The organism is Actinomadura alba, assembly GCF_014323705.1.
Taxonomy (GTDB): domain Bacteria; phylum Actinomycetota; class Actinomycetes; order Streptosporangiales; family Streptosporangiaceae; genus Actinomadura_C; species Actinomadura_C alba.
On the sequence record NZ_JABVEC010000029.1, the window covers coordinates 1 to 88,105 of the forward strand.

75 protein-coding genes, 3 tRNA genes and 1 pseudogene are annotated in these 88,105 nt (G+C 70.8%); 45 read left to right on the forward strand and 34 right to left on the reverse strand.

What is annotated here, in order from left to right:
* Positions 1-98: 98 nt before the first annotated feature.
* A complete protein-coding gene (locus tag HKK74_RS29350) occupies positions 99-1,409 on the reverse strand; it encodes an MFS transporter (protein WP_222722883.1) in 1,311 nt (436 codons plus the stop codon).
* A 117-nt stretch (positions 1,410-1,526) separates the two neighbouring features.
* Between HKK74_RS29350 and HKK74_RS29355 the strand changes: the two genes are divergently transcribed.
* From HKK74_RS29355 to HKK74_RS29370, 4 genes are all read left to right on the forward strand, one after another.
* The gene (locus tag HKK74_RS29355; protein WP_187246626.1) at positions 1,527-1,871 is read left to right on the forward strand and encodes a PadR family transcriptional regulator; all 345 of its coding nucleotides are present in this window, start codon (positions 1,527-1,529) and stop codon (positions 1,869-1,871) included.
* Positions 1,868-2,866 (forward strand): hypothetical protein, encoded by a 999-nt coding sequence (locus tag HKK74_RS29360; protein ID WP_187246627.1) that lies wholly within the window; start codon positions 1,868-1,870, stop codon positions 2,864-2,866. Before HKK74_RS29355 ends, HKK74_RS29360 begins: the two co-directional genes overlap by 4 nt.
* Positions 2,867-3,581: 715 nt before the next feature.
* Positions 3,582-6,413 (forward strand): carbohydrate-binding protein, encoded by a 2,832-nt coding sequence (locus HKK74_RS29365; RefSeq protein WP_187246628.1) that lies wholly within the window; start codon positions 3,582-3,584, stop codon positions 6,411-6,413.
* Between the two features lie 137 nt (positions 6,414-6,550).
* Positions 6,551-8,746: a glycoside hydrolase family 99 protein gene (locus HKK74_RS29370; RefSeq protein WP_187246629.1), complete on the forward strand. Its 2,196-nt coding sequence runs from the start codon at positions 6,551-6,553 to the stop codon at positions 8,744-8,746.
* 6 nt (positions 8,747-8,752) lie between these two features.
* Here the strand turns inward: HKK74_RS29370 and HKK74_RS29375 are convergent, their stop codons facing one another.
* Positions 8,753-8,932, reverse strand: coding sequence for a hypothetical protein (locus HKK74_RS29375; protein ID WP_187246630.1), 180 nt, complete (start codon positions 8,930-8,932; stop codon positions 8,753-8,755).
* Positions 8,933-8,945: 13 nt separating this feature from the next.
* The gene (locus HKK74_RS40350; RefSeq protein WP_312881899.1) at positions 8,946-9,449 is read right to left on the reverse strand and encodes a MarR family winged helix-turn-helix transcriptional regulator; all 504 of its coding nucleotides are present in this window, start codon (positions 9,447-9,449) and stop codon (positions 8,946-8,948) included.
* A 139-nt stretch (positions 9,450-9,588) separates the two neighbouring features.
* Here HKK74_RS40350 and HKK74_RS29385 point away from each other — a divergent pair, with 139 nt between their 5' ends.
* The 3 genes from HKK74_RS29385 to HKK74_RS29395 all read left to right on the forward strand — a co-directional run bounded on the left by HKK74_RS29385 (position 9,589) and on the right by HKK74_RS29395 (position 12,387).
* The gene (locus HKK74_RS29385) at positions 9,589-10,341 is read left to right on the forward strand and encodes an SDR family NAD(P)-dependent oxidoreductase (protein WP_187246631.1); all 753 of its coding nucleotides are present in this window, start codon (positions 9,589-9,591) and stop codon (positions 10,339-10,341) included.
* 11 nt (positions 10,342-10,352) lie between these two features.
* Complete coding sequence (locus HKK74_RS29390) at positions 10,353-11,261, forward strand: NAD-dependent epimerase/dehydratase family protein (protein ID WP_187246632.1); 909 nt, start codon at positions 10,353-10,355, stop codon at positions 11,259-11,261.
* Between the two features lie 268 nt (positions 11,262-11,529).
* On the forward strand, positions 11,530-12,387 hold the full coding sequence (locus tag HKK74_RS29395) for an alpha/beta fold hydrolase (protein WP_187246633.1): 858 nt from the start codon (positions 11,530-11,532) through the stop codon (positions 12,385-12,387).
* A gap of 140 nt (positions 12,388-12,527) precedes the next feature.
* Here the strand turns inward: HKK74_RS29395 and HKK74_RS29400 are convergent, their stop codons facing one another.
* The 3 genes from HKK74_RS29400 to HKK74_RS29410 all read right to left on the reverse strand — a co-directional run bounded on the left by HKK74_RS29400 (position 12,528) and on the right by HKK74_RS29410 (position 15,129).
* Entirely contained in the window at positions 12,528-13,436 is a 909-nt protein-coding gene (locus tag HKK74_RS29400) for an alpha/beta fold hydrolase (protein WP_187246634.1), read from the reverse strand.
* Between the two features lie 83 nt (positions 13,437-13,519).
* Positions 13,520-14,806 carry an RNA polymerase sigma factor gene (locus tag HKK74_RS29405; protein ID WP_187246635.1) on the reverse strand — a complete coding sequence of 429 codons (1,287 nt, stop codon included), beginning with the start codon at positions 14,804-14,806 and terminating at the stop codon, positions 13,520-13,522.
* Complete coding sequence (locus HKK74_RS29410) at positions 14,803-15,129, reverse strand: YciI family protein (protein WP_222722891.1); 327 nt, start codon at positions 15,127-15,129, stop codon at positions 14,803-14,805. The genes HKK74_RS29405 and HKK74_RS29410 overlap by 4 nt, the downstream gene beginning before the upstream one ends.
* A gap of 147 nt (positions 15,130-15,276) precedes the next feature.
* Here HKK74_RS29410 and HKK74_RS29415 point away from each other — a divergent pair, with 147 nt between their 5' ends.
* Positions 15,277-16,023, forward strand: coding sequence for a DUF429 domain-containing protein (locus tag HKK74_RS29415; RefSeq protein ID WP_187246637.1), 747 nt, complete (start codon positions 15,277-15,279; stop codon positions 16,021-16,023).
* 23 nt (positions 16,024-16,046) lie between these two features.
* The gene (locus HKK74_RS29420; RefSeq protein WP_187246638.1) at positions 16,047-16,559 is read left to right on the forward strand and encodes an immunity 51 family protein; all 513 of its coding nucleotides are present in this window, start codon (positions 16,047-16,049) and stop codon (positions 16,557-16,559) included.
* A 303-nt stretch (positions 16,560-16,862) separates the two neighbouring features.
* On the opposite strand, the gene HKK74_RS29425 is transcribed toward HKK74_RS29420, so the two are convergent.
* Positions 16,863-17,750 (reverse strand): NAD(P)-dependent oxidoreductase, encoded by an 888-nt coding sequence (locus HKK74_RS29425; RefSeq protein ID WP_187246639.1) that lies wholly within the window; start codon positions 17,748-17,750, stop codon positions 16,863-16,865.
* Between the two features lie 49 nt (positions 17,751-17,799).
* Between HKK74_RS29425 and HKK74_RS29430 the strand changes: the two genes are divergently transcribed.
* Positions 17,800-18,150 (forward strand): winged helix-turn-helix transcriptional regulator, encoded by a 351-nt coding sequence (locus tag HKK74_RS29430; RefSeq protein ID WP_187246640.1) that lies wholly within the window; start codon positions 17,800-17,802, stop codon positions 18,148-18,150.
* Positions 18,151-18,492: 342 nt separating this feature from the next.
* A pseudogene (locus HKK74_RS29435) lies at positions 18,493-19,080 on the forward strand (class I SAM-dependent methyltransferase); the annotation flags it as partial.
* A 64-nt stretch (positions 19,081-19,144) separates the two neighbouring features.
* Here the strand turns inward: HKK74_RS29435 and HKK74_RS29440 are convergent.
* Positions 19,145-19,945 carry an ArsR/SmtB family transcription factor gene (locus HKK74_RS29440; protein WP_246492112.1) on the reverse strand — a complete coding sequence of 267 codons (801 nt, stop codon included), beginning with the start codon at positions 19,943-19,945 and terminating at the stop codon, positions 19,145-19,147.
* 139 nt (positions 19,946-20,084) lie between these two features.
* Between HKK74_RS29440 and HKK74_RS29445 the strand changes: the two genes are divergently transcribed.
* Positions 20,085-20,876 carry an NYN domain-containing protein gene (locus HKK74_RS29445; RefSeq protein WP_187246641.1) on the forward strand — a complete coding sequence of 264 codons (792 nt, stop codon included), beginning with the start codon at positions 20,085-20,087 and terminating at the stop codon, positions 20,874-20,876.
* A 30-nt stretch (positions 20,877-20,906) separates the two neighbouring features.
* Here the strand turns inward: HKK74_RS29445 and HKK74_RS29450 are convergent, their stop codons facing one another.
* Positions 20,907-21,521: an SACE_7040 family transcriptional regulator gene (locus HKK74_RS29450; RefSeq protein ID WP_187246642.1), complete on the reverse strand. Its 615-nt coding sequence runs from the start codon at positions 21,519-21,521 to the stop codon at positions 20,907-20,909.
* Positions 21,522-21,656: 135 nt separating this feature from the next.
* Here HKK74_RS29450 and HKK74_RS29455 point away from each other — a divergent pair, with 135 nt between their 5' ends.
* From HKK74_RS29455 to HKK74_RS29470, 4 genes are read left to right on the forward strand one after another with little or no spacing between them, the layout of a single operon-like run.
* The gene (locus tag HKK74_RS29455; protein WP_187246643.1) at positions 21,657-23,249 is read left to right on the forward strand and encodes a carboxyl transferase domain-containing protein; all 1,593 of its coding nucleotides are present in this window, start codon (positions 21,657-21,659) and stop codon (positions 23,247-23,249) included.
* Between the two features lie 7 nt (positions 23,250-23,256).
* Positions 23,257-25,305, forward strand: a complete 2,049-nt coding sequence (locus tag HKK74_RS29460) for an acetyl/propionyl/methylcrotonyl-CoA carboxylase subunit alpha (RefSeq protein WP_187246644.1) — start codon at positions 23,257-23,259, stop codon at positions 25,303-25,305.
* 31 nt (positions 25,306-25,336) lie between these two features.
* On the forward strand, positions 25,337-26,290 hold the full coding sequence (locus tag HKK74_RS29465; RefSeq protein WP_187246645.1) for a hydroxymethylglutaryl-CoA lyase: 954 nt from the start codon (positions 25,337-25,339) through the stop codon (positions 26,288-26,290).
* Positions 26,283-27,428, forward strand: coding sequence for an acyl-CoA dehydrogenase family protein (locus HKK74_RS29470; RefSeq protein ID WP_187246646.1), 1,146 nt, complete (start codon positions 26,283-26,285; stop codon positions 27,426-27,428). Before HKK74_RS29465 ends, HKK74_RS29470 begins: the two co-directional genes overlap by 8 nt.
* A gap of 16 nt (positions 27,429-27,444) precedes the next feature.
* On the opposite strand, the gene HKK74_RS29475 is transcribed toward HKK74_RS29470, so the two are convergent.
* The 3 genes from HKK74_RS29475 to HKK74_RS29485 all read right to left on the reverse strand — a co-directional run bounded on the left by HKK74_RS29475 (position 27,445) and on the right by HKK74_RS29485 (position 29,769).
* Complete coding sequence (locus HKK74_RS29475; RefSeq protein ID WP_187246647.1) at positions 27,445-28,341, reverse strand: Sco1979 family transcriptional regulator; 897 nt, start codon at positions 28,339-28,341, stop codon at positions 27,445-27,447.
* 149 nt (positions 28,342-28,490) lie between these two features.
* Entirely contained in the window at positions 28,491-29,393 is a 903-nt protein-coding gene (locus HKK74_RS29480) for a Sco1979 family transcriptional regulator (protein ID WP_187246648.1), read from the reverse strand.
* 118 nt (positions 29,394-29,511) lie between these two features.
* The gene (locus tag HKK74_RS29485; RefSeq protein WP_246492120.1) at positions 29,512-29,769 is read right to left on the reverse strand and encodes a DUF397 domain-containing protein; all 258 of its coding nucleotides are present in this window, start codon (positions 29,767-29,769) and stop codon (positions 29,512-29,514) included.
* A gap of 167 nt (positions 29,770-29,936) precedes the next feature.
* Between HKK74_RS29485 and HKK74_RS29490 the strand changes: the two genes are divergently transcribed.
* On the forward strand, positions 29,937-30,458 hold the full coding sequence (locus tag HKK74_RS29490) for an ATP-binding protein (protein ID WP_187246650.1): 522 nt from the start codon (positions 29,937-29,939) through the stop codon (positions 30,456-30,458).
* A 21-nt stretch (positions 30,459-30,479) separates the two neighbouring features.
* On the opposite strand, the gene HKK74_RS29495 is transcribed toward HKK74_RS29490, so the two are convergent.
* Positions 30,480-31,814, reverse strand: a complete 1,335-nt coding sequence (locus HKK74_RS29495) for an alpha,alpha-trehalose-phosphate synthase (UDP-forming) (RefSeq protein ID WP_376771566.1) — start codon at positions 31,812-31,814, stop codon at positions 30,480-30,482.
* Positions 31,815-32,311: 497 nt separating this feature from the next.
* Here HKK74_RS29495 and HKK74_RS29500 point away from each other — a divergent pair, with 497 nt between their 5' ends.
* The 4 genes from HKK74_RS29500 (at position 32,312) to HKK74_RS29515 (ending at position 37,300) form a co-directional block, all read left to right on the forward strand.
* Entirely contained in the window at positions 32,312-33,628 is a 1,317-nt protein-coding gene (locus tag HKK74_RS29500) for a ferric reductase-like transmembrane domain-containing protein (protein ID WP_187246652.1), read from the forward strand.
* Positions 33,625-35,073, forward strand: coding sequence for an NADH-quinone oxidoreductase subunit NuoF family protein (locus HKK74_RS29505; protein WP_187246653.1), 1,449 nt, complete (start codon positions 33,625-33,627; stop codon positions 35,071-35,073). The genes HKK74_RS29500 and HKK74_RS29505 overlap by 4 nt, the downstream gene beginning before the upstream one ends.
* A gap of 145 nt (positions 35,074-35,218) precedes the next feature.
* Positions 35,219-36,235, forward strand: a complete 1,017-nt coding sequence (locus HKK74_RS29510; protein WP_187246654.1) for a hypothetical protein — start codon at positions 35,219-35,221, stop codon at positions 36,233-36,235.
* Between the two features lie 93 nt (positions 36,236-36,328).
* Entirely contained in the window at positions 36,329-37,300 is a 972-nt protein-coding gene (locus HKK74_RS29515; RefSeq protein ID WP_187246655.1) for a lysylphosphatidylglycerol synthase transmembrane domain-containing protein, read from the forward strand.
* Between the two features lie 59 nt (positions 37,301-37,359).
* Here the strand turns inward: HKK74_RS29515 and HKK74_RS29520 are convergent, their stop codons facing one another.
* Positions 37,360-38,301 (reverse strand): Ppx/GppA family phosphatase, encoded by a 942-nt coding sequence (locus HKK74_RS29520; protein ID WP_187246656.1) that lies wholly within the window; start codon positions 38,299-38,301, stop codon positions 37,360-37,362.
* Between the two features lie 174 nt (positions 38,302-38,475).
* Here HKK74_RS29520 and HKK74_RS29525 point away from each other — a divergent pair, with 174 nt between their 5' ends.
* A complete protein-coding gene (locus tag HKK74_RS29525) occupies positions 38,476-38,898 on the forward strand; it encodes a PPOX class F420-dependent oxidoreductase (RefSeq protein ID WP_187246657.1) in 423 nt (140 codons plus the stop codon).
* 16 nt (positions 38,899-38,914) lie between these two features.
* On the opposite strand, the gene HKK74_RS29530 is transcribed toward HKK74_RS29525, so the two are convergent.
* The 3 genes from HKK74_RS29530 to HKK74_RS29540 form a co-directional block, all read right to left on the reverse strand.
* On the reverse strand, positions 38,915-40,342 hold the full coding sequence (locus HKK74_RS29530) for a serine/threonine-protein kinase (RefSeq protein ID WP_187246658.1): 1,428 nt from the start codon (positions 40,340-40,342) through the stop codon (positions 38,915-38,917).
* A gap of 102 nt (positions 40,343-40,444) precedes the next feature.
* Positions 40,445-41,125, reverse strand: a complete 681-nt coding sequence (locus tag HKK74_RS29535) for a SanA/YdcF family protein (protein ID WP_187246659.1) — start codon at positions 41,123-41,125, stop codon at positions 40,445-40,447.
* Positions 41,126-41,385: 260 nt separating this feature from the next.
* A complete protein-coding gene (locus HKK74_RS29540; protein ID WP_246492113.1) occupies positions 41,386-42,420 on the reverse strand; it encodes a lytic polysaccharide monooxygenase auxiliary activity family 9 protein in 1,035 nt (344 codons plus the stop codon).
* Positions 42,421-43,201: 781 nt separating this feature from the next.
* On the opposite strand from HKK74_RS29540, the gene HKK74_RS29545 reads away from it, so the two are divergent.
* The 3 genes from HKK74_RS29545 (at position 43,202) to HKK74_RS29555 (ending at position 48,591) form a co-directional block, all read left to right on the forward strand.
* Positions 43,202-44,293 (forward strand): LacI family DNA-binding transcriptional regulator, encoded by a 1,092-nt coding sequence (locus tag HKK74_RS29545; protein WP_187246660.1) that lies wholly within the window; start codon positions 43,202-43,204, stop codon positions 44,291-44,293.
* A 121-nt stretch (positions 44,294-44,414) separates the two neighbouring features.
* On the forward strand, positions 44,415-47,384 hold the full coding sequence (locus HKK74_RS29550; protein WP_187246661.1) for a glycoside hydrolase family 48 protein: 2,970 nt from the start codon (positions 44,415-44,417) through the stop codon (positions 47,382-47,384).
* A gap of 373 nt (positions 47,385-47,757) precedes the next feature.
* Positions 47,758-48,591: a Crp/Fnr family transcriptional regulator gene (locus HKK74_RS29555; RefSeq protein WP_187246662.1), complete on the forward strand. Its 834-nt coding sequence runs from the start codon at positions 47,758-47,760 to the stop codon at positions 48,589-48,591.
* Between the two features lie 58 nt (positions 48,592-48,649).
* Here HKK74_RS29555 and HKK74_RS29560 read toward each other — a convergent pair whose 3' ends face one another.
* Positions 48,650-49,678: an ROK family protein gene (locus tag HKK74_RS29560; RefSeq protein ID WP_187246694.1), complete on the reverse strand. Its 1,029-nt coding sequence runs from the start codon at positions 49,676-49,678 to the stop codon at positions 48,650-48,652.
* 132 nt (positions 49,679-49,810) lie between these two features.
* Between HKK74_RS29560 and HKK74_RS29565 the strand changes: the two genes are divergently transcribed.
* The 7 genes from HKK74_RS29565 (at position 49,811) to HKK74_RS41075 (ending at position 58,478) form a co-directional block, all read left to right on the forward strand.
* Positions 49,811-50,722, forward strand: a complete 912-nt coding sequence (locus HKK74_RS29565) for an SPFH domain-containing protein (RefSeq protein ID WP_187246663.1) — start codon at positions 49,811-49,813, stop codon at positions 50,720-50,722.
* Positions 50,723-50,751: 29 nt separating this feature from the next.
* Entirely contained in the window at positions 50,752-50,955 is a 204-nt protein-coding gene (locus HKK74_RS29570) for a type II toxin-antitoxin system antitoxin (RefSeq protein ID WP_222722896.1), read from the forward strand.
* A 3-nt stretch (positions 50,956-50,958) separates the two neighbouring features.
* On the forward strand, positions 50,959-51,591 hold the full coding sequence (locus HKK74_RS29575) for a GOLPH3/VPS74 family protein (protein ID WP_187246665.1): 633 nt from the start codon (positions 50,959-50,961) through the stop codon (positions 51,589-51,591).
* Between the two features lie 226 nt (positions 51,592-51,817).
* Positions 51,818-52,867 (forward strand): S1 family peptidase, encoded by a 1,050-nt coding sequence (locus HKK74_RS29580; protein WP_312881904.1) that lies wholly within the window; start codon positions 51,818-51,820, stop codon positions 52,865-52,867.
* Between the two features lie 241 nt (positions 52,868-53,108).
* Complete coding sequence (locus HKK74_RS29585) at positions 53,109-54,749, forward strand: CocE/NonD family hydrolase (RefSeq protein ID WP_187246667.1); 1,641 nt, start codon at positions 53,109-53,111, stop codon at positions 54,747-54,749.
* Between the two features lie 144 nt (positions 54,750-54,893).
* A complete protein-coding gene (locus HKK74_RS29590) occupies positions 54,894-55,496 on the forward strand; it encodes a DUF1349 domain-containing protein (protein ID WP_187246668.1) in 603 nt (200 codons plus the stop codon).
* A gap of 42 nt (positions 55,497-55,538) precedes the next feature.
* Complete coding sequence (locus HKK74_RS41075; RefSeq protein WP_312881906.1) at positions 55,539-58,478, forward strand: helix-turn-helix transcriptional regulator; 2,940 nt, start codon at positions 55,539-55,541, stop codon at positions 58,476-58,478.
* A 15-nt stretch (positions 58,479-58,493) separates the two neighbouring features.
* On the opposite strand, the gene HKK74_RS29600 is transcribed toward HKK74_RS41075, so the two are convergent.
* Both HKK74_RS29600 and HKK74_RS29605 read right to left on the reverse strand, forming a co-directional pair.
* Entirely contained in the window at positions 58,494-58,958 is a 465-nt protein-coding gene (locus HKK74_RS29600; RefSeq protein ID WP_187246669.1) for a peroxiredoxin, read from the reverse strand.
* A gap of 146 nt (positions 58,959-59,104) precedes the next feature.
* On the reverse strand, positions 59,105-59,581 hold the full coding sequence (locus HKK74_RS29605) for a GNAT family N-acetyltransferase (protein ID WP_187246670.1): 477 nt from the start codon (positions 59,579-59,581) through the stop codon (positions 59,105-59,107).
* Positions 59,582-60,001: 420 nt separating this feature from the next.
* Between HKK74_RS29605 and HKK74_RS29610 the strand changes: the two genes are divergently transcribed.
* The 3 genes from HKK74_RS29610 to HKK74_RS29620 all read left to right on the forward strand — a co-directional run bounded on the left by HKK74_RS29610 (position 60,002) and on the right by HKK74_RS29620 (position 60,428).
* Positions 60,002-60,074 (forward strand) — tRNA-Trp (locus tag HKK74_RS29610).
* A 200-nt stretch (positions 60,075-60,274) separates the two neighbouring features.
* Positions 60,275-60,346: transfer RNA gene (locus HKK74_RS29615), tRNA-Ala, on the forward strand.
* A gap of 9 nt (positions 60,347-60,355) precedes the next feature.
* Positions 60,356-60,428: transfer RNA gene (locus HKK74_RS29620), tRNA-Arg, on the forward strand.
* 36 nt (positions 60,429-60,464) lie between these two features.
* Here the strand turns inward: HKK74_RS29620 and HKK74_RS29625 are convergent.
* Both HKK74_RS29625 and HKK74_RS29630 read right to left on the reverse strand, forming a co-directional pair.
* Positions 60,465-61,307 (reverse strand): isocitrate lyase/PEP mutase family protein, encoded by an 843-nt coding sequence (locus tag HKK74_RS29625; RefSeq protein ID WP_187246671.1) that lies wholly within the window; start codon positions 61,305-61,307, stop codon positions 60,465-60,467.
* Positions 61,304-61,693, reverse strand: coding sequence for a carboxymuconolactone decarboxylase family protein (locus HKK74_RS29630; RefSeq protein WP_446678439.1), 390 nt, complete (start codon positions 61,691-61,693; stop codon positions 61,304-61,306). The genes HKK74_RS29625 and HKK74_RS29630 overlap by 4 nt, the downstream gene beginning before the upstream one ends.
* A gap of 146 nt (positions 61,694-61,839) precedes the next feature.
* Between HKK74_RS29630 and pdxR the strand changes: the two genes are divergently transcribed.
* The 3 genes from pdxR (at position 61,840) to HKK74_RS29645 (ending at position 65,347) form a co-directional block, all read left to right on the forward strand.
* Positions 61,840-63,231 (forward strand): MocR-like pyridoxine biosynthesis transcription factor PdxR, encoded by a 1,392-nt coding sequence (gene pdxR / locus HKK74_RS29635; RefSeq protein WP_222722885.1) that lies wholly within the window; start codon positions 61,840-61,842, stop codon positions 63,229-63,231.
* A 197-nt stretch (positions 63,232-63,428) separates the two neighbouring features.
* Positions 63,429-63,890, forward strand: coding sequence for a PPOX class F420-dependent oxidoreductase (locus HKK74_RS29640; protein WP_187246673.1), 462 nt, complete (start codon positions 63,429-63,431; stop codon positions 63,888-63,890).
* 257 nt (positions 63,891-64,147) lie between these two features.
* Positions 64,148-65,347, forward strand: a complete 1,200-nt coding sequence (locus HKK74_RS29645) for a L,D-transpeptidase (RefSeq protein ID WP_246492115.1) — start codon at positions 64,148-64,150, stop codon at positions 65,345-65,347.
* Between the two features lie 88 nt (positions 65,348-65,435).
* On the opposite strand, the gene HKK74_RS29650 is transcribed toward HKK74_RS29645, so the two are convergent.
* Positions 65,436-66,908: an MFS transporter gene (locus HKK74_RS29650; protein ID WP_281398080.1), complete on the reverse strand. Its 1,473-nt coding sequence runs from the start codon at positions 66,906-66,908 to the stop codon at positions 65,436-65,438.
* Positions 66,909-67,078: 170 nt separating this feature from the next.
* Here HKK74_RS29650 and HKK74_RS41080 point away from each other — a divergent pair, with 170 nt between their 5' ends.
* Positions 67,079-68,158, forward strand: a complete 1,080-nt coding sequence (locus HKK74_RS41080) for a cellulose binding domain-containing protein (protein ID WP_187246674.1) — start codon at positions 67,079-67,081, stop codon at positions 68,156-68,158.
* 36 nt (positions 68,159-68,194) lie between these two features.
* Here HKK74_RS41080 and HKK74_RS29660 read toward each other — a convergent pair whose 3' ends face one another.
* Positions 68,195-69,316 (reverse strand): acyl-CoA dehydrogenase family protein, encoded by a 1,122-nt coding sequence (locus HKK74_RS29660; protein ID WP_187246675.1) that lies wholly within the window; start codon positions 69,314-69,316, stop codon positions 68,195-68,197.
* A 395-nt stretch (positions 69,317-69,711) separates the two neighbouring features.
* Here HKK74_RS29660 and HKK74_RS29665 point away from each other — a divergent pair, with 395 nt between their 5' ends.
* Positions 69,712-71,970, forward strand: a complete 2,259-nt coding sequence (locus tag HKK74_RS29665) for a DUF222 domain-containing protein (protein WP_222722886.1) — start codon at positions 69,712-69,714, stop codon at positions 71,968-71,970.
* 203 nt (positions 71,971-72,173) lie between these two features.
* On the opposite strand, the gene HKK74_RS29670 is transcribed toward HKK74_RS29665, so the two are convergent.
* The 9 genes from HKK74_RS29670 to HKK74_RS29710 all read right to left on the reverse strand — a co-directional run bounded on the left by HKK74_RS29670 (position 72,174) and on the right by HKK74_RS29710 (position 82,690).
* Complete coding sequence (locus HKK74_RS29670; protein WP_187246677.1) at positions 72,174-73,127, reverse strand: acyl-CoA thioesterase domain-containing protein; 954 nt, start codon at positions 73,125-73,127, stop codon at positions 72,174-72,176.
* A gap of 78 nt (positions 73,128-73,205) precedes the next feature.
* On the reverse strand, positions 73,206-74,078 hold the full coding sequence (locus HKK74_RS29675) for an LLM class F420-dependent oxidoreductase (RefSeq protein WP_187246678.1): 873 nt from the start codon (positions 74,076-74,078) through the stop codon (positions 73,206-73,208).
* Positions 74,079-74,275: 197 nt separating this feature from the next.
* Positions 74,276-74,941, reverse strand: coding sequence for a class II aldolase/adducin family protein (locus tag HKK74_RS29680; RefSeq protein WP_187246679.1), 666 nt, complete (start codon positions 74,939-74,941; stop codon positions 74,276-74,278).
* A 50-nt stretch (positions 74,942-74,991) separates the two neighbouring features.
* Entirely contained in the window at positions 74,992-76,539 is a 1,548-nt protein-coding gene (locus HKK74_RS29685; RefSeq protein ID WP_187246680.1) for an AMP-binding protein, read from the reverse strand.
* 253 nt (positions 76,540-76,792) lie between these two features.
* Positions 76,793-77,866, reverse strand: a complete 1,074-nt coding sequence (locus tag HKK74_RS29690; RefSeq protein WP_187246681.1) for an ABC transporter permease — start codon at positions 77,864-77,866, stop codon at positions 76,793-76,795.
* Positions 77,859-79,409, reverse strand: a complete 1,551-nt coding sequence (locus HKK74_RS41640; RefSeq protein WP_187246682.1) for a sugar ABC transporter ATP-binding protein — start codon at positions 79,407-79,409, stop codon at positions 77,859-77,861. The genes HKK74_RS29690 and HKK74_RS41640 overlap by 8 nt, the downstream gene beginning before the upstream one ends.
* Before the next feature lie 13 nt (positions 79,410-79,422).
* On the reverse strand, positions 79,423-80,484 hold the full coding sequence (locus HKK74_RS29700) for a sugar ABC transporter substrate-binding protein (protein ID WP_187246683.1): 1,062 nt from the start codon (positions 80,482-80,484) through the stop codon (positions 79,423-79,425).
* Positions 80,485-80,597: 113 nt separating this feature from the next.
* Positions 80,598-81,371 (reverse strand): SDR family NAD(P)-dependent oxidoreductase, encoded by a 774-nt coding sequence (locus HKK74_RS29705; RefSeq protein ID WP_246492116.1) that lies wholly within the window; start codon positions 81,369-81,371, stop codon positions 80,598-80,600.
* Positions 81,368-82,690, reverse strand: coding sequence for an enolase C-terminal domain-like protein (locus HKK74_RS29710; RefSeq protein ID WP_312881909.1), 1,323 nt, complete (start codon positions 82,688-82,690; stop codon positions 81,368-81,370). Before HKK74_RS29710 ends, HKK74_RS29705 begins: the two co-directional genes overlap by 4 nt.
* A gap of 273 nt (positions 82,691-82,963) precedes the next feature.
* On the opposite strand from HKK74_RS29710, the gene HKK74_RS29715 reads away from it, so the two are divergent.
* The 4 genes from HKK74_RS29715 to HKK74_RS29730 all read left to right on the forward strand — a co-directional run bounded on the left by HKK74_RS29715 (position 82,964) and on the right by HKK74_RS29730 (position 86,350).
* Positions 82,964-83,824: a FadR/GntR family transcriptional regulator gene (locus HKK74_RS29715; protein ID WP_222722888.1), complete on the forward strand. Its 861-nt coding sequence runs from the start codon at positions 82,964-82,966 to the stop codon at positions 83,822-83,824.
* Positions 83,825-83,826: 2 nt separating this feature from the next.
* Positions 83,827-84,678 (forward strand): fumarylacetoacetate hydrolase family protein, encoded by an 852-nt coding sequence (locus tag HKK74_RS29720; protein ID WP_187246685.1) that lies wholly within the window; start codon positions 83,827-83,829, stop codon positions 84,676-84,678.
* Between the two features lie 50 nt (positions 84,679-84,728).
* Positions 84,729-85,721 (forward strand): aldo/keto reductase, encoded by a 993-nt coding sequence (locus HKK74_RS29725; protein ID WP_222722889.1) that lies wholly within the window; start codon positions 84,729-84,731, stop codon positions 85,719-85,721.
* Between the two features lie 137 nt (positions 85,722-85,858).
* The gene (locus HKK74_RS29730; protein WP_187246686.1) at positions 85,859-86,350 is read left to right on the forward strand and encodes a metallophosphoesterase family protein; all 492 of its coding nucleotides are present in this window, start codon (positions 85,859-85,861) and stop codon (positions 86,348-86,350) included.
* A gap of 20 nt (positions 86,351-86,370) precedes the next feature.
* Here the strand turns inward: HKK74_RS29730 and HKK74_RS29735 are convergent, their stop codons facing one another.
* Positions 86,371-86,700, reverse strand: a complete 330-nt coding sequence (locus HKK74_RS29735) for a hypothetical protein (RefSeq protein WP_187246687.1) — start codon at positions 86,698-86,700, stop codon at positions 86,371-86,373.
* 561 nt (positions 86,701-87,261) lie between these two features.
* On the opposite strand from HKK74_RS29735, the gene HKK74_RS29740 reads away from it, so the two are divergent.
* On the forward strand, positions 87,262-87,963 hold the full coding sequence (locus tag HKK74_RS29740) for a TetR/AcrR family transcriptional regulator (protein WP_187246688.1): 702 nt from the start codon (positions 87,262-87,264) through the stop codon (positions 87,961-87,963).
* The last annotated feature ends 142 nt before the right edge of the window (positions 87,964-88,105 follow it).

Here is an 88,105-nt window from a genome sequence, read left to right on the forward strand (position 1 = left end):
TGTCGGCGTATGCACCACCCGGTGGGCTCGCGGTGGTGCATACGCCGACACCGAAGGCCGCTCGGTACTCATTCGCCGGCGCGGAGGGCCGTCGGGGCTCAGGCGGCTGAGGGGGGTTCTTCCGCTGCCTGTTTCGGCGCCTCGGGGCTGTCCGCCGGCGTGGGTGCGCGCGAACGCGTGCCGGTCGTGGCGAACGGCGAGTACCGCGGTACCCAGCGCAGCAATGCGGCGGCGGCCACCACCCCGACCCCGCCCATCACGGCGATTCCCGCCGCCAGGCTGCCCAGTCCGGCCGCGGCGGAGACGACCAGGGGCCCTCCGGCGCTTCCGGAGTCGGCGCACAGCCGCCACACCCCGAGGAACTGCGAGCGGGTCGCCGGCGGTGCGACATCGGCGCCGAGGGTCATCAGGATCCCGCTGCCGATCCCGTTGCCGAATCCCATGAGCATCGCCACGGCGGTGAGCGACACCAGCCCATCGGTCAGCGGCAGGACGGCCTGGGCGAGCCCGAGGACGAGCATGGACGGTACGGCGATCCACAGCCGCCCCGCACGGTCCATGATCTTTCCGGAGGGATAGAAGGTCAGGGTGTCGACGAGCCCAGCGATCCCGAAGACGATGCTCGTCACGGCGGGATCCTGCCCGAGGTGCTCGGCCCACAGGGGCAGCACCGCCTGCCGGGTGGCGCGCACCGACCCCACGAGGAGGACGGCCAGGCCGAGGGTCATGAAGATCCTCCGGTGCCGTACCACCACCGACCGGACCGAAACGGGCGCGGACCGGCGCGTCCCCTCCGGAGCGGGCGTGGACACATCGCGTACGAACAGGACCACCAGCCCGGCCACCACCGTGCACGCCAACGCCAGCCAGTAGACGTCGCGTACGGAACGACCGTGCACCACCGCGGCACCGATGAACGGCCCGACGAACGCCCCGACCCGGGACATGCCGCCGAGCGTGGACAGCGCCCGCGCCCTCAGCCCCGTCGGGATCACCTCGGTCAGATAGGACTGCCTGGCCAGGGTGAACACGGCGTTCGTCGCGCCGGTGGCAGCGACGGCCAACGCGAGTTGCCATAGCGTGCGGGCCAACGCGCAGCCCAGCAGCGTCATCACGGCGATCCCGGCGGCGATCAGCATCGCCCTGCGGTCCCCCACCCGGGCCGCGAGGGCCCCGGCCGGTACGTCCCCCAGGATCTGCCCCACTCCCAGCAGGGCCAGCACCAGCCCCGCCATACCGACGGAGGCGCCGAGCTCGCGGCCGCTCAGCGCGATCATCGGCGTGACCGCGCCGATGCCGATCTCGAAGATCAGAGCGGGCAGGAAGACCGCCGGCGCCACGCTCATGAGCGACACCGGCCGGGAGTTCAGCCGCTGTGGTCCGCCGGGGGGTTCAGTGGGTTTCGACACGTCGCAGCGATGATATTCGGACCGACTCTCGCAGCCTGAGGCCGGGTCCGGGCCGGTATCCGCCGGAATCGCGGGACGGCTTGCCAATACTTCGAGCGCCGATATATGGTCGCCGCCATGATCAAACGGTCACCGCTGATGAGCGAACCGACGTACTTCATCCTCGCGGCACTCCTCGACGGCCCGTTGCACGGCTACGGGGTCATCAAACGCGCCGAGGAACAGTCCGACGGGCGAGTACGGCTCGCCGTCGGCACCTTGTACGGCGCGCTCGACCGGATGACCGGCAACGGGCAGATCGTGGTGGATCGGGAAGAGACGGTCGACGGACGACCCCGCCGTTACTTCCGGATCACCGATGAGGGACGACACGCCGTGACCCAGGAGGCCGAGCGCATGGAACAGGCAGCACGGATCGTGACGAGACGAACGATGCCGCGTACGGGAACGGCACCGGCATGAGCGCCGGCACCGCCGCCGGAGGGCGGCCCAGGAGGTTCCCCCTGGAGACGTGGTACGAGTTGCTGCTGCGCGCCTACCCGGCCGGCTACCGGGAAGCGCACGGCGCCGAGGTCGTCGGCACCCTGCTGGAAGCGTCGGGGCCCGGCCGGCGGCTGCCCTCGCTCCGGGAGAGCGCCGGGCTGCTCGTCGGGGGGTTCACCGCGCGGGCGCGCCGAGTGGCCGACGGCCCGACCCCGTGGTGGGCCGATGGCCTGCATCTGGGCGTCTTCACGCTTGCCGTGATCAATCTGGCGTACGCCATCACCGGCTTCACCGGTGCGGGCGACGCCTGGGTCGCGTCGCGGGCGGGATGGGTCGCCGGTTCGGTGTTGCTCGTGCTCGTCCTGCTGCGGGGCTGGGTCTGGCCGGCGGTCCCGCTGGTCCTGGCCGGAGCGTTCGGGGTGAGCCGGCACCTGCTGTTCGACTTCGACGCGTTGGGCTGGATGCCGATCTATGCCCCGATCTACTCGAACTGGGCGTCGCTGACCCCGTACTGGCTGCTGGCCGGCGGGGTGATCGCCTTGGCCGTACGGAGCTCCTTGGCCGCACGGAGTTCCTCGGCCACCCGAGCCTCGGCCGAAGGGGGATCCTCGGCGGCGGGAGCATCTCGCGGGCTGCGGGCCCGTTCGTGGCGGTGGCTCGCGATACCGGTGGCCGCGCTGGTCTTCACCGGGCTCGGCCTGGCCGGGCACTGGGGATTCTCCTCGGTGTGGACGCTTGCCCGGGCCGGCCTCGAAGGCGGCCTCCTGCTGGCCGGCGTCGGAGCCACGGCCGTGGCCCGCAGCCCACGCTGGGCGCTCGCCGCCGCGATCTATCTGCTGCCCGGGGCGGTCTCGGCGGCCGGCCATCTGTCACTTCAGCCGCGCGGCTCACTGGACACGATCTACTGGGCAGTGCTCACGGCGTTGCTGGCAGTCATGGCCGCGACCGCATACCGGGTGCGCGCCAGGACGTGACACCGGGGCCGGGCCGCCCGGGACGGGGGTGAGATCACGCCGATCTCGCCCCCGTCCTCGGTGAGCGGACGCCTCGGGGACGTTCCAGTTGCTCGAGACACCTGTCGCTGGGCAAGGCCACACCTCCGAGCATTTCCGGGACCCGCCCGCCCGGCCGAACCGGATGGCACCGCCGCCGCGACGCCGAGGTCGGCGAGAACGACGCCGTGACGGGTCCGGTCGGGCCGGGCGAACGGGAGAGCGGGGGAAACGCCGGAACACGGTCGAAACACTGGAACACACGGGGAGACGTCAGCGATACTGGGGCCAGACATCGGATGATTTGTACGGGCGCAACTAATCACGCGACTCCACCCACCCGCAAGAGGACAGGCCCTCACCTGCGTCAACGCGCGAGCAGGCATCCCACCACCCGAGACCGCCCGGCATCAGCCGGTACCGCCCATCCGAGGACGGCCGCCCGAACGTCGTGACGGGGGTAGCCGGACCATCAACTCTATGTTAGAAATCAAGAAAAGTTACGCAAAAAGGAGACTTATCGACACAAGAAGCGAGCAGACCGCTTAGTCGCTCATCCGCGCGTACCGGCCTCAAGACGGAGGCGGCACCCCTCCGGCCGTACCGCGATGGCGACCCGCGGCAGATCGGCAATCAGCGTGGCGGCGCGCGCCTTTGCCTGACTCCCACCCCGGTCAGGAAAGGAACACCGAATCCCATGACCCCCCGCCCCCGCCCCCGGCCATGGGCCAGGCTCCTCACCGCCGTGCTGCTGATGCTGGCCGGCTCGGTGACACTCGTCACGACCGGCGGCCCAGCGGCCGCGATCGTCATTCCCCCCGGTGACTACCAGCAGGTCTCCCTCGCCTCCGGTGGCACCGACCTCGGCGAGGCGATGTCCCTCGCGGTCCTGCCCGACCGCTCGATAGTGCACACGGCCCGTGACGGCACAGTGCGGCTCACCGACGCGGCCGGCAACACCAAGGTCGCCGGCCGGCTGGACGTCTACACCCACGACGAAGAAGGGTTGCAGGGCGTCGCGGCCGACCCGAACTTCAGCAGCAACCGCTTCGTCTACCTGTACTTCTCCCCCAGGCTGAACACGCCGGCCGGCGACGCGCCGACCACCGGCAGCGCCGCGACCTTCGAGCAGTGGAAGGGCGAGCTGCACCTGTCGCGCTTCGTGCTCAAGACCGACGGCACGCTCGACATGGCCAGCCAGCGGGTCGTCCTGCGCGTGCCCAACGACCGCGGCCAGTGCTGCCACGTCGGCGGAGACATCGACTTCGACGCGGCCGGCAACCTCTACCTGACGACCGGCGACGACACGAACCCGTTCGAGTCCAACTCGTACTCGCCGCTCGACCAGCGCACCGACCGCAACCCGCAGTTCGACGCGCAGCGCTCCTCGGGCAACACCAACGACCTGCGCGGCAAGGTCCTGCGGATCAAGCCCCAGGCGGACGGCACCTACACCATCCCCTCGGGCAACCTCTTCGCGCCCGGTACGGCCGGCACCCGGCCGGAGATCTACGCGATGGGCTTCCGCAACCCGTTCCGCATGTCGGTCGACAAGCCGACCGGCATCGTCTACCTGGGCGACTACGGGCCCGACGCCGGCACCACCGACCCGAACCGGGGCCCCGGCGGGCAGGTCGAGTTCAACCGGATCACCGCCCCCGGCAACTACGGCTGGCCGTACTGCACCGGCACCAACACCACTTCCGAGACCTACAACCGCTACACCTTCCCCAGCGGCCCGTCCGGGGCGAAGTACGACTGCGCGGGCGGTGCCACCAACGACTCGTTCCGCAACACCGGCCAGGCCAAGCTGCCGCCCGCCAAGCCGAGCTGGATCAAGTACGGCGACGCCGGCTCGCCGCCGGAGTTCGGCGGCGGCTCGGAGTCGCCGATGGGCGGCCCGGTCTACCGCTACGACGCGAATCTCAACTCGTCGATCAAGTTCCCGGCCGAGCTGAACGGCCGCTACTTCGCCGGTGAGTACGGCCGCCGCTGGATCAAGGCGATCGAGGTCAAGGCCGACGGGGCGCCGGGCGAGATCGCGGCGTTCCCCTGGACCGGCACCCAGGTCATGGACATGGCCTTCGGCCCCGACGGCGCGTTGTACGTCCTCGACTACGGCACCGGCTCGAACAACCAGGCCCTCTGGCGGGTGGAGTACATCGGCGGCACCAACCGCAACCCGATCGCCAAGGCCGCCGCCGACAAGACCTCGGGCCCCGCGCCGCTGACCGTCAACTTCTCGTCGGTGGGCAGCTCCGACCCCGAGGGCGGGGCGCTGAGCTACTCCTGGACGTTCGGCGACGGCGGTACGTCGACGGCGGCCAACCCGTCCCACACCTACGCGGCCAACGGCACCTACACCGCCACGCTGACCGTGCGGGACCCGGGCGGGCTGACCGGCACGGCCAACGTCACGATCAGCGCGGGGAACACCGCGCCCAGCGTGACGCTGGCCCAGCCGCTCAACGGCGCGCTGTTCTCCTTCGGCGACACGGTGCCGTTCCAGGTCAATGTCAGCGACCCGGAGGACGGCACGATCGACTGTTCCAAGGTGACGGTGACGTACCTGCTGGGGCACGACGCCCACCAGCACCAGATCACCTCGAAGACTGGCTGCAGCGGGTCCATCGCGGTGCCGACCGACGGTGAGCACGACGCCGCGGCGAACATCTACGGCGTCTTCGACGCCGCGTACACCGACAAGGGCGGGCTGACCACGCACAGCGCCCGCACCTTGCAGCCCAGGCACCGGCAGGGCGAGCACTTCGGCGCGCAGTCGGGCGTCCAGACCGCCGACCACGGCGGCGCGGAGGGCGGCAAGACGGTCGGGTTCACCGACAACGGCGACTGGATCTCCTTCCAGCCGTACGCGCTGGGGAACGCGAACCGCGTGACGGCGCGCGTCTCCTCGGGCGGCCCCGGCGGGACAATCGAGGTACGGACGGGTTCGGCCACCGGAACCCTGCTCGGCACGCTCACGGTGCCGAACACCGGAGGCTGGGACACCTTCACCGACGTCTCGGCCGCCTTGTCCGGCGCACCCTCGGCGAGTACGACGCTGTTCCTCGTGTTCAAGGGTGTCACCGGCCAGGGCAACCTGCTGGACCTCGACGCGTTCACCTTCGCGACGGGTACGACCCCCGGCGACACCACGGTCGAGGGCGAGTCGTTCTCGTCGCAGTCGGGTGTGCAGGCGGCCTCCCACGCCGGCGCCAGCGGCGGCCAGACACTCGGCTACATCGACAACGGCGACTGGGCCGGATACGCCACTGTCAGCACCGCCGGAGCACGCGGCTTCACCGCCAAGATCTCCTCAGCCGGAGCCGGCGGCACCATCACCATCCGCTCCGGCTCCCAGACCGGAACCGTCCTCGGCACCGTCACCGTCCCCATCACCGGAGGCTGGGAGACCTTCCAGACCATCTCCACCACCCTCACCGGAACCGGAACCGGACCGCTCTTCCTCACCTTCACCGGCGGAAGCGGAGCACTCTTCGACATCGACACCCTCACGGTGACGAGATGACGCGGCGCCCGGTGCGGTTCCCGAGCGGGCCGCACCGGGCGGCCTCAACCCCGCACGCCCCGCTCACGCCGCTCACACCCGCACACCCCGCACTTCCCTGAACATCCCCGCACGGACAGTCGACGTTAGGGACGACCATGTCAGGAATCTTCCGGCGGATCGCGGCGCTCGCCGCGACCGCCCTGGCCGCGGCCGGCCTCGTCACGGCCGCCGACCACCAGGCCACCGCGAACGCCGCGGCGCCCGCCTTCGAGGTGCTGGTCTTCTCCAAGACGGCCGGCTTCAGGCACGACTCCATCCCGGCCGGCCAGCAGGCCATCCGCGATCTCGGCGCCGCGAACAACTTCGGCGTCACCACCACCGAGGACGCCAACGCGTTCACGACCGCCAACCTCGCCCGCTACAAGGCCGTGGTGTTCCTCAGCACCACCGGCGACGTGCTGAACGGGACCCAGCAGTCCGCGTTCGAGTCGTACGTCAACGGCGGCGGCGGTTACGTCGGCGTCCACGCCGCGGCCGACACCGAGTACGACTGGCCCTACTACGGGCAGCTGGTCGGGGCCTGGTTCAGGTCCCATCCGGCCATCCAGCAGGCCACCATCAGGGTCGAGGACCGCTCCCACCCCGCCACCGCCCACCTGGGCGCCACGTGGCAGCGGACCGACGAGTGGTACAACTACCGCACCAACCCGCGCGGTACCTCCCGCGTGCTCATGAGCCTGGACGAGTCCAGCTACTCCGGCGGCGACATGGGCGGCGACCACCCGATCACCTGGTGCCGCGCGCAGGCGGCGGGCCGGTCGTTCTACACCGGGCTCGGCCACACCCAGCAGTCCTACGCCGACGGTGCCTTCCGCAACGTGCTGCTCGGCGGCATCCGCTACGCGGCGGGGGCGGCCTCGGCCGACTGCCGTCCGAACGGCGGAGGCGGCTCGGGCACCGTGGAGGGCGAGTCGTTCTCGTCGCAGTCGGGCGTGCAGGTGGCCCCCCACGCCGGCGCCAGCGGCGGCCAGACACTCGGCTACATCGACAACGGCGACTGGGCTGGATACGCCAGCGTCAGCACCGCCGGAGCACGCGGCTTCACCGCCAAGATCTCCTCAGCCGGAGCCGGCGGCACCATCACCATCCGCTCCGGCTCCCAGACCGGAACCGTCCTCGGCACCGTCACCGTCCCCATCACCGGAGGCTGGGAGACCTTCCAGACCATCTCCACCACCCTCACCGGAACCGGAACCGGACCGCTCTTCCTCACCTTCACCGGCGGCAGCGGAGCACTCTTCGACATCGACACCTTCGCCCTCACGTCCGGTACCACGCCGGACCCGCCCGCCGAGGTCTCCCCGAACGTGCACGTCTTCTACTACCCCTGGTACGGCAGCCCGGCCGGCGGCGCGGGCTGGCGGCACTGGCAGCAGGGCGGGCACACGCCGCCCCAGGGCATCGGCGCGAACTTCTATCCGACGCTCGGGGCGTACGACTCCGGCGATTTCACCGGGGCCGTCGACCGGCACATGCGGTGGATCAGGGACGCCGGAGCCGGCGTGCTCGTCTACAGCTGGTGGGGCCGGGGCGGCTACGAGGACGGCCTCGCCAGGGGCGTGCTCGACGCCGCCGCGCGGCACGGCGTCAAGGTGGCCTGGCACATCGAGCCGTACGGCGGGCGGACGGCCGACTCGGTCGTCGCCGACATCAACTACATCAACGCCACGTACGGGAGCCATCCGGCGTACTACCGCGCCGCGCAGTACGGGAACCGGCCGGCCTTCTACGTGTTCGAGAGCCTCCGGACCACCGACTGGACGGCGCTCGACCAGGTCAATGGGAGCAACATCATCCTCGCCCAGACCACGGACGGCAGTAAGATCGCTCACTTCTCCGGCATGTACACCTACGACGCGATCGCGGGAGCGACCGCGCCCGGCTGGAAGAGCGCGTCAGACTACGCCCGGGCGAACAACCTGATCTGGGCACCGTCGGTCGGCCCCGGTTACATCGACGACCGGGCCGTGCCGGGCAACACCACCCCGACGCTCGACCGGGCGGGCGGCGCGACGTACGACAGGGAGTGGTCCAACGCCCTCGACCCGGCGACCGGCGGGCCGCCCAGCTGGGTCTCGATCACCTCGTTCAACGAGTGGCACGAGGGCAGCACCATCGAGCCCGCGTCGAGTGCACCGCCCGGCGGATTCGGTTACCAGACCTACGAGGGCGCCTACGGCAAGACGGGCGCGGCGGCCGAGACCGCCTATCTCGAGAGGACGAAGTACTGGGCGACCGAGTTCGAGGCACGGCGGGCTCGCGCGGCCGCGAACCGGGCCCCGGCCCGTTAGCGGCGGTCAGGCCTGAGGCACGGGGGCCTGGGCGGCCCGTCCCATCGGGATCGGGTTGCTCCAGGCCCTCTTGCCCCCGGTGTCCTCGACCGTGACCCGGCAGTAGGCGCTCGCCTCGAGCGATGTCCAGTCGCTTGCCAGCTGCTGCGCGCCGACAGTCGCAGACGGGCCGGCTGGGAATGCCAATGAATGCTGCTTTTCAGCAGTCCGCTTCTTCAGGGGCGATCGACTCTCGCTGAGCGGTCTGTGCGACGCGGGAGAGCAGGGTGCGCAGCTGCTCGGCGTCCTGGTCGCCGAGATCGACGAGGAGGCGTGCCTCGGCGGCAGCGAGGCCGTGTCGCACTTGCTTCAGGCGGGTGCGTCCGGTGTCGGTGATGAGGACCTGGCGTGCGCGCCGGTCGCGCGGGTCGGGCCTTCGAGTGATCAGTTCGTGTGCTTCGAGGTCGTCGAGCAGGTAGGTCATCACCGTGCGGTCCAGGCTGACCTCTTTGGCCAGTGCGAGCTGTGAGGGCGGCTCGCCGCCGGCCAGGGCGACCAGTACGAGGTACCCGCGCGGGCCTCCTGGCAGCTCGACGACGGATTCGGTGGCGACGCGGCGGAAGGCGGCGGAGACCATGCGGATCGCCCAGCCCAGGTCGGTCTCCAGCGCCAGGTCCTCAGCCTCGCCGCGCGGCTTCTTGTTCTCGGAGGTGGATGCGCTCACTTGGCCAGCGTAGCACTCAAGCGTTATGCGACAGATGTTCTTGCAAGCAGAACATCTGTGATGCATAGTGGGTGAGGCAAGGGCGTCCTGCGTGCGGTCCGCGCACTACGGCGTCATGACAACGGCAAGAGAGACTGCAATGAACATCAGCACCGCTTTGCGGGGCAGCACCGCACTGGTGACCGGGGCGACATCGGGTATCGGCAAGGCCGTGGCGCAGGGCTTGGCCCGGCTGGGGGCCGAGGTCGTGTTGCACGGGCGGGACCAGGCCCGTGGCGAGGCCCTGGTGAAGGAGATCGCAGCCGAGGGCGGCACCGCCCGTTTCGTCGCCGCTGATCTCACCGACGCCGAGGACACGCTGCACCTGGCCTCGCAGGCCGGCGACGTGGACATCCTGGTGAGCAACGCGGGCCTGTACCAGTTCACACCGACCCCCGCGACCGACGCCGCGAGCTTCGACCGGCAGATTGCGGTCAACACGCGGGCCCCGTTCCTGCTGGTCGGCGCGCTGGCGCCCGGCATGGTCCAGCGCGGACAGGGATCGATCGTGCTGGTCGGGTCGAGTGCGGCGCGCATGCCCGCCCCGGTCGGAGCGGCCTACGGTGCCTCCAAGGCCGGTGTGGAGATCCTCACCCGTTACTGGGCCACCGAGTTCGGCCCGTCCGGCGTGCGTGTCAACGCCGTGTCTCCGGGCCCCGTCCACACCGAGGGCACCTCGGCGATGCTCGGCGAGCACACCGCGGTCCTGGACAAGACCAACGCGCGCGGCCGGGCGGGCGACCCGAGCGAGATCGCCGACATCGTCTCGTTCCTGGTCAGCCCGGCCAGCAGCTACGTCAACGGCTCCATCCTGTTCGCCGACGGCGGCGAGCTCAGCGCCCTGCCCAACTGAGGAACGGCACCATGAACGTCTTCGTCATCGGCGCCACCGGCTTCGTCGGTGGCGCCATCGCACGGCACCTGGCCGGCAGCGGGCACACGGTCACCGGCTTGGCCCGCACCGGCACGGCCGCCACCGCCCTCGATGCTCAAGGGATCACCCCGGTGGCCGGAGACCTGGATTCCAGGCGCTCTGCCACCCTCGAAGCGGCGCTGCGGGCCGACGCTGTCATCTACGCGGCCCAGGCCGATCCGGCGCAGGAGACAGCGACCGTTGACGACCTGACCCGCGCCATGGCGGGAACGGGCAAGACGCTGATCTTCCTCTCCGGCAGCGGCGTGCTTCTGCAGCGCACCGCGGGGGCCTGGAGTCAGGACAGCTTCGCCGAGCACGACCCCTTCACCGTCGAACCCCTGGCGACCTGCCGTAAGGCCGCCGAGGACACCGTCCTGGCCGCCGCTTCCGACAGGCTGCGCGCCATGGTCATCCGCCCCGGACTGATCTGGGGCCCCGGCGACCACTGCCACGTGCCGATGACCTACCAGTCGGTCGCCGCGACCGGGGCGGCCTGCTACGTCGGGTCCGGACTGAACACCTACAGCCACGTCCACATCGACGACGTGACCCGCCTGTTCACCCTCGCCCTGGAAGCGGGGCGGACGGGAGGGCTCTACCACGCCGTGGCCGGGGAAGTACCCAACCGCTGGATCGCAGAGAGAGTCGCGGACGACCTCGGCTGCGACACCCGCAGCGTCACACCACAGGAAGCGGCCCTGGTCTGGGGCGAGTTCGGCGCCCTCATCATGGCAGCCTCCAGTCGGCTGCGAGCGGTGAGTGCACAGCAGGAACTGGGATGGCGCCCCGCGCACACCGACATCGTGTCCATGATCGGTGAAGCACGCCTGAGGAAACTCGCCAACCACAGCGCATAACGACGCTTCACCACCGCCGCTGTGTGAGCGGCGGCGGCGAAGCCGCCAACCCGCGCGTGACCGCTGCCCAATCGCGCAGCTGCCGTCACTCGATCCGCAACGAGCTCGCGACCCCACGAAGTCGTCCACGCGCCACGGCATGCAGTGCCGTGATGGCCCGCCGGCCACTCGCATGGCGCGGCTTCCGGCGCCGGTCGGCAGACGAGCACCGGTTCCCGCCGGGAACACACCACTGATATCCACCTTTACTTGATGAAAGAGGACTCTCGTGAGCACTTCCGACTGGCTTCCTGACGGCTTCAAGATCCACCGGATCGCCACCAACGGAACCAACCTCTCGGTCGCCGTCGGCGGCAGTGGACCGGTCCTGGTCCTGCTCCACGGCTGGCCGCAAACCTCGCGTGCATGGGCCCGCGTCATGCCAACCCTCGCCGAAGCGCACACCGTCGTCGTCCCCGACCTGCGGGGCACCGGCGCCAGCGACCGGCCCGAGGCCGGATACACGAAGACCAACCAGGCACGCGACATGCGCGGGATCCTCAAGGGACTCGGCCTCACCGGTCCCGTGGCCGTGGCCGGTCACGACATCGGCTCGATGGTCGCCCTGGGCTGGGCAGCCGCCCACCCCGAGGACATCGCCCACCTCATCCTGGTCGATTCCATCCTGCCCGGGCTCGGCCTGGAGGAGGCGATGAACGTCGCCGAGGGCGGCATGTGGCACTTCGGCTTCTTCATGGCCCCCCACGTGCCCGAGATGCTCTTCGACGGGCACGAACTGGAGTTCTTCACCGCCACGTTCACCGCCATGTCCGCCCCCGGCACCTTCAGCCCCGACGACCTCGCCGCTTACGCGGAGTCCTACTCCGGGCGGGAGCGGCTCCGCGGTGGCTTCGAGCATTACCGCACACTCCTTGAGGACGGCCGGGAGAACCGCGCCCTCCTGGCCGACCGGCCACTGCCCATGCCCGTCCTGGCCATCGGCACCGCCCAATCCGGCACAGCCACTGCACAGGCCCTGAGCCCCCACGCGGACAACGTGCAAAGCAAGGTCGCACCGACGGGACACTTCGTCGCCGAGGAAGACCCGGATTGGTTCACGGAGGCCATTACTGAGTTCCTCGCCTGAACTTCAAGGCGCCACAGCCGAGTTCAGAGGGCCGCATTGGGAAACGAATTCGGCGCACGACGAGCGTTCGCTCGCCGTCCAACGCGCTGAACTTGACAGGGAACCGTCGTGCAGCCGGACGTCGTGCGGCTCCGCCTCGGTCAGGGCCCGGCGGTGTGCCTCAGGATGGCGGTGACCACGGTGTCCCAGTCCACCGGGGGCAGTTCGTGTCCTGTCCCCTCCAGGGCGAGCAGTTCGGCACCGGGGATCTCCGCCGCCAGGGCGACCCCGTTGCCGTAGGGGAAGAACGGGTCGTCGGTGCCGTGGATCACCAGCGTCGGAGCGCTCACCTCCGGCAGACGCTCCCTCCAGCGGTCGCCGTGGTCGATGAAGGCGATGTTGCTCAGGCTCGACCGGATGTTCCTCGTGCGGTCGAGGACGCGGCCCGCGAGGTCACGCGCGGCCGCCTCGTCGAAGGGACGCGCCGTACCCGCCATCGCCCGGTCGACGGCGACGAGATGATCGATGACCGCGGCCCGGTCGGACCAGTCGGGCTCCCCCGCTCGGAAGAACGCCATGATGCCGTCCGTGTGGTCCGGCAGGTCCGGGTCACACGGCCCGGGAGCGATGGACCGCGTCGAGATCAGGGTGAGGGTGGCGACCCGATCCGGGTGGTCGAGGCCCATGAGCTGGCCGATCCAGCCGCCCCCCGACGAGCTCACGACGTGGGCGCGGGCCACACCGAGGACGTCGAGCAGCTCCACGGCGTCCGTTACGAGATCGCGAAGGGTGTACGGCGGGGCCCCCGGTTCGTAGCCGACCGACCGGCCCGTGTCCCGGAAGTCATAGCGGACGACGAAGCGGGACCCGGCCACGAGCCGCTCACAGAATCCGTCCTCCCACGCGAGCACCGACCGGCCGATCAGGAGCACCGCCGGATCGGCGGGGTCGCCGAGGGTATCGGCGTACAGGTCGACGCCGTTGACCCGCAGGGTCCGCCCGCCCGGCGGCAGGGCTCGGACGCCGGTGGGCGGCACGGTCGGATCCTCGGTGGCGCGGTCGGTGGTCATCACATCTCCTCTGGGTGGGCGGTGGCCTACACCCCACCGACGAACGAGCCCGGCCCGGACGGACAAGATCATGACGATCGGATCTACCGTCCGGTCTGACGAGGACCCTCCACCAGGCCGGCCGTCTCGGCCAGCCGCCGGGCGAGGTAACGGCGCTCGGCGTCGGTGGCGGCCAGGTCGAGCGCCTCGCGGTAGGCGACGGCGGCCTCGTCGTAGCGGCCGAGGCGGCGGAGCAGGTCGGCGCGCGTGGCGGGCAGCAGGTGGTAGCCGGTCAGCGCTCCCGACGTCGCCAGCTCCTCCACCAGCTCCAGGCCCGCCGTGGGACCCTCGGCCATCCCCACCGCCACGGCGCGGTTCAGCCGCACCACCGGCGAGGGCACCAGCAGAATGAGCCGGCCGTACAGCGCGGCGATCTGCGCCCAGTCGGTGTCGGCCGCCTCGGTGGCGCTCGCGTGGCAGGCGGCGATGGCCGCCTGGATCTGGTACGGGCCTGGACGGCGGCGGCGCAGGGCCGCGTCGAGCAGCTCCAGTCCCTCGGCGATCTCGCCCGCGTCCCAGCGGGCGCGGTCCTGCCGCTCCAGGGTCACGAGGTCTCCCGCGTCGTCGACCCGGGAGGCGCGGCGGGCATCGTGCAGCAGCATGAGCGCGAGCAGGCCGGCGGCCTCGGGCTCGTCGGGCATCAGGCCGGCGAGGACGCGGGCCAGCCGGATCGCCTCCCCAGACAGGCCCTGGCGTGCCAGGTCGCCTCCCGCGCTGGCGGCGTAGCCCTCGTTGAACAGCAGGTACAGCACCCCGAGCACCGCCGTGGTGCGCTCCGGCAGCAGGTGGGCCGGCGGCACCCGGTACGGGATGCCGGCATTGCGGATCTTCTGCTTGGCCCGGACCAGGCGCCGTGACATCGTCGGCTCGGGCACCAGGAACGCCCGGGCGATCTCGGCCGTGGTCAGCCCGGCCAGGGTGCGCAACGTGAGCGCCACCTGGGCCTCGAAGGCCAGCGCCGGGTGGCAGCAGGTGAACAGCAGCCGCAGGCGGTCGTCACGCACGCCGCTGACGGCGGCCTCGCGGTCGTCCGGCGCGTCATCGGCTTCGCCCGGCCCCGCCATCATGGCGACCTCCCGCAGTTTCGCCGCGCCGACCGCCTGGCGGCGCAGCCGGTCGACGGCGCGGTTGCGCGCCGTCGTGGTGAGCCAGGCCCCGGGCCGCCGGGGCACGCCGTCGCGCGGCCAGCGCTCCAGCGCCTGCGCGAACGCGTCCTGCGCGCACTCCTCGGCGAGGTCCCAGTCGCCGGTCATGCCGATCAGGGTCGCGACGATCTGGCCCCACTCCTCACGAAAGGCCCCGGCGACCGCCGCCTCGACGGCCGGGGTCACGGCTCCCAGAGCGGCCTGACCTCGATCTGCCCGTACCGCGCGGCCGGGTGCTTCGAGGCCACCTCTACGGCCTCGTCGAGGTCGGCGCACTCGATCAGGCTGAACCCGCCGATCTGGTCCTTGGTCTCGGCGAACGGGCCGTCGGACAGCAGCACCTCGTCGCCGCGCACCCGTACCGTCGTGGCGTCACTGCTCGGCCGCAGACCCGCCCCGCCGCGCAGCACCCCCCGGCGTTCCATCTCCTCGCTCCAGCCGCCGCATCCGGCCATGGCCTCGGCCTCCCCCGGCACCAGCTCGGACACGTCACTACAGATCATCAACATGTACTTCACAGGGTCCCTCTCAATGGCCGACGGTGATCCCACCCCCACGACGAACGGGAACGGCCGATCCCGACAACGGGCCGGTGCGGTCAAGGTCGGCCGGCGCCGTCGCGCCATGGTATTCGTCGGTCGTCCTACTGTGAGGGGATGCTCACGGTTGGGGTGGACCTCGCCGCCGAGCCGGTCAACACAGCGGTGGCGTGGCTGGACTGGGCGTCCGGCCGCTGCTCGGTTCGCCGGCTGGTGATCGGCGCGGACGACGCGCTCATCGTCGATGCGCTTTCGACCGCCGGCAAGGCCGGCATCGACTGCCCGCTCGGCTGGCCGGTCCCCTTCGTCGAGTTCGTCATGGCGCATCAGGCCGGGCACGTGAACGTGCCCGCGGACACCACGGGACGCGCATGGCGCCGGAATCTGGCTCTGCGGCTCACTGATCAGCAGGTCTACGAGCGGACCGGCCTGACCCCGCTGAGCGTCTCGGCCGACCGGATCGGTCACGCCACCATGCGCTGCGCGGCCATCCTGGCCCGGCTCGCACGTGAGGGCCGTCCGGTGGACCGCTGCGGCCGCGGCGCCGTCGTCGAGGTCTATCCCGCGGCGTCCCTCAAACTGTGGGGGCTACCCCACCGGGGTTACAAGCGCCCACAGCACCTCGCGGACCTCGGCCGCCTGGTCGACGAACTCCAGGCGGCCGCACCCTGGCTCGACCTGGGGCCACACGAAGCGGCCTGCCGGCGCCACCACGACGCCCTCGACGCGGTCATCGCCGCCCTCACCGCTCGCGCAGCGTCCCAGGGCCTGGTCGCCACCCCCGCCAAAGACCAGATGGACACTGCCACGGCCGAGGGCTGGATCGCGCTGCCCACCACACCGCTTGAGGATCTTCGTCCCTGACACACCTTCGGCGGCATGTGCGGATGTCTGGATCCCGCTCGGTATTCGCACTGGTCACGCTGTGCCACGCCGGCAGTTCACATCACCTGACCGCGGCGGCGAATCATCGCGGCAAGCCGGGCCGCGCGGGCCGCCACACCCTGCGTCAACTCGCCCGGAAGGTTGCCACCCTGCTTCAGGAGTGCCACGCTTCGCCGGTGGCTCCGCTGAAGTTGATCGAAACCACGCCCGGGAAGTTCTCACTGTTGCTGAACGCAGGGACGACGCAAGTAGATGCGCTCGTCGCGCAGCTCGGTCACGAGCCGAACGGGTACTTCTGGGAAGGCGTCGCGCAATTCCTCGTCAGCACGGAGGCCCCGACCCTCGAAGGGCGATTCTCGTATGATCCGGAAGGCGGCATGTTCTGCGCGTACGGTGAGGATCGAACCGCACTCCAAGAGCTGGCTGCCCTGATGAGTGCCGTCGCCGCAGACGATGATCATATGCGGAAGCTCATCGCCTCGGCCGAGGCCAGCGGCTTCGAGTTCGACGACTGATCATGCGCGCGAACCATTTGGCTCACGGTTCGCCCTGACAGCCAGGCCCGCGCTACCAAGACGGCGCTACCGGTAAGCAGCATCAGTGAGCCTTCTCTGCACCGAGCAAGTCGGCACCCCGACAATGGGAGTTCTCAGCCCGGCCCACGCTGTCGCGCCCCTTGAACTTCGAGCTGGCCCACATACATATAGGAGCTGATTGTCCCGTCTCGTTGAACTTGAGGCGTGATCGCGGCTGGCGGCGTCTTCGCTGATCCCGCGAAGCTAGCGACCCGCGGAGCTTGGTCGGCCCCTGACGGCCCCTCAGCGACGGCCGAGGATCTCGGCGATCCGGGTGAACCCCTCGGCGCCGTGGCCCTGTCCGATGGCGCGGCGTGCCATGCCCTCGGCTGCACGCATCACGCCCGCGTCGATGCCATGAGTCTCGGAGGTGTGGACGATATGGGCCATGGACGATACCGCCGAGGTCATCGGGTTGCCCTCGCCGGAGAACCTGCCGCTGTCCACTTCCTCCGCGGACTGCTCGAAGATCGGTGGGAGGATCGCGCCGATGCCCTTGGCGAACGGAGCCAGCTCCCGCGCGGTGACACCCTCCGCCCTCGCCACGGCCAGTGCGTGCACATAGCCCGCCATCGCAGTCCAGAAGATGTCGAGCAGTGCGATGTCGTACGCCGCTGCCCGGCCAATCTCCTCGCCGAGGTGGGTGTGGGTGCCGCCCAGCGCATCCAGCACTGGGCGGTGCTCCCGGTAGAGCTCCTGCGAGCCGCTGTGGATGAACACCGCGGCCGGCGTTCCGATGGTCGTGGTCGGTGTCATGATCGCACCGTCCAGGTACCGGATGCCGTGCTCGGCCGCCCAGGCCGCGGTGTCCCGGGCTCGGCCCGGGGTGTCGGCAGTCAGGTTCACCACCGTGCGCCCCTTGAGCACATCGGCGACCTCGCCGCGCCGCAGAATGGCGTCCGCCGCGTCGTAGTTCACCACGCAGACTACGGTCAACCCGCTTGCGGCGACCGCCGCCTCGGCCGATCGGGCGCCGACTGCGCCCCGCTCGACCAGCTCCCGATCCCTGCCCGGCGTCCGGTTCCAGACCGTGGTCCGCAGGCCGGCATCCAGGAACGCGCCCGCCAGGGACCGGCCCATCGGCCCCAGGCCAAGCACGGTGACGGCAGACTGTTCGGTGTGCGAGGACATGATTTAGCTCCCGTAAAAAATATCGGTAACAACAACGAATAGGACGAAGATGACGCGCAGTCGTGCCCAGGACCCGAATGTCTGCGGAGTAACCGCCGCGATCGCCGTGATCGACGGCAAGTGGAAGACTGTTCTGCTCTGGCTACTGGAATACGGCCCGCACCGCCCCGGGGAGCTGCTTCGGAGGCTGCCGGGTCTCAGCGAGAAGGTACTGACTCAGACGCTCCGCGAGATGGAGGCCGACGGACTGGTGCACCGGGAGGTGCACGATGTGCTGCCGCTGAAGACCGTGTACTCCCTGACCGCGTTCGGCCGCGAACTCTGCGAGGTGTTGGCCCCCCTTTCCGACTGGGGCCACCGCCGCCTGGAGAAACTCATCAAGGCCCAACCGGTGTCCTGATACATCACTGCCCCGTCCCGCCCGGATCTGGCGGCCCTCCGACCACCCGTCACTAGATTCGCCCCGCCCCCACTCGCCGACAAGTACCCACAAAAAAGTGGGTATCGCAGGCGGCGCGGGATGCCGGTGAGAACCTGGTACTGGCCGGGCCGTCCGGGACAGAAGCGCCCGCGCAACCACTCCAGCAGAGTGTCGGTCAAGTTGCCCGGCAACGGTGGCCCCTGGTCGGCGTGGCGGGGTCGCGCGAGAGTCCTCGCCCCCTGACATGCTCCCCGCGACATTGGGATCGAGAAAGTCCGGTGATGGTGATGTCCGACCAGCAGGGTCGCGGGGGCCGTCGAGCGTGCCCGTCTGCTCAGCGGTCAGGAGGGACTGCGCAACGTCACGTACCAACAGGCTGACGCCCAGGTCCACCGCTTCCCGCCGCAGCACTTCGACCTCTGCATCAGCCGGTTCGGCACGATGTTCTTCGCTGACCCGATCACCGCGTTCGCCAACATCGGGAACGCGTTGCGCCCCCGAGCGCGCCTGGTGCTGATGGTCTGGCAGGACCACGACCGCAATGAGTGGTCCTCTGCGATCCACCAGTCCCTCGCCGCAGGCGCGGTCGACCCCGTTTCTCCCGCGAGCGGCCAGGACCCGTTCTCACTCGCCGATCCGGCCGTCGCGGAAGGCGTCCTGACAGCGTCCGGCTTCGCCGAGGTCGGCTTTACCGACGTGCACGAGCTCGTCTGCTACGGCCCGGACAGCGCCACCGCCTACGACTTCGTCCTCGGCCTGCGGATGGCCAAGGGCCTCCTCGCCGACCTGGATACCGCGACGGCCGAGCACGCGCTCCAACGGCTACGGGCCATCCTCGCCGAGCACGACACCGGCAGTGGCGTGTTCTTCGACTCGCGTACCTGGATCATCACCGCCCGCCGCCGCTGACCCGGGAGCCGGCCGTACCTCCGTGCCTCAGTTGGTCCGACACCCCCACGGCGCTGAAGCCGGCTCAGCTGTACATCAGCGAGCCAGGCGTCGTGAGCGACTCGCCGGTCTCGAGCCACGTCTTCAGGCCGGAGAGGATCATCGGCCAGCCACCGTAGAGCTGGTCGTTCGCGCCCTCGCGCAGCTCGTCATGGGTGACGGTGAGGCGGCAGGAGTCACCGACGGGCTCGATCTCCCAGGTGACCCTGGAGGTGCCCTCGCTTTTCACGTCATCACCCCAGAGGGCGAGCATGCTGTGGACCAGCCGGCGACGGGGATCGACCTCGAGGATCTCCCCCTCGCCGAGGAGTCCGTCGGCGTTCGGGTGGCTCATCTCCAAGCGCGAGCCGGGCGTCCAGTCCGAGCTGACCCGGGAACCGAAGTGGTACTTGCTCCTGATCTCGCCGTCGGTGATCGCCTCCCAGAGACGCTCCGGGGTCGTGCGGATGTAGATCTCGAACACCTTCTCCATGGGACGCTCCAGACTGCTTTTGAGCCCGCTGAGCGCATCCGCCCAGGGCTCGGCGTACTTGCTCACCCACCGGTCGTGGAGGAGCCGGATCGGAATGGGGTTGAGGAAGTGGATCTTTTCGCGGCCCCGGCGTTTGGTGACCACCAGGCCCGCCTCCTCAAGCTGCTTCAGGTGCTTCATCACGCCGAAGCGCGTCATCGGCAGGCGCTTCTCGAGCGCGCTCAGCGTCTGGCCGTCTTCGCGGAAGAGCTCGTCGAGCAGGCTCCGCCGGGTCGGATCGGCGAGCGCCTTGAACACCTCGTCCATGCTCAGACAATAGGTGACCTTTTGGTCACATGTCAATGCCGGAGGCATGAGGCGATCGGATGACCGAGCTCGGCCGGATCATCGTGCGCAGTCGACCACAGGAGGCGGAGGCCGAGCTGGACCGGCACACTGGCCTCCGGCCCGACCGCCGCTTCCCGGCACCCGACCCGAGATCAGGAGGAGCAGTATGGTCAGCGAGAACGCCGCCAAGCTCGCCGTGCTCATCGACGCGGACAACGCACAGCCCGCGATCACCGAGGGGTTGTTGGCCGAGGTCGCCAAGTACGGCACCGCCCACGTCAAACGCGCCTACGGCGACTGGACCGGCACGAGCCTCAGAGGCTGGAAAGACCAGTTGCTCGCCCAGTCGATCCAGCCGATCCAGCAGTTCGCCTACACCAGCGGGAAGAACGCCACCGACGCGGCGATGGTCATCGACGCCATGGACCTGCTGTACTCGGCACGCTTCGACGGCTTCTGCATCGTCTCCAGCGACAGCGACTTCACCCGCCTGGCCGCGCGCATCCGTGAATCCGGCCTCACCGTGTACGGGTTCGGCGAGCACAAGACGCCCAAGCCCTTCGTCGCGGCGTGCGACAAGTTCATCTACATCGAGAACCTCACCTACGCGCAGAGCGCCGCCACACCCACCGGCACAGTGCCGAAGCCGCCCCCGCCCGCCTCGGCCGCCAAGCTCAAGGGAGACACCTCACTGGTGAACCAGCTCCGTAACGCCGTGGAAGCGGCCTCCGACGAAGACGGTTGGGCCACCCTCGCAAGCGTCGGCCACATCATCACGAAGCAACGCCCGGACTTCGACTCCCGCAACTACGGCTACGCCAAGCTCAGCGATCTGATGACCGCGACGACACTGTTCGAGCTGGACCGCCGCAGCCCTGGCGACGGAAAACCGGGGGTCATCTACACCCGCGACAAGCGCCAGGACCGGAAGCCCAAGCCCGCCCCGGCGGATGGATGATCATCGGCGCCGGGCCGGGGGCCCTCCGCGTCAGGGCCAGGGCCGCTCGCTCGCGATCGAATTCCGGCCGGCGCCGAAATGGCTCAGCGCCGTCCGGGCCATGGTGTGCAGCAGCTCCCCCATGGCGTCGCGGGTCAGCCCTCCCGCGCTGTGCGGAGTCGAGTTGAGCAACCCGAACGCGGCGTGCATGGCGGCACGCGCCCGGTCCTCGGTCAGCCCGGGGTGCATGTCGCGCAGCACGGCCACCCACTGCTCCACATAGGAACGCTGCAGGCGGCGGATCTCGCGCCGTTCCGGCTGCGGCACGTTGTCGAGTTCCCGCTCGTGCACGGTGATCAGCGCGGGGTTGTCGAGCGCGAAGTCGATGTGCCAGCGGAGCAGCGCGTCGAGCGCCTCCTCGGGCCCCGCCGCCACGGCGACCCGCGCGGAGCCCTCGGACAGCAGCCGGTCGCTGATGTCGAGGAGCATCTCGGCGAGCACCGCGTCCTTGCCCCGGAAGTGCCGGTAGAGCGCGGGCCCGGTCAGCCCGATGGCGCCACCGAGATCGCCGATCGAGACGCCGTGATAGCCGCGGCGGGCGAACAGCTCGGCGGCCGCGGCCAGGATCTCGGCCCTGCGTGCGGCACCGTGCGTGACCTCGGTCATGATGGAAAGTGTAGACCAGGCCGTGTTAATGTTCATAAACATCGGCGTTGTTAACAAGCATTAACACGGCGAGCGGGTGCGCAGAGCGCCCGTGAGCCGGCGAACCGAGCGAGGCAGGCGGCACGGGGTGAGCCCATGAGCACAGATCCGTCCAGTGACGTCTACAAGGCGAACACCGAGCGCAACGTCGCCCTCGTGGCGGAGTTGCGCGACCGGCTCGCGCAGGCGAGCCTCGGCGGGCCCGAGCGCGCCCGCGAACGACACGTCGCGCGCGGAAAGCTGCTGCCCCGCGACCGCGTGGACGGCCTGCTCGATCCCGGCTCACCGTTCCTGGAACTGTCGCCGCTGGCCGCGTCGGGCATGTACGACGATGAGGCCCCGGGTGCGGGGATCATCACCGGCGTCGGCCGGGTCTCCGGCCGCGAGTGCGTGATCGTGGCCAACGACGCCACCGTCAAGGGCGGCACCTACTACCCGGTGACGGTCAAGAAGCACCTGCGCGCCCAGGAGGTCGCGCTCCACAACCACCTGCCGTGCCTGTACCTGGTCGACTCCGGCGGCGCGTTCCTCCCCCGGCAGGACGAGGTCTTCCCCGACCGCGAGCACTTCGGCCGGATCTTCTACAACCAGGCGACCATGTCGGCGCGGGGCATCCCGCAGATCGCCGCGGTGCTCGGCTCCTGCACGGCGGGCGGAGCGTACGTCCCGGCGATGAGCGACGAGGCCGTCATCGTGCGGAACCAGGGCACGATCTTCCTGGGCGGCCCCCCACTGGTGAAGGCCGCGACCGGCGAGGTGGTCAGCGCCGAGGATCTCGGCGGCGGCGAGCTGCACTCCCGTACGTCCGGGGTGACCGACCACCTCGCCGACGACGACGCGCACGCGCTGCGGATCGTGCGGAACATCGTCGGTACGCTCGGCCCGCGCGCGCCGCGCCCGTGGGAGGTCGCCGAGCCGGAGGAGCCGGTCGCCGACCCCGCGGAGCTGTACGGCGTCGTACCGCCCGACCCGCGCACCCCGTACGACGTCCGCGAGGTCATCACCCGGATCGTCGACGGTAGCCGGTTCCAGGAGTTCAAGCGGGAGTACGGCCCGACACTCGTGACCGGCTTCGCCCGGATCCACGGCCACCCGGTGGGGATCATCGCCAACAACGGCATCCTGTTCGCCGAGTCGGCGATGAAGGGCGCGCACTTCATCGAGCTGTGCGACCGCCGGTCGATCCCCCTGGTGTTCCTGCAGAACATCACCGGGTTCATGGTCGGCCGCGAGTACGAGGCGGGCGGCATCGCCAAGCACGGGGCCAAGATGGTCACCGCCGTCGCCTGCGCCCGGGTGCCGAAGTTCACCGTCGTCATCGGCGGCTCGTTCGGCGCCGGCAACTACGCGATGTGCGGCCGGGCCTACTCTCCCCGCTTCCTGTGGATGTGGCCGGCCGCCCGCGTCTCGGTGATGGGCGGCGAGCAGGCGGCCTCGGTACTGGCGACCGTGCGCCGCGACCAGCTCGAGGGACGCGGCGAGGACTGGCCGGCCGACGCCGAGGAGGACTTCAAGCGGCCGATCCGCGAGCAGTACGAACGGCAGGGCAACCCGTACTACTCGACGGCGCGGCTGTGGGACGACGGCGTGATCGACCCGCTGGACACCCGGCGGGTGCTCGGGCTGGCGCTCTCGGCGGCGGCCAACGCGCCCCTCGACCCTGTCGGCTACGGCGTCTTCCGGATGTGAGGACCTGATGTTCGAGACCGTCCTGGTCGCCAACCGCGGTGAGATCGCGGTGCGGATCATCCGCACGCTGCGCACCCTCGGCATCACCTCGGTGGCGGTGCACACCGACGCCGACGCCGGCGCGCGCCACGTGCGCGACGCCGATGTCGCCGTGCGGATCGAGAGCTACCTGAGCATCGACGCCGTGCTCGCGGCCGCCCGTGAGACCGGCGCCGAGGCGGTGCACCCCGGTTACGGGTTCCTCGCCGAGAACGCCGCCTTCGCGCGGGCCTGCGCGGACGCCGGCGTGGTGTTCGTCGGCCCGCCCGCCGAGGCGATCGAGGCGATGGGCGACAAGATCCGCGCCAAGCGGACCGTCGCCGCCGCCGGTGTCCCCGTGGTGCCGGGCAGCGAGGAGCCCGGTTTGTCGGACGAGGAGCTGATCGCGGCCGCGACGAGCATCGGGATGCCTGTGCTGCTCAAGCCATCGGCGGGCGGTGGCGGCAAGGGCATGCGGCTGGTCCGCGATCCGGCCGGGCTGGCCGAGGCGATCGCCTCGGCCCGGCGGGAGGCACTCGGCTCGTTCGGCGACGACACGCTGCTCGTCGAGCGGTTCGTCGAGAACCCCCGACACATCGAGATCCAGATCTTCGCCGACGCCCACGGCGGCGCTGTGCATCTCGGCGAACGCGAGTGCAGCCTGCAGCGCCGCCACCAGAAGATCATCGAGGAGGCGCCGTCGCCGCTGCTCGACGCGACGCTGCGGGCGTCGATGGGCGCCGCCGCGGTCGCGGCCGCGAAGGCCGTCGGCTACGTCGGCGCCGGAACCGTAGAGTTCGTCGTAGCGGGTGACCGGCCCGAGGATCGCAATTTCATGGAAATGAACACGAGGCTGCAGGTGGAGCACCCGGTCACCGAGTTGGTGACCGGGTACGACCTGGTCGAGCTGCAGCTGCGCGTGGCCGCGGGCGAACCCCTGCCGTTCACCCAGGACGACATCGCCCTGGAGGGGCATGCGGTCGAGGCCCGGATCTACGCCGAGGATCCCTCCCGCGGCTTCCTGCCGACCGGCGGACGGGTGCTGTCGCTGTCCGAGCCGGCCGGCGCGGGTGTCCGCGTCGACTCCGGCATCGCGGCGGGCGACGTGGTCGGCAGTTCCTACGACCCCATGCTCGCGAAGGTCATCGCCCGGGGCGCGGACCGGCAGGCGGCGCTGCGCGGCCTGGACCGGGCGCTCGCCTCGTACACCCTGCTCGGCGTGCCGACCAACGTCGGCTTCCTGCGGGCGCTCCTCTCCCACCCGGACGTGGCGGCCGGGCGGCTCGACACCGGACTGGTCGAGCGCGCGCTGCCCGATCTGACCGGCGACCTGGACGGTCCCGGCGACGAGGTGCTCGCCGCCGCCGCGCTGGAGCGGATGCTCGCGCTCGAACCGGACCGGCCTGGGAACCCCTGGGAGATCCCCGACGGCTGGCGGGCCGGGGGGCCCGCCTGGACCCGGTGGCTGATCACCGCCGGCGGCCGCGACCCGGTCGAGGTGCGGGTCCGCGGCCGGGCGGCCGACGCCGAGGTACGGGTCGGAGCGGCCGGACCGGTCCGCGCCCGCGCGCGGTGGGACGACCGGGGCCGGCTGGTGGCCACCTACGCGGGCCGTACGACGGCGTACGCGTTCGCACGCGACGGCGATGTCCGCTGGCTCGGCCGTGACGGGCGTGCCTGGGCGCTCACCGAGCACACGGCGGCCGAGGCGATCGGCACGGCCGGACCGGCCGCGAGCGGCCTGGTCCGCAGCCCGATGCCCGGCACGGTGCTGGCGGTCAAGGCCGCCGAGGGCGACACGGTCACCGAAGGGCAGCCCCTCGTGATCGTCGAGGCCATGAAGATGGAGCACACCGTGGTGGCCCCCGTCGACGGCCTGGTCGCCCGGCTGCCCGCCCGTCCCGGCGCGCAGGTCGCGCTCGACGAGACCCTCGCCGAGATCGTTTCCGCGCCTGAGGCCCCTGAGGCCCCTGCGGCGCCGGACGCGCCTGACGCAGCCGACGCGGCCGGCGCCGTCCCCGGTGCACCGGAAGTCTGAGCGGCGAGATGCGGATGGAGGCGACGATCCCATGAAGGCTCCGATGAGGGTTCCGCTCGACGGCTTGCCCTCGCAGGTGACGATCTACGAGGTCGGGCCGAGGGACGGGCTGCAGAACGAGTCCACGATCGTGCCGGTCGAGGTCAAGGCCGAGTTCATCACCCGGCTCGCCGCCACCGGCCTCACGACCATCGAGGCGACGAGCTTCGTCCACCCGGAGTGGGTGCCGCAGCTCGCCGATGCCGAGCGGCTGCTCGAGGTCCTGCCGCGTGCGGAGGGCGTGCGCTACCCGGTGCTGGTGCCCAATGAGCGCGGTCTCGACCGCGCCCTGGCGTACGGCGTCACCGAGATCGCGGTGTTCGGCAGCGCCACCGAGACCTTCGCCCGGCGCAACCTGAACCGCACAGTGGAGGAGTCGCTCGCGATGTTCGCCCCGGTCGTCGACCGGGCCCGTACCGAGGGTCTCGCCGTCCGCGGCTACCTCTCGATGTGCTTCGGCGACCCCTGGGAGGGTGAGGTCCCGATCGGCCAGGTCGTCTCGGTCGCCACGAGCCTGCTCGATCTGGGTTGCACCGAGCTCAGCCTCGGCGACACCATCGGCGTCGGCACCCCCGGACAGGTCACCGCGCTGATCGAGGCGCTCGTGGCCGCGGGGGTGAGCACCGAGCGGATCGCGGTCCACTTCCACGAAACCTACGGCCAGGCGCTCGCCAACACCCTCGCGGCGCTGCAGTGCGGCGTGCGGACGGTCGACGCCTCGGCCGGGGGGCTCGGCGGCTGCCCGTACGCCGAGAGCGCCACCGGAAACCTGGCCACCGAGGACCTGGTGTGGATGCTGAACGGCCTCGGCGTCGACACCGGCGTCGATCTGACCGGGCTCGTCGAGACCAGCCGATGGATGGCGGCCCGTCTCGGCCGGCCCAGCCCCTCACGCGTCGTACAGGCCCTGACCCCGGCCGAACCAGAAGGAGCACGACATGATTGATTTCCGGCTCGGCGAGGAGCATGAGGCACTGCGGCAAACGGTGGCGCGGTTCGCCCGCGACGTCGTGGCACCCGTGATCGGGGACTTCTACGAGCGCGGCGAGTTCCCGTACGACATCGTCGCCGGGATGGGCGAGATGGGGCTGTTCGGGCTGCCGTTCCCCGAGGAGTACGGCGGGATGGGCGGCGACTACTTCGCGCTGTGCCTGGCGCTGGAGGAGCTCGCCCGGGTGGACTCCTCGGTGGCCATCACGCTCGAGGCCGGCGTGTCCCTGGGCGCCATGCCGATCTTCCGCTTCGGCAGCGAGGAGCAGAAGCGGGAGTGGCTGCCCCGCCTGTGCTCCGGGGAACGGCTGGCCGGGTTCGGGCTGACCGAGCCGGGCGGCGGGTCCGACGTGGCCGGCGGCATGCGCACCACCGCGCGGCTGGAGGACGGGCACTGGGTGATCAACGGTTCCAAGTCGTTCATCACCAACTCGGGCACCGACATCACATCGTTCGTGACGGTCACCGCGTTGACCGGCGACCGTGAGATCTCGGCGATCCTGGTGCCGTCCGGCACCCCGGGGTTCACCGTCGGCCAGAAGTACTCCAAGGTGGGCTGGTCGGCCTCCGACACCCGCGAGCTCGCGTTCGAGAACGTGCGGGTCCCCGAGGAGAACCTGGTGGGCCCGCGCGGCCGCGGCTACGCGCAGTTCCTGCGCACCCTGGACGAGGGCCGCGTCGCGATCGCCGCGCTGTCGGTCGGGCTGGCGCAGGGCTGCGTCGACGAGTCCCTGCGGTACGTACGGGAACGTGCCGCGTTCGGCCGGGCGATCGGCGAGTACCAGGCGATCCAGTTCAAGATCGCGGACATGGAGACGAGGGCGCACACGGCGCGCATCGCCTATTACGCCGCAGCGGCGAAGATGCTGAGCGGCGAGCCGTTCAAGAAGGAGGCCGCGATCGCCAAGCTGGTCGCCTCGAACGCGGCGATGGACAACTCACGGGACGCCACCCAGATCTTCGGCGGCTACGGCTTCATGAACGAGTACCCGGTCGGCCGGTTCTACCGCGACGCCAAGATCCTGGAGATCGGCGAAGGCACCTCGGAGGTACAACGGATGATCATCGCGCGGGCGCTCGATCTGCCCGCGTGACGCCGGGGCACGGGCGTCACGTCTCCTTGATGATCCCGTGCAGCATCTTCATCGTGTCGGCGCTGGACGCCGCGTCGACGCACAACCGGTCCATCACCGCCATGTAACCGTCGACGTCGTCGCGATCGTCGAGGTAGAGGGCGCTGGAGAGCTGTTCGAGATAGACCACATCGGGCAGGTCCGGCTCGGAGAACCGCAGGATCGTGAACGGACCGCCCGCCGCGGCGTGGCCGCCCCGGTCGAACGGCACAACCTGGAAGGTGACGTTGGGCAGCGAGGACATGTCGGCGAGGTGCCCGAGCTGCGCTCGCATGACCCCCGAGCCGCCCAGCGGCCGCCGCAGCACCGCCTCGTCGATGATGGCCCAGATCCGCAGCCCGTCCTCGGCCCTGAGCCGTTCCTGCCGGGCCATCCGCAGCTCGACACGGCGGGCGATCTCGGTGGAGGAGACATTGGGATGGCCGAGAAGCGCCACCTCCCGGGCGTAGTCCTCCGTCTGCAGGAGGCCGGGAACGAACTGCACCTCATAGGTCCGGACGAGCGACGCGGCCTCCTCGAGGCCCACGTAGAGCTCGAACCAGCTCGGCATGATGTCGCTGTACTTGTGCCACCAGCCCGGCTTGTTGGCCTGGCGGCCGAGTGAGGTGAACAGCGCCCGCTCGTCCTCGTCGATCACCCCGTACAGGGTGAGGAGGTCGCTGACGTCACGCTCCTTGAACGCGACCCGGCCCAGCTCGAGCCGACTGATCTTCGAGTCGGACGCACGGATGGCCTCGCCCGCCTCGGAACGGGTGATGTGCTTGGACTCGCGCAGGCGCCGCAACTGACCGCCCAGCAGGATCCTCAGCACCGTCGGCCCGCTCCGCTGGTAGGCGGTCACGGCAGAGGCACGCCCCACTTCGGCTTCGATCACGTCTCACTCCGGCGTCGCTGGCAGGCCCCCGTACGATCGCGGTCAGTGTCCCACCGTCGGCGCCACAGTTCAATGTTCATCTATTTATCCTTCACCGACAGCACCGGTCACCGGCTTCACCATGGCACCGATGGGTGCCCGAGACCGCTCTAAAGCTCGCTCAGGATGCGTTTGAGGATGCCGGTCGTTGCGGCGACCGGCTCGGCCTCGATGCACAGCCGCTCCATCACCGCGAGATACCGGTCCAGCTCCTCGCGCTTGTCCAGATAGAGCGCGCTGGTGAGCTGCTCGAGATAGACCACGTCGGGCAGGTCGGGCTCGCCGAAGCGCAGGATGCTGAACGCCCCTCCGGCGGCGGCGTGGCCACCGTGGTCGAACGGCAGCACCTGCAGTGTGACGTTCGGCAGTGCCGTGACGTCGACGAGGTGCCGGAGCTGCCCGCGCATCGCCTCGGCGCCGCCGAGCGGCCGCCGCAGCGCCGCCTCGTCGACGACCGCCCACAGGTGCGGTGGAGCCGGCGCCGTGAGGACCTTACGGCGCCGCATCCTCAGCGCGACCCGCTGCTCGATCTCGGTCTGGGACGCGTCCGGATGTCCCAGCACCGTCACGGCACGGGCGTAGTCCTCGGTCTGGAGGAGCCCGGGCACGAACTGGACCTCATAGGTCCGGATCCGCGCCGCGGCCTCCTCCAATCCCACGTACACCTCGAACCAGCCGGGCAGCACCTCGGAGTAGCGGTGCCACCAGCCGGGCGTGTTGGCCTCGGCCGCGAGCGCGAGCAGCGGACCGCGCTCGTCGTTGTCGAGCACGCCGTAGAGCGTGAGCAGGTCGGACACGTCCCGTTCCTTGAAGCCCACCCGGCCGAGTTCCAGCCGGCTGATCTTCGAGTCGGACGACCGGATGGCGTATCCGGCCCCTTCCCTGGTGATGCCGCTGGCCTCCCGCAACTGCCGCAGTTGTGCGCCGAGGAGGATGCGCAGCACCGTCGGGCCGCCCCGCGGTGCCGCGAACATGTTGCGGACGGACGGCTCACTCTCGGGCTGGGCTGTCATGGGCACTCCTGGGATGCCGGAATCGGCAAGTATCCCACCGGTACCGCCCACTGCCTAGTTACCCGGCGGTCCGGTCACCCGGCGGTCCGTCTCCCGGCCCGGTTCGCCGGCGGCCGGATCACCGTTCAGCCCAGCCTCCGATCAGATCGTCGAAGTCACCCTCCTTGGCTCCGTTGATGAAGGCCTCTATCTCCGCGCGCGTGTAGACGAGCGCCGGCCCTTCCGGATGACGGGAATTGCGCATGGCGATCTCCCCGGTCGGGAGCTCGGCCATCTCCACGCAGTTCCCGCTCGGGTTGCTCCTCGCGCTCTTCAGCCAGGTGCTGCCGCGCAGGAGCGAAGCGGACATGCCGTTGTCGAACTGCATCCGGTCCATCTGGTCCATCCGTCCCCCTACTACACGCCCCACCCCCTACTGAATGTACGGGAGGCCGTGCGCGTGCACGTGCATCTGACCTTGCAGGAGCTCTTGCACCTGCACGAGATAAGGAGCAAGATAGCGGCTACCCGATCACCGCCCACATCCCACCTGCAGGGTTCGCCATGATGGTTCTCCGCGCCCACCGCATCGCCGACTCCGCCATCGATGACAACTGGATTTCCGTATTCGGCCAGGCCTGGCCGACCACGGGTCGATGGCCCTCTCCACTCGAAGACATCCCGGAATCGGCGCGCTGCGTTCTCCGGTCCGACCTGGAGTCACCGCGGATAGCGCGCGACTTCGCCCGGACCACGCTGGCCGACTGGGAACTCTGCCCGCTCGCCGAAGACGTCACGGTGGCGGTGTCCGAGCTCGTGACCAACGCCCTTCGCCACGGGCTGCGCGGCGCGCTCCATTCCGCCCAGGCCTGGCCGATCCAGCTCGTGCTGCTACGGCACGACCGCCGGCTGCTGGCCGTCGTCACCGACCCGGGCGACGACGTGCCGACCCGGACCGAGCCCGATCACTTCACCGAGAGCGGCCGTGGCCTGCAAATCGTCGAGGCCGTCAGCGGCACGTGGGGCTGGGCCCGCCTCGCCAGCGGCGGCAAGGCCGTGTGGGCCGCCTTCGAGACCCGTTCCTGATCCGGCTTCCCGACCCGCTCGTCAGGGCGTCTGCTCGAGCGCGGTGAGGAAGTCCTGAGCCCAGCGGTCGACATCGTGCTCGATGACCCTCTTGCGCATCGACCGCATCCGGCGCGCCTGCTCAGCGGGTGAGGAACGCAGGGCCGCCAGCATCGACTCCTTCAACCCGTCGATGTCGTACGGATTGACCTGGAAGGCGCGCTTGAGCTCGTCGGCCGCGCCCGCGAACTGGCTGAGGACCAGGGCCCCGCGCAGGTCCTCGCGACAGGCGACGTACTCCTTTGCGACGAGGTTCATCCCGTCCCGCAGCGGCGTCACCACCATGACGTCGGCGGCCAGGTAGAGCGCCGCCAGCTCCTCCCTGCTGTACGAGCTGTGCAGATAGTGGATCACCGGGGCGCCGAGCTCGGCGTGCTCGCCGTTGATTCGGCCGACCTGCTGTTCGATCTGGTCGCGCAGCAACTGGTACTGCTCGATGCGCTCCCGGCTCGGCGTGGCGATCTGGACGAACACCGCCTCACCCGGCTTGAGCTCCCCCTCGGCGAGCAGCTCGCCGAACGCCTGCAGTCGCTGGGAGATGCCCTTGGTGTAGTCGAGCCGGTCCACCCCGAGAAGAATCTTGGTGTCACCGAGGTCGGCCTTCACCTCGTCGGACCGCCAGCGGACCTCGCGGCGCTGGGTGAGCTCGGTCAGCTCACCGACGTCCACGGAGATGGGGAATGCCTGGGCGCGGACCACACGGTCCCCCACGTCGACGTACGGGCCGTGCGTACGCGCGTCGAGGTGGCGCCGGGCGAGCCGCAGAAAGTTCGACGCCGCCCCCGGCAGCTGAAAGCCGACGAGGTCGGCCCCGAGGAGGCCCGCGATGATCTGCCGCCGCCACGGCAGCTGCTCGAACAGCTCCTGTGGCGGGAACGGGATGTGGAGGAAGAAGCCGATGCGCAGGTCGGGCCGCAGCTCGCGCAGCATCGCGGGTACGAGCTGCAGCTGGTAGTCCTGTACCCAGACCACCGCGTTCTGGGCCGCCTCGGCGGCCGCCGCCTCGGCGAAGCGCTTGTTGACCTTGACGTAGGCCTCCCAGAGCGGGCGCTCGTAGACGGGCGGCGCGATCACGTCGTGGTAGAGCGGCCACAGCGTCGCGTTGGAGAACCCCTCGTAGTAGAGCTCGAGCTCCTCCGCCGAGAGGGGGACCGGCACGAGCGACATGCCGTCCTCCTCGAAGGGCTCCAGGTCCTCGTCGGCCGCGCCCGACCAGCCGATCCAGGCGCCGTCCCGGCGGCGCATCAACGGCGCGATCGCGGTCACCAGCCCGCCCGGGCTGCGCCGCCACGACGCCCGCCCGTCGTCTCCGGTCACGCGATCGACCGGAAGACGGTTGGCCACTACGACGAAATCACTACCGTTGGGCACCGAGGGGTCGCCTTTCACTCAAAGGACCGGCTCCTGATGCCGGTCGGCTGAAGGACCATGCCCGAAAACGGACACAGTTCACGTGACAGCCATCACACGCGACGAAACCGGACGGCACCAGCGCCGCATGACTTGAAGGTAAGCGCCGCCGTCGGATAAGGCGAGACACCTCGCGACGACGTAGTCCGAAATTCGTATTCCGGCCATGGAGTAGGGAAAGGAAACCGCCGCGTCCGCGGCGGTGCGGGCCCCGGGCGCGTACCAGAGGCCCCTCAGGGGCATCGGCTGCGCCGTCACTGGCGGTACAAGCCATAACAAGCCGGGCGAACAGCAACGACGTCGCCCGAGACCCTCTGACAGAAGAGCATCGGGTGGCTTATCGTCCTGGCACGACGTGGGCTGCGCCATCACGCGGGGGACCGGCCGGGCGATGAGGAGCGACCATGACCGTAATTGTGATCGTCGCATGCCTGGTGACCGCCGGGGCGGAACTGTTTCTGGCCCGCGGCGCGCGCCGGGTGGCGGATCGGCTGGAGCGGCTGGAGGCTCTGACACTGCGCCAGGACGAGCGGATGGACTCGATGAGCGCGCGGCTCCGGAGCGCCGGGCCGGTGGCGGGCGCACGGGCGGGCACCGGCGCCGGCGGGCTGCACATCGGCGCCGTCGACACCGGGCGCGCTGACACCGGGCGCGCTGACACCGGGCGCACTGACACCGGGCGCGTCGACACCGGCACCGTCGACGCCGGGCTGCTCAGGGTCACGGACGAGACCGCGAGACTCCGTGAGCGGTTGAGCGCCCTCGAAGACGCCCGCCGTGTCGACCGCGACCTCTACGCGCATCTCGACGGGGCCGTCGAATCTCTCGAGCGCGTGGTCGCGAACGTGTTCAGGCTGACGGTCGGCGAACTCGACCAGGCGGCCGCCGGGACGCTGCGCGGGGCCCCGGCGGAACCCCGCGCCCGCCACGGCTCGGCGACCGCCGACACCGTGGATCTCGGTCATCCGCGCCGGCGAGGGCGGCGTCCGGCGGGCGTGGTCGCGCTGGTGCTGGCGACCGCCGCCGGCGCTCCGGTCGGCGCCGCCGTGCTCGGGCAGACCGGAGCCGCGATCCTGTCGCAGCTCCACCGGTTCCTCACCACGTACGGCGGCGTGCTCGCGCTCGTGGCATCGACGTTATCCGTGGCCGCCGGCCTGATCGCCAGCGACCGTGTGCTCTTCTCCATCCGTCAGCGGATCCTCGCCCAGGCCGCCCACCGGGCGGCGTCTCTGATCACTCTCGCGTTCCTCCTGGCGCACGTGGCCGTGATGGTGCTCACCAGGCACGCGTCGGCCCTTCAGGCGATCCTGCCGGTCGGCGCGGCACCGCTCGCCATCGGCACGGTCGCCGCGCACCTGCTCGTGCTGGTGTCCCTCACCGGGCTGGCACGTCGGCGCTTCGCGGACGGCCGGCGGCCGGGACTGTGGCGGGTGGCGCATCGGCTGGCCTACGTGGGATGGGCGCTGGCGATCCTGCACGGCCTGCTGGCGGGCCGCCGGCCGCCGGCGTGGGTGACCTGGTCCTACGCGCTGTCCCTCGCCGGGGCGAGCATGGCCCTGCTGACCAGGGCCGTCGTCATCATGCGGTCGCGCGGTGCGGCAGCCCCCGGCACCCGCCCCCGGCCGCGACCCGACCGGCGGGCAGCCGACCTCCCGGGGACCGACCGGGAGGGACCTGACCGGCGGCGTTCGCTCGAGCTCCCGGTGAAGGCGGAACGATGACCGGCCCGGCGGTGACCCACATCGGCACGCCGAGGCTGACACTCGGGTTCGACCGGTTCGACCGGCTCGATCTGGACCGCCATCGAGCGACGCACGGCCGGCTCCACGAACCGCGGCTCGGCAGGCTGACCGCGATGGCCGAGCGGGTCGATCTGCGGGGCCGGGGGGGCGCAGGGTTCCCGTTCGCCCGGAAGCTCCGGTCGGTCGGGCGGCACCTGGCCGACGGCGCCGAGATCACCGTGGTGGTCAACGGGGCCGAGGGCGAGCCGGGCAGCGTCAAGGACCAGATGCTGCTGACGCGGGCGCCGCACCTGGTGCTCGACGGCGCCGAGATCGCGGCGCGGGCTCTCAACAGCCGCGACGTGATCGTCGCCATCACCGGCGACGGGCCGGCACGGCAGTCGATCCTCGCGGCGGCCGGCGAACGCCGCCTGCCCGTGCGCGTCGTCGAGGTGTCGGGGCGGTTCATCTCCGGCGAGAGCGGCACGGTGGTCCGCGCCGTCAACGGCGACGTGCCGGTGCCCCCCGGCCGCGACGTCCGTACCAGCGACTCGGGCGTGTCCGGCCGCCCCACCCTGTTGTCCAACACCGAGACCTTCGCGCAGCTGGCGCTGCTGGCCTCCCTCGGCACGGACGCGTACGCCCGCGTCGGCACCCGCGACGAGCCTGGCACGCTGCTGCTCACCGTCGCGGGCGGCACCGTCGTGGAGACACCCGTGGGAACGCCTCTCGGCACCGTTCTGGAACGGTCCGGCGTGTCCGCCGGCCAAGGCGTCCTGGTCGGCGGCTACCACGGCGGCTGGCTCGCGCCCGCCGCGACCCGCTCACCCGTCTCCCGTGCCGGGATGGCCGCCGCGGGCGGCACTCTGGGGGCCGGTGTCGTCCTGCCCCTGGCACCGGGCACCTGCCCGCTCGGCGAGGTCATCCGGGTGACCGCCTACCTCGCCGCCGAGTCCGCCGGCCAGTGCGGTCCCTGCCGCTTCGGGCTGCCCGAGACCGTACGCGCCCTCACCGCCCTCGCCGACGGGACGGGCACCCGGAGTGGCGTCCGCGCGGCGGCCGACATCGGCCGTGGCCGTGGCGCGTGTTCCCACCCCGACGGCACCGCCCGATTCGTTCTGTCCGCACTCGACGTCTTCGACCACGACATCAACGCCCATCAGACGCGCGAGGGATGCGGACTCCCCGTGCACGGCCTCATTCCCCTGGCGGGCTCCGGCGGCGACGCCAGGCTCACCGTCGACTGGACCCGCTGTGACGGACATGGCCTGTGCGCTCATCTGGCACCGGAGCTCATCCGCCTGGACCGCGACGGTTACCCCGTACTGCTCGAGACCACGGTCCCGCCGTGGGGGGAACGCGACGCCCGGCGGGCCGTCTCCATGTGCCCCGCGCTCGCTCTGCGCCTCGCCCCCAGAGGCGCCCCGACGATCCGAGGAAGGTGACGGTGAAAAGCCACCAGAACCCGGGCGAACAGCCACGACGCCGTACGGCACCCCATGACAGAGGACGGCCGGGTGCCTTATCGTCCTGGCACGACGCGGGCTGTGCCGTCACCCGGGGGGACGGTCCAGGTCATGAGGAGCGACCATGACCGTGATAGTGATCCTGGCGTGCCTGGCCATCGCCGGCGCGGAACTCTACATGGCCCGTAGCGCTCGTGAGATGGCGAACCGGCTGAAGAAGCTGGAGGCCATCGCGCGGGTCCACGATCAGCGCATCCAGGCGATGACCGGTGGCACCGCTCCCGCCGGAACCACCGCCCCGATCACCACCTCCCCCAGTAGCACCTCCCCCCGTAGCACGGCGCCGGACAGGACGGACACCACCGGGTCGGGCGCCGCCGACACCGCCGCCCAGCTGGCGCGGCTCGCCGCCGAGACCACCCGGTTGCGCGACCGGCTCGAGGGGCTCGAAGAGGCCCGCGACACCGAGCGGAGGCTCTACGCGCGCGTCGACGGCACGGTCGAGTCGTTGGAACGGATGGTCGGTGAGGTGCTGAGGCATACCATCGGACAACTCGAGGAGGCGGTGGCCCGGTCGCTCGGTGGCCTGCCCGCTGACCTCGATCCCGACTCCGGCACCGTCCGCGGTGTCCTGTGCGGAGCGGCCTCAGTCTCGCCCGACCCGCTGATCCGGGCCTACGAGCGGTGCGCCAGGGACACCGGCCTGCGGATCCGGTTCCAGGCACCGCGCGCGGCGGCGCCGTGGCACGCGCGCTACTACCTGGCCGGCAAGGATCCCAGGGAGCTCGAACGGGACTTCCTCGCACTGCTGGGCGGTGCGCGCTCCCCGTCGGGCACGCCTGCGCAGGCCGCGTTCGACGGACTGCTGAGCACGCTCGGCGACCTGCCGTCCGGATTCGCGCAGATCGGCCCGATGGTGGCCGTACGCGTTCCGGAGGCGCTGCTGTGCGGGGTGCTCACGCTCGCCGAGACGCGGGACTTCGACGCCGAGGCGTTCGTGGCCGAACCCGCCGCTCTCGCCGGCCGGCTGCGCGGCCTCCCCGCCGAACGCGTCCGCGACCAGACGACCGACCAGACGATGCCTGCTCCCCCCAACGGGTCCGGCCCGGGCCCGGATCTCAGCGCGGCACCACGGCCCTGACCCTGCCGACCGGCACGAACTGTTCGCCTCGACGGCATCCGATGGCCGTTCAACGAGCGTGGGCACGTCAGTCCGCGCGGCGACAGTCCTGTTGTGGAGGCAATCCCCTTCGGCAGGCTCCATTGGGGTTTCCTGCCGGCCCTCATCGGCCTGTCGGCACTGCACTACGTCTTCGCCGCCCGCTGCGTCCAGGCCGCCTCGCGACCGCGCCTGCCGATGCGCGAGACGCTCATGACACAGTTCTCGGCGGCCGCGGCCAACCGGCTCACCCCCGCGGGGCTCGGCGCGGCGGCCGTCAACGTCCGCTTCCTGAACTGCCGTGGCGTGCCGGCCGGGGAGGCGGTCGCCACGGTCGCGGCCGTGCAGGTCGTGGGTGCCATCGCGGACCTGCTGCTGTTCGTGGTCGTCGTTCTCGCCGGTCACTGGACCGGAGGTGGCGGCGGCGACCTGCTGTCGGCCATGGGAGGACACGCCACCGACATCGCCCGCAGGTTGCCGCTCCCGCTCCAGGCGGCCGTGGCGCTCATCGTGACCGCGGCGCTCGTCTGGTGGTACCGGTCGTCCCGGCGTTCCGGCTCGGCCTCATCGGCGCTGGCCGGCATCGCCGATCTCGTGCGCCGACCCGCTGATCTGCTGTCACTACTGCTCTTCTCGGCCGGGACGACCCTGGTGATGGGAACGGCGTTCACCATCAGCGTGCTGGCCGTTCCCGGTGCCACCGGCCCCGCGGAGGCGCAGACGCTGCTCATCGCCTATCTGCTGGGCTCGGCCGCGGCCACTGCGGTGCCCACCCCGTCCGGGCTGGGCTCGACCGAGGCCGCCCTCGTCGCCGTACTCGCCTCGTCGGACGTCGCCGCGGGTCACGCCGTGCAGGCCGTCCTGTTGTTCCGCGTGATCACCTACTGGGCCCCGGTGCCGGTCGGTCTGCTCACCACCGGGCCGTTGCGGAGACGTTCCGTGCCGACCGCCGGGCCGGCCACAGTACCGACCGCCGTGCCGGCCACAGTACCGACCACTCTGCCGACCGCCGGGCCGACCAGCTTGTCCGCCCCGGGAACTACCTGATCCGAGGGCGACCGCCAGTGCCGCCATCCCGGCGGACGCCACCGTTCGGCCGGACGACCTCAGCCGCGCCGCTCCGCGGGCAATCCGTCCAGCCGCCGCAGGATCACTCCCTCGCGCAGAGCCCAGGGACAGATCTCCAGCTGCGACAACCCGAAGAGGTCCATGGTGGCGTCGGCGACTATCGCGCCGGCGGGCAGCTGCGGCGCCCTCCCTTCGGAGACTCCGGGCAGCTCGGCGCGCTCGGCCACGGACATCTGCGCCAGCCGCTCGGCCCAGTCGGTGACGTCGCTGTGCTTCAGCGCCCGCCGCACCCGCTCTCCCTCGCTCGACGGGGCGGCACCGGTGATACGGGCGAGCTGCTTGAACGTCTTGGAGGTGGCCACCGCGTGGTCGGGCGGGCCAATGCGCAGCACGTCACCGACCGTACGCGCGATCTCGGCGCGCACATGCTTGCGCAGGCGCCGTACCTCGCCCGCGGGCGGCGGGTCCTCGGTGAACCAGTCGTGGGTGAGCCGCCCCGCGCCGAGCGGCAACGAGATCGCCGCGTCCGGCTCCTCGTCGAGCCCGGAGGCGATCTCGAGTGAGCCGCCGCCGATGTCCAGCACCAACAGGCGGCCGGACGACCAGCCGAACCAGCGGCGTACGGCCAGGAAGGTCAGCCGTGACTCGGCCTCGCCGGAGAGCACGTCGATGGCGACCCCGGTCTCGTCCCGGATGCCCTTGATGATCTCGTCGCCGTTGACCGCGTCGCGCACCGCCGAGGTGGCGAACGCCATGAGGTCCTCGACGCCCTTGTCCTCGGCCACCTGCAGGGCCTCCACGATGAACCTGCGCAGCGACACCGCGCACTCGTCCGACAGCCGGTTGCCGTCGAGCAGGTGCGCGGTGAGCTTCAGATGGGCCTTGTGAGAGTAGGCGGGAACCGGCCGGGCACCACGGTGCGCGTCCACCACCAGGAGGTGCACCGTGTTGGAGCCGATGTCGAGTACGCCGAGTCGCATGATGTGACGCTATCCAACCGGACGGGATATTCCGCCTCGGGTCAGGACCTAAACCTGGCCAGGGGTCGCCCCCCATCGATGGTTCTGCACAACAGAACGATCGTCTTCATAACGGAACACTCACAGTCATGACGCGAGGGGAATAGTTCACCGGCGAAGGACGTTGCGGCGGCCATGACGGATGACGCGCTTCTCTCCCTGCTCTCGAGCCGGCACCAGGGTGTGCTGGTCACGCTGAAGAGCGACGGCCGGCCACAGCTGTCGAACGTGGTCTACGCCTTCGACGAGCCCGCCCGGCTGATCCGGGTGTCCGTCACCGACGACCGGGCCAAGACCCGGAATCTGCGCCGCGACCCGCGCGCGAGCCTCCACGTCACCACCGAGAAGTTCTGGCCCTACGCCGTGGCCGAGGGCGACGCGGAGCTGTCACCCGTGGCGACCCACGTCGACGACGCGACCGTCGACGAGTTGGTCGAGCTCTATCGCGCGATCCAGGGCGAGCATCCCGACTGGGACGAGTACCGGGCCGCCATGACCGCCGAACGGCGGCTGGTGCTGCGCCTGAGCGTCGACCGGGTGTACGGGATCCGCGCCTGAGGCCGCGCCGCGACGGTCAGCCGGCACGATGCAGTGTCGCCTCGGCCGTGCCGGGCCCATCCTGTTCCCGCCAGCGGTAGCCGAGCTCGTGCTCACCGTGCCGGGCCAGCGTCACGGTGCCGTCGAGGCACCCGCCCGACCGGAAGGCGACCCGGAAGGTCAGCTCGTCACCGGCGGAGTCGACCAGGTCGAGTTCACCCTCGCACGGCTCCTCGGGCAATCTCAGATGGGCGCCGCGGTCCCCAGGCCGCATCATGATCATGACTGGTACGTCCATCGTCTCAATCTCGCCGTCGCGCTCGGTCGCGCGTCCGCGCCACGCCCCGCCGAACGCCTCCGGGATCGTCCCCTCGGGTGGACCGGGTGGCGACTGCGTCTCGGGCGGGCCGGACACCTCCGGAGTCGCGGGCGCGCCCCCGGCCGGCACCGTGCGGTCACCCCGGCCGAGGTTCACCAGTCCCACCCCGGCGAGCAGCACCAGCGCGGCCACGCCGACCGCGGCCAGCGGCCGTCCCCGTACCTTCTCGCTCACCCGGTCACGAAACGGCAGGACCGTGGTCCAGGCGACGGGGTGCCGGCCCGCGAGCGCCCGGTTCGCGGCGACGCTCATAGTCAGGTCGTCCGGGCGGCCCTCGGCGTCCACCGGCGCGGACGGGTCGACCAGGCGCACCAGCAGCGCCCGGGCACGCGGGCGCTCGGCGGGTTTCTTGGCCAGGCAGGCCGCGAGCAGTTCGCGCAGCTGCGGCGGAACCCCGGTCAGGTCCGGCACCGCGTGCGCGATCCGGTTCAGCACGGCGGCGATGGTGTCGTCTCCGAACGGGGGTCGCCCGGTCGCGGCGAACACCATGGTGGAGGCCCACGCGAACACGTCGGCGGCCGGCGACGGCGGTTCCCCGTTCAGCTGCTCGGGGGCGAGATAGGCCGGCGTTCCCATGAGATGCGTGGTCACCGTGCCCGCCTCGATCGGGCGGGCGATGCCGAAGTCCACGACCCGCGGGCCGTCGGGGCCCAGGAGCACGTTGGCCGGTTTCAGGTCGCGGTGGAGCACTCCGGCCCCGTGGATCGCGGTGAGCGCGGTCGCGGTGCCCACGACCAGCCGGTCCAGTTCGCCTCCGCGCAGCGGTCCGTCGCGTTCGACCCGCTCCTGCAGGGACGGGCCGTCGACGTACTCACTGACCACGTACGGGCGGACGTCCTCGCCACTGAAGTGGATCACCCGGGCGGTGCAGAAGGGGGCCACACGCTCGCAAGCCGCCAGTTCCCGGGCCAGCCGGCCCCGGACCACGGGATCGGCGTCGGCCTTCAGCACCTTGACGGCGACCCGCTCGCCTCCGGGCCCATGCCCGAGGTAGACCACGCCCTGCCCGCCCTCGCCGAGGCGGCCGATCAGCCGGAAACCGCCTAACTCACGCGGGTCGCCAGGCTCCAAGGAGACGGCTGACATCGGATCTCCACGTTCTGTCGCGAACCGAACACATCCGGTATCCCACCGTACTGTCGCGCGGCCGTGCTGTCGCGAGTGAACGTGACCGTCGACGATGCCGGACTAGCCTTCGAGGGCGCGTTGCACGCCGGGCTCCGCCGGCCCGAGGAAGTGGGGGCGTGGCCGGCGGACCAGGTCGGACAGCGCCTTGACCGAGGCCGCCAGCTCCCGGACGTATCCGACATTGGTCGGCACCACCGCCACCGCAGAGGAGTCATGGCCGACGCCGGAGGCCTCGATCCCGGCCCTCCGGCACGTGGCCACCGCACGCGGCAGGTGGAACCGCTGCGTGACGACGACCGCCCGCCGCACCCCGAAGACCCGCCGCGCCCGCACGCACGAGTCCCAGGTGTCGAAGCCCGCGTAGTCCAGAACGATCTTGGTCGCCGGGATCCCCTGACCGACCAGGTAGTCGCGCATCGCCGTGGGCTCGTCATAGGACTTGACGCCGTTGTCGCCGGTGACGAGGATCGCCCGCACGCCTCCGAGCCGGTAGAGGCGGGCCGCCACGTCGAGCCGGCCGGCGAGGAATCTCGAGGGCCTGCCGTGCTTCAGCCCGGCACCGAACACCAGCGCCACCGGCGCCGCGGGCACCCGTTCGACCGGGAACCGGTGCGGCCCCGTCGAGGCGTGCATCCACGCCGACGGCACGGCGATCAGGTATCCCATCAGCAGCGACGCGACGATCCCCGGCAATGCCCAGCGCCGCGCTGCGGCCGACCAAGGCGGGCGCACACGTTCCATGTTCTGTGTGACGCGCGCGGGCCGGTCACGGTTCGAAGGAATGCGCGAACGCGAAGCGGAGTCGCACGGGAGCGCACGCGAGCGGGCGGTACCGGCACGTGGGGCGTGCCGGTACCGCCGTCCGGGTCGCCGGCCCGAGGGCCTCGAGCCCGGGCACCGCGGGATCCGGGTCCGGTGGGATCAGGGGCCCGCGGGATCAGGGACTCGCGGGATCAGGGACTCGCGGGATCAGGGACTCGCGGGATCAGGGACTCGTGGGATCAGGGACTCGTGCAGGTGAGTGCCGGCGTGCTGCCGGCACCGTTCCCGGTGAACCCGAAGGTGGTCGAGGCACTGGTCGCGACCGTCCGGTTCCAGTCCGCGTTCCGCACCGTCGCGACGGACCCGCCCGGCGTGTACGTCCCGTTCCACAGGCTGCTGATGCTCTGCCCGGTCGCCAGCGGCCACGAGACGGTCCAGCCGTTGAGCGCGGACGTGCCGGTATTGGTCACCCTGACCTCGGCCTGGAAGCCGCCGGACCAGGAGCCCGTCTGGGTATAGGTCGCGGTGCAGGCTCCCGTCGCCGGCGGCGGCGTGCCGCCACCACCGCCCGGGCCGATTCCGGTGACCTCACCGTTGCCACCGTCGAAGACCACGTCCGAGCAGCCGTAGAAGGTCTCCTGGCTGTCCGAGCGCTGCCAGACCGAGTAGATGATGTGCCGGCCGCTCTTGCCCGACGGGAGATTGCCCGACCAGTAGTAGTTGCCGTCGACCGAGCCCACCGCGCCGGTGTCGGCCGGGTGGTCGGCGACCAGGAACGGCTGCTCCTCGAGGTCGTTCCAGGCCAGCGGCCGGGTCGGGCTCCAGGAGTCCTTTGTGATGTAGAGGTAGAACCAGCCCGGGTGCGCGGCCCACTTGTTGTACTTGAAGTCCAACCGGGCACCGGAGGTGAGGTGGGTCACCGGGAAGTCGGCCCGGGCCACGTTGTACCCGGTGAAGTTCGGGTTGCCGCCGCTGCACAACTGTCCGTCGGAGACGAAACCGCGGGTGCGGCCGGCACCGTCGGAGCGCAACACGCTGAACCAGTTGTAGAGCGAGTTGTCCCCGCTCGTGGCCACCGCGGCCGCACAGGCGGGGTTCTGGGGCACGATGTTGCCCTGCGGGCTGAGGCCGTCTCTCCAGCACAGGAACGTGCGACTGCCCGGCACCATCATCGCGCCGTGCGCCGACGCGGGAGCCGCCATGAGCACGGTCGCGAACAACGCGGGCAGAATGGCGATAGTGATCGCGAGCGCTCTTCTCCGTCGCTTCCTCAAGATGCTTCCCTTCCTGTCGGGTCGGCTGCACCCTTCGTGCCACGCGCACCACCGAGAACGGTTCGAAAAGCGCTCAGCGGCTCCGGGGCTGCCGCCATCGATCGCTGCCCGGTAGCGACAGGAAATCGCATTTCCGGGTCGGCGGACGGAACGTAACACGGCCCGCTTCGACAGGGAACGACGCGCGGATCCGGGCATCATCGGATTACCGGAGCCCAGGCCGCCGATCGCATCCCATCGCACGTCAGGACCGGTCGGCCGCCGGGCAACGGCCCATCGAAAATTGCGGGATACGTGAAATCTTTCATCCGCATCCGGGGTGCCGCGACACGCCTTCCGCAGGAATGACTCTTTTCGGCAATTACCGCCGAAGGGCACGACGGAGCCCCTGAATTGCTTTCCAGAATGGCCGATAACCGGCCTCGATGCCACGGGACACCGGCTCCGGCCGGGCCGACCACCGGAAGCGTACCGTGGGAGCGCTCCCACACTCGACCGCCCTGATCATAACCCCGCGGACGGCTCACGAGAATGTCCTTTCACGGGTTTTCACGCGCGATCGCCGACAGCCGACGCCCGGCGACCCGGCCGGACCGGACACCGACACGGGGCCGAAGCACCCCCTCACTAGGAACGCGACGCCCAGCGGGCATGACCGGGACCGAAACGCGCCATTAACACGGTCGTCACAGGTCTCTTGACACCGCGCCATCGCCACTTAATTCTTGGGAGCGCTCCCACACCCGCATTGGACCGTCTCGGCCCGAAGGGAGTGATCGGCGTGACCGTCCAGGAACCCGTTGTCGACCCCGTTGTCGACCCCGTTGTCGACCCCGTTGTCGACCCCGTTGTCGACCCCGTTGTCGACCATGCAGCCGTCCCCACGCTCGCACACGTGGCCAAGCTCGCCGGTGTGTCCCCGGCGACCGCGTCCCGCGTGATCAACGGATCCGCCAGAGTGAGCCATGGCGCCCGTACTCAGGTCGAGGAGGCCGTGCGGCGGCTCGGCTACGTGCGCCGCCCGGCCGCAGCCACCCCACCCGGCCGCAGGCGCCGGTCGATCGCCGCAGTGATCTGTGAGGACAGCGACCGGGTCTTCACCGACCCGTTCTTCGCACGCGTCCTCTGGGGAGTGCGACGGGAACTCGACGGCGGCCCCCAGCTCGTCGTGCTCATGGTGGGCCGGTCCGAGGAGTGGCGTGCCGTCGCCGACTACGTCCGCGGCGGCGACGCCGCGGGCGTGCTGCAGATCGGCATCCACAGCAATCATCCCTTCGCGCTGCTGCACGCCACCACCGGGATCCCGGTGGTGCTCGCCGGCCGTCCGGCGGCCGGGACGCCGCTGCCCTACGTCGACGCCGACAACCGGGGCGGCTCGCGCGGCGCGGTGGAGTACCTCGCGCGCTCGGGCCGCCGGGTCATCGGCACCATCGCCGGGCCACCGGACACGAGCGTCGGGATCGACCGGCTCGAGGGCTACCGGGCGGGCATGGGCGAGGCCGGGCTGCTCGCGAACGGGCTCGTCGCCTACGGCGACTTCCGCCAGGCGTCCGGTGAGCATGCGATGAACCATCTGCTCGACCGCAGGCCCGACATCGACGCCGTACTCGTGGCCTCGGACCTCATGGCCGTCGGGGCGCTCCGGGCACTGCGCAGGGCCGGGCGGCGGGTCCCCGAGGACGTGGCGGTCATCGGATTCGACGACGCGCCGCTGGCACAGCAGGTGCGCCCGCGGCTGACCACCGTACGCCAGCCGATCGAGGACATGGGCGCCCGGATGGCCTCGGAACTGCTCAGACGCATCGCCGGCAAGCCCTCACCGGACAACCGGATCGTCCTCAAGACCAAATTGATCATCCGCGATTCGGCCTGAGTCGCGTCGGAGGAGGCACCCCGCGACGGGCGCCTCTGTGCTCTGCGTACGACCCCGAGCCAAGCCGGGCGGTGCCCGCCGTCTCGGCGCCGATCCGATCGATCCCTCAGGAAGGATCCCCATGAGAAGAGGCCACAGATGGCGGCGGCTGACCGCGCTCGGAGCCGGTGTGCTCCTCGCGCTCAGCGGCCTGGTGGCGGTGGCACAGAGCGCCAGCGCCGCCGTGCAGTGCCAGGTCGACTACGCGAAGAACGACTGGGGCTCGGGCTTCACCGCCAACGTCACCATCAACAACCTCGGTGACCCCCTCACCGGCTGGACCCTGCGCTACGCCTACGCGGGGAACCAGCGGCTGCAGAGCGGCTGGAACGGCAACTGGGCACAGTCCGGGCCGAACGTCACCGTGACGAACGCCCCGTACAACGGCAACCTCGCCACCGGCGCGAGCACGACCACGAGCGCCAACTTCTCCTACAGCGGCACGAACGCCAACCCGACCGCGTTCTCCGTCAACGATGTTCCCTGCAACGGCGCCAACGCGAACACCCCGCCGACGGTGTCGATCACCAGCCCCACGAACGGCCAGCAGTTCCCGGTCGGCGCCAACGTGACCGTGAACGCCACCGCGAGCGACGCCGCCCCCGGCAGCGTCAGCACGGTGGAGTTCTTCCGCGACGGCCTGCTGGTCGGCTCGGACACGACGGCGCCGTACAGCTTCACCCACACCTCCCTGCCCGCGGGGAGCTACACGCTCCAGGCGAGGGCGACCGACAACCAGGGGGCGACGGGGACCGCGCAGGTCGCGATCGTCGTCAACTCCGGACCGACGCTCGTGGTGAGTCCCGCGGCCGTGAGCGTCCCCGAGGGCGCCACCGCGAACTACACCGTCAGGCTGTCCGCCGCCCCGTCGGGCAACGTGACGGTCACCTCGGCACGGACCGCCGGTGACACCGACATCACCGTCTCCGCGGGTGCGTCCCGCACGTTCTCGACGACGAACTGGAACACCCCCCAGACCGTCACGCTGGCCGCGGCGGAGGACGCCGACCAGACCGCCGGGCAGGCGACGGTGACGGCGAGCGCCACGGGCTACCCGTCGGTGGCGGTCACCGCGACCGAGAGCGACAACGACGCGCCGCCGGTCAGCTCCTACATCGACGAGTTCACGGCGCAGTACAACAAGATCAAGGCGCCGGCCAACGGCTACTTCTCCGCGGAAGGGGTCCCGTATCACACGATCGAGACGCTGCTGGTCGAGGCGCCCGACCACGGGCACGAGACCACGTCCGAGGCGTTCAGCTTCTGGCTCTGGCTCGAGGCGCAGCACGGCCGGATCACCGAGGACTGGGCACCGTTCAACCAGGCGTGGAACGTGATGGAGCAGTACATCATCCCGTCCGCGGCCGGCCAGCCGGGCGGCCAGGCCAGCTACAACCCCAATGACCCGGCCGACTACGCGCCCGAGGCGGGGCAGCCGAGCCAGTATCCGGTTCCGCTGTCCTCGAGCGTCGCCGCCGGCCAGGACCCGCTCGCGAACGAACTGCAGCAGGCGTACGGCAACCGCAACATGTACTCCATGCACTGGCTCCTGGACGTCGACGACGTCTACGGCTACGGCAGGAACCGTCCCGGCGCCGAGTGCGGCGACAACACCCAGCGGGTGACCTACATCAACACCTACCAGCGCGGTCCGCAGGAGTCGGTGTGGGAGACCGTGCCGCACCCGTCGTGCGACACCGGACGGTTCGGCCAGCCGGGCGGCGGCGGCTACCCGCCGCTGTTCATCCAGGGCTCGACGGCGAACCAGTGGCGCTACACGGCCGCGCCCGACGCGGACGCCCGCGCCGTGCAGGCCGCCTACTGGGCGCTGGTCTGGGCGACGGAGCAGGGCAACCAGTCGCAGATCTCGGCCACCGTCACCAAGGCGGCCAAGATGGGCGACTACCTCCGGTACGCCTTCTACGACAAGTACTTCAAGAACCCCGGCTGCACGTCGCCGTCCTGCCCCGCGGGCAGCGGCAAGAGCAGCTCGGCGTACCTGCTGAACTGGTACTTCGCCTGGGGCGGGGACATGAGCGACGCGTGGTCGTGGCGGATCGGCTCCAGCCACAACCACGGCGGTTACCAGAATCCGCTCGCCGCGTGGGTGCTGTCGCCGGCCGGTCCGGCGGCGCTGCGGCCACGGTCGTCGACCGCGGCTGCGGACTGGCAGCAGAGCCTGACCCGCCAGGTCCAGTTCTACACCTGGCTGCAGTCGGCCGAGGGCGCGATCGCCGGCGGCGCGACGAACAGCTGGGGCGGTGCGTACGGCACGCCGCCGGCCGGGACGCCGACGTTCTTCGGCATGGCCTACGACGAGAAGCCCGTCTACCACGACCCGCCGTCGAACCAGTGGTTCGGTTTCCAGGCGTGGGGTGTTCAGCGGCTCGCCGAGCTGTACTACGTGACCGGCAACACCCAGGCCAAGGCGGTTCTGGACAAGTGGGTCAACTGGGCGATCTCCCAGACCACCCTCGGCACGGGCAGTTCGTTCCAGATCCCCAACGAGATGGACTGGAGCGGCGCGCCGTCGGCCAGCTTCAGCAGCACCACCGGCACCCCGGCCGCCAACCCCGGCCTGCACGTCACGGTGCGGAACAAGGGCAACGACGTCGGCATCGCGGCGGCGTTCGCCCGCACTCTCATCTACTACGCCGCGAAGGAGGGCAACACCGCGCTCGGCACCCAGGCCAAGAACACCGCGAAGGGACTGCTCGACCGGATGCTCATGCTCAAGGAGTCGAAGGGCATCACGGTCACCGAGACCCGCGCCGACTACAACCGGTTCGACGACGTCTGGAGCTCCTCCAACCAGCAGGGTCTCTACATCCCGTCCGGCTACTCGGGCACGATGCCCAACGGTGACACCATCCGGCCCGGCTCGACGTTCATCGGCATTCGGTCGTTCCTCCGCGACGACCCCGAGTGGCCGAAGGTCCAGAGCTACCTCGACGGCGGAGCCGCGCCGACGTTCGTCTACCACCGGTTCTGGGCACAGGCGGACATCGCCATGGCCCTGGCCGACTACGGCTCCCTGTTCCCGAGCGGCTAGGCGACGTTCCCGGCCCCGCACGGCCCGGCGGGAACGGGACACGAGAGGAAGGCCACGGTTCGCTGGGGCGGGCGGCATTCGCCGCCCGCCCCAGCGGCGCACCGTCGGGGGGTGACGCCCCTGCGGCGACGAGGGACCAGAAGTGGCGACAGGCGACAGGCGACAGGCGACAGGCGGTAGGCAACGGGCAACAGGCGACAGGCAACGGGCGACGGGCGACGGGCGACGGGCGACGGGCCGAACCGGTGAACTTCTCCAGTGGACTTGGCCTGACGGGCAAACCTTGCGAGGCTTACACGCACTCAAAGGAGGGAAACCGTTGACAGTCCCGGGGAGATGACGGCGTGGCAGCCAACACGCAGGAGCCGAGCCCATGACGGCCCGCGACCGCAATCACGAAGGCGGCCCGGCCGCGACGCCGCATGCGCGCGCGGTGGGCGAACCCGCTCATACCGTGATCCCGCTGCGGCGGCACACCGGTCCGGGTGCCGCCCCCGCGGCCGCGTCGCCCTCCGGCGGTTTCTGGAACGCGCTGGACGACACGGAGCGGTCCGCGCTGCGGATGGCCGCCCGGCCCCGGACGTACGCGGCCAGGACGCCGCTGTGCAACCAGGGCGACCGGTCCGACCACGTTGTGATCATTGAGCAGGGCTGGGTGAAGGTGACGTCCGCGACCGAGAACGGTCACGAGGTGATGCTCGCGGTTCGCGGGCCGGGCGACCTGGTGTGCGAGGGCGCCGTGCTCGGTGACCGGCAGCGCTCCGCCACGGTGGCGGCGATGAGCACGCTGCGCACCCTGGTCATCCCGGCCGGCCGGTTCACCGCGTTCCTCGACGAGTTCCCCCGGACGTGGCGGATGGTCAGCGAGACGGTCGTGCACCGGCTCGACGACGCGGACCGCAGAGTGCGCGCGCAGGCGTCCGCGTCCGGTGCGCAGCGTCTCGCCCTGCTCCTGCTCCACCTCGCGGAGCTGTCGGAGCGGGAGGACGGCCGGGCGCCGGACGGCACGATCGCGATCAGGCCGCCGCTGTCGCAGGAGGAACTGGCCAGCTGGGTCGACTCCTCCCGCGAGACGGTGGCGCGGGCGCTCAAGGTGTGGCGGGCGCGCGGCCTCGTCCGGACCGAGCGGCGCAAGATCACCATCCTGGACCCGGCCGGGCTCCGCTCGTACGCCCATGAAGGGACGGCGGAGTCCGACACGGGCTGAGGCGACACGGGCTGAGGCGACACCGGCTGAGGCGGCACCGGCTGAGGCGGGCGCCGCGTCAGCGCCCCTGTAGCCACCCCATCGCGGCGACCGCCGCCCCACGGGCGCCCGCCATGTCGAGGTCGGGCACGAGCGCGAACGTCGCCGCCCGCTCCTGCTCCTCACGCAGGACGGTGTGCTCGCGGACCGTGTCCAGGAACCAGTCCCGGAACCACGGTGCCGTCTCGACCACGCCCCCGCCCACGAAGTAGGTCGCGGGATCGGTGAAGTTGGCGGCGATCGTGAAGAGCCGGCCGAGCGCCTTGGCCTGCTGCTCGAAGATCTTCATGGCCATGGGGTCACGGTCCTCGGCGTATCCGCGGACCAGTTTCGCGGCCTTGCCGGGCGACTCGACCCGGGCGAGTTCGTGCTCGCCGAACTCGGTCAGCCAGTAGGGCAGCAGGTTCTTCTCGATCCCGGTGAGCGAGGCGACGCTCTCGACATCGCCGGCCAGGCCGCAGTTGCAGACCGGTACGGGCTGCCCCTCCTCCAGCAGGCCCGCCATCGGGATCTGGATGTGGCCCAGCTCGCCGGCCATGCCCGCCGCCCCGCGCACGACGCGACCGGCCTCGACGACGCCCCCTCCCAGGCCGGTGCCGACGATCGCCGCGATGGAGGAGTACCGCGCCGCCTCGGCCCCGTAGCGCGCGTGGTGGGCGTAGAGCGCGGCGGCATTGCCGTCGTTGTTGTAGACGACGGGGATGCCGAGCCGATCGTGAAGCGCCGAGCGGAAGTCGAATCCCCACCAGGCCGGCTGCGCGAAGTTCGTGGCGCCCTTGGAGGAGATGACCCCCTCGGCGCTCGCCGGCCCTGGGGTGTCCAGGCCGACGGCGCGCACCGCCTCGAGCGGAGTCCCGGTGAGCTCGAGGACGTTCTGAAGAGCCAGCACGAGAGCCTCGACCGCGGCATCGGGCCCCTCCTGTACCCGGCTGGGCACCTCGACCAGCCGGTCCACCAGGAAACGGCCCGAGGCGTCGAGCACGGTGGCGTTGTCAGTGGTCCCGCCGTTGTCGAGCCCGACGACGACCCAAGAGTCCGCGATGCGCATTTCGGTCACGGCAGACGAAGATATCCGCCGCCGGCCCGCGACGGAAACCACCTACCGAAGCATTCACCCGAACCGCCTACCAAAAACTGATATCACTATGCTAAGTTTGTGCCTCAACAGAGGAGGACCCCCATGACAGGTCACGAAGTGGACATGCCGGACCCCCAGGTCCGGGAGCGGATCGCGTTCGGCGCCAACGGATGGCACATACTCGGCGGCACCGTCGTCGCCGTCCTCGGCGGCGCCGCACTGACCGCGAGCGGCACGCCGCTGGGCGGCTCGGTCAACGGAGGCCTGATCGCCATCGGCGTGGTGGTGATCGTGGCCGGGTTGATACTGGGCGGGGGGCTGACCCCGGTCGCGCCCGGCGAGGCACGGGTTCTGCAGTTGCTCGGGCGCTACACCGGGACGGTCCGCACCGACGGGCTGCGCTGGGTCAACCCGATCGCCATGAGGCGCCGGATCTCCACCCGGATCCGCAATCACGAGACCGACGTGGCGAAGGTGAACGACGCCGACGGCAACCCGATCGAGATAGCGGCCGTCGTGGTGTGGCAGGTGGAGGACACCGCGCGGGCGTTCTTCGAGGTGGACGACTTCGTCGAGTTCGTCGCCATCCAGACCGAGACCGCCGTGCGGCACATCGCCAACTCCTACCCCTACGACGCGCACGTGCCGGGCCGGCTGTCGCTGCGGGACAACGCCGACGAGATCACCGCGAAGCTCTCCAGCGAGATCGGGGCCCGCGTGGCGAGCGCCGGTGTGCGGGTCATCGAGTCGCGGATCACGCATCTGGCGTACGCCCCCGAGATCGCCCAGGCGATGCTGCGCCGCCAGCAGGCCGGAGCGGTGGTGGCGGCCCGGCAGCGGATCGTCGAGGGCGCGGTCGGCATGGTCGAGGCCGCGCTCACCCGGCTGGACCAGCAGCACGTCGTCGACCTGGACGAGGAGCGGAAGGCCGCCATGGTCAGCAACCTGCTGGTCGTGCTCTGCAGCGACCACCAGGTCCAGCCCGTGGTGAACACCGGCTCTCTCTACCAGTGACGGGCGAACGAAAGAAGATCCTGCTCCGGATGGACCCCGGGGTACACGATGCGCTGGCCAGGTGGGCGGGCGACGAATTGCGCAGCACCAACGCGCAGATCGAGTTCCTCCTGCGGAAGGCACTGGCCGACGCGGGGCGACTCCCCGGCTCCGTGGGCCGGATGCGCCGCCCCGGGCGGCCCCCGAAGGAACGCGCCTCCGAACCAACACCGGAAGAACCCCCCGAGGAGTAGGACATGAACGTCCCGGACTCTCTGCCCGGCAGGCTCTACCTGCTCGCCTATGACACGAACAAGCAGAAGATCCGCTGCGGCGACCTCGGGTACCTGCTGCGTGCCGCGGCCCTCGCCGACCTCTATCTGAGCGGCCACCTCACCGAGGAGTCGGGCCGGCCACGGGTGTTCGTGCGGCGGCCCGGCCCGGACCCCATGCTCGACGCCCTGCTCCGGCAGATCGCCGACTCCCGGCCTCGCCCGTGGACCCATTGGGTGCGCAAGGGCTCCCGCGGCATGGTGCGGACGGTGCGGGACCGCCTGGTCGCCGAGAACTGGATCCGGGTCGAGCCGCGACGCCGGTTCGGCATCGTCCGCAGCCACCAGGTGACGGTGCGCGACCCGCGGGTCGTGACGCGGCTCACCCGCGGCGTGTCGACGGTGCTGCGCGGGGGCCGGCCGGCCGGGCGCGTCGATCCGTACGAGGCGGCGGCGGCCGCGCTCTCCGCCAACGGGGAACTCGGGGCCGTCCTGACCCGCAAGGAGCGACGCAGGCACAAGCAGCGGATCAACGAGCTCAGCGCCGTCACCGGACCCGCGGCCATCGCTTTGCACAAGGCGATCCAGCAGAAGCGCGCCGTACAGTTCTCGAGCTGACTCCGCTGAAGCCGCCGGTCAGATCGACAAACCTGGAAATTCCAGCAAATCGCCTCTTCAGTGCGAGCTGACCCAGTCTTCCACATTTCATTACTTAGAGGTTGACAGACAGCAAGCTGACATCTTGTCAGATTATCCCTCTTGCCCCTCCGCTTATCTTTTCTTCACTATTGCGGAGGCCCCAGATGCATCACCCCGGATGCATCAATCCCCCGCAGGAGGCCCCGTGAAGTCCCGTATCACTGCAATCGCCCTGTCCACAGGCGTGATGGCGGCGCTGCTCGCCGCGGCGCCGTACGCGCAGGCGGCACCGGCCGCCTCAGTGGTCAAGGCGGACCTGGCGACCCTCTCCACCACTCTCGAGCAGCAGCTCGGGGCGCGGAGCGCCGGTTCCTACGTCGACGCCAAGTCCGGACGGCTCGTCGTCAACGTGACCGACAGCGCCGCGGCGCAGACCGTGACCGCGGCCGGCGGAGTGGCGAAGACCGTCGCCCGCAGCGGCGCTGACCTGCAGAAGGTCACCAGTGCCCTCAACCGCTCGGCCAAGATCGGCGGTACCGCGTGGGCGGTCGATCCGGCCAGCAACCAGGTCCTGATCTCCCTCGACGAGTCGGTCAAGGGGGCGAAGCTCGCCAAGGTCAAGGCGGTCGCCGCGAAGTTCGGCGATGCGGCCCGCATCGAGCGCGTCGCCGGCAAGTTCACCCCGCTCATCGCCGGAGGGCAGGCCATCTACTCGGGCGGCTCCCGCTGCTCGCTCGGCTTCAACGTGCGCAGCAGCAGCGGCACCCAGTACTTCCTGACCGCCGGGCACTGCACGAACATCGGTTCGACGTGGACCAATGGCAGCACGACGCTCGGTACCCGGGCCGGCACCAGCTTCCCGGGCAACGACTACGGCATCGTGCAGTACACCAACAGCACTATCGCCAAGGAAGGGTCGGTCTACCTGTACGGCGGCGGCTACCAGGACATCACCTCGGCGACCACCCCGGCCGTCGGGCAGTCCGTACGGCGTAGCGGCAGCACCACCGGCGTCCGGAGCGGCACGGTGACCGCGCTCAACCAGACCGTGACCTACTCCGGCAGCGGCACCGTGTCCGGCCTGATCAGGACCAACGCCTGCGCCGAGCCGGGCGACAGCGGCGGCTCCCTGTACTGGGGTACGACCGCGTACGGTCTCACCTCCGGCGGCAGCGGCAACTGCACCGTTGGTGGCACCACGTTCTTCCAGCCGGTGACCGAGGCACTGAGCGTCTACGGCGTCAGCGTCTACTGACCGGTACTCCCGTTCGATCAGCCGGGCTCCGGATTCCCCGCCCACCGGAGCCCGGCTGCCGGTCTTCCGGCCGCCGTCAGACCCCCCTCCTCGACACGCAGGACATAGGACGCAGGGCACAGGAGCCGCCCGAGGTGCTGATGAGCCAGGTGCGGCTGACGGGATCGAAGAGCACGTGTGATATTGAACACTCGACGTTCGGGTCCGGCCACCCCGTTACTCACCGGTTAACATCGGGGGTATGGAGCCTTTGGGGTTGGCTCGGCGGCTGGGGGCGGTCGCGATGCGGCTCCCGCGCGGCACTCATCATGTCGCGGTCCGGCGCGACCTGGCCGTCCCGGTCGCCGAGGGCATCGTGCTGCTGACCGATCACTACATGCCCGTGGGCGTGGGCCGCGCGCCGACGGTCCTGGTCCGTTCCCCATACGGCCGGCGAGGGCCCTTCGGAACGATGTGCGGCCATGTCTTCGCCGAACACGGCTTTCAGGCCGTGGTGCAGAGCGTCCGCGGCGGGTTCGGCTCCGGTGGCGTGTTCGATCCGCTCGGGGACGAGCGCGACGACGGCCTCGCCACCGTCGAGTGGCTCCGCGCGCAACCGTGGTTCGACGGGACGTTCGCCATGTACGGCCCGAGCTACCTGGGCTTCGCGCAGTGGGCGATCGCGGCCGACGTGGGTCCCGAGCTGAAGGCGATGGCCACCCAGGTGACCGCCTCGCAGTTCCGCGACGCGATGTACTACGGCGGCGGGTTCGCCCTCGAGTCAACGCTGTCGTGGGTCGACCTGACGGCGCGCATGAAGCATCCGCTCTCGGGGCTGACGGCGGCGTTCGTGTCGCCGCGCCGGGCCCGGCGCGCCGCGCTCTCGGGCCGTCCGCTGGCCGAGCTCGACGCGCTCGCGACCGGGGTACAGAGCAGGTTCTTCCAGGACGTGCTCGAGAACGGCCCGGAGACGCCGTTCTGGGCGAAGCGGGACTTCAGCGCCACCGTCGCCAAGGTCGACGCGCCGGTCAACATGATGGGCGGCTGGTACGACGTCTTCCTGCCGTGGCAGCTCAAGGACTACGCGGCTCTGCGCGCGGCCGGCCGACGGCCGTACCTCACGATCGGCCCGTGGTTCCACTCCGACGGCCGGATCATGCGCGCGGCCGTGGCCGAGGCGCTCGCCTGGTTCCGCGCGCACCTCGCCGACGATCCTTCGGACCTGCGGGAGAAGCCCGTCCGGCTGTACGTGACAGGGGCGCAGGAGTGGCGGGAGTTCACCGACTGGCCGGTGCCGGGCGTCCGTGAGGAACGCTGGCGGCTGCAGCCGGACGGCGCGCTCGCCCCGCACGACCCGCCCGAGTCGGCGCCCGACACCTACCGTTACGACCCGGCGCATCCGACGCCGTGCATCTCCGGCCCCTCGATCCTCGGGAACGGCAAGCCGGCCGACCAGCGCAGGCTGGAGAGCCGCCATGACGTGCTGACCTTCACCGGCCCGGTGCTGACCGACGATCTGGAGATCATCGGTCCGGTGCGCGCGGACCTGTACGTACGGTCCGATCGCGTGCACACCGACTTCGTCGTACGGCTGTGCGACGTCGCCCCGAACGGCGAGTCGCTCAACCTGTGCGAGGGCATGCGGCGGCTCACGCCGGGCGCGCCCGAGGCCGACGGCGACGGCGTGCGGCGGGTCGCCGTGGAGCTGTGGCCGGCCGCGCACCGCTTCCAGGCCGGGCACCGCGTCCGGCTTCAGGTGTGCAGCGGCGCCTACCCGAGAGTGGCCCGCAACCCGGGCACCGGCGCCGCCCTCGGCACGGCCGCCCGCATGGTCACCGCCGATCAGGAGATCTTCCACGCCCCGGACCGGCCGTCCGCGATCGTGCTGCCCGTCGCCGACTAGGGCCGGCTGCGGCGGGCGTAAAGCCCTAGGGCCCGGCGAGCCCTCGACGGCTCTGTCTAAGTGAGCCCTCGACGGCTCTGGCGAAGTGCAGCAGAATCGAGCCGGGGGAATGATCAGCGCCGAGGAGTGCCGCCGAGGAGTGCCATGGACGAGCCGATCGACCTCAGCCCCGTGCCCGTGCCCATGCGGTGGCTCCTGACCCCCAAGGACTGGAGCGTCTCGGACGGCGCCCTCACCATCACCGCAGGTCCGCGGACCGACCTGTTCGTCGATCCCGAGACCGGTGTGAAGACCGTCACCGCACCCGCCCTCACGGCACCACTGCCCGGCGACTTCACGCTGAGCGCCCGGGTGCGGGCCGACCTCACGGCCGATTTCGATGCCGGGGTCCTGATGCTCTGGGCGAATCCGCGCGCCTGGGCCAAGCTCTGCCTCGAACGCTCTCCCCAGGGCGAGTCCACGATCGTCTCGGTCGTCACCCGCGACGTCTCCGACGACTGCAACTCCTTCACCGTGGACGGCGACCACGTGTGGTTGCGGATCTCGCGGTTCGGCGGGACCTTCGCCTTCCACGCCGCCACGGACGGACGGTACTGGCGGCTGATCCGGCTCTTCGCCCATGACGAGGCGCAGCGGATGAGCGTCGGCTTCCTCGCCCAGTCGCCCACCGGCGACGGGTGCGGCGTGACCTTCGACGACATCCGCTACTCCCCCGGCCGCCCCGCCGATCTGCGCAACGGCGACTGACCCGGAGCCCCGTCCGGCCGTGGCCGGTGGGATACTCGGCCTGTGCTCGAACAGTATGCGAACGGCGGGCTGGTCGGTCGGGCCGCCGAGCTGGGAATGCTGGTGCGGGCGCTCGAAAAGGCCGCGTCGGGTCAGGCCGGCGTGGTTCTCGTCAGTGGCGATGCCGGCGTCGGCAAGACGCGCCTGGTCGGCGAGCTGGCCGAGGTGGCCCGCTCGCGTGGCCACACCGTCCTGAGCGGCCAGTGCGCCGAGCTCGGTGAGGCCATGCCCTACCTGCCGCTGGCCGACGCGCTCAGAGCCGCGGCCCGCGCTCCTGAGACCGCGTCGTCGCTGCTCGAGGCACTGCGCGCCCGGCCGGTGCTCGGCCGGTTGCTGCCCGACGGGGACGTCGATCCGGCCGATCAGGGTGGTGCCGAGCTCGCGCAGCAGCAGCTGTTCGGAGCGGTCCTCGGCCTGCTGGGCGAGCTGTCCGACACCGAGCCGGTCCTGCTCGTGTTCGAGGACCTGCACTGGGCCGACCGCTCGACCCGCGATCTGCTGACCTTCCTCAGCCGGGTGCTCCAGCGCGAGCGGGTGTGCCTCGTCGGCACCTACCGCAGTGACGATCTGCCCCGGCGGCATCCGATGCGCTCGGCCATCGCCGAGCTGCTCCGGCTGCCGAACGTGATCGGCGCCGACCTGCGGCCGTTGCGTCCGACCGAGATGGCCGCCTACCTGGTCACGTTGCAGGGCGGCGATGGCGCGCGCCCCGCGGCGGACGTGCTCGACCGGGTCATCCAGCGGGCCGAGGGCAACGCTTTCTACGCCGAAGAGCTGCTGGCGGCCGCGTGCACCGGTGAGGAGCTTCCCGCCGGCCTCGCCGACCTGCTGCTGTCGAGGGTCGAGCGGCTGTCGGAGATCGCCCAGCGGGTCGTCCGGATCGCGGCGGTGGGCGGCCGGCGGGTCGACGACGACCTCGTGCGCGAGGTGTCGGGACTCGAGGCGGAGCCCTACGAGCAGGCACTCCGCGAGATCGTGTCGCACCAGCTGCTGGTGCCCGACGGCGGTGGCTACGTGTTCCGGCACGCCCTCCTGCGCGAGGCCGTGCACGCCGATCTGCTGCCCGGCGAACGCACCCGCTTGCACGCGGCGTTCGCCGCGCTGCTGGCCGAGCCCGGGCCCGGTCGCCCTGCGCACCCGGCCGCCGAGCTGGCCTACCACAGCCTGGCCAGCCACGACCTGGACGGCGCCTTCACGGCGTCGGTCGAGGCGGGGCGCCAGGCCGAGCGCCTCGCGGCGCCCGCCGAGGCGCACGAGCACTTCGATCAGGCGCTGTCGCTGTGGGACGTGGTCACCGAGCCCGAGCGCCGCGCCGGGATGGACCGCCCGCACCTCGCGCTGCGCACCGCCGCCGCGGCCTCGTACAGCGGCGACGCGCGTCGCGCCGTGACCCAGCTGCGGCGGCTGCGGGAGACGCTCGACCCGGCCGCCGACCAGACGCTCTACGCCGAAGTGTCGGAGCGGTTCGCCCACTACCTGTCCGACAGCGATGACGACGTGCAGGCGGCCGAGACGGCGCGCGGGATCATCGAGATGCTGCCCGCCGACACTCCGAGCCCGGAACGGGCGCGGGCGCTCACCACGTACACCCGCACCGTGCTGTTCACCGAGCGGCACGAGGAGATCCCGGCCCTGGCCGAGGAGGCCATCGCCATCGCGCGGGCGACCGGTACCGCCGATGCCGAGGCCGGTGCCCTGGTGAACCTCGGTCTCCACACCGAGATCGGCGGCGATCTGGCACGCGCCGAGCGGCTGTTCAGCGAGGCGCGCGCCGCGGCCGGGCGGGTGGGCGACCTCACCGTGGCCCTCCGCGCCCACTACCACGTCGCGAGAGCCGAGTATGACCGGGCCGAGCTGACCGCCGCCGCCCGCAGCGCCGACAGTGGCGTCCGGCTGGCGATCGACTCCGGGCTGGCCTGGAGCGTCTACGGCATCGACCTGCGCTTCCTGCAGTACCTCGTCCACTACACGGCCGGCGACTGGGACCGGGCCGAGGCGCTCTCGGACAGCTTCCCGATCCGGGTCGGCACCACCGCCGAGGCTCAGGTGTCGGCGTACGCCCTGTTCATCGAGGTGGCGCGGGGCAGCGCCACCGCACGGGAACGGCTGTCCTGGCTGCGGCCGTTCTGGGGCGAGGACAGCCTGGTCGCCTACATCGCCCGTGGGCTGGCCGCCGAGCTGGCCTTCGCCGAGGGCGACGAGCACACAGCCCTGGAGCATGTCAGCGCCGTGATCAGGGCCATGGGGCCGGGCGACGCCGGCATCATCCGGGTGGCCGCCACCGGGCTGGGCGTCCACGCCGAACGGGCACTGCGGGCCCGGGCCGCCGGTGACGGCCAGGCCGAGGCGGCCGCGCTGCGGGCGGCGGGCGACCTCGCCGAGCGGGCCCGCTGGGCGGCGGCGAACATCGCGAGCGGGCCGCGCCTGTGGCTCGGGTTCGAAGGCCGCGCCTGGCTGGCCCGGGCGGAGGCCGAATGGCACCGGGCCCGGGGCGACGACGACCCGAAGCTGTGGCGCGGAGTGGTCGAGGCCTTCGACTACGGGTTCCCCTACGAGGAGGCGCGGTCCCGGCTGCGGCTCGCTGGGGCACTGCTCGAGCGTGGGCGGCGTGAGGAGGCCGAAGACGAGTGGCGGCTGGCCACCGCCGAGGCCGGCCGGCTCGACGCCGTCCCGCTGCGCAAGGCACTTCGCGACCTCGGCCACCGGGCCCGGTTCGGCACGGCCGAGCGCGCCGAGGCGGCGGGACCGCTGGCGACGCTGACCAGCCGCGAGCGCGAGGTGCTCAGGCTGGTCGCCGACGGCGACAACAACCGTGAGATCGCGGCGGCGCTGTTCATCTCACCCAAGACGGCCAGCGTGCACGTGTCCAACATCCTCGCCAAGCTCGAGGTCGCCAGCCGCACGCAGGCCGCCGCGATCGCCCACCGCGAGGGCTTCGGCTGACGGACCGGCCGGGGTCTATCCCGCCGCGGAGTGGTGCCGTCGGAGCGCGTCGAGGGCGCGGTCGGCGTGCACCGCCATGCGGATCTCGCTCCGGATCACCTCGATGACGGCGCGGTCGGTGCCGATGACGAACGTCTGCCGCTTGGTGGGGGCGAGGGCGAGACCGCGCTTCACCCCGAACCTCGCGCACACCACGCCATCGGTGTCCGACAGCAGCGGATAGCCGAGGCTGTGCTCGTCGGCGAACCGCTTCTGCTTGCTCACCGGATCCGTGCTGATCCCGACGGGCCGGGCGCCCAGCGCCGCGAACTCCGCGGCCAGGTCGCGGAAGTGGCAGCTCTCCACCGTGCAGCCCCGCGACAGCGCCGCCGGGTAGAAGAACAGCACCACCGGCCCGTTCGCCAGGAGCCCGCCCAGCGTTCGCGGCCGGCCCTCCTCATCGAGCAGCTCGAAGTCCTCGACCACCTCACCGACGTTCACGTACGCAAACTAGAGCGCCGATGCCTCCAACGCCAACACGCGCCCGGCGGCGAGTGAGTGAAGAGACCTCGACAGCAGGTAGGCACGGGCGGCGGCCTCGCCCCGCAGGTCCGGATCGTAGAACGCCATGCCACCGCGTCCGGGGATCAGGAACCGTCGGGGCCGAGCACCAGTTTCATGCCGACATGGGTCGACTCGAATCCGAGCCGCTCATAGAAGTTGTGCGCACCGGTGCGCCGACGATCGGTCGTCAGCTGTACGAGCGCGCATCCCCGGCGCCGTGCCTCGCCGACGGCGTAATCGATCATGGCGCCGCCGAGGCCGCCGCCGCGCCGGCTCGACGAGACGCGCACCGCCTCGATCTGCGCGCGCCAGGCGCCACCGCGCGACAGCCCGGGGATGAAGCTCAGCTGCATCGTCCCCGCCACCTCGCCCTCGCCTTCGGCCACCACCAGCAACTGGTTCGGATCGGCGTCGACCGCGTCGAACGCGGCCCAGTACGCCTCGTCCACGTCACCGCCCGCGCCGATGCTCTCCCGGCCCGCCCCGATCGTGTCGTCGGCGAGCAGGCCGACGATGGCGGGGACATCATCGCGACGGGCACGCCGGAATTGGATGGTCATGGGCCAGATCCTGCCATTCGCCCCCCGGCGGTTGCGCCGCACCCCTCACGCATCTGGCCTTGGGACCGTCCCCGCGATCGCCTCTGGGACCAGGCGTCGGGCACATCCACGTCAGAGCGCGGACCGGAGTCCCTCAACGGCCGGGGATAAAAGCGGTTGACCCCATGGGATGGCGTACCGCACCATTCTCTTACGGCCACACTGATCTCTTACGGCCACACTGAGTTCCCAACAGCCGCCGATGACGACCACCGAAGGGATGGCGAGCATGACCGAGTCGACCGCCATCGCCTCGCGGCACGCCCGCTGGCGCCGACCGCGTGGTGGCCACTTCGCACCCCAAGATGCCTCTGGATAGGAGCCGTCAGGTTCCGGCCAGAGGCCGCCCCAGGGAGACATCCCCGGGGCGGCCTTCTCCATGTGGGCGAGCCAACCGGATAGGCGGCCGGTCTCCAAAACCGGCGAGAAGCAGGTTCGAGTCCTGCCGCCCATGCGATCGTTTGACAACTTGACAGTGGAGACGACGGCGAGCCAGGGAACATCCGATTCTCCGGCCGCGCGGCTGCCGATTCCGGCACCAAGGCGATTCCGCCCGGGTGCCGGTCACATCCGATCAGCGATATGCGACGGAATGCATGGTCGGCAGAGCCTGTGGGGTCATGTCCTTTCAGACGGGCCCGCGACAGGCACTCTGGGCCGATGGTGAGAACGGCATCACGCCTGTCTTGCACACAGGAATTCCGGGTTCGAATCCCGGTTGGTCCACTTCTCCGAGCCTCTGTAGCTCAACGGACAGAGCGCCCGCTTGCGGAGCGGGAGGCACCAGGTTCGACTCCTGGTAGAGGCACATCGGTGGTTCGCGTCTCCCCATCGGGGGTGCTGTTCAGCGTTCCTCCAGGCGGGAGTAGGGATCCGCACCACTCGCGATCCTCGTGAGCATCCCCGCCAGATGCGCTTGAACCGCGCGGTGGGTGCCCGCACCGAAGCTGACCCGGGCCACGCCGAGAGCGGCCAGCTCGGCCAGTGGCGGCGTGGCCGGTACGAAGAGGATGTTCACCGGCCCGCCGGCCTGCTGGACCAGTTCCCGGATCGCATCCGGTTCCGTGACGAAGATGGGAAAGACGCAGTCGGCACCGGCGGCCACGTACAGGCGCGCACGCCGGATCGCCTCGGCGAGTCTCTCCGCGGGTGTTCCCGTGCCGTGGATGAAGGTGTCGATCCGGGCGTTGAGCACGACATCGACGCCGGCCTCTCGGGCGGCGTCGCGGATCTCGGCGATGAAGTCCGTCTGCCGGCCGGCGTCGACCAGCGTGCCGGTGCCGGGTACCGAGTCCTCCAGATTGCAGCCGACGGCACCGGTCGCGAAGAGGCGTTCGACCAGCTCCGCCGGCGCCATCCCGTACCCCCGCTCCAGGTCGGCGGTGACCGGGGTCGACACCGCACGCACGATGCGGGCGATGGCGTCGAGCATCTCCTCGACCGGGGTCGCCTCGCCGTCGCTGTGGCCGAGGACCTCGGCGACGGCGGCGCTGCTGGTCGCGACGGCGGGGAAGCCGGCGGCCTCGACCGCGCGCGCTGACGCCGCGTCCCAAACGTTGGGCAGGACGAGCGGATCGCCCGGCCGGTGCAGGGCGCGAAGCACGGCCGCCCTGTCGGCGGCGGCCGCCGCGCGCTCGTCGGTCTCGCGTCGCCGTGCGCCGGGAGACGGCCGCTGCGGCGCCGTCATGACAGCTCCCAGGGTCGTGCGGTCGCGCCGAGCCGGTTCCAGGCGTTGATCACGGTGATCGTCCAGATCAGCTCGGCCAGCTCCACCTCGGTGAACTCGGCTGCGGCCGCTGCGAAGACCTCGTCGGTCACCGGTCCGTCCGAGAGGCGGGTCATCGCCTCGGCCAGTTCCAGGGCGGCGCGCTCACGCACGGTGAAGAACGGCGCGTCGCGCCATACCGGCAGGGCGAGCAGCCGCCGCTCGTCCTCACCTGCCTTGCGCGCGTCCCGATTGTGCAGGTCGACGCAGTAGGCGCAACCGTTGATCTGCGAGGCACGGGTGCGGACGAGCTCGAGCAGGGAGGTCTCGAGCCGCGTGTCCCGGGACGCGGCGTCGAGGGCGTTCATCGCCTTGTCGAGGTGCGGGGCGAGCTTGTCCACCGCGAGGCGGACGGCCGGGACGACATGGGTTGTCTCGATGGTCATGACGGCGACTCTAGGTAACGAATGGATCTGCGCTAAGGTCCATTTGACCGTCGATCGATTGGACCACTTTGGGGGTCGACCTGCACCTGGAGCTCGATCCGGCGTTCGGGCGCCGATCGGGCCTCGAGCGTGCCCTCCGCCAGGCCATCCGGACCGGCCGTCTGGCGGCACAGACCCGGTTGCCCTCCACGCGGGCGCTCGCCGCCGAGCTGAACATCGCGCGCGGCACGGTCAGCGCCGCCTACGACCAACTGATCGCCGAGGGCTATCTGAGCGCACGGACGGGATCGGGCACGGTGGTCACCGGCCGGCCCGAGATCCGGGCGCCCGCGAAGCGGCCGGTGTCGGAGGCGCCGCCGCCCCGCTACGACCTGCGGCCGGGAAGCCCCGATGTCTCGGCGTTCCCCACCGCCGCCTGGCTCCGGGCCACCCGGCGCGCACTGGACCACGCTCCGGCGGCCGCCTACGACTACGGCGACCCACGCGGCCGCATCGAACTGCGCACCGCCCTCGCCGAGTACCTGGGGCGCGCCCGCGGCGTCCTCACCACGCCCGAACAGATCGTGATCACCTCCGGTTACGTACACGCGCTCGCCCTGCTCGCCGACGTGATCGGCGGTGTCGCTCCGGCGACGATCGCCATGGAGGACCCCGGCCTGAGCTTCCACCGCGACGTGGTGCGCCACGCTCGTGCCCGCGTCGTCGCACTCCCGGTCGACGAGCGCGGTGCCCGTACCGACCTGCTCTCGACCGCCGCCTTCTCGGACGTACGAGCCGTCGTCGTCACACCGGCGCACCAATACCCGACCGGGGTCACCCTGCACCCGCAGCGCCGCCATGCCGTCGCCGAATGGACCGGGGCACGCGACGGCCTGGTCATCGAGGACGACTACGACGGCGAGTTCCGCTACGACCGGCAGCCCGTCGGCGCGCTCCAGGGCATGGCACCGGACCACGTCGCCTACGTGGGCACCACCTCGAAAACCCTGGGACCGGCGCTGCGGCTGGGCTGGATGGTGCTGCCCGAGCGCCTCATCGAACCGGTGACGGAGGCCAAGCGGCACACCGTCATGCACACCGAGACCATCGGCCAGCTCACCCTCGCCGACCTGATCGCGAGCCACGCCTACGAACGGCACATTCGCGCCTGCCGGCTGCGGTATCGGCGGCGCAGGGACCTGCTGATCAGCCGCCTCGGGCCGCGTTCCGAACGGCGCTTCACCGTGTACGGGATCGCCGCCGGCCTCCATGTGATGATCAGCCTGCCCGCGACCGGGCCGAGCGAAGAGCGGATACTCACCGACGCGGCGGACCAGGGACTCGCCCTGGGAGACCTGGGCAGCCACTGGCACACCCCTGGTGACCGGCCGCAAGGCCTCATCATCGGCTACGGCACGCCCGGCGAAGGCGCCTACCCCGCCGCGCTCGACACGATGGCACGCGTCCTGCGAGGGCTCTGACCGGCGGTCTCGCGTCTCACGTCTCACGCCTCACGCTCATGCCTCACGCCTCGCGTCTCACGCCTCGTGTTCGGCGTTTCGCGCCCCGTGTTCCGCGCCCCGTGTTCCGCGCCCCGTGTTCCGCGCCCCGTGTTCCGCGAACCGTGTTCGGCGAACCGGTCGGCGGCGGCTCCGGAACCGCCGTCTAGGCTGGTCGGATGAGCCCGAACATCGCAACCAACACGACCGTCGGCCGCGACGAACTCGTCGAGTTCCTCCGGCCCCGGCACCGGGCCGTGGTGATCACTACCCGGGCCGACGGCCGCCCGCAGGCCTCTCCGGTGACGTGCGGCGTCGACGACGAGGGCCGGATCGTGATCTCGACCTACCCGGCGCGGGCCAAGGCCCGCAACGCACGCCGGGACGCCCGGGTCAGCGTCGTGGTGCTCTCCGACGACTTCGACGGGCCGTGGGTGCAGGTCGACGGCACCGCGGAGGTCATCGACATGCCCGAGGCCACCGAGCCGCTGGTCGACTACTTCCGCTCGATCTCCGGCGAGCACCCTGATTGGGATGAGTACCGCCAGGCCATGGTCCGGCAGAACAAGTCGCTGCTGCGCGTCACGCCGGAACGCTGGGGCCCGGTCGCCACGGGCGGGTTCCCGCCTGACCTGGCGTGACCCGGGAGTACTGAGCACGGCACCGCCCCCGGACGGCCCGGTTCCGGGGGCGTCCCGGGGCCACGCCGCTTTCCGTACGCGACTGAGATCACCGCCACAGAACCGAACAAGAGCTGCTCGGTAAGCGTCGTACATTGGGACGGACCCGAGCTGACGTCAGGCGAGACGACAGACGAGGGAACCCCGCGGCGGGAGCCGAGGAGGTCCCGCCGAGTCGAGCTGCCGAGGGAGCTGTGGTGCTGATGTGGCGGCGGACGATGCCAGTGACACTGCCGGTGACACTGCCGATGACGCTGGTGGTGGCCGCGGTCATGGCCGTCGGGTGCTCGTCCGGGCCGGGCGGCCTCGGCGAGAAGAGGAAACCGGCCGTGCTGACGTTCACTCCGGCCAATGGCACACAGAAGGTCGCACCCGACACCGGCACGATCGTGAAGGTCACCGACGGGAAGCTCACCCAGGTCACCGTGGCCGACGCCAAGGGACGCAAAGCGGCGGGAAGCCTCGCGGCCGACGGGCGTTCGTGGCGGACCCGATGGACTCTCGCCCCGGCCACGACCTACACGATCGACGCACGGGCGACGGGCGAGGACGGCAAGCAGGTCGCGGGCAAGGCGAGCTTCAGCACGCTGACCCCGGCTCGCCGGCTCGAGAGCGGCATGTCTCCGCTGGACGGCGAGAAGGTCGGCGTGGGCATGCCCGTACAGCTGCTGCTGTCGCAGCCGGTGACCGATAAGGACGCCAGGGCGGCGGTCGAGCGCTCCCTGGAAGTGAAGATGTCCCAGCCGGTCGAGGGCGCGTGGAGCTGGGTCAGCGACCGTGAGGTGCAGTTCCGGCCGCGTGAGTACTGGGCCACCGGCCAGAGGGTCGAGGTCATCGCCCACCTCGCGGGGGTCAAGGCCGGCGACGGGCTGTGGGGCGTCAAGGACCGGTCGCTCCAGTTCACCGTGGGCGAGCGGCACATCACCAAGGTCGACGCCAAGAAGCACGAGGCGACGGTCACCGAGGGCGGAAAGACCGTCAGGACGATTCCGGTGAGCCTCGGCAAGCCGGGAGACGACAGCTACTCGGGCATCATGATCGCTCAGGAGAAGAACCCGGCGATGGTGATGGACTCGGCGACGACCGGGAACCCCGGGGAATACCGCACCCCGACCAAGTGGAACGTCCGCATGACCTACAGCGGCACGTTCTTCCACTCGGCCCCGTGGTCCACCGGCGCGCAGGGCAATTCCAACGTCAGCCACGGCTGTGTCAACGCCAGCCCCGAGAACGCCCGCTGGTTCTACGACTTCACGCGGCGCGGCGACATCATCGAGGTCACCGGCACCACGCGGAAGCTCCGCTTCGGCAACGGCCCGACGCCCTGGGCGAAGTCCTGGGACGAGTGGCTGAAGGGCAGCGCGCTCGGCAAGCCGGTCAACGCCGGCGCGGGTGCGGCGTCGGCGACGCCGAGCTGATCATCGCGCCGGACCTCGCGACCGCCGTCGCTGTTCCGGGAACGCGCGGCCGGCGCCTCGCCCGGTGCATGGCGGCACAGGACCCCGGTCACGCGCCGCCGTGGGCCGGGGTGGCGCCCGTTTCGGTGTCGCTGCCCGTTCCCGCGTCCGTGCCCGTTCCCGCGTCCGTGCCCGGTCCCGTGCCCGGTTCCGTGTCGGTTCCCGTCCCCGTACCCATCTCCGCGGATGCCGCCGTGGCGTGCAGCGCGGCCAGCCGCTGAGCGGTCAGGTCGTACCGCAGGATCAGACAGACGGCGACCGCCATCAGGACGGCGGGCACGACGGTGCCACCGATCACGACGGTGTTGATCGCGCTGTCGGACTGCGGGACGACCTCGTCGGCATCCGAGGAGACGAAGCCGGCCAGGCCCAGCATCCAGCCGAGCAACAGCGCGCCGAACGCGAACGTCACCGTCTCGGCGGCGGTCCACAATCCGGTGAACACCCCGGCCCGTCGCGCCCGTGACCGGAGCGCGTCGGCAGTGAGAGTGTCCGCCAGCATCGAGAACTGCAGGAGCTGGATCCCGGCATAGCCGACGCCGATCACGACGACGACCAGGTAGGCGTAGCCGGCCCCGAGGAACGGCGCCAGGCTCAGCCCGACCGCGCCGATGAGGAACAGGACGGACGCCAGCACCATCGCACCGCGCTTGTCCATCCGGCGCGACAGCCGTACCCACACCGGCATGGTGATGATGATGGGCCCGACCAGCGCGAGGAACAGCGTGGTCACCGCACCGGTGCTGTCGAGCACATAGGTGGCGAAGTACGGCGCGCCCGCAAGCATCATGCCGACGGCGAGCATCTGGGCACAGCTGAAGCCGAGCAGGTTCAGGAAGGTCCGGTTGCCGCGCGCCGCGGCGAGTTGCGCGCGCAGGGGCACCCGGTCGGCCTCGGCCCTGGCGATGCGCGGTGCCTTGGCGGTGCCGAAGTAGGTCGCGACCATCGACACCAGCAGCACGCCGCCGATGACCAGCCCCATGAGCCGGTAACCCCCGATGGTGGCCGTGTCGCCCTGGTGGTTGACGAGCGCCGGCGCCAGCCCGCCGGACAGCAGGATCGCCATGCCCAGGAAGGCCATGCGCCAGGTCAGGAGCCCGGACTGCTCGTGGTAGTCGTCGGTCATCTCGGCCGGCATCGCCTTGTAGGGCACTTCGAACAGCGCGTAGGCCGTGGCGGCGAGGAAGAAGCATCCGCCGACGTAGAGCGCGGCGACGTCACCGCGTACCGACGGCCCGGCGAACGTCAGCACGAACGCCGCCGGCAGGGTCGCCGCCCCCGCCAGCAGCCATGGCCGTCTGGAAGCCGTACGGTCGGACAGCCGACCGACGTACGGGTTGATCACCAGATCCCAAAGCTTGGGGAGGAACACCACGAAGCCGGCCAGCACAGCCGGCACGGCGAGCACGTTGGTCAGGTAGTAGAGGAGCAGCAACCCGGGAACGGTCGAGAAGGTCCCGGCGCAGAAAGAGCCGACACCGTAGCCCATTCGCACCGATCGGGACAGCTCTGCTGAGGCCATGTGCCAATGGAACAGGTTCTAATCCGATCATGGAAGACGGTTGCGCGACCGGACGGGTGAAACCGTGAAAAGGTCCACTTGACGCCACTCTCGGGCGCCCATAGCTTCAGCAGTGTGGGAGCGCTCCCACACGCTCGGAACACGACTCCACAGCACCCAGGGGTGTGGTCATGCCGAAACGCCAGGTGGTCTCCACGACCCTCGCCGGTCTGTTGCTGGGTCTCGCCCTCGTGATCGCCGGTCCGGTCGTGTCCGCGCACGCGGCGGCCGTGAAGATCACGCCATTGGGCGACTCGATCACCGGCTCGCCCGGGTGCTGGCGCTCCATCCTGTGGAACAGGCTGCAGAGCGGCGGCCACACCGACATCGACTTCGTGGGCACGCTTCCGCCACAGGGCTGCGGCCAGGCCCATGACGGCGACAACGAGGGCCACGGCGGAATTCTCGCGACCAACCTGGCGGCCCAGGGGCAGCTGCCCGGCTGGCTCGCGGCCACCCGCCCCGACATCGTGATGATGCACCTCGGTACGAACGACGTGTGGAGCGGTCGGTCGAACACCGAGATCCTCAACGCGTTAACGACACTGGTCGCGCAGATGCGGACGAGCAATCCCGCCATGAGGATCCTGGTCGCCAAGATCATCCCGATGAACCCCGCGACTTGCGCGGACTGCGGGCGGCGGGTCGTCTCGCTCAACGACGCCATCCCCGCCTGGGCCGCCGCACAGAGCACACCACGCTCACCGATCACCGTCGTGGACCAATGGGCCGGGTTCAGCACCGCGTCCGACACCTATGACGGCGTGCACCCGAACGGCGGCGGCGACCAGAAAATGGCCGACCGCTGGTATCCGGCACTGACCGCGCTCCTGGACGGCACCCCGCCACCGACCGTTCCGACCCCCACACCCACACCCACACCGACGCCGACGCCGCCGGCGGGCGGCCGGACCTGCCAGGCGGCGGACCGGGTCGTCGGCCAGTGGGCGGGCGGCTTCCAGGGCGAGGTGACGGTCACCGCCACCGGGAGCGCGCCCATCTCCGCCTGGACTGTCACATTCGGCTTCGCCGGTGGGCAGCGGATCACCCAGTCGTGGAACAGCGCCCTCACCCAGAGCGGCTCCACCGTGACCGCGAGGAACCTGAGCTGGAACGGAGCCCTGGGCACCGGGGCCACCACGACGTTCGGCTTCCTCGCCGACGGCGACGGAGCCGGCATGGCGGGCAGTCCTGTCTGCGCCGCCACGTGACGCGGGCGGCGGCCCCCGGCCCGGTGGCCGCCCGCGTCAACGACCGAGGATCCGGCGGGCGAGCAGTTCCCGGTGGTGGTCCGGATCGCCGAAGAGCAGCCGCGCCGACGTGGCGCGCTTGAAGTACAGGTGCGCGTCGTGCTCCCAGGTGAAGCCGATGCCGCCGTGGATCTGGATGTTCTCGCCGGCGGCGTCGCGATAGGCCTCGGAGCAGTAGGCCTTCGCCAGCGCGGCCACCGCCGGCAGCTCGCCCGGGTCGTCGTCGGCGACCGCCGCCGCGTACATCACGGCGGAACGGGCCGACTCGACCGCCACGAGCATGTCCGCGCATTTGTGCTTGACCGCCTGGAACGCGCCGATCGGGCGGCCGAACTGACGGCGGACCTTGGCGTACTCCACGCTCATGTCCAGCACCCGCTGCGCGCCGCCGAGCTGCTCCGCGGCGAGCGCCACGGCGGCCCGATCCAAGGTCGCGCGCAGCGCCGCCGCCGCGCCCCCCTCCACACCGACCAGCCTGGCGGGTACGCCGGTGAACCGCAGCCGTGCCAGCTTCCGGGTCTCGTCGAGCGTCGGCAGCCCGGTGCGGACGAGCCCCGGCGCACGGCCGTCCACGGCGAACAGCGACAGGCCGGCCGGGGCCCGCGCCGCGACGAGCACCAGGTCCGCGACATGCCCGTCGAGGACGTACGACTTGGCGCCGTCGAGCGCCCAGCCGCCGTAGGCCCGCGCTGACGCCGTCATGCGCACCCGGTCGATCTCCCAGCGGCCGTCGTCCTCGGTCCAGGCGAGCGTGGCGATGGTGGTCCCCGCCGCGACACCGGGCAGCAGCTCTCCCTTCGCGGCCTCATCACCGGCCGTCACCAGCGCGTCGGCGGCCAGCACGGCACTGGCGAGGTACGGGGCGCAGAGCAGTACCCGGCCCATCTCCTCCATCACGACCGCCAGCTCGCGATGGCCGCAGCCGGCACCGCCGTACTCCTCGGGGATCGCCATCCCCAGGAGCCCGAGCTCTCCGCCCATCCGCGCCCACACCGCCGGGTCGTAGCCGTCGGCGGTGGCCATGAGCCGCCGGACCTCCGCACTTGAAGACGTCTCGGCGAAGAACCGGCGCAGCGTCGCGCGCAGCGCCCGGTGCTCCTCGGTGACCACGAGCTCCATGCCGCCCTCACAACCAAGCTGACGCTTGCTTGACTCATATGCTATCCGGGACGGCCGCCGACATGGAGCGCCTCTTAGATCATTCGCGACGCCGAGGAGCCGTACGAGACCAGGTCCCGCTTGAACCACTCAGGGCCGGTCATGGTGCGCGACTGTGGCGAACCGGCGCTGTCACTGGGCGACCCATGATCCTTCGAGCGTTTGTTCGAATTCTGTCGGCGGGGTCGCTTAGTGTTATGGGCGTGCCACCGACCGCATCCGAGCTCAGCGAAGCGACCCTCACCGAACTGGTGGAGGCGGTCGCGGCGTGCGCATCCGAACTGGCGGCCCGGAGGGCGCCGGACTCGGCCGCCGCCTGCATGGAACTGACCCAGCGGCTCGGCGGTGCCATCGACATGAGCGAGGCGGCGTTGGCCACCCTGGTCCGACGAGTCGACACCTCGGGTGAGGTACGTCAGTGGGGATATACGTGCACCTCGGCCTGGCTGCGCGACAGACTCGGGATGCGCGACAGCCGGGCAAAGGAACGGCTCACCCTGGCACGGCAACTCGCGCGGCTCACCCAGACGGCCGAACGCCTACGGACACAGCAGCTCTCCTACGGCTACGCGTCGACCATCGCCGAAGCCCTCAACCGCATCGACGACACCGACGCCGAGGCCGGTGAGCAGATCCTGCTCGATCTGGCTGACGAGGGCGTCAGTGCCGGTCACGTCGCCAAGGCCGGAGTCCGCATCAAGGAAGTCATCGCCGAACGCAATGGCACCGAACCCCCGCCCGAAGAGACCCGGCGCGGCTACCAACGCTCCTGGATCGCTCGATCCCGTTCTTTGGACGGGGGCGCGTTCGTCAAGGGATGGATCTCCGCCGAGCACACCGCCGTCTGGGACGGCACCGTCGAGCCCCTCACCACCCCGGCCGGCCGCACCGACGACCGCGACCATCCACAACGCACCGCCGACGCCCTGTTCAGCCTGCTGTCCCAGGGCCACCGCCGCACCAATGCGACCCTCATCATCAACCTGGAGACCTTGATCGGGTCCCGCACCAGCCCCAACGCCGGAAGCGGCGACACGGGTGAAGGGGACGACTGCGCGGACGACAGCCCCGGCGGCGAGGCGGGCAGTACCAACGGCGACGCCAATGGCGCAGACTGCCCCGACGCTACCGGCAGCCATCGCGACAGCGGTAACAGCAACGGCAACTGCAGCGACAACACGAACGCCGACGTCGGCAACGACGCGGGCGCCCCCGCCAATGACAGCGACGCCACCGGCTGCGATGACATGAATGGCAGCGGCAACTGCAATGAAGGCGGCAACACGAACACCGACGCCTTCGGCACCGGCACCGGCACCAGTGGCAGCAGCGGCAGCAGCAGCGATCGGAACGGCGCCCACAGAAACTGCAACGGCAACAGCAACAGCAACGCCAACCGGAACGGGACCGCCGAAGACCTCGCCTCTGCCAACGGTCGCGACGACACCTGCGGTAGCGACATGACGACTTGCGCCTGGAGCAGCGACAGCGACAGCGACAGCGACAGCGACAGCGACGATGCCTACGCCAAGGCCGACGCTGGCTCTAGCGCCAAGGCCGACGCCGGCTCTAGCGCCAAGGCGAAGACCGGCACCGACTCCAGCGGCGTTGAGGACGACGACCGCGCGAGCCGCGACGACCGCGCCTTGAACGACGATGATCGCGACGGCCACACCGCCAGCGACGGCGGAGGCGGCAGCGACACGAGCAGGACCCTTGGCGGGACCATCGGCGATGCGAGCCGCAGCAGTGATCGGTCGTCTGAGCGGTGCGCCGGTGGCGGGATCAATAAGACGAACGGCTATCGCGGGAGAGTTGGCGGAGGCCGCCACAGCGGACGTAGTCGCGGAGGCGGCGACAGTGCTGAAGCCGCCCACTGTGCTGGAGGCGACCACAGTGCTGGAGGCGACGGCGGTGAAGGTGGCAGGGCCACTCGGGGTCCGTCCGCGCGATGGGCCGGAGGCGGCGACACTGCTGGAGCCGACCACAGTGCTGGAGGCGACGGCGGTGAAGGTGGCAGGGCCGCTCGAGGTCCGTCCGCGCGATGGGCCGGAGGCGGCCGCATCAGTCCTGAGCGCGCCCGCCAGATCGCCCTTTCAGCCGGGGTGTCGCCGCTCATTCTCGGATCCGACGGCCGGCCGTTGTATCTCGGGCGCACCACTCGCTTCGCCACCCGCTACCAGCGCCAGGTACTGGAAGCGCTCTACGACACCTGCGGCGTGCAGGGATGCGAGATACCCGCCCGCCTTTGCGAGATCCACCACACCGGCTCAGGCTGGAAGGGCGGAACGCCCACTGACATCGATCATCTGGCCCCCTTGTGCTCGTTCCACAACCAGTGGCTCGAACAACACCCCCACCGCGTGCAAGAACAGATCGACTCGCAAGGCCGACTCATCATTGTTCTGCTGCCGCCTGGTCCACCTCCTTACCCCTTCGCCTATCCCGGCTCGGGTTTCGGCTCCACGCCTGGGTCTGGCACTCGCTCGGGTCGTGTTTCGGCCGCCGGCTCCGGCTTCACGCGCGGCTCGGGGTCCGGCCAGGGCAAGGTCAACGGCCACCGCGACCGGTCTGGAGACGGATGCGAGAACGACGCACAACCCCAAGGCCCCTGACCAGCACCCGGGCGACCTGCCCGGGCAGGACAACGCCACCCGGGGACCGGCGGGGCTCGACGGTGTATCGGGTCAACACCTTCGGCGAGGTGAGGCCGCTTCGCGGGGAAGGCTTCTCGTCAAGGGTGATGCGACCGCTCTTATGGGCGGCAGACCCGTTCGGCGCGGACTCCCCCGCGCCTGCTCCTGGAACAACGGGGTCCTCAGGCGATTGGGTTGGCGACCGCCGCGACGACGCAGTAGCCGATCGGCCCCGTCGTGTCGTAGAGAGCGCATTGCCCTGTCGCCACGCCCTCCTCGCTGAGGTGACCGGTGGTCTCGAGGCCGATCGAGTCGCCGAGCGGCAGCCGGCTCAGGGTGAGGGTGTAGTCGGCGTTGATGAAGCCGAGGCCCGCCGATCCGAAGTTGGCCATGGGGCTGGCGAAGTCGGCGGCGAGTGCCACCCGGGCGAACGGCGACAGCGGCTCGCCGTCGACGAGCTCATGTGTCTCACGCAGCCACGCCCGGCGCCGCTTCGCGCTCGCCCACTCGAAGCCGTCGCCGTCCCCGGCCCCGTCCCCGGCCCCGTCCCCGTCGCCGTCCCTGTCCCCGCCCCTGTCCCCGTCGCCGTCGCCGTCCCTGTCCCCGTCGCCGTCGCCGTCCCCGTCGCCGTCGCCGTCCCCATCGCCGTTGACCGGCCACAAGTCGAAGGAGACTCCCGGCAACCGTGGCGCGAGATCGGCGTCCGGATCGTCGGGCGCCGCCACGTTCCACGCTGGCGCGCTCCACACCTGTCCGGGCGGCTGCTCCCCGCGGCGCAGCAGCACCGCGGAGGCGCGCGCCACCGGGCCGTCCGGGCCGTACGCGACGGCGTCCGCGACCCGGATCCGCCGCCCGTCCCGAATCCGTTCGGTCTCCACTCGTACGGGGACCAGCGGGGTGTTGCGGAACAGGTCCACGGTCAGCCGCGCGAACCGCAGGTGCTCCTCGGCGTGCTCTCGCTCGAGCTGCCGGGCGAGGAGCCCGCCGAGCAGCCGGCCGTGCAGCATGTCCGGCGCCCACGGTCCGCGCGCGTGCGGCGCGGGAATCAGTTCGTCGCCCTTCGCGGTGAAGAAGCCCTTCGCGGTGAAGAAGGCCTCCGCGGTGAGGAAGGCCTCCGACGCCTCACGCTCCGCCATGTCTTCGCCTCCTGGACCGCCGGCCACTGAACTAGAGCGGAATTCTAGTGGTCGGCTCCCAGGGACCCGAGACCGGCGTCAGAGGGACTCGGCCGCCGGAATCACCTCGCGGCCGAGTACCTCGAGGGCCGTGAGCGACGAGACGTCCTTGATAATGCCGTGCGCGACCTGGAAGCCCTGTTCGGCCAGGCCGCCCAGCGCGTCGACGATGGCCCCGGCGTTCTCTCCGCGCGCGCCCACGGCGAAGTCGAACAGCACGGTCTTCTCGATCGCGTCGTAGTCGGTGCCCTCGCGTTCACAGTGCTCGCGCAGCACGTCGAGCTTGCGCCCGAGGTCGGGGCCGGGGAACAGGTTGCACGACTGCGCGTACTTCGCGACGAGGCGCAGGGTCTTCTTCTCCCCCGAGCCGCCGATGAGGATGGGCGGGTGCGGCCGCGACAGCGGCTGCGGGACGTTGAGCGTGCGGTCCAGGCGGTAGTGGTCGCCGTGGTGGGCACCATCGTCGTCGGCCCACATCCGCAGGCAGATCTGCAGAGCCTCCTCCAGCCGCTCGAATCGCTCCGCCAGCGGCGGGAACGGCAGGCCGAGCCCGCGCGCCTCCTCCTCGAACCAGGCGGCGCCCAGGCCGAGCATGGCCCGACCGCCGGAGAGCACATCGAGCGTGCTGACGGCCTTGGCGAGCAGGCCGGGCTCGCGGTAGACGACACCGCCCACCAGGGTCAGGAGCTTGACCCGCGAGGTCTGACCGGCGAGGTAACCGAGGGTGGTGTAGGCCTCGAGCATCTCGTGCTCGGGCGGCCCGATAACGCCGATCTGCCAGAAGTGGTCCATGACGCTGACCCGGTCGAAGCCCACATCCTCGGCCGTACGTGCGACCTCGGCCAGATCGGTGCGCAGGCGGCCCGGCCCGCCGGGCCAGGTGAAGTCGGAGATTTGCAGGCCGAGTTTCACGAGGAGTCCTCCACGTCCGCCGTCACGATCTTCACATGATCGCATCCTCTGGCCGGCGAAGTGGAGGTACGCGGTGGCCGGCCCGGGGCCTGCCACACGTGCCCGCGGTGCCTTTCATCATGGCCGTCATCATGGCCGTCATCATGGCCGCGCGCCGCCGGCCTTCGATACCGCAGCCGAATCAACGGCTCAGGACACTAGCGGGGAGGAAGGGCGGGCGGCCCGAAGCCGCGCTCGGTCAGCTCGCCGAGCTCGGCCTCGGTGAGCAGCCGGGGCTCGCCGATCGTCTTGGCCCGCACGTAGACGCCGCACAGCCACTCGAGCAGCCGCGCGTTCTCGTACGCCTCGGCGAGCGTGCCGCCGATGGCCACGCCGCCGTGGTTGGCCATGAGTGCCGCTCGCCGGCCGGCGAGCGCGGTACGTACGCTGCCGGCGAGTTCGGGGGTGCCGTACGCCGCGTAGTCGGCGACCCGCACCACGCCGCCCAGCAGGAGGGTGTAGTAGTGGATCGGCGGCAGTTCGGCCATCGTGGCGGCGACGACGGCGCCGTAGGTGGAGTGCGTGTGCACGATCGCCGCCGCGTCCGTCGTGGCATAGATCGCCAGATGCATGGGGGTCTCCGAGGACGGCGCGCCTCCGCCCTCCGCCACGACGTCGCCCTCCGCCGCGACGACACGGCCCTCCATGTCGATGACCGGGATGCCCTCGGGCGTAAGCCGGTCGAGCTCCACACCGCTCGGCGAGATCGCCACCAGGTCGCCGGAACGCACGCTGAGGTTGCCCGCCGCCCCGATGACCAGCCCCGACTCGGCCGTCTGCCGCCCTGCCTCGCAGAGTTCCCGCCGTTCGTCTCCCAGCAGCATGCGTATCCCGTCGTCGTTCCGATCGCCCTGCCGCACGTTACTGGGGGCGGTCAGATCGCTCTCTCCCGGTCCTGCCAGTACGGGTCCCGCAACAGGCGCTTGTAGAGCTTTCCGGTCGGGGTACGCGGCATCTCGGTGACGAAGTCGACCGATTTCGGCGCCTTGTAGCCGGCCAGTGAGACCCGGCAGTGCGCGATCAGCTCCTCCGCGAGCCCGTCCGACGGTACGGCGCCTTCGACGAGCTCGACGGCCGCCTTGACCTGCTCGCCGAATTCCTCGTCCGGGATGCCGAAGACTGCGACGTCGGCAACGGCCGGGTGGGTGATGAGCACGCCCTCGATCTCGGCCGGATAGATGTTCACCCCGGCACTGATGATCATGTCGATGGCGCGGTCGGCGAGGAAGAGATAGCCGTCGTCGTCGAAGAACCCGATGTCGCCGGTGGTGAAGAGCCCGTCGCGGTGGATGGCGGCGGTCTTGTCCGCGTCGCCGTGGTACTCGATGTCGTCGCCACTCGTGTAGCGGAACCAGAGCTGGCCCTGCTCCCCCGGCGTGGCGGGCGAGCCGTCGGGCCGCAGCACGTGCACCTCGGTCATCGGGAGCGGCCGGCCGACCGTGCCCGGCCTGGCGAGCCACTCCTTCGCGGTGACGACGGTGTTCACCGCCGACTCGGTCGACCCGTAGTACTCGTGCACGACCGGGCCGAACCATTCGATGATCCGCCGCTTGACCTGCGGCGAGCACGGAGCCGCCCCGTGCCAGACGGCGACCAGGCTGGACCCGTCGAACCCGGCGCGGGTCCGCTCGTCCAGCCGCAGCAGCCGTACGAACTGGGTCGGCACAAGGTGCACGTTCGTGATCCGGTATTCGTCGATGAGCCTCAGCGTCTCGGCCGCGTCGAACACCTGCCGCATGACGACGGACCGGCCGCTCACCATCAGCCCGTACGACCACAGCCACTGGGCCGAGTGGTAGACCGGCCCGACCAGCAGGGAACGGCCGCCTTCGGGGATGAGCAGGATCTCGGCGAAGACGTCGGCGATCAGCTTCATGGTGGCCACCGGGACACCGGTCACGAGCTGCTTGCGCCGCACCGCCTTGGGCCGTCCGGTGGTGCCGGAGGTGTAGATCAGCGTGACGCCGAGCACTTGGTCCGCGGGTTCGTCGGCCGAGCCGTCCGCGATGAACTTCTCGTACGGGGTGAAGCCGGGAATCTCACCACCGAGCGACACCCGGGCCGTCAGGTCGAGTCCCTCGGATGCGGCGGTGGCCACGTCGGCGAGGCGGTCCTCGGAGAAGAGCACGGCGGCGCCGGAGTCCTCCAGCACGTACCGCAGCTCGTCGGCGGTCCAGTGCCAGTTCACCAGGGCGTAGTTCAGGCCCGCGTGGCTCGCCGCGGTCATGAGCTCGAAGTACTCGCGGCGGTTGCCCGAGTGGATCGCGATCGTGTCGCCGACGCCGAGCCCGAGCGCGCGCAGCACATCGATCAGCCGGTTGACGCGCTCGTCGAACTCACGCCAAGTCGTCGTCCCCCATTCGTCGGTGAGGGCCGGCTCGTCCGGCGTGGCATCGGCATGGGGAAGCAGCAGTTCGGCCATCACGCCTCCAGGGACCTGGCGGAATCCTGGAGCCCGACTCGGCAAAAGAATCCGATTCGGACTCTGGCCCCCGACTCTAAACGATCGCAATGCGGTACCGGAGGGCGCTCGGCCCACACTCGGATGCTCGCCCTCGCCCTCGCCCGACGCTACCGCCCTCGCCCGACGCTACCGCCGCGGTCCGGGCCCCACCGCCGTCACCGCATCAGTCTCAATCCGCCTCACCCTTGATCGATCTCACTCCTGATCGATCTCACTCCTGGGCCTTGCCGCCGGTGATGCGGGAGAGCACGAGGGCGACGAGGATGATCCCGCCGTTGAGCGCGCCGATCCACTGCGCGGGCACCCCGGCCAGGGTGAGCACGTTCTGGATCATGTACAGCAGCAGAATGCCGGTGAAGGCGCCGAACATGGTTCCCTTGCCGCCGCTCAGGCTCACCCCGCCGATCACGGCGGCGGCGAAGACGGTGAAGATGGCACCGTCGCCCTGGGAGGCGGCGACGGACGCGAGGCGGCCAGAGAGCAGCAGCCCGCCCAGGGCCGCGAGCACGCTGGCCGAGGTCAGCGCGATCCACAGCACCCGGTCGGTGCGGATGCCCGCCGCCTTGGCGGCGTCGACATTGCCGCCGATGGCGTACAGCGCCCGGCCGAAGGAGGTGTGGCCGAGGACCACGATGCCGGCCGCGAACAGAGCGAAACACAGCCAGACCGACACGGGCAGGCCGAGCCAGCTCGTGGTGCCGAGGTACATCATCGACGGCGGCAGGTTGAAGAACGTCTGCCCGCCGGAGATCCCGGTGAGCAACCCGCGCAGCACGATGAGCATGCCCAGCGTCACGATGAAGCCGTGCAGCCCGAACCGGACGATGAGCAGCGCGTTGAAGATCCCGATGAGCACGCCCACCGCGAGGGTGATGGGAATGGCCCAGCCGCCCGGTACGAGGCCAAGGCCGTGACCCGCGCCGACGGCCACGGTCAGCCATGCGGCGACGCCCGGCGCAAGCCCGAAGGTCGACTCCAGTGACAGGTCCATCTTGCCGGTGACCAGCACGATGGTCTGCGCGAGAACGAGGAGTGCGATCTCGGACATCGTCTGCAGGATGTTGATGAGGTTGTCGCTCCGCAGGAAGATCGGATTGACGATCTGCCCGATGATCGCGATCACGATGATCGCGGGAACGAGGGCGAAGTCCCGCAGCCTGACCAGGCTGACGGCGCCGCCCGGGCCGAACGGCCGCGCGCCCGGCGCCGCCGCACCCTCGGACGAGGATCCGGCCGAGACGGTCCCGGTGGTCTCACGCGTGGTGTCAGGCGTGGTGTCAGGCATCGATGTCGACTCCTTCCATCGCGGCCACCAGTTCGTGGTCGTTCCAGCCGGCCGCCATCTCGGCGACGACGCGTCCCTGGAACATCACGAGCACCCGGTCGCACAAGCGCAGATCGTCCAGCTCGTCCGAGGCGATCACGACGCCGGTGCCGGCGCCCGCGACCTCCTCGACCTTGCCGAGCAGGAACTCCTTGGACCGCACGTCGACGCCGGCGGTCGGCGTGATGAGCACCAGCAGGCGCGGGTCGCCCGCGAGCGCCCGGGCCATGACGACCTTCTGCTGGTTGCCGCCCGACAGCCCCGAGACCGGCAGCCGGGGACCGGGGGTCTTGATCTCCAGGTTGGAGATGAACGTCGCGGCGAGCTCGTCGCGGCGGCGGCCGTCGATGAAGCCGGCCCGGCCGAGCCTGCCGGGGACCGACATCGTGGCGTTGTCGGCGACCGACATCATCGAGACCAGCCCCTGGTGGTGGCGGTCCTGCGGCACGAACCCGGCCCCGGCGCGCAGCGCGCCCGGCACGCTCCCCGGACGCGGCCGGTTCCCGTCGATCTCCACCGTGCCGCTGCTCGCGGCGCGCAGGCCGACGATGGTCTCGGCGACCTCGGTCTTGCCGCTGCCGCCGCCTCCGGCCAGCCCGACGATCTCACCGGCCCGGACCTGGAAGCCGATGTCCCGGTAGACGTCGTCGTGGGACAGCCCGCGTACGTCCAGCGCGACCCCGGCGTCCGCCGGGGGCTGTCGCCGAACCGCCGCGCTCTGCAGCCCGGTGGCCTCGCCGGTCATCGCCGCGACCAGCTCGGCCCGCGGCAGCTCCGCCACCGGCGCGCTGAGGATGTGCCGCGCGTCCCGGAACACCGTCACCGTGTCGCAGATCTCATAGATCTCCTCCAGGTGATGGCTGATGAACAGGAAGGTGACGCCCTGCTCCTGGAGCGCCCGGATCCGGCCGAACAACCGGGCGATCGCCGTGCCGTCGAGCTGCGCGGTGGGCTCGTCCAGGATGATGAACCGCGCGCCGAACGACAGGGCCCGCGCGATCTCGACGAACTGCCGCTGCTCCACGGACAGCTCGCCCGCGGGCGTACGGACGTCGACGTCGACCGACCAGGTCGCGAGCAGTTCCCGCGCCTTCCGGCGCATGCCGGACCAGCTGATCAGGCCGCCCACGCCGCGGTCGGGCCGGCCGAGGTAGAGGTTCTCGGCGACGGTCAGCTCCGGGATGATCATGGATTTCTGGTAGACGCACGCCACCCGCTCGCGCCACGCCGCCCGCTCCGACGGCCGGGGGGCGGGGCGGCCGCCGAAGCTCACGGTGCCGGCATCCGGCTCCTGGAGCCCGGTCAGGATCGAGACGAGAGTCGACTTGCCCGCACCGTTGCGCCCCACGAGGGCGTGCGTCTCCCCCGGCCGGACGGTGATGCCGACCCGGTCGAGCGCGACCGTCTCACCGAACCGTTTGGTGACCCCCGCCGCCTCGGCCACGGCGGGGCCCGCCGGGTCCGGTGCCCTGGCGGACGCCGGCCCGGTAGCCGCCTCAGTCACTTCTTCCGCCCTTCTAGAGGTTGTTGCCCCACAGCGACTTGTCGTCGGACTTGACGCTGGGGATCCCACCGTAGGTACCTCCGTCGGAGGTGACCAGCGGCGCCGACAGCTGGTCCTCCAGCAGGCCGGGGCGGACCTGGACGATGTTGCTGTCGTGGTCGGTCTTGCCGGGCTGGAACTTCTTGCCCTCGATCGCCGCCTTTACGTAGTACAGGGAGTATTTGGCGTAGAGGTCGGCCGGCTGCGAGACGGTGGCGTCGATGTTGCCCGCCGCGATGTCCTTCAGCTCCTGCGGGATGCCGTCGTTGGACACGACGAAGACGTGCTTCGGGTCGCTCGGCGGCACCAGCAGGCCACGCTGCTTGAGGATCTGCAGGGTCCCGGCGAGCGCGAAGCTCGCCTGCATGTAGACGCCCTTGATGTCGGGGTTGGCGGTGAGGTCGGTCTGCAGCTTCTGCGACGCGACGGCGGCGTCCCACTTGGTGTCCTCACCGAACACCTTGATGCCTGGGTAGCTCTTCTTCATGCACTCGTTGAACGCCTCGGTGCGGTCGCGGCCGTTGATCGACGCCAGGTCGCCCTGGAGCATGACGACCTTGCCCTTGCCCTTGAGCTTGGTGCCGAGGAAGTGGCAGGCCTTCTCGCCGTACGCGCGGTTGTCGGCCCGTACGACCATGTAGGCGTCACCCTGGTCGGGGCGGGTGTCGACGGTGACGACCGGGATCTTCTTGGCGGTCAGCGTCTGCAGCGTCGGCGCGATGGCGGCGGTGTCCTGCGGTGCCATCGCCACGCCCTTCACGCCCTGGCTGATGAAGGTCTGGACGTTGGAGGTGAGCTTGGCGACGTCGTTCTGGGAGTTCGTGGTCTTGAGCTCCACGCCGAGTTCGCCGGCGTACTGCGGGACGTACTTGATGTAGGAGTTCCAGAAGTCGGTGTCGGACCGCGGGTAGTCCACACCGACGATCGGCTTGGCGGCCGCGCCGCCGGCACCGGAGTCGTCGCTGCCGCATGCCGTGAGCGGACCGGCGGTCAGCACCAGGGCGAACCCGGCGGCGGCGGCCTTCGAACGTTTCATTGCGTCTCCTCGAGTTTTCGGCTGACCCCCGATGGTCGGCTGTCGGTCGCCTGGTTCAGGCCGTACGGGCCGGCTCGCGCGAGTTCAGGGAGCACGGGTCGGCTCGTACGGGTTCAGGGGACGGGGGGGCGCGGCCTGGGACGGAGCCCGTTCATGCCGCCGTCCACGGCGAGATCGGTACCGGTCGTGGCGCCGGACAGCGGGCTCGCGAGGTAGGCGATCGCGCCGGCGACCTCGTCCGCCGCGACCATCCGGCCAAGAGGCTGCCGGGCCTCGAGCGCGGCCCGTTCGGCCTCGGGATCGTCGGCGCCCGACAGCAGCCGGCCGATCCACGGAGTATCGGCCGTGCCGGGGTTCACGCAGTTGACCCGGATGCCGTCGGGAACGAGGTCGACGGCCATGGCGCGGGTCATCGACAGCACCGCGCCCTTGGTCGCGGAGTAGAGCACCCGGTCGGGCAGGCCGACCGTCGCGGCGATGGAGCACGTGTTGACGATGGCCGCGTGGTCGGAGGCCCGCAGGTACGGCAGCGCCGCGCGGGCCACCCGCGCCATGCCGACGACGTTGACGTCGAAGACCCGATGCCACTCCTCGTCGTCGTTGGCCTCGACCCCGCCCAGTGCGCCGATACCGGCGTTGTTGACCAGGATGTCGATGCCGCCGAGCCGCTCCGCCGCGTCGGCCACGGCCGCGCGCACCGAGGCGTCGTCGGTGACGTCGGCGCGCAGCCCGACGAGCGGCTCGGGTACCTCCGGCCGCAGGTCCAGGCACGCCACCCGGGCTCCCCGGGCGGCCAGCAGCGTCGCCGTGGCGAGGCCGATGCCGGAGGCGCCTCCGGTCACCACCGCCGCCAGGCCGTGGAACTCCCCGTTCATGGGCTGGTTCAAGAGATCACCTCCGGGACCCGGCCGGCCCACTGAGCGCCGTCGGGATAGCCGTACTCGATACGGGACCGCGGGTGGAGCATGGCACCGGCACCTGGCCCCTCGGGCGCGACGTAGCGGCCGGACCGGATGACCACGGGCTCGGTGAAGTGCTCGTGCAGGTGGTCGACGTACTCGATGACCCGGTCGTCCATGGAGCCGCTGACCGCGACGTAGTCGAACATCGCCAGGTGCTGCACCATCTCGCACAGGCCGACCCCGCCGGCGTGCGGGCAGACCGGCACGCCGAACTTCGCGGCGAGCAGCAGGATCGCGATGTTCTCGTTGACCCCGGCGACGCGCGTGGCGTCGAGCTGCAGGATGTCGATGGCGCCGGCTTGGAGCAGCTGCTTGAACATCACCCGGTTGTGGGTGTGCTCGCCGGTCGCGACCTTGATGGGGGCCACCTGGCGGCGGATGGCGGCGTGGCCGAGCACGTCGTCGGGCGAGGTCGGCTCCTCGATCCAGTACGGCTCGAACTCCGCCAGGGGCCTCAGCCATTCGATCGCCTGCCCGACGTTCCACGCCTGGTTGGCATCGATGGCGATGCGCACATCCGGACCGACGGCCTCGCGGGCCAGCCGCATCCGCCGTACGTCGTCGGTCAGGTCGGCGCCCACCTTGAGCTTGATCTGGGCGAAGCCGTCCGAGACCGCCTCGGCGGCGAGCCGTGCGAGCTTGTCATCGGTGTAACCGAGCCAGCCCGGCGTGGTGGTGTAGGCCGGGTAGCCGTCGGCGACCAGCCGCTCGGCGCGCCCGGCCCGGCCCGGCGCGCTCGCGGTCAGGATGTCGAGCGCCTCCTGCCGGGTCAGAGCGTCGTCGAGATAGCGGAAGTCGACGAGGTCGACCAGCTCGGTCGGGGTCAGCTCCGCGAGCAGCCGCCACAGGGGCTTGTCCTCCCGGCGGGCGCGCAGGTCCCACAGGGCGTTGAGCACGGCCCCGGCGGCCATGTGGATGACGCCCTTCTCCGGGCCGAGCCAGCGCAGCTGGCTGTCGCCGGTGAGCCTGCGCGACACCCCGCCGAGGTCGGCGAGGGCCTCCGCCACTGGTAGGCCGACGATGAGCGCGGCCAGTGCCCGTATCGCGGCGACCTCGATCTCGTTGCCGCGGCCGACGGTGAACGCCAGCCCGTGCCCCTCGTCTCCACCGCTCGTACGGACCACCACGTAGGCGGCCGAATAGTCCGGCTCCGGGTTCATCGCGTCGGACCCGTCCAGATCCCGGGAGGTCGGGAACCTCACGTCGAAGGCGTCGACGGCGGAGATCAGTTCAGTCACGTCCACCGGGCTTTCCGCGGCGGCGCCGCTGTGTCGCACATTGTGTCGTCCCCCCTGATGGTTCGGTCTGTAGCGGTCCGCACCCCTTGAACATAGGATGTCTTTATAGGCCTGCATCGAGCTTCATGTCCAGACATCCCATTACTTTTGTTGTCTGGCATCGCATCTGACAAGGAACGTGGCAGCACACCGGCCATTAACCCGATGTATGCGCCGGTGCGACAAGTCGCCACTTGGGCAAGGTTTTGCGAACATAGGATGTCTGTTAGGTTGTGCACCGTGAGCACCTCCCCCTCGGGCACAGGCGAGGACATGGTGCGCCCGGTATCACTGACCGACGTCGCCATCTCGCGCATCCGGCGGCTCATCCGGTCCGGCCGGCTCCCGCCCGGATCCCGGCTGCCCTCGGAGCCACAGCTGGCCGCGCAGCTCGGTGTCTCCCGCAATCCCCTGCGCGAGGCCGTCAAGGCGCTCGTGGTCGCCCGCGTGCTCGACGTCCGCCGGGGCGACGGCACCTACGTGACGAGCCTGGAACCGCGCCTGCTCCTCGAAGGGGTCGGGCTGGCCATCGAACTGCTGCGGACCGACGCGCTCCGTGAGGTCGTCGAGGTACGGCGGCTGCTGGAACCCGTCGCCACCGGGCTCGCGGCCACCCGGATCTCTGCGGCCGGGCTCGCCGAGATCCGCGGCCACCTGGAGGCCATGCGCGCCGCCAGCGACGACGTGGAGAAGCTCACCCGGTTCGACGCCGCCTTTCACCGCGCGGTCGTGGCGGCGACCGGCAACGAGACCCTGACCACGCTGCTCGAGGGCATCTCCACGCGCACTCTGCGACTGCGCACATGGCGGGGCCTGGTCGAGGCCGACGCCGCGCACATGACGCTCGCCGAGCACGAGGCGATCTACGATGCATTGGAGGCCCGCGACCCCACGCTGGCCCAGGCGACCGCCCTCATGCACCTCAACACCTCGGAGAACTGGCTGCACGCCGCGCTCGGCGACACCGAGACCGAGACCGGCGGTAAGACCGGGAGTGGTACCGGGAGCGGGACCGGCGGCGGCGTCGATCTCAACGACCGCAACGACCTCAACGACCCCCCAACAGATCACCCAGATCACCGGATCGACAGCAAGGAGTGAGCATGCGCCTCGTACGCACCGGACCGCCCGGGCGGGAACGACCCGCCGTACTCGGCGAGGACGGGCAGGGCCACGACCTCTCGGCCCTGACCACCGACATCGACGGCGCGTTCCTGTCCGGTGACGGCATCGAGCGCGCCCGCCGCGCGCTGGAGGCCGGCGAGCTGCCCCCGGTCGACCTCGGCGGAGAGCGGTTCGGTGCCCCGGTCGCCCGGCCCGGCAAGGTCGTGTGCATCGGCCTCAACTACAGCGACCACGCGGCCGAGACCGGCGCGACGCCACCCGCCGAACCGGTGGTGTTCATGAAGGCGAGCAACACGGTGGTCGGGCCCGACGACACCGTGCTGGTGCCGCGCGGCAGCACGAAGACCGACTACGAGGTGGAGCTCGCGGTCGTGATCGGGCGCACCGCCCGCTATCTCGGCTCGCCCGAGGAGGCCGCCGGCGTCATCGCGGGATACGCGATCGCCGACGACGTCTCCGAGCGCGAGTTCCAGCTCGAGCGCGGCGGCCAGTGGGACAAGGGCAAGTCCTGCGAGACCTTCAACCCGCTCGGCCCGTGGCTGGTGACCCCCGACGAGGCCGGAGACCCGCAGGAACTCGGGTTGCGGCTGTGGGTCAACGGCGAGCTCCGCCAGAACGGCCACACGAAGAACATGATCTTCGGTGTCCACCACGTCGTGTGGTACCTCAGCCAGTTCATGGTGCTCGAACCCGGCGACGTCATCGACACGGGCACCCCCGCGGGGGTCGCCCTCGGCGCCGATCACATCCCGTACCTCACGGCCGGCGACGTCGTCGAGGTCGAGATCGACCGGCTCGGTCGGCAACGGCACGTCATCGGCCAGGCCTGATGGCCGGCCGCGCGTCATGAGAGAGCGCGCCTCATGAGAGAGCGAGCCCGATGAGCGGCCAGGGCACCCCGCGCGACGTCGTCGCGCGGGTGCCGCTCGGCCGCCGGGGCATGACGGTGACGCGGATCGGAATGGGCACGGCACCGATCGGCGGGCTGTTCAGCTCGGTCGGCGACGCCGCGGCCGAGGCGACGTTCGCGGCGGCCTGGGCCGGCGGCGTCCGGTACTTCGACACCGCTCCGCACTACGGGGTGGGGACGGCCGAGAGGCGGCTCGGCGCCTTCCTCGCCGGCCTCGACCCGGCCGCCAGAGCCGAGGCCGTCGTGTCCACCAAGGTGGGCCGGCTGCTGGAGCCGGGCCGAACCGAGCCCGGCACCGAGTCCTTCCACGAAGGTGCCTCACTGGTCCGCCGGCGCGATTACACACGTGAGGGCGTCTACCGGTCGCTCGCCGACAGCCTGGAGCGGTCGGGACTCGACGCCTTCGACATCGCGCTGATCCACGATCCCGACGACCACTGGCCCGAGGCCGTCTGGGAGGCGTACCCGGCGCTCGAGCGCCTGCGCGACGAGGGTGCCGTCCGCGCCATCGGCGTCGGCATGAACCAGACGGCGATGCCGGCCCGGTTCGTGACCGAGACCGACATCGACTGCGTCATGGTGGCCGGGCGTTACAGCCTGCTCGACCGCGGCGCCGAGGAGGAGTTGCTGCCGCTGTGCGCCGAGCGCGGCGTCGGAGTGCTGGTCGCGGCGGTGTTCAACAGCGGCGTGCTGGCGGATCCCCGGCCCGGCGCGCACTACGACTACGCGCCCGCGCCCGCGACGGTGCTGCGCCGGGCCCGGTGGATGGCCGACCGGTGCACGGCGCACGGTGTGTCCCTCGCCGCCGCCGCGCTGCGCTTCCCGCTGCGGCACCCCGCCGTCACCGGTGTCGTGGTGGGAGCGAGGACGCCCACGGAGATCACCGATGACCTCGCGCTGGCCGCCACGGACATCCCCGCGGACCTCTGGGCCGAACTCGACCAGGAAGCACGGGGCCGCTGAGCCGCAGAGCACAGAGTCCCGGAGCTTCGGAGCTTCGGAGCCACAGAGCCGCAGCCGCCGCGCCACGGGGCACCGGCGCTCCGGCCGATCGCCCACCCGCCGAGGCGGCCGAGCGGTCCGGCGGGCAGGATGGGAGCGTGAACGTGGCGGTGCTCTCGGACACTCACGCCCCGCGGCGCTGGCGCTTCTGCCCGCCCCGCGTGGCCGAGCGCCTGCGCGACGCGGACCTTATCCTGCACGCGGGTGACGTGTGCACGCCCGACGTGCTCGACGAGCTGACCGCCTATGCCCCGGTCCACGTCGTCGCGGGCAACAACGACGGCCCGGACGTGGCGGCCTGGGGCGCACCCGAGCGGCTCGAGCTCGAGCTCGACGGGCTGGCGGTCGCGATGGTGCACGACAGCGGCGCGGCGACCGGCCGCACCCGGCGGATGCGGCGCTGGTTCCCGGACGCCGATCTCGTCGTGTTCGGGCACTCCCACATCCCACTCGACGAGACCGGCGACGGCGTACGCATCTTCAACCCCGGTTCGCCGACCGATCGCCGCCGCCAGCCGCACGGCACCATGGGCGTGCTCACGATCGCCGACGGCCGTCTCACGCAGGCGCGCATCATCCCCGTCACCTGACCGGAATCCCGGCACGGAGCCTAGGCCGCGCCGGGCGACACCCTGGGGCCTCGCGGCACCGGGTTTCCCGACGAGCCGCCGCGACCCCGGAAGACCACCAGACCGTTGACCGGATCGGGCACCGCGTCGAGGGCGGCACGCGTTCCGGGCAGGGCACGCCACGCCTGCCACTGCTCCTCGTCGGCGAACTCGACCTCGAACACCAGGCCCCAGGAGTGGTCGTGCCACTCCCAGGCCGAGGCGCCGTTGGTGAGGGCGGACTCGATGAGCGACCGGCCATAGGAATCGCGCCAGGCGGCAGCGGAGGTCTGCGCGCTGAAGACCTCGATCGACCACCACTCCGTAGCCATACACCCGAGCATAAACACCGGGCCGGACGGCCCGAAGGGAGGCGGCTCCTCTCTGAGGAAGCCCGCGTTCGGGCTGTCCGCGCCGGTCCGGCCGAACCGTCGCGCCGCGGTGACGAGCTCGCCCACGCCGACCCCGCGCAGACCCGGATCGTCGAGGTCGATGATCCGGTAGGCGTAGCGCAGCCCGGCGAGCTCCGCCTCACGCTCGTGCAGTGCCGGGTCAGCGATGCGCCGACACCAACGCCGATGAGACCGATCAGATACCCGGACCGCCGCTGCTCCGCCAAAGGGTGACCACCCCAGAGGGACGTAATGTACGAACTAGTACGTCACTTATACGCCTCTGATACGGCCACGGAAAGCTCTTCCCATGAGATTCCTGCGATCACCGCGAATCGCTGCCGATCACCGCGAATCCTCGCGGGCGACACCGAACACTACGATGAAGACGGTTCTACCGGCCGACCCCGACCCGCCGATCCTGACCGGCCCGACCCGACCGGCCGGTTCGGATCGACCGATTCAGAACGCCCCTTACCGATGTGGCCAGTTGGGAGCAGCATGTCCCCGCCGGGGCGGTCGACCGCCGTCGACCCCGAACGACGACGCGACGCCGAGCGCACCAAGGCCGAGATCCTGAAGATCGCGACCGAGGAGTTCGCACAGCGCGGGTACGCCGGCGCGCGGGTCGACGAGATCGCAGCCCGCACCCAGACGACCAAGCGGATGATCTACTACTACTTCGGCGGTAAGGAACGGCTTTACATCGCCGTGCTGGAGAGCGCCTACGCCGAGATCCGCGTGGCCGAGCAGTCGCTCGCCGTGGAGCACCTCGATCCGGTCTCGGCCATCCGCACGCTCGCCGAGGTCACCTTCGACCACCACGAGAGCCATCCGGATTTCGTCCGCCTCGTGAGCACCGAGAACATCCACCGGGCCGAGCACATCGCCAAGTCGCAGGCGCTCACCAATCTCACCAACCCGGCGATCGACCTGATCGCCACGGTCCTCGAGGCCGGCCGGGAGCAGGGCGTCTTCACCGCGGACATCGACGCGGTCGATCTGCACATGCTGATCAGTTCGTTCTGCTTCTTCCGGGTGGCGAACCGCCACACGTTCGGCACGCTCTTCGGGCGGGACCTCACCGACCCGGCCCGGCGCGACCACTACCGGCAGATGCTCGGCGACATCGTCGTCGGCCACCTCACCTCGCCCGGTGGCGCCGGGGGCGGCACCAGCGGCCCCACGACGGCGGCCCGCTGACCGGCGTCCGCTGACCGGCGTCCGCTGACCGGCGTCCGCTGACCGGCGTCCGCTGACCGGCGTCCGCTGACCGGCGTCCGCTGACCGGCGTCCATTGACCGGCGTCCATTGACCGGCGTCCGCTGACCGGCGTCCATTGACC

Excerpts from the sequence above, each read along its gene's own strand:
- HKK74_RS29355 (WP_187246626.1), top strand. The coding sequence starts at position 1,527 with ATGATCAAACGGTCACCGCTGATGAGCGAACCGACGTACTTCATCCTC.
- HKK74_RS29360 (WP_187246627.1), top strand. The coding sequence starts at position 1,868 with ATGAGCGCCGGCACCGCCGCCGGAGGGCGGCCCAGGAGGTTCCCCCTG.
- HKK74_RS29365 (WP_187246628.1), top strand. The coding sequence starts at position 3,582 with ATGACCCCCCGCCCCCGCCCCCGGCCATGGGCCAGGCTCCTCACCGCC.
- HKK74_RS29370 (WP_187246629.1), top strand. The coding sequence starts at position 6,551 with ATGTCAGGAATCTTCCGGCGGATCGCGGCGCTCGCCGCGACCGCCCTG.
- HKK74_RS29385 (WP_187246631.1), top strand. The coding sequence starts at position 9,589 with ATGAACATCAGCACCGCTTTGCGGGGCAGCACCGCACTGGTGACCGGG.
- HKK74_RS29390 (WP_187246632.1), top strand. The coding sequence starts at position 10,353 with ATGAACGTCTTCGTCATCGGCGCCACCGGCTTCGTCGGTGGCGCCATC.
- HKK74_RS29400 (WP_187246634.1), bottom strand. The coding sequence starts at position 13,436 with ATGACCACCGACCGCGCCACCGAGGATCCGACCGTGCCGCCCACCGGC.
- HKK74_RS29410 (WP_222722891.1), bottom strand. The coding sequence starts at position 15,129 with ATGTTGATGATCTGTAGTGACGTGTCCGAGCTGGTGCCGGGGGAGGCC.
- HKK74_RS29415 (WP_187246637.1), top strand. The coding sequence starts at position 15,277 with ATGCTCACGGTTGGGGTGGACCTCGCCGCCGAGCCGGTCAACACAGCG.
- HKK74_RS29420 (WP_187246638.1), top strand. The coding sequence starts at position 16,047 with ATGTCTGGATCCCGCTCGGTATTCGCACTGGTCACGCTGTGCCACGCC.
- HKK74_RS29425 (WP_187246639.1), bottom strand. The coding sequence starts at position 17,750 with ATGTCCTCGCACACCGAACAGTCTGCCGTCACCGTGCTTGGCCTGGGG.
- HKK74_RS29430 (WP_187246640.1), top strand. The coding sequence starts at position 17,800 with ATGACGCGCAGTCGTGCCCAGGACCCGAATGTCTGCGGAGTAACCGCC.
- HKK74_RS29440 (WP_246492112.1), bottom strand. The coding sequence starts at position 19,945 with ATGCCTCCGGCATTGACATGTGACCAAAAGGTCACCTATTGTCTGAGC.
- HKK74_RS29445 (WP_187246641.1), top strand. The coding sequence starts at position 20,085 with ATGGTCAGCGAGAACGCCGCCAAGCTCGCCGTGCTCATCGACGCGGAC.
- HKK74_RS29450 (WP_187246642.1), bottom strand. The coding sequence starts at position 21,521 with ATGACCGAGGTCACGCACGGTGCCGCACGCAGGGCCGAGATCCTGGCC.
- HKK74_RS29455 (WP_187246643.1), top strand. The coding sequence starts at position 21,657 with ATGAGCACAGATCCGTCCAGTGACGTCTACAAGGCGAACACCGAGCGC.
- HKK74_RS29460 (WP_187246644.1), top strand. The coding sequence starts at position 23,257 with ATGTTCGAGACCGTCCTGGTCGCCAACCGCGGTGAGATCGCGGTGCGG.
- HKK74_RS29465 (WP_187246645.1), top strand. The coding sequence starts at position 25,337 with ATGAAGGCTCCGATGAGGGTTCCGCTCGACGGCTTGCCCTCGCAGGTG.
- HKK74_RS29470 (WP_187246646.1), top strand. The coding sequence starts at position 26,283 with ATGATTGATTTCCGGCTCGGCGAGGAGCATGAGGCACTGCGGCAAACG.
- HKK74_RS29480 (WP_187246648.1), bottom strand. The coding sequence starts at position 29,393 with ATGACAGCCCAGCCCGAGAGTGAGCCGTCCGTCCGCAACATGTTCGCG.
- HKK74_RS29485 (WP_246492120.1), bottom strand. The coding sequence starts at position 29,769 with ATGGACCGGATGCAGTTCGACAACGGCATGTCCGCTTCGCTCCTGCGC.
- HKK74_RS29490 (WP_187246650.1), top strand. The coding sequence starts at position 29,937 with ATGATGGTTCTCCGCGCCCACCGCATCGCCGACTCCGCCATCGATGAC.
- HKK74_RS29500 (WP_187246652.1), top strand. The coding sequence starts at position 32,312 with ATGACCGTAATTGTGATCGTCGCATGCCTGGTGACCGCCGGGGCGGAA.
- HKK74_RS29505 (WP_187246653.1), top strand. The coding sequence starts at position 33,625 with ATGACCGGCCCGGCGGTGACCCACATCGGCACGCCGAGGCTGACACTC.
- HKK74_RS29510 (WP_187246654.1), top strand. The coding sequence starts at position 35,219 with ATGACCGTGATAGTGATCCTGGCGTGCCTGGCCATCGCCGGCGCGGAA.
- HKK74_RS29520 (WP_187246656.1), bottom strand. The coding sequence starts at position 38,301 with ATGCGACTCGGCGTACTCGACATCGGCTCCAACACGGTGCACCTCCTG.
- HKK74_RS29525 (WP_187246657.1), top strand. The coding sequence starts at position 38,476 with ATGACGGATGACGCGCTTCTCTCCCTGCTCTCGAGCCGGCACCAGGGT.
- HKK74_RS29530 (WP_187246658.1), bottom strand. The coding sequence starts at position 40,342 with ATGTCAGCCGTCTCCTTGGAGCCTGGCGACCCGCGTGAGTTAGGCGGT.
- HKK74_RS29535 (WP_187246659.1), bottom strand. The coding sequence starts at position 41,125 with ATGGAACGTGTGCGCCCGCCTTGGTCGGCCGCAGCGCGGCGCTGGGCA.
- HKK74_RS29550 (WP_187246661.1), top strand. The coding sequence starts at position 44,415 with ATGAGAAGAGGCCACAGATGGCGGCGGCTGACCGCGCTCGGAGCCGGT.
- HKK74_RS29555 (WP_187246662.1), top strand. The coding sequence starts at position 47,758 with ATGACGGCCCGCGACCGCAATCACGAAGGCGGCCCGGCCGCGACGCCG.
- HKK74_RS29560 (WP_187246694.1), bottom strand. The coding sequence starts at position 49,678 with ATGCGCATCGCGGACTCTTGGGTCGTCGTCGGGCTCGACAACGGCGGG.
- HKK74_RS29565 (WP_187246663.1), top strand. The coding sequence starts at position 49,811 with ATGACAGGTCACGAAGTGGACATGCCGGACCCCCAGGTCCGGGAGCGG.
- HKK74_RS29570 (WP_222722896.1), top strand. The coding sequence starts at position 50,752 with ATGGACCCCGGGGTACACGATGCGCTGGCCAGGTGGGCGGGCGACGAA.
- HKK74_RS29575 (WP_187246665.1), top strand. The coding sequence starts at position 50,959 with ATGAACGTCCCGGACTCTCTGCCCGGCAGGCTCTACCTGCTCGCCTAT.
- HKK74_RS29585 (WP_187246667.1), top strand. The coding sequence starts at position 53,109 with ATGGAGCCTTTGGGGTTGGCTCGGCGGCTGGGGGCGGTCGCGATGCGG.
- HKK74_RS29590 (WP_187246668.1), top strand. The coding sequence starts at position 54,894 with ATGGACGAGCCGATCGACCTCAGCCCCGTGCCCGTGCCCATGCGGTGG.
- HKK74_RS29605 (WP_187246670.1), bottom strand. The coding sequence starts at position 59,581 with ATGACCATCCAATTCCGGCGTGCCCGTCGCGATGATGTCCCCGCCATC.
- HKK74_RS29625 (WP_187246671.1), bottom strand. The coding sequence starts at position 61,307 with ATGACGGCGCCGCAGCGGCCGTCTCCCGGCGCACGGCGACGCGAGACC.
- HKK74_RS29630 (WP_446678439.1), bottom strand. The coding sequence starts at position 61,693 with ATGAACGCCCTCGACGCCGCGTCCCGGGACACGCGGCTCGAGACCTCC.
- HKK74_RS29640 (WP_187246673.1), top strand. The coding sequence starts at position 63,429 with ATGAGCCCGAACATCGCAACCAACACGACCGTCGGCCGCGACGAACTC.
- HKK74_RS29645 (WP_246492115.1), top strand. The coding sequence starts at position 64,148 with ATGCCAGTGACACTGCCGGTGACACTGCCGATGACGCTGGTGGTGGCC.
- HKK74_RS29650 (WP_281398080.1), bottom strand. The coding sequence starts at position 66,908 with ATGGCCTCAGCAGAGCTGTCCCGATCGGTGCGAATGGGCTACGGTGTC.
- HKK74_RS41080 (WP_187246674.1), top strand. The coding sequence starts at position 67,079 with ATGCCGAAACGCCAGGTGGTCTCCACGACCCTCGCCGGTCTGTTGCTG.
- HKK74_RS29660 (WP_187246675.1), bottom strand. The coding sequence starts at position 69,316 with ATGGAGCTCGTGGTCACCGAGGAGCACCGGGCGCTGCGCGCGACGCTG.
- HKK74_RS29665 (WP_222722886.1), top strand. The coding sequence starts at position 69,712 with ATGAGCGAGGCGGCGTTGGCCACCCTGGTCCGACGAGTCGACACCTCG.
- HKK74_RS29670 (WP_187246677.1), bottom strand. The coding sequence starts at position 73,127 with ATGGCGGAGCGTGAGGCGTCGGAGGCCTTCCTCACCGCGGAGGCCTTC.
- HKK74_RS29680 (WP_187246679.1), bottom strand. The coding sequence starts at position 74,941 with ATGCTGCTGGGAGACGAACGGCGGGAACTCTGCGAGGCAGGGCGGCAG.
- HKK74_RS29685 (WP_187246680.1), bottom strand. The coding sequence starts at position 76,539 with ATGGCCGAACTGCTGCTTCCCCATGCCGATGCCACGCCGGACGAGCCG.
- HKK74_RS29690 (WP_187246681.1), bottom strand. The coding sequence starts at position 77,866 with ATGCCTGACACCACGCCTGACACCACGCGTGAGACCACCGGGACCGTC.
- HKK74_RS29700 (WP_187246683.1), bottom strand. The coding sequence starts at position 80,484 with ATGAAACGTTCGAAGGCCGCCGCCGCCGGGTTCGCCCTGGTGCTGACC.
- HKK74_RS29720 (WP_187246685.1), top strand. The coding sequence starts at position 83,827 with ATGCGCCTCGTACGCACCGGACCGCCCGGGCGGGAACGACCCGCCGTA.
- HKK74_RS29725 (WP_222722889.1), top strand. The coding sequence starts at position 84,729 with ATGAGCGGCCAGGGCACCCCGCGCGACGTCGTCGCGCGGGTGCCGCTC.
- HKK74_RS29735 (WP_187246687.1), bottom strand. The coding sequence starts at position 86,700 with ATGGCTACGGAGTGGTGGTCGATCGAGGTCTTCAGCGCGCAGACCTCC.
- HKK74_RS29740 (WP_187246688.1), top strand. The coding sequence starts at position 87,262 with ATGTCCCCGCCGGGGCGGTCGACCGCCGTCGACCCCGAACGACGACGC.